Source organism: Burkholderia sp. ABCPW 14 (assembly GCF_001523835.1).
Classification (GTDB): domain Bacteria; phylum Pseudomonadota; class Gammaproteobacteria; order Burkholderiales; family Burkholderiaceae; genus Burkholderia; species Burkholderia mayonis.
In genome coordinates, this window is the sequence record NZ_LOVS01000149.1 from 113,826 (window position 1) to 228,549 (window position 114,724).

General features: G+C 67.3%; 104 protein-coding genes and 2 pseudogenes (2 of these 106 only partly in view). 60 read left to right on the top strand and 46 right to left on the bottom strand.

Annotated elements, in window-relative coordinates:
- Positions 1–382: the 5' portion of a hypothetical protein gene (locus WS62_RS23955; RefSeq protein WP_231748397.1), read on the bottom strand. Its footprint begins 23 nt before the window's first position; only the first 382 of its 405 coding nucleotides appear in the window; it begins with the start codon at positions 380–382; its stop codon lies beyond the left edge, outside the window.
- 101 nt (positions 383–483) lie between these two features.
- Here WS62_RS23955 and WS62_RS23960 point away from each other — a divergent pair, with 101 nt between their 5' ends.
- Positions 484–1,134: a two component system response regulator gene (locus tag WS62_RS23960; protein WP_066576121.1), complete on the top strand. Its 651-nt coding sequence runs from the start codon at positions 484–486 to the stop codon at positions 1,132–1,134.
- A gap of 24 nt (positions 1,135–1,158) precedes the next feature.
- On the opposite strand, the gene WS62_RS23965 is transcribed toward WS62_RS23960, so the two are convergent.
- On the bottom strand, positions 1,159–3,930 hold the full coding sequence (locus tag WS62_RS23965; RefSeq protein ID WP_066576123.1) for a two component system sensor kinase: 2,772 nt from the start codon (positions 3,928–3,930) through the stop codon (positions 1,159–1,161).
- A gap of 247 nt (positions 3,931–4,177) precedes the next feature.
- On the opposite strand from WS62_RS23965, the gene WS62_RS23970 reads away from it, so the two are divergent.
- From WS62_RS23970 to WS62_RS24015, 10 genes are all read left to right on the top strand, one after another.
- A complete protein-coding gene (locus WS62_RS23970; RefSeq protein ID WP_066576505.1) occupies positions 4,178–4,468 on the top strand; it encodes a secretion protein in 291 nt (96 codons plus the stop codon).
- Positions 4,465–6,558, top strand: coding sequence for an EscV/YscV/HrcV family type III secretion system export apparatus protein (locus tag WS62_RS23975; RefSeq protein WP_066576126.1), 2,094 nt, complete (start codon positions 4,465–4,467; stop codon positions 6,556–6,558). The genes WS62_RS23970 and WS62_RS23975 overlap by 4 nt, the downstream gene beginning before the upstream one ends.
- Entirely contained in the window at positions 6,545–7,882 is a 1,338-nt protein-coding gene (locus tag WS62_RS23980; protein WP_066576128.1) for an EscN/YscN/HrcN family type III secretion system ATPase, read from the top strand. The genes WS62_RS23975 and WS62_RS23980 overlap by 14 nt, the downstream gene beginning before the upstream one ends.
- The gene (locus WS62_RS23985) at positions 7,855–8,238 is read left to right on the top strand and encodes a hypothetical protein (protein ID WP_066576131.1); all 384 of its coding nucleotides are present in this window, start codon (positions 7,855–7,857) and stop codon (positions 8,236–8,238) included. The genes WS62_RS23980 and WS62_RS23985 overlap by 28 nt, the downstream gene beginning before the upstream one ends.
- A gap of 4 nt (positions 8,239–8,242) precedes the next feature.
- Positions 8,243–8,749: a hypothetical protein gene (locus WS62_RS23990; RefSeq protein ID WP_066576133.1), complete on the top strand. Its 507-nt coding sequence runs from the start codon at positions 8,243–8,245 to the stop codon at positions 8,747–8,749.
- Positions 8,730–9,809 (top strand): type III secretion system cytoplasmic ring protein SctQ, encoded by a 1,080-nt coding sequence (gene sctQ, locus WS62_RS23995; RefSeq protein ID WP_066576136.1) that lies wholly within the window; start codon positions 8,730–8,732, stop codon positions 9,807–9,809. Before WS62_RS23990 ends, sctQ begins: the two co-directional genes overlap by 20 nt.
- 78 nt (positions 9,810–9,887) lie before the next feature.
- Positions 9,888–10,538, top strand: coding sequence for a type III secretion system export apparatus subunit SctR (gene sctR / locus WS62_RS24000; RefSeq protein ID WP_066576507.1), 651 nt, complete (start codon positions 9,888–9,890; stop codon positions 10,536–10,538).
- A 19-nt stretch (positions 10,539–10,557) separates the two neighbouring features.
- On the top strand, positions 10,558–10,827 hold the full coding sequence (locus WS62_RS24005) for an EscS/YscS/HrcS family type III secretion system export apparatus protein (protein ID WP_066494358.1): 270 nt from the start codon (positions 10,558–10,560) through the stop codon (positions 10,825–10,827).
- A gap of 10 nt (positions 10,828–10,837) precedes the next feature.
- Positions 10,838–11,620 carry a type III secretion system export apparatus subunit SctT gene (gene sctT, locus WS62_RS24010; protein ID WP_066576138.1) on the top strand — a complete coding sequence of 261 codons (783 nt, stop codon included), beginning with the start codon at positions 10,838–10,840 and terminating at the stop codon, positions 11,618–11,620.
- Complete coding sequence (locus WS62_RS24015; protein ID WP_066576140.1) at positions 11,617–12,738, top strand: EscU/YscU/HrcU family type III secretion system export apparatus switch protein; 1,122 nt, start codon at positions 11,617–11,619, stop codon at positions 12,736–12,738. The genes sctT and WS62_RS24015 overlap by 4 nt, the downstream gene beginning before the upstream one ends.
- Before the next feature lie 147 nt (positions 12,739–12,885).
- Here WS62_RS24015 and WS62_RS36865 read toward each other — a convergent pair whose 3' ends face one another.
- Positions 12,886–13,416, bottom strand: a complete 531-nt coding sequence (locus tag WS62_RS36865; RefSeq protein ID WP_197422916.1) for a hypothetical protein — start codon at positions 13,414–13,416, stop codon at positions 12,886–12,888.
- Between WS62_RS36865 and WS62_RS24020 the strand changes: the two genes are divergently transcribed.
- Complete coding sequence (locus WS62_RS24020; RefSeq protein ID WP_066576509.1) at positions 13,304–13,972, top strand: lytic transglycosylase domain-containing protein; 669 nt, start codon at positions 13,304–13,306, stop codon at positions 13,970–13,972. The genes WS62_RS36865 and WS62_RS24020 overlap by 113 nt on opposite strands.
- Before the next feature lie 184 nt (positions 13,973–14,156).
- Positions 14,157–14,692, top strand: a pseudogene (locus tag WS62_RS34750) (hypothetical protein); the annotation flags it as partial.
- 386 nt (positions 14,693–15,078) lie between these two features.
- Here the strand turns inward: WS62_RS34750 and WS62_RS24030 are convergent.
- Together WS62_RS24030 and WS62_RS36870 are read right to left on the bottom strand one after the other, a co-directional pair.
- On the bottom strand, positions 15,079–15,714 hold the full coding sequence (locus WS62_RS24030) for a hypothetical protein (protein WP_156441111.1): 636 nt from the start codon (positions 15,712–15,714) through the stop codon (positions 15,079–15,081).
- A 244-nt stretch (positions 15,715–15,958) separates the two neighbouring features.
- The gene (locus tag WS62_RS36870) at positions 15,959–16,171 is read right to left on the bottom strand and encodes a hypothetical protein (protein ID WP_156441112.1); all 213 of its coding nucleotides are present in this window, start codon (positions 16,169–16,171) and stop codon (positions 15,959–15,961) included.
- Between the two features lie 35 nt (positions 16,172–16,206).
- Here WS62_RS36870 and WS62_RS36875 point away from each other — a divergent pair, with 35 nt between their 5' ends.
- The 4 genes and pseudogenes from WS62_RS36875 to WS62_RS24045 all read left to right on the top strand — a co-directional run bounded on the left by WS62_RS36875 (position 16,207) and on the right by WS62_RS24045 (position 22,455).
- Positions 16,207–16,701 carry a hypothetical protein gene (locus tag WS62_RS36875; RefSeq protein WP_156441113.1) on the top strand — a complete coding sequence of 165 codons (495 nt, stop codon included), beginning with the start codon at positions 16,207–16,209 and terminating at the stop codon, positions 16,699–16,701.
- Positions 16,702–16,874: 173 nt separating this feature from the next.
- Complete coding sequence (locus WS62_RS24035; protein WP_066576147.1) at positions 16,875–17,861, top strand: D-alanyl-D-alanine carboxypeptidase family protein; 987 nt, start codon at positions 16,875–16,877, stop codon at positions 17,859–17,861.
- A 340-nt stretch (positions 17,862–18,201) separates the two neighbouring features.
- Positions 18,202–19,899, top strand: a complete 1,698-nt coding sequence (locus WS62_RS24040) for a peptidoglycan D,D-transpeptidase FtsI family protein (protein ID WP_066576150.1) — start codon at positions 18,202–18,204, stop codon at positions 19,897–19,899.
- A gap of 93 nt (positions 19,900–19,992) precedes the next feature.
- Positions 19,993–22,455: pseudogene (locus tag WS62_RS24045) on the top strand (penicillin-binding protein 1A).
- Between the two features lie 299 nt (positions 22,456–22,754).
- Here the strand turns inward: WS62_RS24045 and WS62_RS24050 are convergent.
- From WS62_RS24050 to WS62_RS34755, 5 genes are read right to left on the bottom strand one after another with little or no spacing between them, the layout of a single operon-like run.
- Complete coding sequence (locus WS62_RS24050; RefSeq protein WP_066576153.1) at positions 22,755–27,005, bottom strand: bifunctional nitrate reductase/sulfite reductase flavoprotein subunit alpha; 4,251 nt, start codon at positions 27,003–27,005, stop codon at positions 22,755–22,757.
- 31 nt (positions 27,006–27,036) lie between these two features.
- The gene (gene nirD, locus WS62_RS24055) at positions 27,037–27,390 is read right to left on the bottom strand and encodes a nitrite reductase small subunit NirD (protein WP_066576154.1); all 354 of its coding nucleotides are present in this window, start codon (positions 27,388–27,390) and stop codon (positions 27,037–27,039) included.
- 37 nt (positions 27,391–27,427) lie between these two features.
- The gene (gene nirB / locus WS62_RS24060) at positions 27,428–30,004 is read right to left on the bottom strand and encodes a nitrite reductase large subunit NirB (RefSeq protein ID WP_066576155.1); all 2,577 of its coding nucleotides are present in this window, start codon (positions 30,002–30,004) and stop codon (positions 27,428–27,430) included.
- 15 nt (positions 30,005–30,019) lie between these two features.
- Complete coding sequence (locus WS62_RS24065; protein ID WP_066576156.1) at positions 30,020–31,345, bottom strand: MFS transporter; 1,326 nt, start codon at positions 31,343–31,345, stop codon at positions 30,020–30,022.
- Positions 31,346–31,351: 6 nt separating this feature from the next.
- Positions 31,352–31,975, bottom strand: coding sequence for a hypothetical protein (locus WS62_RS34755; RefSeq protein ID WP_231748401.1), 624 nt, complete (start codon positions 31,973–31,975; stop codon positions 31,352–31,354).
- Positions 31,976–32,126: 151 nt separating this feature from the next.
- Between WS62_RS34755 and cobA the strand changes: the two genes are divergently transcribed.
- The 3 genes from cobA (at position 32,127) to WS62_RS24085 (ending at position 34,710) form a co-directional block, all read left to right on the top strand.
- On the top strand, positions 32,127–32,933 hold the full coding sequence (gene cobA / locus WS62_RS24075) for a uroporphyrinogen-III C-methyltransferase (RefSeq protein WP_066576514.1): 807 nt from the start codon (positions 32,127–32,129) through the stop codon (positions 32,931–32,933).
- Positions 32,934–33,035: 102 nt separating this feature from the next.
- Positions 33,036–33,632 (top strand): ANTAR domain-containing response regulator, encoded by a 597-nt coding sequence (locus WS62_RS24080; protein ID WP_066576162.1) that lies wholly within the window; start codon positions 33,036–33,038, stop codon positions 33,630–33,632.
- 16 nt (positions 33,633–33,648) lie between these two features.
- Entirely contained in the window at positions 33,649–34,710 is a 1,062-nt protein-coding gene (locus tag WS62_RS24085; RefSeq protein ID WP_066576170.1) for a CmpA/NrtA family ABC transporter substrate-binding protein, read from the top strand.
- 146 nt (positions 34,711–34,856) lie between these two features.
- Here WS62_RS24085 and WS62_RS24090 read toward each other — a convergent pair whose 3' ends face one another.
- The gene (locus WS62_RS24090) at positions 34,857–35,327 is read right to left on the bottom strand and encodes a hypothetical protein (protein WP_066576172.1); all 471 of its coding nucleotides are present in this window, start codon (positions 35,325–35,327) and stop codon (positions 34,857–34,859) included.
- Positions 35,328–35,779: 452 nt separating this feature from the next.
- On the opposite strand from WS62_RS24090, the gene WS62_RS24095 reads away from it, so the two are divergent.
- The 6 genes from WS62_RS24095 to WS62_RS24125 all read left to right on the top strand — a co-directional run bounded on the left by WS62_RS24095 (position 35,780) and on the right by WS62_RS24125 (position 46,080).
- Positions 35,780–37,168: a nucleobase:cation symporter-2 family protein gene (locus WS62_RS24095; protein WP_066576182.1), complete on the top strand. Its 1,389-nt coding sequence runs from the start codon at positions 35,780–35,782 to the stop codon at positions 37,166–37,168.
- An 815-nt stretch (positions 37,169–37,983) separates the two neighbouring features.
- Positions 37,984–40,173, top strand: a complete 2,190-nt coding sequence (locus WS62_RS24100; protein WP_066576185.1) for a hypothetical protein — start codon at positions 37,984–37,986, stop codon at positions 40,171–40,173.
- Positions 40,174–40,628: 455 nt separating this feature from the next.
- Positions 40,629–41,867, top strand: a complete 1,239-nt coding sequence (locus WS62_RS24105; protein WP_231748402.1) for a YncE family protein — start codon at positions 40,629–40,631, stop codon at positions 41,865–41,867.
- A 159-nt stretch (positions 41,868–42,026) separates the two neighbouring features.
- A complete protein-coding gene (locus tag WS62_RS24110) occupies positions 42,027–43,370 on the top strand; it encodes an NAD(P)/FAD-dependent oxidoreductase (protein ID WP_231748403.1) in 1,344 nt (447 codons plus the stop codon).
- 510 nt (positions 43,371–43,880) lie between these two features.
- A complete protein-coding gene (locus tag WS62_RS24120) occupies positions 43,881–44,852 on the top strand; it encodes a polyprenyl synthetase family protein (RefSeq protein WP_082721240.1) in 972 nt (323 codons plus the stop codon).
- Positions 44,853–44,967: 115 nt separating this feature from the next.
- Complete coding sequence (locus WS62_RS24125) at positions 44,968–46,080, top strand: terpene synthase family protein (protein ID WP_231748404.1); 1,113 nt, start codon at positions 44,968–44,970, stop codon at positions 46,078–46,080.
- Positions 46,081–46,452: 372 nt separating this feature from the next.
- On the opposite strand, the gene WS62_RS24130 is transcribed toward WS62_RS24125, so the two are convergent.
- Genes WS62_RS24130 through WS62_RS24140 form a run of 3 tightly spaced genes read right to left on the bottom strand, consistent with a single transcriptional unit; the run spans position 46,453 to position 50,174 of the window.
- Positions 46,453–47,475, bottom strand: coding sequence for a histone deacetylase family protein (locus WS62_RS24130; RefSeq protein ID WP_066576191.1), 1,023 nt, complete (start codon positions 47,473–47,475; stop codon positions 46,453–46,455).
- Positions 47,476–47,500: 25 nt separating this feature from the next.
- Positions 47,501–48,832, bottom strand: coding sequence for a Zn-dependent hydrolase (locus WS62_RS24135; RefSeq protein ID WP_066576192.1), 1,332 nt, complete (start codon positions 48,830–48,832; stop codon positions 47,501–47,503).
- A gap of 22 nt (positions 48,833–48,854) precedes the next feature.
- On the bottom strand, positions 48,855–50,174 hold the full coding sequence (locus WS62_RS24140; RefSeq protein ID WP_066576195.1) for an MFS transporter: 1,320 nt from the start codon (positions 50,172–50,174) through the stop codon (positions 48,855–48,857).
- Between the two features lie 205 nt (positions 50,175–50,379).
- On the opposite strand from WS62_RS24140, the gene WS62_RS24145 reads away from it, so the two are divergent.
- Entirely contained in the window at positions 50,380–51,315 is a 936-nt protein-coding gene (locus tag WS62_RS24145; RefSeq protein WP_066494321.1) for a LysR family transcriptional regulator, read from the top strand.
- A 21-nt stretch (positions 51,316–51,336) separates the two neighbouring features.
- On the opposite strand, the gene WS62_RS24150 is transcribed toward WS62_RS24145, so the two are convergent.
- Entirely contained in the window at positions 51,337–52,239 is a 903-nt protein-coding gene (locus WS62_RS24150; protein ID WP_066576197.1) for a LysR family transcriptional regulator, read from the bottom strand.
- 123 nt (positions 52,240–52,362) lie between these two features.
- Between WS62_RS24150 and WS62_RS24155 the strand changes: the two genes are divergently transcribed.
- Positions 52,363–53,106, top strand: a complete 744-nt coding sequence (locus WS62_RS24155) for an SDR family oxidoreductase (RefSeq protein WP_066576199.1) — start codon at positions 52,363–52,365, stop codon at positions 53,104–53,106.
- Positions 53,107–53,473: 367 nt separating this feature from the next.
- On the opposite strand, the gene WS62_RS24160 is transcribed toward WS62_RS24155, so the two are convergent.
- On the bottom strand, positions 53,474–54,889 hold the full coding sequence (locus tag WS62_RS24160) for a CoA transferase (RefSeq protein ID WP_066576201.1): 1,416 nt from the start codon (positions 54,887–54,889) through the stop codon (positions 53,474–53,476).
- Between WS62_RS24160 and WS62_RS36880 the strand changes: the two genes are divergently transcribed.
- Positions 54,888–55,154 (top strand): hypothetical protein, encoded by a 267-nt coding sequence (locus WS62_RS36880; protein ID WP_156441114.1) that lies wholly within the window; start codon positions 54,888–54,890, stop codon positions 55,152–55,154. The two genes, WS62_RS24160 and WS62_RS36880, sit on opposite strands and share 2 nt — an antisense overlap.
- A gap of 470 nt (positions 55,155–55,624) precedes the next feature.
- Here the strand turns inward: WS62_RS36880 and WS62_RS24165 are convergent, their stop codons facing one another.
- The 8 genes from WS62_RS24165 to WS62_RS36885 form a co-directional block, all read right to left on the bottom strand.
- Positions 55,625–56,650 (bottom strand): XdhC family protein, encoded by a 1,026-nt coding sequence (locus tag WS62_RS24165; RefSeq protein ID WP_066576203.1) that lies wholly within the window; start codon positions 56,648–56,650, stop codon positions 55,625–55,627.
- A 195-nt stretch (positions 56,651–56,845) separates the two neighbouring features.
- Positions 56,846–58,249, bottom strand: coding sequence for an amino acid permease (locus WS62_RS24170; RefSeq protein WP_066576205.1), 1,404 nt, complete (start codon positions 58,247–58,249; stop codon positions 56,846–56,848).
- Between the two features lie 201 nt (positions 58,250–58,450).
- A complete protein-coding gene (gene rqpR, locus WS62_RS24175) occupies positions 58,451–59,107 on the bottom strand; it encodes a response regulator transcription factor RqpR (RefSeq protein ID WP_059469373.1) in 657 nt (218 codons plus the stop codon).
- Entirely contained in the window at positions 59,104–59,946 is an 843-nt protein-coding gene (locus WS62_RS24180) for a sensor histidine kinase (RefSeq protein ID WP_066576208.1), read from the bottom strand. The genes rqpR and WS62_RS24180 overlap by 4 nt, the downstream gene beginning before the upstream one ends.
- Before the next feature lie 413 nt (positions 59,947–60,359).
- Positions 60,360–61,130 carry a ferredoxin--NADP reductase gene (locus tag WS62_RS24185; protein ID WP_066576210.1) on the bottom strand — a complete coding sequence of 257 codons (771 nt, stop codon included), beginning with the start codon at positions 61,128–61,130 and terminating at the stop codon, positions 60,360–60,362.
- Positions 61,131–61,376: 246 nt separating this feature from the next.
- Complete coding sequence (locus WS62_RS24190; RefSeq protein ID WP_066576211.1) at positions 61,377–62,183, bottom strand: endonuclease/exonuclease/phosphatase family protein; 807 nt, start codon at positions 62,181–62,183, stop codon at positions 61,377–61,379.
- Positions 62,184–62,189: 6 nt separating this feature from the next.
- Positions 62,190–62,762, bottom strand: coding sequence for a hypothetical protein (locus tag WS62_RS24195; RefSeq protein WP_066576213.1), 573 nt, complete (start codon positions 62,760–62,762; stop codon positions 62,190–62,192).
- Entirely contained in the window at positions 62,749–63,036 is a 288-nt protein-coding gene (locus WS62_RS36885; RefSeq protein WP_156441115.1) for a hypothetical protein, read from the bottom strand. Before WS62_RS36885 ends, WS62_RS24195 begins: the two co-directional genes overlap by 14 nt.
- 144 nt (positions 63,037–63,180) lie before the next feature.
- Between WS62_RS36885 and WS62_RS24205 the strand changes: the two genes are divergently transcribed.
- The 10 genes from WS62_RS24205 (at position 63,181) to WS62_RS24250 (ending at position 74,550) form a co-directional block, all read left to right on the top strand.
- A complete protein-coding gene (locus WS62_RS24205) occupies positions 63,181–64,161 on the top strand; it encodes an AAA family ATPase (protein WP_066496037.1) in 981 nt (326 codons plus the stop codon).
- Between the two features lie 71 nt (positions 64,162–64,232).
- Positions 64,233–65,345, top strand: a complete 1,113-nt coding sequence (locus WS62_RS24210; RefSeq protein ID WP_082721242.1) for an NAD(P)/FAD-dependent oxidoreductase — start codon at positions 64,233–64,235, stop codon at positions 65,343–65,345.
- A gap of 143 nt (positions 65,346–65,488) precedes the next feature.
- Entirely contained in the window at positions 65,489–65,803 is a 315-nt protein-coding gene (locus tag WS62_RS24215) for a high-potential iron-sulfur protein (protein WP_010101002.1), read from the top strand.
- A 199-nt stretch (positions 65,804–66,002) separates the two neighbouring features.
- Positions 66,003–67,295, top strand: coding sequence for an MFS transporter (locus WS62_RS24220; protein WP_066576223.1), 1,293 nt, complete (start codon positions 66,003–66,005; stop codon positions 67,293–67,295).
- 342 nt (positions 67,296–67,637) lie between these two features.
- Positions 67,638–69,266 carry an ABC transporter substrate-binding protein gene (locus WS62_RS24225; protein WP_066576225.1) on the top strand — a complete coding sequence of 543 codons (1,629 nt, stop codon included), beginning with the start codon at positions 67,638–67,640 and terminating at the stop codon, positions 69,264–69,266.
- 112 nt (positions 69,267–69,378) lie between these two features.
- Entirely contained in the window at positions 69,379–70,389 is a 1,011-nt protein-coding gene (locus WS62_RS24230) for an ABC transporter permease subunit (RefSeq protein ID WP_066576226.1), read from the top strand.
- Positions 70,390–70,487: 98 nt separating this feature from the next.
- Positions 70,488–71,405 carry an ABC transporter permease subunit gene (locus tag WS62_RS24235; RefSeq protein ID WP_066576228.1) on the top strand — a complete coding sequence of 306 codons (918 nt, stop codon included), beginning with the start codon at positions 70,488–70,490 and terminating at the stop codon, positions 71,403–71,405.
- Between the two features lies 1 nt (position 71,406).
- On the top strand, positions 71,407–72,399 hold the full coding sequence (locus tag WS62_RS24240) for an ABC transporter ATP-binding protein (RefSeq protein ID WP_066576231.1): 993 nt from the start codon (positions 71,407–71,409) through the stop codon (positions 72,397–72,399).
- Positions 72,396–73,412 (top strand): peptide ABC transporter ATP-binding protein, encoded by a 1,017-nt coding sequence (locus tag WS62_RS24245; RefSeq protein WP_066496023.1) that lies wholly within the window; start codon positions 72,396–72,398, stop codon positions 73,410–73,412. Before WS62_RS24240 ends, WS62_RS24245 begins: the two co-directional genes overlap by 4 nt.
- Complete coding sequence (locus tag WS62_RS24250) at positions 73,405–74,550, top strand: TraB/GumN family protein (RefSeq protein ID WP_066576233.1); 1,146 nt, start codon at positions 73,405–73,407, stop codon at positions 74,548–74,550. The genes WS62_RS24245 and WS62_RS24250 overlap by 8 nt, the downstream gene beginning before the upstream one ends.
- Before the next feature lie 491 nt (positions 74,551–75,041).
- Here WS62_RS24250 and WS62_RS24255 read toward each other — a convergent pair whose 3' ends face one another.
- The 5 genes from WS62_RS24255 to pxpB all read right to left on the bottom strand — a co-directional run bounded on the left by WS62_RS24255 (position 75,042) and on the right by pxpB (position 79,802).
- Positions 75,042–75,998, bottom strand: coding sequence for a DUF979 domain-containing protein (locus WS62_RS24255; protein WP_066576235.1), 957 nt, complete (start codon positions 75,996–75,998; stop codon positions 75,042–75,044).
- The gene (locus tag WS62_RS24260) at positions 75,995–76,735 is read right to left on the bottom strand and encodes a DUF969 domain-containing protein (RefSeq protein WP_066576525.1); all 741 of its coding nucleotides are present in this window, start codon (positions 76,733–76,735) and stop codon (positions 75,995–75,997) included. The genes WS62_RS24255 and WS62_RS24260 overlap by 4 nt, the downstream gene beginning before the upstream one ends.
- Positions 76,736–77,248: 513 nt before the next feature.
- Entirely contained in the window at positions 77,249–78,013 is a 765-nt protein-coding gene (pxpA, locus tag WS62_RS24265) for a 5-oxoprolinase subunit PxpA (RefSeq protein ID WP_066576237.1), read from the bottom strand.
- Between the two features lie 56 nt (positions 78,014–78,069).
- Positions 78,070–79,149: a biotin-dependent carboxyltransferase family protein gene (locus tag WS62_RS24270; protein WP_066576239.1), complete on the bottom strand. Its 1,080-nt coding sequence runs from the start codon at positions 79,147–79,149 to the stop codon at positions 78,070–78,072.
- Complete coding sequence (gene pxpB / locus WS62_RS24275; protein ID WP_066576528.1) at positions 79,146–79,802, bottom strand: 5-oxoprolinase subunit PxpB; 657 nt, start codon at positions 79,800–79,802, stop codon at positions 79,146–79,148. Before pxpB ends, WS62_RS24270 begins: the two co-directional genes overlap by 4 nt.
- A 149-nt stretch (positions 79,803–79,951) precedes the next feature.
- On the opposite strand from pxpB, the gene WS62_RS24280 reads away from it, so the two are divergent.
- Positions 79,952–80,464 carry a winged helix DNA-binding protein gene (locus tag WS62_RS24280; RefSeq protein ID WP_059469350.1) on the top strand — a complete coding sequence of 171 codons (513 nt, stop codon included), beginning with the start codon at positions 79,952–79,954 and terminating at the stop codon, positions 80,462–80,464.
- 261 nt (positions 80,465–80,725) lie between these two features.
- On the opposite strand, the gene WS62_RS24285 is transcribed toward WS62_RS24280, so the two are convergent.
- Positions 80,726–81,322: a 5-formyltetrahydrofolate cyclo-ligase gene (locus WS62_RS24285; RefSeq protein WP_066576241.1), complete on the bottom strand. Its 597-nt coding sequence runs from the start codon at positions 81,320–81,322 to the stop codon at positions 80,726–80,728.
- A 21-nt stretch (positions 81,323–81,343) separates the two neighbouring features.
- On the opposite strand from WS62_RS24285, the gene WS62_RS24290 reads away from it, so the two are divergent.
- From WS62_RS24290 to WS62_RS24310, 6 genes are all read left to right on the top strand, one after another.
- Entirely contained in the window at positions 81,344–83,299 is a 1,956-nt protein-coding gene (locus tag WS62_RS24290) for a lytic transglycosylase domain-containing protein (RefSeq protein WP_066576243.1), read from the top strand.
- 114 nt (positions 83,300–83,413) lie between these two features.
- A complete protein-coding gene (locus WS62_RS24295; RefSeq protein ID WP_066576246.1) occupies positions 83,414–84,376 on the top strand; it encodes a complex I NDUFA9 subunit family protein in 963 nt (320 codons plus the stop codon).
- Positions 84,377–84,440: 64 nt separating this feature from the next.
- Complete coding sequence (locus tag WS62_RS24300) at positions 84,441–85,088, top strand: glutathione S-transferase family protein (protein ID WP_066576247.1); 648 nt, start codon at positions 84,441–84,443, stop codon at positions 85,086–85,088.
- Complete coding sequence (locus tag WS62_RS24305; RefSeq protein WP_066576248.1) at positions 85,085–86,326, top strand: multifunctional CCA addition/repair protein; 1,242 nt, start codon at positions 85,085–85,087, stop codon at positions 86,324–86,326. The genes WS62_RS24300 and WS62_RS24305 overlap by 4 nt, the downstream gene beginning before the upstream one ends.
- Before the next feature lie 525 nt (positions 86,327–86,851).
- Entirely contained in the window at positions 86,852–87,226 is a 375-nt protein-coding gene (locus tag WS62_RS36890; protein ID WP_156441116.1) for a hypothetical protein, read from the top strand.
- Positions 87,227–87,326: 100 nt separating this feature from the next.
- Positions 87,327–89,531, top strand: a complete 2,205-nt coding sequence (locus WS62_RS24310; protein WP_066576249.1) for an ATP-binding protein — start codon at positions 87,327–87,329, stop codon at positions 89,529–89,531.
- On the opposite strand, the gene WS62_RS24315 is transcribed toward WS62_RS24310, so the two are convergent.
- On the bottom strand, positions 89,495–90,217 hold the full coding sequence (locus tag WS62_RS24315; protein WP_066576254.1) for a response regulator transcription factor: 723 nt from the start codon (positions 90,215–90,217) through the stop codon (positions 89,495–89,497). The genes WS62_RS24310 and WS62_RS24315 overlap by 37 nt on opposite strands.
- A gap of 465 nt (positions 90,218–90,682) precedes the next feature.
- Here WS62_RS24315 and WS62_RS24320 point away from each other — a divergent pair, with 465 nt between their 5' ends.
- Positions 90,683–92,254 carry a helix-turn-helix domain-containing protein gene (locus tag WS62_RS24320; RefSeq protein ID WP_066576259.1) on the top strand — a complete coding sequence of 524 codons (1,572 nt, stop codon included), beginning with the start codon at positions 90,683–90,685 and terminating at the stop codon, positions 92,252–92,254.
- A gap of 10 nt (positions 92,255–92,264) precedes the next feature.
- Here the strand turns inward: WS62_RS24320 and WS62_RS24325 are convergent, their stop codons facing one another.
- The 12 genes from WS62_RS24325 to WS62_RS24380 all read right to left on the bottom strand — a co-directional run bounded on the left by WS62_RS24325 (position 92,265) and on the right by WS62_RS24380 (position 99,448).
- Complete coding sequence (locus tag WS62_RS24325) at positions 92,265–92,948, bottom strand: glycoside hydrolase domain-containing protein (protein WP_066576264.1); 684 nt, start codon at positions 92,946–92,948, stop codon at positions 92,265–92,267.
- Positions 92,949–93,028: 80 nt separating this feature from the next.
- Positions 93,029–94,999, bottom strand: a complete 1,971-nt coding sequence (locus WS62_RS24330) for a hypothetical protein (protein WP_231748405.1) — start codon at positions 94,997–94,999, stop codon at positions 93,029–93,031.
- A 181-nt stretch (positions 95,000–95,180) separates the two neighbouring features.
- Positions 95,181–95,486 carry a hypothetical protein gene (locus tag WS62_RS24335; RefSeq protein WP_231748406.1) on the bottom strand — a complete coding sequence of 102 codons (306 nt, stop codon included), beginning with the start codon at positions 95,484–95,486 and terminating at the stop codon, positions 95,181–95,183.
- A gap of 59 nt (positions 95,487–95,545) precedes the next feature.
- Complete coding sequence (locus WS62_RS24340) at positions 95,546–95,863, bottom strand: hypothetical protein (RefSeq protein WP_066576276.1); 318 nt, start codon at positions 95,861–95,863, stop codon at positions 95,546–95,548.
- Entirely contained in the window at positions 95,860–96,960 is a 1,101-nt protein-coding gene (locus WS62_RS24345; protein ID WP_066576279.1) for a hypothetical protein, read from the bottom strand. Before WS62_RS24345 ends, WS62_RS24340 begins: the two co-directional genes overlap by 4 nt.
- Positions 96,961–97,002: 42 nt before the next feature.
- On the bottom strand, positions 97,003–97,350 hold the full coding sequence (locus WS62_RS24350; protein WP_066495978.1) for a hypothetical protein: 348 nt from the start codon (positions 97,348–97,350) through the stop codon (positions 97,003–97,005).
- A 49-nt stretch (positions 97,351–97,399) separates the two neighbouring features.
- On the bottom strand, positions 97,400–97,933 hold the full coding sequence (locus WS62_RS24355; protein WP_066576281.1) for a RebB family R body protein: 534 nt from the start codon (positions 97,931–97,933) through the stop codon (positions 97,400–97,402).
- A gap of 5 nt (positions 97,934–97,938) precedes the next feature.
- Entirely contained in the window at positions 97,939–98,160 is a 222-nt protein-coding gene (locus tag WS62_RS24360; RefSeq protein ID WP_269435306.1) for a RebB family R body protein, read from the bottom strand.
- Between the two features lie 58 nt (positions 98,161–98,218).
- Positions 98,219–98,491, bottom strand: coding sequence for a RebB family R body protein (locus tag WS62_RS24365; RefSeq protein WP_059469332.1), 273 nt, complete (start codon positions 98,489–98,491; stop codon positions 98,219–98,221).
- A 59-nt stretch (positions 98,492–98,550) separates the two neighbouring features.
- Positions 98,551–98,817, bottom strand: a complete 267-nt coding sequence (locus tag WS62_RS24370; protein WP_006024228.1) for a RebB family R body protein — start codon at positions 98,815–98,817, stop codon at positions 98,551–98,553.
- Positions 98,818–98,855: 38 nt separating this feature from the next.
- Positions 98,856–99,125 (bottom strand): RebB family R body protein, encoded by a 270-nt coding sequence (locus WS62_RS24375; protein WP_006024229.1) that lies wholly within the window; start codon positions 99,123–99,125, stop codon positions 98,856–98,858.
- Between the two features lie 32 nt (positions 99,126–99,157).
- Positions 99,158–99,448, bottom strand: coding sequence for a RebB family R body protein (locus tag WS62_RS24380; protein WP_010101057.1), 291 nt, complete (start codon positions 99,446–99,448; stop codon positions 99,158–99,160).
- A 622-nt stretch (positions 99,449–100,070) separates the two neighbouring features.
- Between WS62_RS24380 and WS62_RS38410 the strand changes: the two genes are divergently transcribed.
- On the top strand, positions 100,071–100,322 hold the full coding sequence (locus tag WS62_RS38410; protein WP_231748407.1) for a hypothetical protein: 252 nt from the start codon (positions 100,071–100,073) through the stop codon (positions 100,320–100,322).
- Here the strand turns inward: WS62_RS38410 and WS62_RS24385 are convergent.
- From WS62_RS24385 to flgA, 3 genes are all read right to left on the bottom strand, one after another.
- Complete coding sequence (locus WS62_RS24385) at positions 100,319–100,759, bottom strand: flagella synthesis protein FlgN (RefSeq protein WP_066576532.1); 441 nt, start codon at positions 100,757–100,759, stop codon at positions 100,319–100,321. The genes WS62_RS38410 and WS62_RS24385 overlap by 4 nt on opposite strands.
- Positions 100,760–100,838: 79 nt before the next feature.
- On the bottom strand, positions 100,839–101,183 hold the full coding sequence (gene flgM / locus WS62_RS24390; protein WP_066576286.1) for a flagellar biosynthesis anti-sigma factor FlgM: 345 nt from the start codon (positions 101,181–101,183) through the stop codon (positions 100,839–100,841).
- Positions 101,184–101,286: 103 nt separating this feature from the next.
- Positions 101,287–102,876 (bottom strand): flagellar basal body P-ring formation chaperone FlgA, encoded by a 1,590-nt coding sequence (gene flgA, locus WS62_RS37615; RefSeq protein ID WP_066576289.1) that lies wholly within the window; start codon positions 102,874–102,876, stop codon positions 101,287–101,289.
- A gap of 236 nt (positions 102,877–103,112) precedes the next feature.
- On the opposite strand from flgA, the gene flgB reads away from it, so the two are divergent.
- The 12 genes from flgB to flgL form a co-directional block, all read left to right on the top strand.
- The gene (gene flgB, locus WS62_RS24400) at positions 103,113–103,604 is read left to right on the top strand and encodes a flagellar basal body rod protein FlgB (RefSeq protein WP_066576293.1); all 492 of its coding nucleotides are present in this window, start codon (positions 103,113–103,115) and stop codon (positions 103,602–103,604) included.
- Positions 103,605–103,687: 83 nt separating this feature from the next.
- Complete coding sequence (gene flgC, locus WS62_RS24405) at positions 103,688–104,113, top strand: flagellar basal body rod protein FlgC (RefSeq protein ID WP_066576296.1); 426 nt, start codon at positions 103,688–103,690, stop codon at positions 104,111–104,113.
- 53 nt (positions 104,114–104,166) lie between these two features.
- Entirely contained in the window at positions 104,167–105,027 is an 861-nt protein-coding gene (flgD, locus tag WS62_RS24410; RefSeq protein WP_066576299.1) for a flagellar hook assembly protein FlgD, read from the top strand.
- Positions 105,028–105,054: 27 nt separating this feature from the next.
- Entirely contained in the window at positions 105,055–106,296 is a 1,242-nt protein-coding gene (gene flgE / locus WS62_RS24415) for a flagellar hook protein FlgE (RefSeq protein ID WP_066576302.1), read from the top strand.
- Between the two features lie 26 nt (positions 106,297–106,322).
- Positions 106,323–107,084: a flagellar basal-body rod protein FlgF gene (flgF, locus tag WS62_RS24420; RefSeq protein WP_066576305.1), complete on the top strand. Its 762-nt coding sequence runs from the start codon at positions 106,323–106,325 to the stop codon at positions 107,082–107,084.
- A 32-nt stretch (positions 107,085–107,116) separates the two neighbouring features.
- Complete coding sequence (gene flgG, locus WS62_RS24425; protein WP_066495936.1) at positions 107,117–107,905, top strand: flagellar basal-body rod protein FlgG; 789 nt, start codon at positions 107,117–107,119, stop codon at positions 107,903–107,905.
- Positions 107,906–107,925: 20 nt separating this feature from the next.
- Positions 107,926–108,639: a flagellar basal body L-ring protein FlgH gene (gene flgH / locus WS62_RS24430; protein WP_066576307.1), complete on the top strand. Its 714-nt coding sequence runs from the start codon at positions 107,926–107,928 to the stop codon at positions 108,637–108,639.
- Positions 108,633–109,829 carry a flagellar basal body P-ring protein FlgI gene (locus WS62_RS24435; protein ID WP_066576309.1) on the top strand — a complete coding sequence of 399 codons (1,197 nt, stop codon included), beginning with the start codon at positions 108,633–108,635 and terminating at the stop codon, positions 109,827–109,829. The genes flgH and WS62_RS24435 overlap by 7 nt, the downstream gene beginning before the upstream one ends.
- Positions 109,830–110,759: a flagellar assembly peptidoglycan hydrolase FlgJ gene (gene flgJ, locus WS62_RS24440; RefSeq protein ID WP_066576310.1), complete on the top strand. Its 930-nt coding sequence runs from the start codon at positions 109,830–109,832 to the stop codon at positions 110,757–110,759.
- A 214-nt stretch (positions 110,760–110,973) separates the two neighbouring features.
- Positions 110,974–111,732, top strand: a complete 759-nt coding sequence (locus WS62_RS24445; protein ID WP_066576311.1) for a flagellar brake protein — start codon at positions 110,974–110,976, stop codon at positions 111,730–111,732.
- A 172-nt stretch (positions 111,733–111,904) separates the two neighbouring features.
- Complete coding sequence (gene flgK, locus WS62_RS24450) at positions 111,905–113,908, top strand: flagellar hook-associated protein FlgK (protein WP_066576312.1); 2,004 nt, start codon at positions 111,905–111,907, stop codon at positions 113,906–113,908.
- Positions 113,909–113,923: 15 nt separating this feature from the next.
- Positions 113,924–114,724, top strand: the 5' portion of a protein-coding gene (gene flgL, locus WS62_RS24455; protein WP_066576314.1) for a flagellar hook-associated protein FlgL. Its footprint extends 432 nt past the window's final position; 801 of the gene's 1,233 nt are visible here — the first part of the coding sequence; the start codon lies at positions 113,924–113,926; the stop codon falls past the right edge of the window.

A 114,724-nucleotide genomic window follows, 5' to 3' on the forward strand; every position in this document is an offset into this window, starting at 1 on the left:
GCATGCCGCGCGCGGCTTCGTGATGCGCGCCCAGCCAGCGCGCGACGGCGCCCTGCTGCTCGATCCCGATGCGCAAGGCGGCGGCATCGACATCGCAGTCGTAGCGGCGCACGAAATACAGCGTGCCGTCGTCGAGCCACAGCGCATCGTCGGGCTGGCCGCGCAGCGACGCGAGCCACAGCGCCGCATGCGCGAGCCACGCGGCGTCGTGCGGCGCGCCGTCGACCGCGAACGCGACGCACACCCCGTATGCGCCGCCGCCGCACCAGCCGCTCAGCTCGTCCATCGTCAGCGACCAGCGACCGCGCTGCGCGCTGCCGATCGAAGCCGATCCGACATGCCGGATGCATGCGGGAAGGTCAGTCAGGTATCCATGCTTCATGGCATGACATTTTCAAGATAGACCTTGATAGAATCGATCCGGTCATCACCTGAACTTCGGACGCCTTGAGTAATTTTTCATCTTCGTTTGGCACCCGTCCCATGGCTCTCACGCATACCGCCGCTCCCGCCGAGATACGCATCCTGGTCGTGGAGGACCATCCCCTGCTGCGGTTGGGCCTCAAGAACCTGCTGGACGCATCGCCGCCGCTCTCCGTCGTCGACGAAGTCAGCAACGGCCTCGAAGTGTATGCGGCCTGCCAGCGGCTCGATCCCGACATCGTGCTGCTCGATCTCGGCCTGCCCGGCATGAACGGCCTCGACGTGATCCATCAGTTGCGGCGGCGCTGGCCGGATCTCGGCGTTCTCGTCGTCACCGCCGAGACCACCGAGCATCGCGCGAGCGCGGCGCTCGCGGCCGGCGCGAACGGCTACCTGCTGAAGAACAGCTCGAAGCAGACGCTGCTCGACGCGATCTGGAAAGTGTGGCGCGGCCATACGGTGATCGACCCGGCGCTCAACGTCGATCAGGTCACGACGAAGGCCGTTCCCGACGGCGCGGTCGCGCTCACGCCGCGCGAACGTCAGGTGCTCAAACTGATTTCGGAAGGCTGCCGCAATCGCGACATCGCGGAAAAGCTCACGATCACGATCAAGACCGTGGAGACCCATCGACTGAATCTGATGCGCAAGCTCGACGCGCACAATGCGGCGGAACTCGCCAACTGGGCGCATCGCCTCGGCCTGCACTGACGCCGCGCCGGCCGCCCGCGCCGGTCACGCGAACTGAATCGAGATCAGCTCCGCCAGGTCTCGCACGTCCTGAGCGCTCATCCAGCCGCCCGAGCGCACCTGACGCTCCTGCTGCTCGGCCGCCTCGCGCACGAGATCGAGCCCGCCCTGTCCCGCGCAGCCCTTCAGCGCGTGCAGCACGTCCAGCATCGATGCGGCATCGCGCGTGTGCCACGCGGCGTCGATCTGCCGGTGCAGATCGACGAGCGCCTGATGCAGCTTCTCGCGCATCGCCGCATCGCTCAGGTCAAAGAGCGGCGAGCACGACTTCGCGTTCGGCGTCAGTTCGACGCCGCGCGCGAGCTGCGTGGACGCGACCTGGTTGATCATGTCGGCGAGCTGTTCGAGCGAAACGGGTTTCGTCAGATAGCCGTTCATCCCCGCCGCCTTCGCGCGCTCGTGTTCGGCGGGCGATGCGTTCGCCGTCAGCGCGACGATCGGCGTGTCCGGATCGAGCGCGCCTTCGGCGACGTGCCGCCAGCGCTTCGCGGTCGCCATCCCGTCGAGCTCGGGCATGCGCACGTCCATCAGCACGAGGTCGAACACGTGCGAGCGCCCGAGCTTCAGCGCGAGCTGGCCCGACACGGCCGCGCGCGTCCGATGTCCGAGCTCGCGCAGCATCTTGCCGACGATGTCGCGATTCACCGCGACGTCGTCGACGACGAGGATCTTCAGCGACCACGGGCAGACCGCCTTCGGCACGGCCTCTTCCTGCATGGCCTCGCCGCGCAGCGCGAGCACGACCTTGTCCCAGAGCTTGCCCGGCAGATAGCCCGATTCGGGCATCGGGAACAGCGCGTTGTCGCCCGTTTCGACTTGCAGGCCCCACACGCGCATCTGCATGTGCAGCGCGGCCGGCGCGGCGAGCATGCCGGCGAGCGGCGCGGGCGCCAACTCGTCCGCCTGCAGCGGCAGCAGCGCCGTGAAGCGCGTGCCCTTGCCGAGCTTGCTGTCGAGCAGGATCTCGCCGTTCATCAGGTTCGCGAGCCGCGACGCGATCGGCAAGCCGAGCCCGTTGCCGCTGTCGTGCGCGCGCACTTGCACGAACGGCTTGAAGATGTCCAGTTGATAGTCGTCCGGAATGCCCTTGCCGGTGTCCTCGACGACGAATGCGAGCATGTCGGCGCGGCGCTCGACGGTCAGATGGATGTGCCCGTGCTCGGTGAACTTCACCGCGTTGCCGAGCAGATTGATCAGGATCTGCCGCACGCGCAGCCCGTCGAGCCACACGCGCCGCGGCACGTCCGCCGCGACGAAGCTCCGCAGATTGAGGCTCTTCTCCTGCGCGCGGATGTGGATCGTCAGCATCGCCTGGTCGAGCAGCGCGAGCAGATCGGTCTGCTCGCTCGCGAGTTCGAGCTGGCCGGCTTCGATCCGCGAAAAATCGAGCACGTTGTTGACGATGCCAAGCAGATAGCACGACGACTGCTGCGCGACGCGCACGAGATCCCGCTGCTCCGCCTGCAGCGCGCTGCGGTTCAAGAGCGCGAGCGCGCCGACGATCCCGTTGAGCGGCGTGCGCAGCTCGTGGCTGATGCTCGCGATGTGCTCGCTCTTGCGGTGGCTCGCCGATTCGGCGATCCGCTTCGCCTCGGCGAGCTCGCGCGTGCGCTCGCGCACCTTGCTCTCGAGCGTCTTGTAATACGCGTTGACCGTGCTGAGCAGCGAGTTGTACGCGCTCGCGATCCGGCCCAGCTCGTCGCGGCGCCCGGTCGGCAGCCGGCGGCCGAGATCGCCTTCGCGCTGCGCGTCGATGATGTCGACGAAGTGCTGCAGCGGCCGGCCGAGCTGCCGCTGCAGCGTGACGTAGACGAACGCGATCAGCAGGAGCTGCACGACGAAGGTCCAGCGCGTCGTCAGCGGCAACAGCGACATCGCCTTGTCGGTGACCGCGCTGACCGGGTAGATCGCCGCGACCTGCCAGTTCGGGCCCGACAGCGGCGTGCAGATCACGTAATGGCCGCCGCGGCGAATCCAGTGCGTGCGGTTGCATTTGGGCGGGAGCACGAACGCGGGCGGCGGCTTCGCGGACACGTCGGCGCCCATCCAGAACACCTGGCCCATCTGTGATTGCAGCGCGAAGCGCGGCGGCGCCTCGAGCCCCATGTCCTTCGCGATCGCCGGGAAGTCGCCGACCCTCAGATTCTGGCCGGCAACGATGCCCGTGTTCGGATCGACGACGGCCGCCGCCGCGCGGATGATCCCGTTCGAATCCTTGATCGCCGCGCCCCAATGGACGACGGGCAGCTTCGGCAGCGTGCGCAGCGTCGACAGCGCGGCGATCTTGCGCTGCATGTCGTTCCTCGACATCCTTTCCGGCTCGAACAGCACGATGCCTTCCGTCGGCAGCAGCAGGAACGTGTCCATCCGGTTGCGCGGATCGGCGTGGCCGTAGATCTCGACGATTTCGCACGCGCGCTCGACGAGCGCGCGATTGCCCTTCGCGTCCTTGAACGGCACGAAGATCGCGTGCTGCACCGATGCCTGCGCCTTCGGGCGCAGGATGATCCGCTCGTCGAGCACGGTCCACCACGACATCAGCATCCGCGCCTGGCGCTCCGCGTATTCGTAGCGGCGGCTTTCCTCCTGCGCGATCGATTCGAGCTGCCACGTCAGCTCGCCGCGCAGCTCTCTTTGCGCCTCGATGTACCGAAAATAAAAGCCGATCGACTCGGACAACAGCCAGAAGGCTGTCATCGCGCAACTCAGGATCACCATGATCCGCGCAGTCAGCGACTTTTCCCACAATGCGCTCATTATTAATATGTACCCCGCAACATCTGCGCGGCAATTATCGCATTTTGCCTTTTCGCCCGCCGGCCAATTCAGGTCTTTACCGTATGCCCCGCGCCGGTTCGATTCGGGAAGATGTGCCGGCCCTGTCTCACGACGCATCGCACGCATCTTCGGCGTACGAAGGAACCGCATGGATTTGCAAACGGAACGCCGACTCGAACAGCTGCTACGCCTCCTCGATTTGCCTTGCGCCCGCATCGGCGAGCGAATGGAATTCGCTCACGCGGGCATGCGTCTTTTTGTCGAAGTCGCGGACGGGCGGCTCACGTTGTCGCTCGCGAGCGCGGTCGACGCCGCTCGCCGCCGCGACGCGCTGATGCGCGTCATCGCGCGCTGCGACCCGCTGCGCATGCAGGGCCTCGTGCTGCGCGCGTTCGCGGCGGGCAGCCAGCTCGTCGTGAGCTGCGCGTTCCCGCGCGACACGAGCGTCGACGACTGGCTCGCGGGCCATCGGACAATGCGGCGCCTCCTCGACGCGCACGCCGCAGACGCAGCATGAAACGGCTCGCACCGTGGCTCGCGCGCGCCGCGGTCCGTCAGGACATCGTGCTCGCGGTGCTGCTGCTCGTCGCGGTGTTCATGATGATCGTGCCGCTGCCGACGAGCCTCGTCGACCTGATGATCGCATTCAACCTGATGGTGTCGATCGTCCTGCTGATGATGTCGCTGTACATCCGCGATCCGCTCGAATTCTCGGTGTTCCCTTCGCTGCTGCTGATCACGACGCTGTACCGGCTCGCGCTGACGATCAGCACGACGCGGCTTATCCTGCTGCAGGCGGACGCGGGCGAGATCGTCTACACGTTCGGCAGCTTCGCGGCCGGCGGCAATCTCGGCGTCGGCCTGATCGTGTTCGTGATCATCACGATCGTCCAGTTCATCGTCATCACGAAGGGCTCCGAACGCGTCGCCGAAGTAAGCGCGCGTTTCTCGCTCGACGCCATGCCCGGCAAGCAGATGAGCATCGACGGCGACATGCGCGCCGGCACCATCGACGCGAACGAAGCGCGCCGGCTGCGCGGCCTCGTGCAGAAGGAGAGCCAGCTTTACGGCGCGATGGACGGCGCGATGAAGTTCGTCAAGGGCGATGCGATCGCCGGCATCATCATCATCCTCGTCAACATCCTGGGCGGCACCGCGGTCGGCGTGTTCATGCACGGGATGAGCGCGAGCGAGGCGATATCGACGTACGCGATCCTGTCGATCGGCGACGGCCTCATCAGCCAGATTCCCGCGCTGCTGATCTCGATCACCGCGGGCATCATCGTCACGCGCGTGCCGGGCGACACGCGCCAGCCGCTCGCCGCCGATCTCACCGAGCAGATCGGCAGGCAGCCGCAGGCGCTGTGGCTCGCCGCGTCGGTGCTGCTCGTGTTCGCGCTGCTGCCCGGCTTTCCGGTCGTCTACTTCGTCGCGCTCGCCGCGTTCGTGTTCGGCTGCGCATGGCATCTGCGCCGGCGCGCGAAGCGCGGCGCGGCCGCGACGGGCATCGGCCCCGCCGCGCACGGCGGGACCGCGTCGGCGGGCGCGCTCGCGGGCCACGCGGGCGGCCAGGCGGGCTTCGCGATGACGCCGGGCGCGATCCCGCTGATGATCCGCCACGGCGAATCGGCCGTGCGCGCGTCGAAGCTCGCCGAAGCGCTCGACGCGCTGCGCGCGCGCAAGTTCGAGCAGCTCGGCCTGCCGCTGCCCGAAATCCATCTGCAGGCGGACGCGGGGCTCGCCGCCGACGCCGTGCAGATCCTGCTCTATCAGGAGCCCGTCCTCACGCTCGCGATGCCGGCGAACGAATGGCTCGCCGACGCGCGCGGCGCGAGCGTCGCGCAGCGCGTGCGCGTCGAGCCGCTGCCGTTCGCGCAGTTGCAGCTTCAATGGATCGACCCCGCGCATGCGGACGCGCTCGCCGCGCTCGGCGTGACCGTCCATCGCGACGAGGCGCGCGTCGCGCACTGCGTGTCGCTCGTCATCGACCGGCACGCCGCGCAGTTCATCGGCGTGCAGGAGACCCGCTTCCTGATGGACGCGATGGAATCGCGCTATGCGGAGCTCGTGAAGGAAGTGCAGCGGCAGATGCCGATCGGCCGGATCGCGGACGTGCTGCAGCGGCTCGTCGACGAACGCGTGTCGGTGCGCGATCTGCGCGGCATCTTCGAGGCGCTCGTCGAGTGGGCGCCGCGCGAGAAGGACCCGGTGATGCTCGCCGAATACGTGCGCGTCGCGCTGCGGCGGCACATCGCGACGCGCCATCGCGCCGGACAGCCGTGGATCAATTGCTGGATGATCGGCGACCGGATCGAGTCGATGGTCCGTGAATCGATCCGGCAGACGGCGGCCGGCTCGTATTCGTCGCTCGCGCCCGAGCACACGCACGCGATCGTCGCGCGCCTGAAGGCGGCGCTCGCCGACGCCGACCCGCGGCGCGCCGTGCTCGTCACCGCGATCGACGTGCGCCGCTTCGTTCGCAAGATGGTCGAGCGCGAGTTCGGCGAGCTGCCCGTGCTGTCGTTTCAGGAAATCGGCGACGAGGCGGAGCTGCGCGTGATCGGCACCGCCGACCTGATCGGGGAGCTCGCCGATGCGGCCGCTTGATCGCGCGCGCGTCGCCGCGCTCGTCGCCGCACGGCTCGCGCCGCGCGGCGTCGCGCCCGATGCCGGCATCCGCTTCGGCCGGGTCGTCGAAATCGGTCCGACGCTCGTGCGCGCGACGCTGCCGGGCGTCGGCTTCGGCGATCTGTGCCGGCTCGAGCCGAGCGGCATCGACGCCGAAGTCGTCGCGCTCGACGGCGACGCGGCGCTGCTGTCGCCGTTCGCCGAACCGCGCGGCATCGCGGCGGGCAGCGCGGTGCGTGCGCTCGGGCGGCCGCACCGGATCGCGGTCGGCGATTTTCTGCTCGGGCGCGTCGTCGACGGCGTCGGCCGGCCGCTCGACGATGGTCCCGCGATTCCCGCCGATGCGACGCGCGTCGACCTCGATCGCGCGGCGCCCGATCCGCTCACGCGCGCCGTCATCGACACGCCGCTTCCGCTCGGCGTGCGCGCGATCGACGGCGTGCTCACGTGCGGGCGCGGCCAGCGGATCGGCATCTTCGCGGCGGCGGGCGGCGGCAAGAGCACGCTGCTCGGGATGATCTGCGACGGCAGCCTCGCCGACGTCACCGTGCTCGCGCTGATCGGCGAGCGCGGCCGCGAGGTGCGCGAGTTTCTCGAACACACGCTGACGCCGCAAGCGCGCGCGCGGGCGGTTGTCGTCGTGTCGACGTCCGATCGCCCCGCGCTCGAGCGGCTGAAGGCGGCGTACACGGCGACCGCGATCGCCGAGCACTTTCGCGACCGGGGCGGCGACGTGCTGCTGATGATGGATTCGCTGACGCGCTTCGCGCGCGCGGCGCGCGAGATCGGCCTCGCGGCCGGCGAAAAGCCCGCGGCCGGCAGCTATCCGCCGAGCTGCTTCGCGCGGCTGCCGCGCCTCCTCGAGCGCGCGGGGCCGGCGGCAACGGGCAGCATCACGGGGCTCTACACGGTGCTCGTCGAAGGCGACGACATGAACGAGCCCGTCGCCGACGAAGTCCGGTCGATCCTCGACGGCCACATCGTGCTGTCGCGCAAGCTCGCGCAGGCGAACCACTATCCGGCGATCGATGTCGGCGCGAGCGTGAGCCGCGTGATGACCCGGATCGTCGATGCGCGTCACCTGGCGCTCGCCGCGCGGCTTCGGCGGCTCGAGGCCGTCTATCGCGACATCGAGCTGCTCGTGCGGGTCGGCGAATATCAGCCGGGACGCGATCCGGAAGCCGACGACGCGCTCGCGCGCCGCGACGCGATCCGCCGCTTCCTGTGCCAGCCGGCGACAGAGAAAAACACTTTTGAACAGACGATCGATCAGTTATGGACAACGGTGGACGGTCAACGCTGACCACGCTCGTGACGATCAAGAAGCGTCGCGAGCGCAGCATACGCAGCATGCTCGCGATGCTCGAGCAACAGGAAGCGGCGCTCCTCTCGAGCAAGGCGAGCCTGCTCGAAGCACGCCGCGCGCTCTGGGTCGACTGGCGCGAGCGCGCGGACACCGACGCGGTGCACGACCACGCGTCGCTGCAGGCGCTCAAGCGCGAGTTCGCCGGCTTTCATCAGCGCGACCAGACGCTCGCCGACCGCATCGAGGCGGTCGACGCGCAGTGGCAGGCGCTGCGGCTCGAACGCGACGGCCAGCTCGAGCAATTGCGCAGGGCGCTCGTCGATCAGGAAAAATTGAACGCGTTGCTGGAATGAAACGATGTCCGCTGTGAAAACGATGACGACCGGTGCGCGGCTCCGCGCATCATGCGGATCGCGCGATTCGCTCGCGCCGGCCGGCGGCGACGCGGAAAAGGCAGCCGATGCGTTTTCCGCCTGGCTCGACGCGCAGCCGGGCGATACGCCGCCGCACCGCGCGCGCGTCGGCGACGCACCGGAAAACGACGCGGCCGACGGCCCACGCGCGCGAACCCGACGCGCGCAACCGCCCGATGCCGGCGCGCCGCTCGGCAAAGCGCCCGCCGCCCCGCGGCCGTCGCCGTCCGACGTGCTGACGCTGCGCATCGCCAACGGCCCGCTCGCCGGGCTCACGCTGCACGCGCGCTTCGCGGGCGGCGCGCTCGTCGTCGCGCTCGATTCGGCCATGGCCGACGCCGGCCGCCGCGCGCACGCACTACGAATGCGCGGCCCGCTCGAAGCGGCGCTCGCCGCGCAATTCGCGCAACCCGTCACGCTGGAGTGGTCCGATGCGACCGATACCGATTGATCGCGCGACGGGCGCGCTACTGCGCGCAGTCGGCGCCGGCCGGCGGCTCGCGCTGGACACCGGCGCGCTCACGCTGCGCTTTCGCCGCGCGGGCGGCGACGGGCTGATCGTGTCCGCCCGCACGGGCGATGGCCCCGTGCGCCTGTGGGTCGACGCCGCGCCCTGGTGCCGCTGGATCGAGCCCGTGCTGAGCGTGCCGGATTGGGACGCGGTGCCCGTCGAACTGCGCGGCGCACTCGCCGCGTGGACCTGCGCGTGCATCGAGCCGGATCTCGCGTCGTTCGGCGTCGCGTGGCTGCACGCCGATGCTATCGAATGCGGGGCGTGCCCGGTCGAGCCCGCATGGTCGCTCGGCATCGAGCGCGAGCATGCGTCGCTCGACATGCGCATCGTCGATGCGCCGCTTGCATGGCTCGAACGGCTCGCGGACCGGCTCGCTCCATTGCAGACGAATCCGCCGCGCGATTCGCCGCACGATTCGCCGCACGACAGTCGCGCCGCGACGCCCGCCGTCAGGCTCGCGCTCGCGGCCGGCTGGAGCAGCGTCGACACCGCGACGCTCGCGCGCGTGCAGCCCGGCGACGCGCTGCTGCTGCAACACGCGTATGCGGCCGCCGACGGCGAGCTCGCGCTGTTCGCCGATCGCCCGCTCGCGACCGTTCTCGGCTGCCGGACCGGCCCTTACATGATTGGAACGACGATGGATACGTTCGATGACTGGCTCGATGTCGATGTCGCCCATTCACTCGCGCCCGGCACGCCCGATGCGCCCGATGCGCTCGACTCGCCCGATGCGCCCGATGCGCTCGACTCGCCCGATACGGCCGATACGCAGCCGCTGCGGCTCGACGCGCACGTGCGCGTCGTCGCGCAGGTCGCGACGATCGACGTGCCGCTCGCTCGGCTCGCGAGCCTGCGCGCGGGCGACGTGCTCGACGGCCCCGCGCAGCCCGACGGCCTCATCACGCTGCAAGTCGCCGGCAAGCCGTTCGCGCGCGGCACGCTGCTCGACATCGGCGGCCGCCTCGCGGTGCGCATCGAGCATCTGCTGCCGGCGTGACTTCAGGTGTCGGCCGGATGGGTCGGTCCGCGCCGCGTGCCGATAATGCGCGGCGTATCGGCCTTTCCGGATTCATGGATGAACCTTTTCGACCAGCCGCTCCAGTTGATCGCCGTGCTGTTCGCCCTGTCGATCCTGCCGCTTCTCGTGGTGCTCGGCACGTCGTTCCTCAAGCTGTCCGTGGTGTTCGCGCTGCTGCGCAACGCACTCGGCACGCAGCAGATTCCGCCGAACATCGCGCTGCACGGGCTCGCGCTCGTGCTGACGATGTTCGTCATGGCGCCCGTCGGGCTCGCGATCCAGGACAACCTCGCCGAGCATCCGGTCAGCATCGACGACATGGACTTCACGCAGCAAGTCGAAATGACGATACTCGCGCCGTATCGCGCGTTTCTCGAACGCAACACCGCGCCGGACCAGGTCCGCTTCTTCGCGGACGTCGGCCACCGGACCTGGCCCGAGCCGTACCGCAACCGCATTCCCGACGACTCGCTGATCGTGCTGCTGCCCGCGTTCACCGTCAGTCAGTTGATCGAAGCATTCAAGATCGGCCTGCTGCTGTTCCTGCCGTTCATCGCGATCGATCTGATCGTGTCGAACGTGCTGCTCGCGATGGGCATGATGATGGTGTCTCCGATGACGATCGCGCTGCCGCTCAAGCTGCTCGTCTTCGTGCTGATCCACGGCTGGGAGAAGCTGATCGGCCAGCTTCTCCTGTCGTTCTCATGACGCCGCGTGCGCGGCCGCGATGAGCGAAGCCGTCATCACCCAGCTCGCCGCGCAGATGATGTGGCTCGTGCTGCTGCTGTCACTGCCCGTCGTTGTCGTCGCGTCGGTCGTCGGCATTCTGGTGAGCCTCGTGCAGGCGCTCACGCAGATCCAGGACCAGACGATCCAGTTCCTCATCAAGCTGCTCGCGGTCGCCGTCACGCTCGCCGCGACCTATCACTGGATGGGCGACGTGCTCGTCAACTACACGTTGCGGAGCTTCGATCAGATCGGCCGGATGAGATCGTAGAGACATCGGCATGCAAACACTCATCCATTGGCTGCCGATCGTCGCGATTGCGATGCTGCGCCCGTTCGGCGCGCTGATGATCGTGCCGGTGTTCACGCCGGGCACGCTCGGCGGCTCGCTCGTGCGCAACGCGCTCGTGCTGATGATCGCGCTGCCGGTGCTGCCGGTTCACGACGCATGGCCCGCGCTCTCGCCCGCGGCCGGCGGCGCGCCGCCCTATCTGTGGCTCGCGCTCGGCGAGCTGTGCGTCGGCGCGCTGATCGGCTTTTGCGCGGCGATCCCGTTCTGGGCGCTCGACATGGCAGGATTCCTGATCGACACGACGCGCGGCGCATCGATGGCGAGCGTGCTCAATCCGCTGCTCGGCGCGCAGTCGTCGCCGTTCGGGATGGTGTTCTCGCAAGTGTTCACGCTGCTCTTTCTCGTGTCGGGCGGCTTCAACACGCTGATCGAGACGATCTACGCATCGTACGTGACGCTGCCGCCCGGCGCGCCGCTGCGCTTCGGCCCCGACGCGCTCGCGTTCTTCACACAGCAGTGGCAGCTGATGGTGGAACTGTGCCTGCGCTTCGCGATGCCGGCGCTCGCGGCGATCCTGCTCGTCGACATGGCGCTCGGCCTCGTCAACCGCTCCGCGCAGCAACTGAACGTGTTCTTCCTGTCGATGCCGATCAAGAGCGCGTTCGCGCTGCTGCTGCTCGTCATGTGCGCGAGCTTCGCGTTCCGGCTGCCGCTTGCCGAAATCTCGCGGCTGCCCGGACGCATCGCGCAGCTCGCCGGCATGCTGCGATGAGCGAGAAGACCGAGAAGCCGACCACGAAAAAACTCGCGGACGCACGCAAGAAAGGCCAGGTCGCGAAGAGCGTCGAGATCACGAGCGGCGTCCAGCTCGCGGTGCTGCTCGGCTATTTCCTGTTCGAGGGCGCGCATCTGTTGCAGGCGTTCGAAGCGCTCGTCGACGTGTCGATTGCCGTCGTCAACGACGATTTCGCCGCGGCGAGCGCGCGCTGGACGCGCGCGCTCGGCGCCGTGCTGATCCGCTTCACGCTCGGCATGGCGGCGCTCGTGATCGCGATGACGGCCGTCGCCGCGATCGCGCAGATCGGCCCGCTGCTTGCCGTCGAAGCGCTCAAGCTGTCGCTCGACAAGATCAATCCGCTCGCGAACCTGAAGCAGATGTTCTCGCTGAAAAGCCTGTTCGAGTTCGCGAAGTCGCTGTTCAAGGTCAGCGTGCTGTCCGCGATCTTCGTCTATCTGATCCGCCAGTACGCGCCGTCGCTGCAGTTCCTGCCGCTTTGCAGCATCGAATGCGGGCTCGCGGTCAGCACGCAATTGCTGTACTGGATGTGGGCCGCGCTCATCGGCTTCTATGTCGTGTTCGGCATCGCCGATTTCGCGTTCCAGCGGTACAACACGACGAAGCAGCTGATGATGTCGCTCGAAGACATCAAGCAGGAGTTCAAGAATTCGGAGGGCAACCCGGAGATCAAGCACAAGCGCCGCGAAATCCATCGCGAAGTGCAAAGCGGCAGCCTTGCCGCGAACGTCGCGAAATCGACGGTCGTCGTGCGCAACCCGACGCACGTCGCGGTGTGCCTCTATTACCGGCGCGACGAGACGCCGTTGCCCGAAGTGCTCGAGATCGGCCGCGACAGGATGGCGCTGCACATCGTCGCGCTCGCCGAGCGCGAGCGGGTGCCCGTCGTCGAGAACGTGCCACTCGCGCGTGCGCTCGCGAACCGGCTCGACGTCGGGCAGCGCATTCCGCCCGATCTGTTCGAGCCCGTTGCGCACATCCTGCGCGTCGCGATGCAGTTGCGCTACGACGAAGACGGCGTGCGCGATGAGGACCACGATGAACACGCGCAAGATGACGGTGCGCGTCCGTCACGCGATGACGCCGGCCGTTGAGATGCGTTCGGTTCGGCGGGCCGTGGCGTGCGCGGCATCCACGGCGTCCACGGCATGGGCGGCATGGGCGGCGTTCGCGATCGCCGGCCTGACGGCGGCGCACGGCGCGAACGCGCAGGAACCGCCCGCGCCGCTCGTCTGGTCGCCTTATGTCGACGAGTCGGCAGCGGCGGGAAGTGATCGAGCGGGTACCGGATCGACGGCGCTCGCGGCATTCGCGCCGTCGTCCGTGACGGCGACGACACCGTCTGCCGAGCGGGACGTTGCGGGCACGGGCGCGCACACGTCCGTGCCCGCGGCTGCGTCCGACGACAAGACGGCGGATACGGAGGCGGCTTCAACGGCGGGGACTTCGACTCCGCTGTCGGCTCCGAATCCGCCTTCGGCTTCGACTTCGACTTCGACTTCGACTTCGACTTCGGCTTCGACTTCGGCTTCGGCTTCGGCTTCGGCTTCGGCTTCGACTTCGACTTCGACTTCGACTTCGACTTCGACTTCGACTTCGACTTCGACTTCGACTTCGACTTCGACTTCGACTTCGGCTTCAGCTTCGATGCCGATTCCGATGCCGGCTTCGGCATCGCCATCGACTTCTTCCAACCCGAGGTCGCCCACGAACGTCGCCCCTGCCGCGACACACGCCGCCGCGACACCCGACACCTCCGACACACCCGACACGCCGCGATCGACGCGCTACGACACGCTCGTCGCCTCGGTCGCCCGCGAATTGGGCCTCGACGCAAAGCTGTTGCACGCGATGATCCGCGTCGAGTCCGCCTACGACGCGAACGCGGTGTCGCCGAAGGGCGCGACCGGCCTGATGCAGGTGATTCCGGCGACCGGCGCGCGCTTCGGCTTTCGCGACCTGCGTGATCCGCACGCGAATCTGCGCGCCGGCGCGACCTATCTGAAATGGTTGCTCGGCGAATTCGACGACGACCTGACGCTCGCGCTCGCCGCGTACAACGCCGGCGAAGGCGCCGTACGCAAGTACCGCGACCAGATTCCGCCCTATCGGGAAACGCAGGCATACGTGCGCCAGGTGCTCGCGTGCTACCGGGGCGCATGCTCGCCGCCGGACGATACGCGATTCGACGGCGAGCCGCGCGCAGCCGCGCAAACGGCGTTTCGTGCGCCGGCGGCATCCCGGGCGTCGCCCCGCCTCACCGCAGGCGCGCTGCTCGCGAAACTCGGCGGATTGCTGTTGTCGACGCCCGAGCCTCGCCCCCGGTGACGCGATTCGCGCGCCCCGCTTCCGCATTTACGGCGCGGTTCGCTCGTACGCCGACGCGAGATGCCATCGAACGGCGTGTCGAATGCGCTCGACGGATGCTGCGTCATGCTTCGGCCGGCATCGTAGCGATCGCGAGGGAATGCGCCTGCGGCGATCGTCGTATCGCGACGCGAAGCCGCCGGACATGGCACGAGCGGACCGCGTCGTGCTGATGCGTGGCGGGCACACCGAGCAGCTCGGCACGCCGGCCGAGCTGTACGGCTGCCCGCACACGGTGTTCGCGGCGGGCTTCGTCGGCACGTCGGCGATGAACTTCGCGGACGGCGCGATTGCGCGCGCGAACGGCGGCGTCGCGCTCGCGATGGCGGACGGCTACGCGGCGCTGCGCAACGCCGGGACGACGCTCGACGGCGCATCGTTCATCGGCGGCGGGTCGAAGAGCGCGTTCTGGGCGCGGCTGTGCGCGAGCGCAACGGGCTCGCGATGCATCGGCACGCGAGCGGCGCGGTGGGCGCGGCGCTCGGCGCGGTGGGCGCGGCGCTCGGCGCGGCGCGGCTTGCGCGGCTCGCGGCGACGCGCGATGCGATCGACGACGGGTGCGTCGCGCCGGCGATCGCGGAGACGTATCGGCCCGATCCGGCGTCGGCGGATTTGCTCGGCGCGCGGCTTGCGCGGTACCGACGGCTGTATCGGGCATTGAAGGGCGAATTTGTCGCTTAGCGACGCGAAGGCTTCCGATGGTCTGTGTACGGCCGGCCGCCGGGTCAGGTTACGTCGCGTCCGTGCGCGCGAACGCCTTCGTTCGACTTCGAGCGGCGCATCGTCTGCTGGATGCCTTCGCCACGCACCTGTCAAGCTGGCGGGGCTCGGTTGGTCTTTCTTTCATGAGCGCTCGAAAAAAACGATGCGTCACTGGCGCGTGGCCTGCGTGGGCGTCGGTGGGCAGGGGCTCATGGGTCGGGCGGAAAGTTACCTTGGCTGTCCGAGTCGACTCGCGGTCGCGATGCCTCGATGCCCCGGCGCGTTCTTCGCCTTTCGGCCATAAAGAGACATTCGATCCAGAAAATCGAATGGCTGAAGCTGGGAGTGGATAAGACTGTGGTTTCTCATCGTCGTTCTGGCGCGGAATATACCGCACGCCCAACGAGCGAACCTCGCCTTTCTTCAAAGGCTTGCTGCGCCAGCATCGGCACAGTGCGAAAGGCGTTGTAGAGGTGAGGGCGTACCGGCCGTCCGCCCAGCCGATAGTCGTCGGTCGCATGGGCCAATCGTTGGTTAGCGAAATGGATCGTGGTGACCCAAGCCAGTTCGGCCCGCACAGGGTTAGGCACCAGCTTCAGCGCCTCTTCCGGCGTCATCCGCTCCAGTGGTTCGCCACGCACGTTCGCAAAATCCTCAATTCCGATGTCACCGCTTTCACGAGAAGCGCGTGCTGCCAGTCGGTAGGGTTCCTTCTTCGAGGTACCTAACCCTAGAAACTCAAGCACCACCCGACACTGAATCGCCGCCATCGAGGTTATCGGTTGCGTGTAGCTGCCTAGCCTGATGTGCATAAGCCGTCCCTCGGAATGAGCCCGGTATATTTCGATGTCCTCCAGCCCCCCATACTGCTTTTCCAGTTCGAGCGCGCGGCGCGCCACCGCGATGTTTTCGAGCATGTGCGGTATCTTGACCACAGCCATCGTCAGCAAGTCGAGGTCGGCAGGCTCACGAGGCGGCGGCTTTTTCGCTCTGTCTGCCATTAATTCTCCTAGCGTATAGACACGCAGCATCCTACGACACCGGTTCCGCGCAATCACCAGCCCTGACTTTACGGCGTAGTTAATCACCGCCCCCATTGCCTGGCGGGATTATCATCCGCGCGGGCGCGCTGTAGATACTGGGGGGGGTTAATGCTGCTTTGCAAGCGTCTGCCCGCCATCTTCGTAAAGATGCTGCAACTCGTCTCGTCCGTTTTGCAAATGTCGGATGTTGTGCCAACAGCGGTCAGACCGAGAATGTCCGACGAGCATCGGCATTGGGTCGGATTCGGCTGTCCCCATAATGAGCGAGCGTCGGTTGCAGCGTAGCTTTTGAATCGCTGCATTGCCAGATAACGCGCAGGCGCTGCTGCTCGAACAGCGCGGCCTCGTCATTTTGCTGCCCGCCTCCGCCGCGCATGCACGTACGTGCCGTCTTCAAGCGGCCCTGTGAGTTCATGCCGGGTTCACTCCATTTCGGCAAGCGAAAATCAAATGAACGTCACTCATCCGAATGGATGCGGATTGACATCCATGCCGCATTTTCATTTCAATCGATTGACGGTTATTTCCATCATTAAATCGATTAGACAGACCGCCGCCGCTAAAATGACCGACGCCGCCGTCCGGATCGTCAAACTCGCGCCGCCAACGGCATACGTCGCAGCCGCCTCGGCAATGCGCGGCGTTTCATGCGCCCATCCGCACGTCCCCCTCTGCCCGACTATCGATACGCTTCCGCGAAATGCGCCGACGCGATCGCGGCGGCCGCTTCGACGATCCCTCCAAGCACATCGATTCATTGTCGCGGCCTCACTCGCCTCTCGTCCGCGCACACCGCGATTCACGCGCCGCGCCCGACTGCTTTTCGTTCATTCGACGATCGATACCCAATCTCCATTTACACCGGCATCGACCAAAATTCTTTCAAATATTACGCCTTTGATCGAAATCAAAATCACCCCTCATTCCACATATGCGTTCATATAGCCACAATAAAACACATTTCATTCGACCTTCCCAAAGACGATCGAAATATAATTCACCTCGATGCTCAAAGTGCCATCGATATCGATTCGATCGCGTCAATTCCACTCCCGCCGGCAATCGACAAGCCCCCTATCCGACACCCTCTCCATCATCCTGACCTTCCGATTCACACAATGACAAGTGAGCAACCATCGATAACCATCACGCATCCGCCCGAACAGCGCCTGTCGGCCTTGCCTCGTCGCATCGTGGGCGCAATGCTGATCGTCGCGACATCCGTCGCGGCGAGCGGCGCGCACGCAAACCCGGCGCCGCAGATTCAAGCGGCTTCGTGGCTCGTCGTCGATGCCGGCTCCGGCAAGACGCTCGCCGAGCACAACGTGAACGCGCGCCGCGAGCCGGCGTCGCTGACCAAGCTGATGACCGCGTACCTCGCGCTCGATGCACTGAAGCAGGGAACGCTGCACTGGGACGAGAAGGTTGAAATCGCCGCCGCCGATATCGCGTCCGTCGGCAACGACGAAGCGCGGATGTATCTGGCGCCGGGCCAGTTCGTCCAGGTGCGCGATCTGGTGCGCGGCCTGATCGTCGCGTCCGCCAACGATGCGGCGCTCGTGCTCGCGAAGCGGATCGGCGGCAGCCCCGCCGGCTTCGCGAAACGGATGAACGACGCGGCGCAGCGGCTCGGCATGCGCGATTCGCACTTCGTGTCGCCATCCGGCATCACCACGCCCGATCACTATTCGACCGCGCACGACCTGTCGATTCTCGCCCGGCATCTGGACCAGGATTTTCCGGCGTTCTACGCGTTCTCGTCGCAGCAGCATTTCGAGTACGGGAAATTCGCGAAGACGAACAAGAATCGCCTGCTCGGCACCGATCCGACCGTCGACGGCATGAAGACGGGCCACACGAATGCGGCCGGCTGGTGCATGGTCGTCACCGCGAAACGCCGCGTCGCCGGCGCGCCCGAGAAGCATCGCGTGATCGCCGTGCTGCTCGGCGAGCCGACGGAAAAGCAGCGGCTCGCCGATGCGAGAAGACTCCTCGACTGGGGCTTCGCGTCGCTCGGCGGCGAGCATCCGCCCGCGAACGTCGCGCACCGGGCCGACCCGCAGGCCGGCGAGCGCCGCTCGGCGGAATCGGCGCGCATGCTCTGACCTTCGCGTAGCCGAACACCGCGCCACATGCGTTTGCGCGGTGACGGCGGCGCGTGATGCGGCGCACGCCGGCATCGACAGCGCGCCGAAGCGGCGCGCGCCGCCCGGCTGATTCACCTTTCCTTCATTTCTCGCCCGGCGTCACGCCGCGCGTGACGGCGCGCTTCGTCGCATCCCGTTTCCGTGCGTGCTCGTCCGACAGCGAGGAACGCGCCGGCCGCCGGGCAGAACGGCGTTCCGGCGTTCCGACGTCACCGGCTTGCCGGCCGCGCAGGCTTCGCCCCGGATGCCCGCCACCACGCTTCCGTCACCGCGAGGACGACTCGACATCCAACCGATCATGCTGAGATCCACTGCATCGCTTCACCGCGGCCCGCGCGGCCTGCCCCGATGGCGCTCGCGCTGTATCCACGGACTCCTCTGCGCCGGCTTCGCCGCGCTCGCCGTGCGCGCACTCTGGGTTCAGGTCGTGCATAGCGATTTCTACATCCGGCAAGGCGTCAAACGCTACGAGCACACGTTCGAAGCCTTGCCGGCGCGCGGGCGCATCCTCGATCGCAACGGCGGCGTGCTCGCGATCGACGAGCCCGTCGCCGACGTGTGGATCGAGCCCGATGCGTTCCGCCGCGCGACGCGCGCGCAAATGCATGCGCTCGCGTCGCTGCTTCGGCTGCCGGGCGACGCGCTTGCCGCCAAGGCGATTAGCGGCCGCCAGTTCCTGTACGTGAAGCGATGGGTCGAAGCGGACCTGGCCGCGCGCATCGAGCAGCTCGCCGTGCCCGGCGTGCACCTCGGCCGCGCGACGCGGCGCTATTACCCAGGCGGCAGTGATTTCGCGCAACTCGTCGGCTTCGTCGGCGCGGACGGACACGGGCTCGAAGGCGTCGAACTCGCCGACGACGCCGCGCTGTCGGGCGTCGGCGCGAAGCGCGACATGATCGTCGACCGGATGGGCCGCCCCGTCGACGTCGGCGACATCGAGTCAGCGGGCCGGCCCGGCGCGGACATCCGGCTGTCGATCGACCGCCGGCTCCAGTATCTCGCGCGGCTCGCCGTCGAAGAGACCATCGCGCGCACCGCCGCGGCCGCCGGCTGCGCGATCGTCGTCGATGCGAAAACGGGCGAGATCCTCGCGCTCGTCAATCTGCCGTCCTTCGATCCGAACGGGCGGCCCGCCGCGTACGACGACCGCTTTCGCGATCGCGCGCTGACCGACGTCTTCGAGCCGGCGTCGACGCTCAAGCCGGTGACCGTCGCGCTCGCGCTGAGCGAAGGCGTCGTCACGCCGGACACGCGCTTCGACACGTCGCCCGGCGTGTTGCAAATCGACGGCGCGACGATTCACGATACCGGCAATTTCGGCGAACTCACCGTCACGCAGATCATCGCGAAATCGAGCAATGTCGGCATGGCGAAGATCGCCGAGCGGCTGCGCGCGCAGGACATGTGGCAGACGTTCGCGCACGCGGGCATCGGCGAGCGCCCGCTCGCCGGGATGCCGGCGATCGCGCGCGGCACGCTGAGGCCGGCGCGCGGCTGGAAGCCGATCGAACGATTGACGATGTCGTACGGCTACGGGCTGTCGATGTCGCTCGCGCAGCTCGCCGACGTCTACACCGCGTTTGCCGGCGACGGCCGCCGGATACCGCTGTCGCTGACGCACGCGAGCGCGCCGCCGGAACGCGTGCCCGTCGTGCCGGCGGCGGTCGCGCGGCAGATCCGCGCGATGCTCGAGACGGACGGCGCCGAAGGCACCGCGCGCGTCGCCCGCCTGCCCGACTACCGGATCGGCGCGAAGACGGGCACCGCCCGCAAGCTGTCGGGCAAGCGCTATGCGCGCGGCAAGTATCGCGCGCTGTTCGTCGGCATGGCGCCGATGAGCGATCCCCGCCTGATCGTCGCCGTGATGATCGACGAGCCGTCGCGCGGCTCGTACTACGGCGGCCCCGCGGCCGGCCCCGCGTGGGCCGGGATCATGGAGAACGCGCTGCATCTGCTCGGCGTGCCGCCCGATCGATCGCCGACGCGGCATGCGTGACGCATGCCCCGGCCGCCTCGTTCATTCTCATCGCGCGCCGGTCGAGTCGCCGGAACCCGGCCGGCGCGCGAGCCTTCCGTTCGGAACCCCGACATGTTGAAACTCAAGCATCGCTTCTTGCGCCGCGCATCGCGCGCGACATCCGACACCCCGAACGAAGCCGGGCACGCCGCCCCCGACGGCGATCGCCAACGCGCGCCGAGCGCCGCGACGCGCGTGCGAACCGGCGCGTTCCGCCGCGTGCTGCGCGGAGGCGGGATCGCGTCGGCGGCGATCGCGTCGGCCGCGCTGCTCGCCGCCTATGCTGCGATCGTGATGTACCCGCAATTGCCGACGATCGTCGCACTGACGGATTTTCAGCCGACGGTGCCGCTCAGGGTCTACACGGCGGACGACGTGCTGATCGCGCAGTACGGCGTCGAACGCCGGGTGCCGCTGACGTTCGACGAGATCCCGGACGTCGCGAAGCACGCGGTGCTCGCCGCGGAAGACGCCCGCTTCTACGAGCACCACGGCATCGACTTCGTCGGTCTCGTCCGCGCGGTGCTCGCGGACTTTGTCCACGACAGCAAGCGACAAGGCGCGAGCACGATCACGATGCAGCTCGCCCGCAACTTCTTCCTGTCCCGCGACAAGACCTATCTGCGGAAAATCTACGAGATCCTGCTCGCGATGCGCATCGAATCGCAACTGTCGAAGCCGCAGATCCTGCAGCTCTACATGAACCAGATCTACCTCGGCGAGCGCTCGTACGGATTCGGCGCGGCCGCGCGGACCTATTTCGGCAAGGATCTCGCCGATCTGTCGATCGCGCAGGCCGCCATGCTCGCCGGACTGCCGAAGGCGCCTTCCGCGTTCAATCCGATCGACAATCCCGCGCGGGCGCGCACGCGGCAGCAATACGTGCTGCGGCGCATGCGGGAACTCGGCTACATCGACGACGCGCAATACCGCACGGCGCTCGCGGAGCCGCCCGGCATACGGCCGGCGGCGAGCGCCGACGCAGTCCGCGCCGGCCATGTCGGCGAAATGGTGCGGCAGACGATGGTCGCGCAATATGGCGAAGCCGCATACGAGCGCGGCTTCCAGGTATGGACGACCGTGCGTGCGGCCGACCAGAACCTCGCATACGCGGCCGTGGTTCACGGCGTCGCCGCCTACGATCGCCGGCATCGCTATGAAGGGCCGGAAGCCGTGCTGCCGATGCCGTCCGCCGCGCTCGACGCGCCCGCGCGCCGCCGCGCGCTGATGCGCGCGCTGCAGGACCGGCCGGCCTTCCCGGGCCTGACGGCCGCCGTCGTCGTGTCGGCCAGCGCGCACGACGTGACCGTCGTCACGCTCGACGGCCGCACGACGACGCTCGGCGGGCCGTCGCTCGATTTCGCGCGGTCGCGCACGCCGTCGCGCTCGCTGGCTGCGGCCGGACTGCGGCCCGGCGCGGTCGTGCGAATCGGCACGGACGCGGACGGTCGGCCGATGATCGACGAGCTGCCTTCGGTCGAGGCCGCGCTCGTCTCGGTGGATCCGGAGAGCGGCGCGATCCGCGCGCTCGTCGGCGGCGTCGACGCAGCGCGCAATCCGTTCAACCACGTGACGCAGGCGTGGCGCCAGCCCGGCTCGTCGTTCAAGCCGTTCGTCTATTCCGCCGCGCTCGAAAAAGGCTTCGCGCCGGCGACGATGGTCGACGATGCGCCGTTCGAAGCGGCCGCGAGCGGCGACGCGCCGCCATGGCGGCCGAAGGAGGTCGGCCCGCTGCTCGGTCCGATCCCGCTGCGCGAGGCGCTGACGAAATCCAAGAATCTCGCCGCCGTTCGGATCATGGACGCGATCGGCCCGGATTACGCCAAGGCCTATGCCGTCGACCGCTTCGGCTTCAGCGCCGACAAGCTCGTCGCCAACCTGCCGATGGCGCTCGGCGCCGGCTCGGTCACGCCGCTGCAGATGGCCGCGGCTTACGCGGTCTTCGCAAACGGCGGCTATCGCGTGCAGCCGTACCTCGTCGCGTGAATCGTCGACGGACGCGGCCGCACCGTGTTCGACGCGCACCCGCCGACGGCGGACGACGGCGCGCCGCGCGTGATTCCCGCCGCGAACAGCTACATCATGACGAGCCTGCTCGAGTCCGTCGCGCAACACGGCACCGCGTCCGCGCTCGGCGCGCTGCGCCGCCCCGACATCGCGGCGAAGACGGGATCGACGAACGGCTATCGCGACGGCTGGCTCGCCGGCTATCAGCATTCGCTCGTCGCCGTCGCGTGGATGGGATTCGACACGCCGCGCACGCTCGGCGCGGGCGAATGGGGTTCGCATACCGCGCTGCCGATCTGGCTCGACTACATGCGCGGCGCGCTGCAACACGTGCCCGTCTACGAAGCGGCCGCGCCCGGCGGCGTCGAGATCGTCGACGGCGAGCTGTACGAAGCCGCGCATGCGCCGGGCAACGGCTTCGTGTCGACCGTGGGCGACGATCGCGGCAAAGACGCGAGCGCCCGGGCGATGGGCGCATCGGCGAGCGCGAGCGCGAACGTGCCGGCATCCGGCGCACCGCACGCCTGATCGAAAAAAACGGGCTTGCCGAGGCGATCGCGGGCACGCCCGCCGCGCGCCGCGATCCGGCCTCGCGCGCGCCGGCGCGCGATCGAAACATCATGCCGCCCGCGAACGGGCGCTCGACTCAGGAGGCGGCGTTGGCCGGCGTCTTGCCCGCGCAAAGACCCGTTCCGGCCGACGGCCTGCCGCGTGCCGCCCACGAAACGCGCCTGCCGCGCCTGCGCGACCGCATCTGCCGCCATCGCCCGTACATCTGCTTCGGTCCGCGATAGGCGGTGTCCCGTGAGTCGGGCGCCGCCTCCGCGTCAATAAACGTCTCGCGCATAACGCTTGTCCTTTGCGAGCCGTGCGACGTAGTCCGCCGCCTGCTCGTCCGTCATCCCCCCATGCCGCGCGACGATCATCTTCAACGCCGCGTCGACGTCCTTCGCCATGCGCGCCGCATCGCCGCACACGTAGAAATGCGCGCCCTCCGCGAGCCACGCCCATAGGGCCGCGCCCTGCTCGAGCATCCGGTCCTGCACGTAGATCTTCTCTGTCTGGTCGCGCGAGAACGCGAGATCGAGCTGCGTCAGGAATCCGTCCGCCTGCATCTGCGTAAGCTCGTCGCGATAATAAAAATCGGTGTCCGCATGCTGCTCGCCGAAAAACAGCCAGTTGCGCCCCTTCGCGCCGCGCGCGCGGCGTTCGTGCAGAAAGCCGCGAAACGGCGCGATGCCCGTGCCCGGCCCGACCATCACGATCGGCGCGTCGCCGCTCGCGGGCGGCCGGAAATGCGCGGACTTCTGCACGAATACCGGCACGCCCGCGTCGGCCGCGCGATCCGCGAGGAACGTCGACGCGACACCCTTGCGCTGCCGCCGCCCGTTGTTGTATCGAACCGCCGATACGGTCAGATGGATCTCGCCGCGGTGCGCGTTCGGGCTCGACGCGATCGAATAGAGCCGCGGCTGCAGGCGCTTCAGCATCCCGACGAGCTCGGCCGCCGACAGCTCGACAGGAAACTCGTGCAGCACGTCGGCGAGCTGCTGCCCCCACAGCCAGTTTTTCAGGTCCGCCTTGCGGTCGACGCCGAGCAGGCGCTTCAGCGCGCCGCCCGCGCGGCTGCGCGACGCGATGAACGCGAGCGCGTCCGGATGCGGCCGCGTGATGTCGAGGTGCCTGGCGAGCGCGTCGGCAACGCGCAGCTCGCCGACGCCCGCGACCGTCACCGGCGTGTCCGGCTTCAGATGCGTGAGCGTCAGCAGCTCGTCGACGAGTTCCGGGCAGTTCGTCGGCCACACGCCGAGCGCGTCGCCCGTTTCGTACTCGATCGCCGCGCCGTCCGTCGACAGCGACACGTAGCGCGTATCCTTCGTCGCGCCCGGCTCGTTGAGCCGCAGGTTCGCGACGAGCCGCGACGCGGCCGGGCGCGTCTTCGTCGGGATCGCGCCCGACGGGATCATCCCGTGCGCCGGCACCGCGTGCAGCGCCGCGGCCGCTTCCTTGATCCGCGCGATCACGCGGCCGAGCCACGCGTCGGCGGCCGGTTGGTATTCGGCGTCGCAATCGACGCGCTCGACGAGGCGCGCCGCGCCGCGCTCCGCGAGCCGCGCGTCGAGCCGGCGGCCGTGGCCGCAGAACAGGTCGTAGTTGCGGTCGCCGAACGCGAGCACCGCGTAGCGGACGCCGTCGAGCCGCGCGGCGTCCGCCGCATCGAGCGCTGTCCAGAATTCCTGGCCGTTGTCGGGCGCGTCGCCGTCGCCGAACGTGCTCGTCATCAGCAGCACGTACTGCGCCTTCGCGAGCGCGGCGGCCGGATAGTCGGCCATGCACGCGACGCGGATCTCGAAGCCCGAATCCATCAACTGCGTCGCGTAGCGCTCGGTCAGCGATTCGACGTTGCCCGTCTGCGACGCCCACAGCAGCACGACCTTCGGCCGCGTGCGCACGATCCGCACGCCGCTCGGCGCGGGCGACGCATCGGCCGCCGCGGGCGACGCGGACACCGCCGCGGCCGCGCGTGCGCGAGCCGCTGCCGAAGCCCCGCCGGACACGCGGCTGAACAGCCCGGCGAGCAGCCCGTCGACCCACAGACGCGTGTCGCCCGCAAGCGGCGCGCTCGCCGGCAGCACCGGCACGCCGCCCGCCCGCCGGCCTGCGACGGCGCGCAGCCCGCTGACGAAGCCCGCGACGTAGACGCGCTCCGCGTCGGTGAGCCGCGGCGCGCTCGCCGCGGCCGGAACGCCCAGCAGCGCGGCGAAGGTGTCGATATCGGACATGTTCAGTTCCTCGGGCGCGGCGTCGGCGGCTTCAAGCGACGCCCCGGACACCGCGCCGGCCCGCGCATTGCGCGATTCGGCGAGCGATGCGTGGCCGTCATCGCCCGCCGCGTCGCCCGCCGCGCCACCTGCATCGTCGCGCGCGTCGACGCGCGCGAGCGCGACCGCGCAGAATTTGAGTTCGGGTTGCAGCGACACCGGATCGACCGCGTCGTTCGTGACCGCGTTCACGCACAGGTCGTCGCCGTACACGTCGTTCCAGTGCATCGGCGCGAAGCACGCGCCCGGCTGCACGCGATCGGTGACGACGGCGGGCAGCACCGCGCGGCCGCGCGCCGAACGGATCTCGACCGCGTCCTTCGCCGCGATCGACAGCGCGGCCGCGTCGTCCGGATGGATCTCGACGAACGGACGCGGATGCAGCTTGTTCAGCATCGCGACCTTGCCCGTCTTCGTCATCGTGTGCCATTGATGCTGCAGGCGGCCCGTGTTCAGCACGATCGGGAATTCGGGCGTCGGCGTCTCGGCCGCCGCGACGTGCGGACGCGCGAAGAAGCGCGCCTTGCCGGTCGGCGTCGGGAACGCGAGCGCCGGCGCCGCGCCGTCGGGCAGCGTCGCGCGCGGCCGGCTCGCGCCGTCGTTCAGATAGCGGATCGGATGGCGGTCATGCCCGTCGCCCGGCGGGCAAGGCCATTTCAGCGGCGTGTCGCGCAGCGCCGCATGGCTCGCGCCGCGCAGGTCGTAGCCCGTCTTCGGATTCGCGAAGCGCTTGATCTCGTCGAACACATCGGAGGCCGAACGATAGTCGAATGCGTCGCCGTAGCCCATCTCGCGCGCGACCGCCGCGACGATCCGCCAGTCCGGCCACGCGTCGCCGGGCGGCTCGACCGCCTGCCGCATCAGCGTCAGGTTGCGCTCCGAGTTGATCATCACGCCGTCCGCTTCCGCCCACAGCGCGCCCGGCAGCAGGATGTCCGCGTAGCGGTTGGTTTCGGTGTCGAGGAACGCGTCCTGCACGATCACGACGTCCGCCGCCTGCAACCCCGCGATCACGTTCTTGCGGTTCGCGACGGTCGCCGCCGGATTCGTGCAGATGATCCAGCACGCCTTGACGTCGCCCGCGGCCATCTTCGCGAACAGGTCGACGGTGCCGCCGCCCGCGTCCTTTCTGAGCGTGCCGGCCGGCAGGCTCCACACGTCCTCGACGAAGCGGCGGTCTTCGTCGTCGAGCGCCGAGCGCTGGCCGGGCAGCCCCGGCCCCATGTAGCCCATCTCGCGGCCGCCCATCGCGTTCGGCTGGCCGGTCAGCGAGAACGGGCCGCTGCCCGGCCGGCAGATCCTGCCCGTCGCGAGATGCAGGTTGCAGATCGCGTTCGTGTTCCATGTGCCGTGCGTGCTCTGGTTGAGCCCCATCGTCCAGCAGCTCGTCCACTCGCGCGCGTCGCCGATCCATTGCGCGGCGAGCCGGATGTCGGCTTCGGCGATGCCGGTGATCCCGGCGACCTTGTCCGGCGCGTATGCATCGAGAAAGCCGGGCATCGCGTCCCAGCCTTCGGTGTGCGCGGCGATGAAGTCCGCGTCGGTCTTGCCGTTCGCGTGCAGCAGATAGAGCAGGCCGTTCATCAGCGCGAGGTCGGCGCCCGGCTTGATCTGCAGGAAGAGATCCGCCTTGTCCGCGGTCGCGGTGCGGCGCGGATCGACGACGATCAGCTTCGCGCCCGCCTTCACGCGGTCCATCATCCGCAGGAACAGGATCGGATGGCAGTCCGCCATGTTCGAGCCGATCACGAAGAACAGGTCCGCGCGGTCGAAATCCTGATACGAGCCGGGCGGGCCGTCCGCGCCGAGCGACAGCTTGTAGCCGCTCCCCGCGCTCGCCATGCAGAGCCGCGAGTTCGATTCGATGTGCGGCGTGCGCACGTAGCCTTTCGCGAGCTTGTTGACGAGATACTGCGCTTCGAGCGACATCTGGCCCGACACGTAGAACGCGAGCGCGTCGGGGCCGTGCGCGTCGAGCGCCGCGCGCAGCCGGCGCGCGGTCTCGGCGATCGCGTCGGCGATCGGCACGGGCGCCGGATCGCGGTCGCGCGCGTCGCGCACGAACGCGCGCTCCAGGCGGCCCGCGTTGCGCAGCGCGACGTGCGCGGACGAACCCTTCGTGCACAACCGGCCGAAGTTGGCCGGATGCTCGGTGTCGCCGGACACCTTGACCACCTCGCCGTCCTCGACGTGCAGCACCATCCCGCAGCCGACGCCGCAGTACGGGCACACCGTCTTCACGCTCGCGCTCGCCATGTTCGCTCGCCTCGCGATCCGTTCGCGCGCGTCACGCGGCGATCCACACGTAGCCGTCCTCGATGCGCGACGGATACGCGTTCACCGACTTGTCCGGCGCTTCGAGGCACTCGCCCGTGCGCAGGTCGAAGTGATGCTTGTAGAGCGGCGACGCGACGACGATCCGCTCGCCGAGGCTGCCGATCAGCCCGCGCGACAGCACGGCGGCCTGCGAATGCGGATCGACGTTGCCGATTGCGAACGCGCGGCCGTGGCCGTCGCCGTCGTCGACGTGGAATACGGCCACCTGCTCGCCGTTGACGAGCGCGCACACGCCCGTGTTGGGCACGATGTCGTCGAGCGCGCAGACGGGCGTCCACGCGGAAGCGTCTCGATGGCTGCTCATGGCGATCTCCTTGCTGTGACTGACGATGACGGGACGTTCAAGCCGTTTCGGTCGCGATTTCCACCTCGGCCTCGCGCAGGCGGCTCGCGTCGGCCGCGTGCGCGTCGCGTTCGTCCGGCGTCGCCGGGCGGATCTGGCCGCGCTCCTCGACGAACGCGATCGTCGAATCGGACGCGTCGCTGTTGACGAAATGGCGGAAGCGGCGGCGCGTCGCCGGATCGGTGACGGCCTTCTTCCATTCGCATTCGTACGTGTCGACGACGTGCTGCATCTCGGCCTCGAGCTCCGCCGCGAGCCCGAGCTTGTCGTGGACGACGACGTCGATCAGGTAGTCGAGCCCGCCTTCGAGGTTGTCGCGCCACACGCTCGTGCGCTGCAGCCGGTCGGCGGTGCGGACGTAGAACATCAGGAAGCGGTCGATGTAGCGAACGAGCGTGTCGCGGTCGAGGTCGGCGGCGAGCAGCTCCGCGTGGCGCGGCTTCATTCCGCCGTTGCCGCACACGTACAGGTTCCAGCCCTTCTCGGTCGCGATCACGCCGATGTCCTTGCCCTGCGCCTCCGCGCATTCGCGCGTGCAGCCGGACACGCCGAACTTCAGCTTGTGCGGCGCGCGCAGCCCCTTGTAGCGGTTCTCGAGCGCGATCGCGAGGCCGACCGAATCGCCGACGCCGTAGCGGCACCACGTCGAGCCGACACACGATTTCACCGTGCGCACCGACTTGCCGTACGCGTGGCCCGATTCGAAGCCGGCCGCGATCAGCTCTTCCCAGATGAGCGGCAACTGCTCGACGCGCGCGCCGAACAGGTCGACGCGCTGACCGCCCGTGATCTTCGTGTAGAGGCCGTATTTTTTTGCGACCCGGCCGACCGCGATCAGCCCTTCGGGCGTGACCTCGCCGCCCGGCATCCGCGGCACGACCGAATACGTGCCGTCGCGCTGGATGTTCGCGAGGAAGTAGTCGTTCGAATCCTGCAGGCCCGCGTGCTCCCTCTTCAGCACGAATTCGTTCCAGCACGATGCGAGGATGCCGGCGACGGCCGGCTTGCAGACATCGCAGCCGAGGCCCCGGCCATGCTTCTTCAAGAGCGCGCCGAACGTCTTGATCCGCTCGACGCGCACCAGGTGATAGAGCGCCTGCCGCGAATACGGGAAATGCTCGCACAGGTGGTTGTCGACATCGAGGCCCTGCTTCTTCATCTCGGCCTTCATCACCTGCGTGACGAGCGGCACGCAGCCGCCGCACGACGTGCCCGCGCCGGTGCAGCGCTTCAGCGCGCCGATGCTCGCCGCGCCGCCCGCGACCGCTTCGCGGAGCTGCGCCTTCGTCACGTTGTTGCACGAGCAGATCTGCGCGGCGTCCGGCAGCGCGTCGACGCCGAGCGCCGGCTTCGCGCCGCCGTCCGCTTGCGGCAGGATCAGGAATTCCGGCGCGTCCGGCAGCTCGATCCGGTTCAGCATCATCTGCAGCAGCGTGCCGTACTCGGCCGCGTCGCCGACCATCACCGCGCCAAGCAGCTCCTTGCCGCATTCGGACACGACGAGCTTCTTGTAGACCGCTTTGCGCTCATCGGCGAACTGGTACGTGCGGCAGCCGGGCGTCTTGCCGTGCGCGTCGCCGATGCTCGCGACGTCGACGCCCATCAGCTTGAGCTTCGTGCTCATGTCCGCGCCGGTGAACGCGCCGTCGCCGCCCGCGAACTGCAGCGCGACGACGCGCGCCATGTCGTAGCCGGGCGCGACGAGACCGAAGGTCTGGCCGTTCCACGCCGCGCATTCGCCGATCGCGTAGATGTCCGCATCGCTCGTCCGGCAGTTGCTGTCGATCGCGACGCCGCCGCGCGGGCCGATCTCGAGCCCGCACTGCCGCGCGATCTCGTCGCGCGGCCGGATGCCCGCGGAGAACACGATCATATCGGCGTCGAGATGTGTGCCGTCGGAGAATTCCATCCGGTGCGCGGCCGTCTCGCCATCGACGATCGCGAGCGTGTTCTTGCCGGCGTGCACCTGCACGCCGAGCGCCTCGATCTTGCCGCGCAGCATCCGGCCGCCGCCTTCGTCGACCTGCACCGCCATCAGGCGCGGCGCGAACTCGACGACGTGCGTCGCGAGCCCCATGTCGCGCAGCGCCTTCGCGCATTCGAGACCGAGAAGGCCGCCGCCGACGACGACACCCGACTTCGCGCGCGCGCCGCACGCCTGCATCGCTTCGAGATCCTCGATCGTTCGGTACACGAAGCAATCGGCGCGCTCGCGGCCCGGCACGGGCGGCACGAACGGCGTCGAGCCGGTCGCGAGCACGAGCTTGTCGTACGCGAGCGTCTCGCCCGTCGACAGCGTGACCGTGTGCGCGTCGCGATCGATCGCGACGGCCTTCGTGTCGAGCAGCAGGCGAAAGTTCGGATGACGCTCGAAGAAGCCCGGCTCGACGAGCGACAGATCGTCGGCCGATTTGCCCGCGAAGAATTCGGACAGATGGACACGGTCGTACGCGGGACGCGGCTCCTCGCAGATCACCGCGACCTGCGGCGCGGCCGACGCGTCCCGCGCGCCGGCCGCGATGCATTCGAGCAGCTTGTGACCGACCATGCCGTGACCGATGACGACGATTTTCATGATGGATGCCCTCTGTCAATTCGTGAAGCCGTTCACGGCGAGCGCGCGCTCGCGCAGCGCCGCCTCGCGAGCCTTGTGCTCGGCGCTGAACCGTACCGCGAGCGCGCAGAACGCGGAAACGGTGACGAATAGGCCTAGCAGCGTGAGCGTTTGTTGGATATCGCCGACGCCCTTCATCAGGAAGCCGGCCGCGACCGCGCCGACGTTGCCGCCCGCGCCGACGATCCCCGCGACGCCGCCGAGCGCGCGGCGGTCGATGAACGGCACGAGCGCGTACGTCGCGCCGCACGCCATGTGCGTGAAGAGACCGAACGCGACCATCGCGGCGACGGCGATCGCGACGCTGCCCGCATGCGCGAACCACAGGAGCCCGAGCCCCTCGCCGATGATCAGCGTGAACAGCAGCGTCGCGCGCACGCCGAGCCCCCGGCGCGCGGCGACGCGATCGGACAGCCAGCCGCCCAGCGCGCGCGCGAACAGCGCGAGAAGGCCGAAGATGCCGGCGGCGAGGCCCGCGTCCTTCAGCGAGAGCTGGAAGTGATTGACGTAATAGAGCGCGGCGATGTTGTGCATGAACACCTCGACGCCGAAGCACGCGCCATAGGTGACGAACAGCATCCACACGCGGTAGTTCGCGCACGCGGCGGAAAAGCTCGCGAAGCCGCCCTTCTTGCCGCTGTCGATCGTCACGCCGCGCGCGCGCAGCGCGACGAAATCGCCCTGCGGGCAATCCTGCGTGTAGCGCCAGTAGACGAGCGCCATCACGAGCATCGCGACGCCCGGCGCCGCGAGCGCGACGCGCCACGCGAACGCGTGGCCGAACCCGAGCATCAGCGCGGCGGCGAGCAGGAGCGGCATCGCGGCCTGCGCGGCGCCCGCGCCCGCGTTGCCCCAGCCGGCGGCCGTCGCGTTCGCGGTGCCGACAACGTTCGGCGCGAACATCACCGACGTGTGGTACTGCGTGATCACGAAGCTCGCGCCGATCGCGCCGATGCCGAGACGGCACAGCAGGAACGTCAGGTAGTCATGCGAGAACGACACCGCGAACACTGGAATCGCGCCGAGCGCGAGCAGCCCCGCATAGATGCGGCGCGGACCGAAGCGGTCGCACAGCGGGCCGACGACGAGCCGCACGGCGATCGTCGCCGCGACGGCCGCGATGTTGACGTTCGCGACCTGATCGGCGCTCAGCCCGAATTCGCGTGCGATGAGCGGCATCAGCGGCGCGCACGCGAACCACGCGAAGAAACACACGAAGAACGCCATCCACGTCAGATGAAAGGCGCGCATCGGCGCGGTGCGCCAGTCGAGAAGGTCGATGCGGGTGGCTTTGTCGGACATCTTGTCTCACCAAACGAAAACGGCGTCCTGCGAACCCGGTAGTGACCGGATGCGTAGGACGCCGTTGCCCAGGAAGCCCGTTGCCGGGCGGATCGATATTCGGTGCTGCGAAGCGAATCGTCGTTGACTCGCCCGAAGATCGCTAGGCAAATGCCGTGCCAGAAAGCCGAAAACGGGATGCGGCGAGGCATTGCGCCGACATGCACGGTTTTCGCGCCGCGCGCCGACGATGCGCGGTGAGGCAGCGAAGCACAGATCTGGTGCGATGCAGCACTGTCCGCGTGCGACATGTCGGCACGGGGTCGGGTGCGGCGGCAGGTTTTGGGTCGCGCGCCGCGCGTCGGCGGCGAGGCCGCGCGATCGTGCCCGCGCGCGTCGTGCGGCGCGTGTGCCGACGCTTGCGCGACGCGCTTCGCCCGCGCCGGCGAGGCGGCACGCGCGCGCCAGCGCCGGTCTGAGCGCGCGCGCATCGCGCGCGACGCCGGCTCGCTTGCGGCGCGCGCGCCATCGGTCGCGCCATCTTCGCGCCATCTTCGCGCCGCTTCGGCGCGTGCGCGCCCGCCGCTGGCCCGGATATTGCTGAGTGTGAAGCGTCATCGGCAACGACGCCGGTGCAGGATCGCGCAGCATCTCCGGATCGTCCGCCGACGGACGGTCCACTTGGACAACGGTGTCCTACGCATCCGGCCGCTTCGCCGACCGGGTGCGCAGGACGCCGTTCTTTTTTTGGCGAAGCGCATTCGCCGCAGACGCGCCGCCCGGGCGGCATGGGGAGACGAAGATGAACACGATGGGCAAAGTCACGCTGCTCGGCGCCGGCCCCGGCGATCTGGACCTTCTGACGCTCAAGGCCGCGAAGGCGCTCGCGGCCGCCGACGTGCTGCTGCTCGACGATCTCGTCAATCCGGACATCGTCGCGCTCGCACCGCGCGCGCGCGTGATCCGCGTCGGCAAGCGCGGCGGCTGCCGGTCGACGCCGCAGGCGTTCATCGAGCGGCTGATGTGCCGCCACGCGCTGCGCGGCGCGCACGTCGTGCGCGCCAAGGGCGGCGACGTGCTGCTGTTCGGCCGCGCCGGCGAAGAGATCGCTGCGTTGCGCGCGGCGGGCGTGCAGTATGAGATCGTCAACGGGATCTCGTCGGGCTTCGCGGCCGCGGCGAGCCTCGGCGTGTCGCTCACGCATCGCGATCACTGCCAGGGCGTGACGTTCGTCACCGCGCACCTGCAGGACCACGGCGAGCCCGACTGGGCGAGCCTCGCCGCGGCCGGCACGACGCTCGCGATCTACATGGGAATGAGCCGCATCGACCGGATCGCCGCGGGGCTGCTCTCGGCGCTCGACGCCGCGACGCCCGCCGCGGTCGTCCAGTGGGCCGGCACGCCGGCCGAGCGGCGCTGGACCGGCACGCTCGGGCATCTCGCGTCCGGCGCCGCCGAAGCGGGGCTCGGCAGCCCGGCCGTGATCTTCGTCGGCCGCGCGATCGGCGAGGCGCTCGCGACGCCGCATGCGAACGCGCGCGCGCTTTCGGACGATGCGCACGCCGCGTTGCACGCGGCCGATCGCCCCCGAATCTCGCACGCGGCCTGAGCGGCGCGAGCCGGCGCTTGCGCGCCGCGTCCGCGCGCGTATGGTAAAAACAAAGGCACGGGCGAGCGCCGCCGCGACGCACCCGCCTCTTCCGTCTGACACATGGGACCGACCGACCAACCCTCCAAGCTGCGCGTGCTGCTCGTCACCGACACCGACAAGCCGATCGGCGAGCTGCGCGACACGCTTGCGCGCCTCGGCTACGAGATGCTCGACGAGGTCGCGACGCCCGCGCGGCTGCCCGCGGCTGTCGAGGAGCAGCGGCCGGACGTCGTGATCATCGACACCGAATCGCCGTCGCGCGACACGCTCGAGCAGCTCGCGGTGATGAACGCGACCGCGCCGCGCCCCGTGCTGATGTTCAGCCACGACGCCGACCAGCAGCTGATCCGCGCGGCGGTCGGCGCGGGCGTGAGCGCGTATCTGATCGAGGGTCTGTCCGCCGAGCGGCTCGCGCCGATCCTCGAAGTCGCGCTCGCGCGCTTCTCGCACGACGAGCAGTTGCGCCAGCGGCTCGCCGAAGTCGAGAGCGAGCTCGCCGAGCGCAAGCTGATCGACCGCGCGAAGCGCATGCTGATGGACCGCCGCAAGCTGTCCGAACAGGACGCGTACGCGACGCTGCGCCGCAGCGCGATGGATCAGGGCATCCGGATCGTCGAGGCCGCCCGCCGGCTGCTCGCGGCGCACACGCAATCTTGATCGAAGGTCAATACGCATGAACACAGCGCGCATGAACACAGCGACTCTCGATGCACCGGAACGCCGCCATCTGCGCATCGGCTTCGTCGCGCTGAGCGACGCCGCGCCGCTCGTCGCCGCGCAGCGGCTCGGGCTCGGCGAACGCCATGGCCTCACGCTCGAGCTGTGCCGGCAGCCGTCGTGGGCGAGCATCCGCGACAAGCTGCTGTCGGGCGAGCTCGACGCCGCGCACGCGCTGCATGGGCTCGTCTACGGCGTGCAGCTCGGCATCGGCGGGCCGCGCGCCGACATGGCGGTGCTGATGGTGCTGAACCGCAATGGCCAGGCGATCACGTTCTCGAACCGGCTCGCCGACGCCTACCGCGCGTCGGGCGACCTGAAGGCCGCGCTCGCGACGCTCGGCCGGCGCCCCGTGTTCGCGCAGACGTTCCCGACCGGCACGCACGCGATGTGGCTGTATCACTGGCTCGCATCGCGCGGCGTCGATCCGCTGCGCGACATCCGCAGCGTCGTGATTCCGCCGCCGGAGATGGTCGGCGCGCTCGCGGCGGGCGAGCTCGACGGGCTATGCGTCGGCGAGCCGTGGAACGCGGTCGCCGAGGCGCGCGGCGCGGGCAGGACGGTCGCGGCGACGAGCGAAGTCTGGCCCGATCATCCGGAAAAGGCGCTCGCGTGCCGGCGCGAGTTCGTCGCGCTGTATCCGAACACAGCGCGCCTGCTGGTGCGCACGTTGCTCGATGCGTGCGAATGGCTCGACGACCCGAACCACCGGGTGACGGCGGCCGGATGGCTCGCCGAGCCGGACGCGATCGGCGTGCCGGTCGGGCAGATTGCGCCGCGGCTGCTCGGCGACTACGGCGCGGGGCCGTTTGCGCAGCCGCCTGCGCCGATCAAGTTCTACGAGCACGGAACGGTGAATCGGCCGGCCGCGAGCGATGGGATGTGGTTCCTGTCGCAGTATCGGCGCTGGGGGATGTTGAGCGGGGATGTCGACGATGCGGCGGTGGCGGGCGGCATCGCGCAGACGGCGATCTATGACGAGGCGGCGGCGCTGGCGGGGGCGAAGCGCGTCGATTGACGCGCGGCAGTTGTCACGCGATCGATCGCACGATCACGCGACGGTTGCCCGGCGCGCGCGAACCGATCGCCATGTCGACGCTTCGCTCGCGCGCGCATCGAGGCGCGCCGCGAAGGGCCCGCTGCCCCTCGCGACGGCTCAGCCGATCAGCCGCACGACAGCGCCGCGACCCCGGCGATCGCGCCCGCCGTCGGCGCCTGCACGGTATAGGCAACGAGCAGATTCGGCTTCGCGGCATCCGCGCCGCCGAACTGGCACATCACCTGATACTGGCTGACGCGGCTCATCCCCAGACCGACCGGCAGCGCGGCGAGCGTCACGTTCCGCTGCGTGTCGCTGCCGATCGAATATTGGAACGTCAGGTCGTAGACGACCGACGTCGGCATCGCGGGGTTCGGATAGACCTTCGCGCTCGCGCCCGTCAGCGCGTCCGGCGCCGTGTTGCCGTGGACCGCGAACGGGCGCGTGGCGGCGGCGAGCCAGCACGTGAGCGACTGGTTCGCCGCGAGCGACACGCTGACCGGCGTGCCGGGCGCCCACAGGCGGCCCTGGTTCGCGTTGCACGTGTTGCCGCGCGAGTCGTGGCCGTTCGTCCAGCGGCCGATTTTGTGCAACATTTTGTTGATTCGGGCATCCCCGCTTGTCGTCTCGTGATAGCCGGATTGCGATTTCCGGCGCGTGACATGCGCGCCCGCCGTCCTATTGCGCGGGACGCAAGATCACGGCGCCGCGTTTTTCCATCGGCGTTTCGTCAGGCCGAGGCGTCCGTGAAACCGGCGAAGCACGGGATATCCATCCGCCGGAGGCGCAACGGCAACCGCAACGGCAAAGTGCTGCGTGTCGCGGCTGCGTCGGGTCGCAACGTGGTCGATGCGCCCGATCCCGCCCCTCCATTCCGCGATCGGGACATTCATCCTCGCTCGTGGCGCAAGCGACCTTCTACGCGCTGATGCGCGGACTCGGCGCCCACGTGGCGTGAGCGCGGACAGCCAACCGGCGGCCTTGGCGGGCGCAGGCGGGGCCTTCCCGTTAAAATCCCGCACTTTCCACCTGGACCGGCCCTTCCGCCATGCAACCCGCCCCCCTCGCCCAACCCGCTTCCCGCGGCGCCGACGACGCCGAATCCGCCCACGATCTCGTCTACGGTCCCGACGACCGGCCCGCCCCGATGGTCGCCTTCGTCGCCGCCCTGCAACACCTGCTCGCGATCCTGGTGCCGATCGTCACGCCGGGCCTGCTGATCTGTCAGGCCTTGGGCGTGCCCAGTCGCGATACGACGCTGATCGTGTCGATGTCGCTGGTGATCTCAGGCATCGCGACGTTCGTCCAGTGCAGGCGCTTCGGCCCGCTGGGCGCCGGCCTGCTCATCGTCCAGGGCACCAGCTTCAATTTCGTCGGCCCGCTCATCGCCGGCGGCAGCCTGATGGTCAAGCAGGGCACGCCGGTCGAAACCGTGATGGCCGCGATCTTCGGCGTCGTCATCGCCGGCTCCTTCGTCGAGATGGGCGTTTCCCGCATCCTGCCGTTCGTCAAACGCCTCATCACCCCGCTCGTCACCGGCATCGTGGTCCTGCTGATCGGCCTCACCCTCATCAAGGTCGGCCTCATCAGCATGGGCGGCGGCTACAGCGCCATGTCCAAGGGCAGCTTCGCGAGCGCCGAAAACCTGACGCTCTCCGGCCTCGTCTTGGGCACCATCATCCTGCTCAACCGGGTCCCCGTCGTCTGGGTGCGCAGCACCGCGCTCGTCATCGCGCTCGCGATCGGCTATCTCGCGGCCGCCGCCATGGGCCGCCTCGACTTCACCGGCGCGCGCGAAGCCGCGCTGTTCCAGATCCCCACGCCGCTGCACTTCGGCCTCGGCTTCTCCTGGTCGCTGTTCGTGCCGATGCTGATCATCTACCTGGTCACGTCGCTCGAAGCCATCGGCGACGTCACCGCCACCAGCAAGATCTCCAGGCAGCCCGTCGAGGGCCCGCTGTGGATGCGGCGCATCAAGGGCGGCGTGCTGGTCAACGGCGCCAACTCGCTGCTGGCCGGCGTCTTCAACACCTTTCCCAGTTCCGTCTTCGCCCAGAACAACGGCGTGATCCAGCTCACCGGCATCGCCAGCCGCCGTGTGGGCATCTGGATCGCGGGCATGCTCGTCCTGCTGGGCCTGTTTCCCTCCGTCGCGGGCGTCCTGCAAGCGGTGCCCGAGCCCGTGCTGGGCGGCGCCGCGATGGTGATGTTCGGCGCGGTGGCCGCTTCCGGCATCAACATCCTCGCCGGCATCCGGCTGGACCGCCGCGCGCTGCTGATCATCGCCGTCTCCCTGGCGCTCGGCCTGGGCGTGTCCCAAGTGCCGGAGATCCTGACCAGCCTGCCGCACGCGCTCAAGAACGTGCTGGAATCGGGCGTCGCCACGGGCGGCATCTGCGCGCTCGTGATGAACTGGTTCCTGCCGGAGAAGCCATGAAGCGCCGACGGGGCCGCCCGGCAAAAAAACCTGGCCGCCCTGTCGCCTCGAACGGCCCGGATAAGCGAACGCCGTCGGTCCGTCTCGCTTGTCACAACGAGCGCCCGACACCTGGACGCGACGGACAGCCGGACAGGTGGCCAGATTGCAAATTGCATCGCAAGAATGTAGCCGGCCATTGAAATATCGATACGCGTTAAAAACAATCAGAGCAGTACGCCATCCTCACTGAAACACGGAAGCATCTTTTCGCGAATCGAGCGCGGACGACTCGATCTATTATTGAATCGGGATTATCAATTCAATTCTTCTTCGAGCCATTAACAAGAATTCGTATCGGCAACGCGCATGGCGATCTGCATTCCCGCCCCAATCATGTGACGATTGGTTTAGCATGCAACGGTGCTGACGTCCCACGCCTACGTGTGCAAGCGAGCGCGCAGCACGCGACGTAGCCGAAGTCCGAACGTTCCCGCCGAGGCGCGACAGGCTCGCGTCGCCCTCGGCCGGCTCGACGCGCATCCACGCGCCGAGCCTCATCCTCATCCCGCCCGGCTCGCGATCGGCGGCCGCAGATCGGCTCCGCCGGCCCGAGCGGCTCCGGCTCCGGCTACGCGCGCCACGCGCGCACGGCAACGGCACGTTGCTGCGTCCGCACGCATTCCGCATCCGGCACGACAGCGCGAGCATCCAGCCGTCTCGCACAAGGCATCCCGATTGAAGCGTCATTCAGCAGTGCTTTCGCGTGTCCGGCGACGCCCGGTCATCGGACATATCGACACAATTTCACTTGCCCACGAGCAAATGGAGGAGATATGCAGGCGCGTCTCGATACGAGGAAGGTCTTCACCTATTTGTTTGCATGTTTCATTGCTTTTCTGGCGAGCTGTTCCGATCACGACGACATTTCGGGCGGCGGCGGCGATCCGTCCGCGTCCGCGCTCGCGTTCAGGCTCGACCGCGGCGGGCAGATCAATGCGTTCTACCGGCAGGACAAGATCGCCGCACATCTGCTGATGCGCTCGTCGACGAAACCGCGCCTCCTCGTCGTCTTTCCGGCGGGCAACAGCGGCACGGGCCTCTGGTTCGGCGACACGTCGCAGCCCGTCAACTGGAGCCAGGACACGCCGATCGCGCCCGTCACGACGCAGGACGCGGCGGGCCGGCCGCTGTACGGGATCGGCGTCGACGTGTCGGCCGACGTGAACAGCCTGTCGATCAAGCAGGCGCTGCTGAGCTCCGTGCGCTTCCTGCGCGACTACAACGGCGGCGCGACCGTGCCGTCCGACATCGTCGTGCAGCCGTCCGTGTCGGACAACGTCGCGACGTGGCAGCGCAATCGCGTCGACGGCGCGCCAGGCTATGCGTTGCGCGTCACGGTGATCGACGGCGGCACGGTGGCCGCCGACGGCGCCGGCAGGCTCATGCTGCAATCGCCGTCCGGCGCGCCGACGCTGCGCCTGCGCATCGAGGCGTTCAGCGGCGAGACGCCGCTGCAGCCGATCACACACGCGAATCTGTTCACGTCGGCGGTGAACCCCGATCCGCTGAGCCAGGATGTGTTCGAATTCCTGAGCTTCCACGACAAGCTGCTCGCCGGCTCCTGGCAGTACGACACCTACTTCGGCCGCGACACGCTGATCTCGGTGCGGATGCTGATGCCCGTGCTGCAGCCGGACGTGATCGAAGCCGGCCTCGGCTCGGTGCTGAACCGCCTGTCGCCGGACGGCAAGGTCGCGCACGAGGAAGGCATCGGCGAATTCGCGCTGATCGACAACCTCAAGCACGGCCGCCCGAACGATCCGACGCCGACCTACGACTACAAGATGATCGATGGCGACTACATGCTCGCGCCGATCATGGAAGACTGGCTGATCGAAGATCCGCGCGGTCAGGCGCGCGCCGCCGCGTACCTCTCGCAGGCCGGCAGCGACGGCGTCGCGAACGGCAGCCGCTTCGTCAGCAATCTGGTGCGCGTCGTCCAGACCGCGCAGCCGTTTGCGCAGCAGGCGCTCGCGGCGAACCTGATCCGGCTGCGTCCCGGCGAGATCGTCGGCAACTGGCGCGACAGCACCGACGGCATCGGCGGCGGCGTCTATCCGTACGACGTCAACGTCGCGCTCGTGCCGGCCGCGTTGCGCGCGACGAGCAATTTTCTCGCGCGCGGTCTGCTCGATCCGTACCTGAGCGCCGATCAGCGCGCCGTCCTCGCGAACGCGGGCGCCGCGGCAGCCATTTGGGAACGCGCCGCGCCGCCGTACTTCCAGGTTGCCGTCACGCCGAACGACGCGCGCGCGAAGCTCGCCGCCTACGCACCGCAGGCGGGCGTGCCGGCCGGCACGGTGCCGAACGCCGCGCTGCAGTTCGATGCGATCGCACTCGACGCGCGCGGCTACCCGATCCCGATCATGCACTCGGACGGCGGCTTCGTCTTGCTGTTCGGCAATCCGCCGCCGGACCTGCTCGCCCGCATCGTCACCGACGTGATGCGGCCGTTCCCGGTCGGGCTCGTGACCGACATCGGCATGCTGATTGCGAATCCGGCCTACGCGGACCCCACGCTGTGGCCGCGCTTCACGAACTCCGCGTATCACGGCACGGTGATCTGGTCGTGGCAGCAGGCGATGTGGGTCGCGGGCCTCGACCGGCAGCTCGCGCGCACCGATTTGCCGGGCGACGTGCGCACGCTGCTCACGCAGGCGCGGCAGCAGATCTGGCAGGTGATCGCGAACGCGAAGGACATGCGCTTGACCGAGATGTGGTCGTGGTCCTACGCGAACGGGCAATACCAGACCGAAGCGTTCGGCACGCGCAGCACCGACGTGACCGAGGCGAACGCCGCGCAATTGTGGAGTACGACGTATCTGGCGATCCAGGATCCGAGGCTGCGGGGGGGCAAGTACTGGTGGGAAGCCCGCGCGGCCGACGGCGTGACCCCGCGGAACGGCCCGACGAAAGCGGCGGTTTCCAGCCGGACGAACGGCGCGCGCGGCGCGGCTTCGTGATCGTTCGACGCCCTGAAGAGCGGATAGTGGGAAGGCGAGTCGAGCGCGGCGACGCATGATGCGAGATCGACTCGCCGCGCCGGTTGGATCGAACCGGCGCGGCGTCGATCTCGAAGTCGGCCGGTTCGGCATTCGCCGTGGCGCGCGCCGGCGCGCGCATAAACGCAAAAGCACGCCAACCCGAATAAATAAATATTCATGCAATCCGAACTTTAATCCATATCACCCAAACATGGATTCTTCATGCCGAATATAGATATTCGAATTCATCAGCTTCGCACTAGATAAAAAAATCCTCGCCATTGGATCGGTCGACATTTACTTCGGTATAATAATTGCAACCGTTTCCATAGCATTGGCAATTACCAAGCTTTCCCGTCGTTCATCACACTCCCGCGACTCAAATCCCGGGAGAAGACGCGGTCGCCCTACGAATTTCACACGACAGGTGAAATATGAAGCTACGAGAGATGCTTAAAAACAAGAAAGGAACAACGCGAATCTCATTGTCATGGCTTAACGGCTTCTTCGTTTTCCTCTGCGCGTTCGCGCGCAAACAGCCGCCCGCCGGCGGTTCAGCCCGGAAGCGTACACGCTGCGGCCATATCGGATACACGCTGATCCCGCTTGTAATCGGTTGGCCCGCCTTCGCGTGCGCCGCCAGTTCGCCGGGCCCGGAGGGCGAGCTATATGTCCCGGAAGCGCATCTCAATCAAATCGCCGTCATCGATACCAGGACGGCCAAAGTCAGCCGGCATATTCCAATCAACGACATTCCGGTTCTACCGCTCGGCAGCCGGCCAACGGTGCTGGTCGCAACGCCGGATGGGAACAAGATCTATAGCGACAATTTCGGTCTCATTCCACCGACGATCACGGCCATCGACAGAAAAACCGGCAAAATCAAATCGATCAAGCTGACAAGCGTGCCGCTCGGCGCTTCCATCTCGATCGACGGCAAGGAAATCTATCTGCCTCAAGGCACTTACAGTGTGGAAGTCGTCGACACCCGTAGCGACGAGATCGTTCGGCGTCTGACGTTCGACGATGTTCCGGTGGCGGCAATCGAAGGACCGGACCGGAATTTATACGTCGGCTTCGCGAACGGTTCGCTCGGCGCCTTCGATCCCCAAACCGGCAAGGCCGTACGCAAGCCCATCGAGACGAGCGGCACGCTACCCGCCTGGTTCACCTTCACGCGCGACGGCAAGAAGCTGTACGTGGACGCGGTGAACGTGATCGACGTGATCGATCTGCCGAACTGGAAACTCGTCAAGTCGATCCCGACAGGCGACGAAACATCACAACGCTCAGCCGATCCGTGGCCATTCACGTCGGCGCTCACGCCGAACGGCAAGAAACTCTATGTCACGCTGCTCGGCGGTTCCGAAGTCCTGGCGATCGACGTCGCCACGGACGCGATAGTCGCGAGAATCAGGACCGCCGGCTCGACCACAGGCGTCGCCTTCAGCGACGACGGAACGCGAGGCTACATTACCGACATGGGGCCATCGCTGTCGTTCCTGAAATCGCCGGTCGGCGGCGCGTTGCTCGGAAACGCCTGGATCGGCTTCGGCATGCTGGGCTCCGGACAAGTCGTCGTCTTCGACCCGAGAACGGACGAAATACTCGGCGATCCCATCTCGACCACGCCGGGCCCAGGCATCCCGGTCTGGCTTCCGTTGCACCGCTAGCGCCTGGTCGCCGGAGCGCACAGGCCCGCTCGAGCCGCATCACACCGTTCAACCGGCTCGTCGGCGTCGACGGCGTTTCAACGCGCTCCGCGATGCGGCACCCGTCCACTCATTCAATCGACTTCCATCATGCCAGCATCCAAACACGAACATGCGGTAGTGATCGGCGGCAGCATCGCGGGCTGTCTGACCGCCGAAATATTGTCACGCCACTTCACGACGGTGACGATCGTGGAAAAGGGTGACTTCGACGACAAGACCAGCGATCGCCAGGGCGTGCCACAGGAAAAGCACACGCACGTCCTGCTGCTCGAAGGCCAGCGCCTGATGGAAGAGATCTTTCCCGGCTTGACGAACGATCTGATTCAAGCGGGCGCGGTTGGCGCCGATCTCATCAACGACGTCCGATGGTTCCAATACGGTCTTTGGAAGCAATGTTACGCCAGCAAGCTGCATTCGCTGTTCTTCAGCAGGCGCTTCCTCGACAATTACCTGCGCGGCCGGATACGCCGGAATCCGAAGATCGTCGTTCGATCGGAAACCGCCGTCGCGGACCTGCTCGTATCGAGCGCGAACGGTCGCCCTGCCGTCGCAGGCGTGAAGATCTCGACGTCGGCCGGCGTCGACACGCTGTGCGGCAACTTGGTCATCGATGCGAGCGGCAGAGGATCGCGCACGGCGAACTGGCTTACAGCCGCCGGTCTCGACGAAACACCGCGCATGCTGATCGAAACGCATCTGGGATACGCGTCCAGAATCTATCGACGCAGCCCCGCACACAAGGACTGGCGGGCCGTGGTGATTTGGCCGACGCCGCCGGAACAGAAGCGCATCGGGCTGATGCTGCCCATCGAAGGCGATCGGTGGATGGTGTCCGCCGGCGGATGGTTCGACGCCTTTCCGAAGCCGAACCCCGACGAATTCGTCGAATTCATGCGCACCTTGCCCGTTCCGGACATATACGATCGCCTCGGTCAGGCTGAGCCGGTGTCCGAAGTATCGGGGTTCAAGGTTCCCGGCAGTCAGTGGCGGCGCTATGACCAATTCGACGGTTTTCCGGAAGGGCTGCTCGTCGTCGGCGACGCGCTATGCAGCATCAATCCCTTCTTCGGCCAGGGCATGACGCTATGCGCGATGCAAGCGCACTGCCTCACGCGTCATCTTCCTCGATGGCTCGACGGCCGCTGCTCGACGCGTGAGATTCAATCGCAGTTCGTTCCCATCATCCGCGCGTCGTGGGACATGGCGACGGCAGAGGACATGCGCTTTCCCCAAACCGCGGGCGAGCGGACGCTGTCGACACGCATCATGCATTGGTACGGCGCCGGGCTGGCCCGCGCGTCCGCGTCGAGTCGTCTCGCCAGACAGGCTCAGCTCGAAGTCATTCACTTGACGAAATCGCCCAATCGTCTGCTCCACCCGGGCATTTTCGCCAGGGTTCTCGTCGACAGCCTGCCTACTCCGGGCATTTTCAGGAGGCACGCGTTCGCCCGCGATACGTGAAGTGGCCACCACCGACAGCCAGAAAGCAATCATGCGCCAGCCGATCGAAGCGCGTCTGCGCGATCGTCGCCGATGGCCGGCTTGGTACCGCTCAAATAACTTGGACATCCCCCCGGCAAATCGTCCGCTCATCATTCGCCACTGCGAACTACGAGGATCGACATGAAATCCACCGCGCCCCGCCTTCACGCCCTTGTGGCGCCCCCAGTGTCGGCAACGTCGATGCAAGTGCGAAGCGATGCCCGGGTTGACGCATCGCCGCTTTTTTCGCATAGGCCGCTCGCCGGATCACGCATCGTCGCCCGCCTCGGCGTGGCCCGTTTCGCCGAGCGTCGCGAACGAACGTAAACCCGTCCCGGCCAACACCGAGGCTTCGTCGAATCCGCGCGATCGTCCGCAACGCGACGACGCCGTCCATGCGCTGTGGCGACGCCGGGTCTGCGTGCACGGCCAACCGCTTTCGCTTTCCATCGGCGGAATCATTCCATGCCCACTTGCCGGGAGAACGTCATGAACGCTGACATCGCCAAGACGGCCGATTACGGCCCCACAGCGGAGGACTTCCCAGTCGAGCCGCCGAGCGCCCGCTCACTCGATATCGACGGCTGGACCCGAGCGGCCATCCGGCAAACGGAAACGGCGCTCGATCGGCTATTGCCGCCCGACGACGCGCCGCCTTCCGATTTGCATGCGGCCATGCGATATGCCGTCTTCGGCGGCGGGAAACGTCTACGCCCGTTGCTTTGCCACGCAGCCGGCGAACTGGTCGACGCTTCGCGCGACGTCCTTGCGCCAGTTTCCGCCGCAATCGAGATGATCCACGTATTCTCGCTGATCCAGGACGACTTGCCGGCGATGGACAACGACGACACGCGGCATGGCAAGCCGTCGCTGCACACCAAGTACGACGTCGCGACGGCGCTGCTGGCCTGCGACGGCCTCATTTCACAGGCATTTCTCACACTGAGCGAAATTCCGCTGCCGACGGATGGCCGTGTCGCGCTCGCGCACGAACTGGCGTCCTCGATAGGATCGTCGGGACTGACGGGAGGTCAGTACATCGACTTGACGAGCGTAGGCGCGCATCTGAATCGCGAAGAACTGGAGCGCATGCACCGAATGAAGACCGGCGCATTGATTCGGGCGTCCGTGAGAATGGGCGTATTGTGCGGCTCCGGCTGCCGCGCCGAGTCGAGCGCGGCATGGAGCGCGATGGGCGAATACGGCAATCTGCTCGGCCTCGCCTACCAGGTGGTCGACGACATTCTCGACTCGACCTCCGATCTCTCGACGCTCGGCAAGACGGCGGGAAAGGATGCGCAGGTCAACAAGCCGACTTACGTCACCATGCTGGGACTCGATGCGTCGCGCGCGTGGGCGCGCTGGCTGGCCGACGAAGCGCTCGCGGCGCTCGCGCCGTTCAACGCCAAAGCGGATTTTCTGAGAGAGATGATCGGCCGCGTCGTGCGGCGCCTGTCCTGATCCGAGGTCACTGACCGCTCGGGGCCCGCCGTGCGTCGCTGGCCGAGCGCGGCGCCCGGCGCGACTTCCTATCCCATCTCCACGACGCACGCTTTCAAACGAGAAGAGAAATCCTATGGTCCCGCCCATGAGTCAAATCGCGCCGTCAATATTGTGTCCGTTTCCGTTGAAGGAACTTCAACCGGTCGACGACTACGTCGATCGAACGGCGAGCTGGCTGATTCAGCAAGGTCTCGTCGACAGCGACGGGCACGCGCGCGCGCTGGCCGGTGTAGGCGCCCATTACATGAAGTGCTGCTATCCGGACATCCAGCCCGATCAAATGCAGGATTTCTCCGATTTCGCCGCATGGAACTGCCTGTTGGACGATTTCGTCGAGAAAGGTCCGTTGAGCGCCGATCTTCCTAGGCTCACGCACTTTTTAAAATCGATCGGATACCTATGCGAAGCGTCGAATTACATTCGTCCGTCTGATTTCGGATTTGACGGAGGCTATCGCATCGCCGCGTCACTCATCGACGTGAAAGTCAGAATCAACGCATGGACGTCGCCCGCACAGATCGACCGCCTGATGCGTGCCACCAGTCACTTCATGTCAGGCCTCGCGTGGGAGGCCGCCTTCACGAAGATCGGGGACGCGCCCGATCTAAATATCTATTGCGCAATCAGGACTGCAAACGTCGGCATGCACATGGCCAACGCATTGGCAGAATGCGTCAACGATGTCGCAATGACGCCTGCCGAGCGGGCGAGCCCGGCCATCCAGGTGTTGACACAATGCATCCTGTTCGTGCTCGTCATAGACAATGACATTTACTCGCACCATAAGGAAAAAAACGATGGTGCCGCCTATCCGAGCATCATCGACGTCCTCGCGCGGTCGCGCGACGATCGCGATCCGGACGCGGCCCGGTCGGACGCGCTCGATCTGCGAAACCAGTGCCTACTCTGCTATCTGGCGTTGAAAAAAAAATGCCAACGGTCTGTCGGCCCCCGGCTCGACAGGTATTTCAAGGGGCTCGAAGACATCATCAGCGGCAATCTGGTGTTCGGCAGCACCTGCCCCCGCTATACCGCCCCCGGCAGTCCTCAATTCCTCGGAAATACGAACGTTCGGCACGTAAGATCCGACAGCGTTCAGATCGAGGTCGTCGATACCCTGGACTGCCCCATATCGCCGCCGCGGCATATTCCTTCGATCGGCTGGTGGTGGTCGCTGCTGGAATAGACCGTCTGCCGCCGCCATGCACGGTCTGCTCCGCACCATCGACGATCCCGCTGGCTCGCGCCGACGTCTCGTCATTTGAGCAGCACGTGACGACGCCCGCACGCCGATCGCCGCCGCCCGGCGCGCTCGCGATATCGCGACGCGCCGCCCTTTCATCGACGAGGCGACGACCTCGTGCCGACGCTCCCCGCGAAAGCGCGGCGCAAAAAGAGAAAAGCCGCGCGAGCGATCGCGCGGCAAAATCCGCCTGCATCCAAGGGCCACCACCAGATGGCGGGCGGCGCACTAGCATCAGCCACTAGTGCCGAACCAACGAAATCGAACCAACATCCGGGCGACGGCTGCGCCGCCCGGCCGTCCCGGCGGCCGCGCTCAGCGCGCCGCCTGATAACGCCGAAAAAACGCCGCTGCGTTCTGCGCGAGCGCATCGAGGTGATAGCCGCCTTCCTGCACGATCAGCGTCGGCAAACGCAACGCGCCGACGATCGCGCCGAGCCGGCCGAAGCCCGCCGTCGTCACCGCGACCTTCGACTGCGGATCGTCCTGATACACGTCGAAGCCGAGCGCGAACACCAGCACGTCGGGCGCGAAACGCTCGACGATCGCCTTCGCGCGCTCGAGCTGCGCGAAGAACACCGATTCGTCCGAGCCGTGCGGCATCGGCAGATTCACGTTGCAGCCCTCGCCTCGCCCGGCGCCGCGCTCCTCCTCGTAGCCGGCGACGGCCGGGTAGAAATTCGTCGGATCGCCGTGAATCGACACGTACAGCACGTCGTCGCGGTCGTAGAACAGCTCCTGGATGCCCTGACCGTGATGCATGTCGGTATCGAGGATCGCGACGCGCGCATAGCGGGCGCGCAGCGCCTGCGCGGCGATCGCCGCATTGTTCAGATAGCAGAAGCCGCCCGCGGCCTCGTGGCGCGCATGATGGCCGGGCGGACGGCAGAGCGCGTACACGTCGCGCACGCCGTCGCCGAGCGCGGCCGCGCCGGCCAGCGCGTCCTGCGCGGACCAGTACGCGGCCCGATACGTGTGCTCGCCGATCGGGCAACTGCCGTCCGCGAGATAGCGCGCCGCCTGCGCGAGCACGCCGCGCAGCGGATTCGGCTCGCGCACATAGACGTTCGACATCACCTCGGGCCCCCAGTCCTCCGGGATGCGCAGCCACTCGCGGTGCGCGTCGGCGAGAAAGCGCAGATACCGCTCGCCGTGCACCGCCGCGAGCGGCGCCGGGCCGAAGTCCGCGGGCGGACGCACGTCGAAGCCGAGCGACTTCGCCGCGTCGACGAGCCGCGCGGCCCGTTCGGGCACTTCGTGCGGCGCGCGCATCTTGCCCCGCGACAGATAGGTGAGCGGACTGTGCTTCAACTGGTCCGGATGAAAATAAGTCAGCATGCGAGCTCGGTTCTCCGATCGATCGTCAATGCGGTTGCGGCGCGATTTCGGCGGCGCGGGCGTGCGCCGGGTGCTCATGCACGCCGGCGCGCGCGAGCACCGCGCCGAGCAGCACGTTCGCGCCCGCCGCGACATGCTCGGGCAACGCGCGCTCGGCCGCGTTGTGCGACAGCCCGTCGACGCACGGGATAAACACCATCGCGGTCGGCACGCAGCGGGCGAGGTGGATCGCGTCGTGCCCCGCGCCGCTCACGATCCGCGCGTGCGTGTAGCCGCAGCGCTGCGCGGCCGTCTCGACGAGCGCAATGCATGCGGGGTCGAACGGCGTCGCGGGACTCGACCAGTGCGCGGCGACGTCGACCGTCACGCCGCGGCGTGCAGCGATTTGCGCGCACGCGTCGCGCAGTTCGCGCTCGACCGCGTCGAGCCGCGCATCGTCAGGATGACGAAGATCGACGCTGAACACGATACGCTCCGCGATCGTGTTGCGCGACGCGTTCTCGATCGTGCTCTGCCCGATCGTCGCGAGCGCATCCGGCGCGTGGCGCGCGACGAGCGCTTCGAGCGCGAGCGCGATCTCGGCGCTCGCGAACAGCGCGTCCTTCCGATACGGCATCGGCGTCGTGCCCGCGTGCGCGGCGACGCCCGTCACGGTCGCGTCGAGCCAGCGGATCGCCTGCCCGCCCGTCACGACGCCGATCGTCTTGCCGCGCCGCTCGAGCACCGGGCCCTGCTCGATGTGCGCTTCGAAGTATGCGTCGACGCGCTCGCGCAGCATCGCGCGCACCTGCTCCGGATCGCACGACGCGTGCTGGCCGCGCGCCCAGGCCGCGCGCAGCGGATCGCGATATCCGCACGCATCGAGCGCGTCGGCCAGCGCGACGCCGTCGGCATCGCGCGCCGCGAGCGCCGCATCCAGCGACATCGCGCCCGAAAACACCGCCGAGCCGAGCATCGCCGGTGTGAAGCGCGCCCCCTCCTCGTTGGTCCATGACACGATCTCGAGCGGCTTGTCGGTGACGATCCCGCGGTCGTTCAGCGTGCGCACGAGCTCGAGCCCGGCGAGCACGCCGTACGCGCCGTCGAAGCGCCCGCCTTCGGGCTGCGTGTCGAGATGGCTGCCGATCAGCACGGCCGGATGCGCGTCATCCGCACCGGCACGCCGCGCGAAAAGATTGCCGATCGCATCGATGCGCACCGTCATCCCGGCGTCGCCGCACCATTGCGCGAAGCGCTCGCGGCCGCGCCGATCGGCGTCGGTCAGCGCGAGCCGGCGCACGCCGCCCCGCGCGGTGCCGCCGATTCGCGCGAGCGCCATTAAACTGTCCCATAGTCGCATACCGTCGATTTGCCACACCGAAGCTCTCCTCCTTCGCGAATCAGCGCGTGAGCACGGCGTCGGCGACGTCGGCCCGCTGATGCCTGCGCGCGTCGAGCGCGATCACGCCGAGCAGCGACAACGCCGCAAGGCACGTATAGAACACCGCAAGCGGCCACCATTGCCCGACGAACCGATGCGCGAGCCAGGTGCCGGCGAGCGGCGTCAGGCCGCCCGCGATCGCGCCGCACATCTGGTACGAGATCGAGATCGCCGAATAGCGGACGCGCGTCGGAAACGCGCCGCTCACGAAACCCGCGATCACCGAATAGAAGCCGGCGAGGAACACGGTCGCGAGCGCGATGCCGATCACCATCGGCACGAGGCGCCCCGTCTGCACGAGCATGAACATCGGATACGGCGACGCCATCGCGAAGAGCGCGGCGAGCTTGAGGAACCGCGCGTCGCCGAGCCTGCCGCCGAGCCACGCGGCGATCGGCTGCGACACGAACTGGATGATCGCGACGATGAACAGGCAATCGAGGATCAGCGATTTCGTCACGCCGACGTGCTGCGTCGTGAACGCGATCATGAACGTGTTCGTGAAATACAGCCCGGCGATGCCGATCGTGTTCGCGCAGATGCAGAACAGCACCATCGCGCGCGACGAGCGCAGCACCTCGGCGATCGGCCGCGCGACGGTGCGCGCCATCGCCTTCTCGTGAATGAACTCGGGCGACTCGTCGACCTTCAGCCGAACGAACACGCCGACCGCGAGCAGCACGATGCTGGCGAGAAACGGCAGGCGCCAGCCCCACGACATGAACGCATCGTGCTCCATCGAGGTGACCGCGCGAAACGCGACGAGCGACAGGATGAGCCCCGCCGGGCTGCCGAGCTGCGCGAACGACGCGAAGAACGTGCGCCGTCCGGGCGGCGCGTGCTCGCCCGCCATCAGCACCGCGCCGCCCCACTCGCCGCCGACCGCGACGCCCTGCACGATCCGCAGCAGCACGAGCAGCACGGGCGCGAGCATGCCGACGCGCTCGTAGCTCGGCAAGAGGCCGACGCAAACGGTCGCGACGCCCATCATCGCGAGCGTCGTCATCAGCGCCTTCTTGCGCCCGATCCGATCGCCGAGATGGCCGAAGAACAGTCCGCCGAACGGCCGCGCGAAAAAGCCGACCGCGAACGTCGCGAACGACGCCATCGTGCTCGTGAACGGATCGTGCGACGGGAAATACAGCTCGCCGAATACGAGCGCGGCCGCGTTCGCGTAGATGTAGAAGTCGTACCACTCGATCATCGTGCCAACGAATGCGGCGCCGGCCGCGCGGCGCGGCTGGCGCGCCGGCAGGTTCGGTGGGATGCCCCGGTCCAATGCGATCTCCTCGCTGAAATGTCCGCCTCGGCCGAACGAATCGGGTTCGGCAAATGGGCGATTTATCGCGCACCGGGATTAATCGGTCAAATTCTAAGTTATTATCTTAAGAATAAATCCCGCTAATCTAGTTTTACGATGCAAAATCGTTTCCCGGGAGTAAAAATAAGTGTCGAATATTCGAACCCATGTCGCGCGCGTCCTGATGGACCGCCTCGATTGGAATCTATTGCGAACGTATCTGACGATCATGCAGGAGCGCAGCATCAGCCGCGCGGCCGCGCGGCTGCACCTGACGCAGCCGGCGGTAAGCCAGGCGCTCAAGCGGCTCGAGGATTCGCTCGGCCGCACGCTGATCCAGCGGCGCGGCGCGCAGTTCCTGCCGACGCGCGCGGGAGAAGAGGTCTACCGGATCGCAACGGACATCTACGGCCACATGTCGCGGCTCGACAACGAACTCGACGACCGCGGCGGCGAGCTGACCGGATCGGTGCGCCTGCTGTGCGTGAGCCGCGTCGAGTCGCCCGTCTACGACGAGTTTCTCGCCGAATTCCGCCGTACCTATCCGCGCGTCGATCTGCATATCGAAGTCATGCGTTCGGCGGATATTCTTTCTTCTTTATTGCAGAAAACAGCGACTTGCGGGCTCGCATTATGTCGGATGCCGGTCGATAAAATCGAATTACGCAGTTTTTTGCGACAACGCTATGCAATGTTTTGCGGACGTCACCACCGCTTATTCGGTCGGCAGGCGTTGAAAATCGAAGATCTGCTCGCCGAGAATTTCGTTTCGTTCACCAGCGACCAGATCGGCGACGCGCTCGCGCCGCTCACCGTGTTTCGCGATCAACGCGGCTTCACCGGGCGGATCGTCGCGACGTCGGCGAGTCTCGACGAAATCCGACGCCTCGTGTTCGCGGGCTACGGGATCGGCTGCCTGCCCGAGCACATCGTGCGCGACGACCTCGCGCGGCAGCGGCTCTGGCGGCTGCCGCCCGAGGAAGGCCTGCTCGACGTCGAGATCTTTCTGATGTGGAACCGCGAGCGCCGGATGAATGCGGCCGAGAACGTGTTCATCGAGGCGTTTCAGTGCTATGTGCAGCGGCATCCGATGGCGGAGCGGCTGGGGATGCTGCATTGAGCGGCTCGGCCGATCGCGCCGTCACCCGAGTTCCGCCTCCGCCGCCTCGAAGCATTCCCGCAGCCACTGCGCGAACACCCGCACCCGCGACGACAACTGCCGGCTCTGCGGATACAGCACGCTGACGGGCATCGGCGGCGGCGGACAGGCCCCGAGCACGATCTTCAAGCGTCCATCCTTCAATTCATCGACGATCCGGTAGCGCGGCACCTGCACGAGCCCCAGGCCGGCAACGGCCGCGCCCGTGTAGAGTTCGACGCCCGTGACGGAGACGGCCGCATCGAGCTGCACGGCCCTCACGCGCCCGTCGACGGTGAATTCGAGCGGCATCGGCTTGCCCGTCGCGCTCGACACGTAATCGACCGCGCGGTGCGCGGACAACGCGGCGACGTCGGCCGGCTCGCCGTGCCGCGCGAGATAGGCGGGGCTCGCGACCGTCACCTGCTCGAGCTGCGCGACCCGCCGTCCGACCATCGACGAATCCTGCAGATTGCCTGAGCGCAGCACGCAATCGACGCCCTCGCGCACCAGGTCGACGAACCGGTCGTCCTCGCCGACGTGCAGCCGGATCCCCGGATAGCGCGCGAGGAAATCCGGCAGCGCCGGCACGACGAAGTAGCGCGCGAGCGTGCCCTGCAGGTTCACGCGCAGTTGCCCTTTCGGCGCCGCGTCCCGAAACGAGCCCTCTGCTTCCTCCAGATCGGCGATCAGCCGCAGGCAGCGCCGGTAGTACGCTTCGCCGTCCTGCGTGAGGCGCACGGTGCGCGTCGTCCGTTCGAGCAACCGCGCGCCGAGCCGCTCCTCCATTCGCTTCATCAGGTTGGTCACCGTCGCGCGCGGGATCTGCAAGTCGTCCGACGCCCGGCTGAAGCTCTGCCGCTCGGCGATCCGCACGAAAACCCGCATTTCCTGAAATCGGTCCATCGCGTCGATCCTCGACCTATCGTTAAAGAAAATGGAATGATGATATCCATTTGATCACGATTATCTATTCAATGGAATGTTCGATGATGGGGCTCATCCGCTACTTCATCGAGGACACGCATCATGAACGACACCACGAATGCTCGAGTCGCCATCGTCACCGGCGCGTCGCGCGGCATCGGCGCGGCCATCGCGCGGCGCCTCGCGCGCGACGGCTTCGCGGTTGCGGTCAACTACGCGTCGAGCGCCGCCGAAGCCGACGCGCTCGCCGCCGAACTCCAGGCGGGCGGCGCCGCCGCGCTCGCGGTGAAAGCCGACATCGGCCGCGCGGACGACGTGCGGCGGATGTTCGACGCCGTCGAACGGCAGCTCGGCACGGTCGACGTGCTCGTCAACAACGCGGGCATCCTGAAGACGGGGCCGCTCGCCGACACGACCGACGCCGCATTCGACCAGATCTTCGACATCAACGTGCGCGGCACCTTCAACACGCTGCGCGAAGCGGCCGCGCGGCTCGCGGACGGCGGCCGGATCATCAATTTATCGAGCACGATGCTCGCGCTGAAGCTGCCCGGCTATGCGATCTACAACGCGACGAAGGCGGCAGTCGAGGCGCTCACGCACGTGTTCGCGAAGGAGCTGCGCGGGCGTCGCATCGCCGTGAACGCGGTCGCGCCGGGCCCCGTCGCGACGTCGCTGTTCCTCGACGGCAAGACCGACGAGCAGATCCAGACCTACGCGAAGATGCCGCCGCTCGAGCGCCTCGGCGAGCCGGACGACATCGCGGGCGTCGTGTCGTTTCTCGCCGGCGCGGACGGTGGCTGGGTCAACGGGCAGGTGCTGCGCGCGAACGGCGGGATCGCGTGAGCGCGCCGTTCGCACGCCGCACGATCGCATGAAACGCGAGGCGCCCGACGTATCGGAACGTGTGTGGATCGCGTTCGCGAAGCGCATCAGGCCGCGGACTTGCTCGAGGCGAAAGTCGTACGATGAGTCGCGCGATGCACCGCCCGCCCAGCGGCCGCGCTCCGCACCGCCGTTGACCTGAACGATCTGCTCGACGGCGCGCGCGAGCACGTCTGCACGACGGCCGACGATTACCACTTGCGCGCGCCGCCGCGCGAAATGACGCGCGTTCGCCAAACCGATTCCCGCGCCGCCGCCGCTGACTATGACTATCCGGCTCATATGCGTGCTCCCGTGTGAACGGGATGAATGCGCCGACGCGCGCCCGCTACCACTCGGCGGGTGACGAACCGAGCGCGCTCGCCGGATGCGGCCAGCGCACAGGAGCGCCGTCGACCGCCACGGGCGCGCGCACGCGCTGCGCCGGCCCCCAGCTCGTCTCCTCGACCCACTCGGCCAGATCGTCGGGCGTCTCGGGGGCGATCGTCAGCCGGTCCTTCTCCTGCAGTCCATCCGACGCGAGCAGCACCGCCGTTCTCGCGAGCGACGCGCGCGTTCTCGTCCCGACGCCCGTCGCGAGCCGGCGCGCGAGGCCGCGAATCGCGGCGGTCGCGAGGAAATAGCCGGCGCCGTGATCGAGCGCCTGGACGGGCAGCGGCACGGGACGCTCGCCGCGTGTTTCGCGCATGCCCGTCTCCACGATGCCGGCGCTCGTCTGCACGAGGCTGTCGAAACCCCTGCGTCCGCGCCACGGCCCGCTCCAGCCATAGGCATCGAGCGACACGTCGACGAGGCCCGGGTTGATCCGGCGCCGCTCGTTGGCGTCGAAGCCGAGCCGCTCCAGCGCGTCGGGCCGGTATCCGTGGACCATCACGTCGGCCTCGCCGATCAGGCGCCGCAGCAGCGCTCGCCCTTCTCCGGACTTCAGGTCGACGCGCGCGCAGCGCTTGCCGAGCACGACTTCCGGCACCGTGTTCGGCTCGTCCCAGCCGATCGGATCGATGCGCAGCACCTGCGCGCCGAAGCCGGCAAGAAAGCGCGTGGCGACGGGACCCGCGAGGATGCGCGTCAGGTCGAGCACGCGCACGCCGTGCAGCGGACGTTCGGCGGACGCCGACCATGCCGGGCGCTTGCCCTCGACCGCCACGTCGTCGTGAATCAGCAGCGGCTCCGCGCGCACCGCGCGCCCTTGCGGATGACGCGCCCACTCGTCCTGCGTGTGCATCGCGGCCGCGCAACCGCCCTGCGCGATGACGGCGGACTCGAGCGCGTCGCCACGCCACTGCTCGACCGCACGCGCGACGGCCGCCTTGTCGAGCGGCGTGCCGAGCACCGCGAGCGCGGCGTCGCGATGATGCGGCGCGTTCGTGTGCAGCCTGATCCAACCGTCGGCGGTACGATAGTCGCCCGCGATCACGTCCCACGGTGGCGGCACCTGCCAGCCGCATGGACGCAGCGACGCGCCGAACCAAAGCGACGCGCGGCGGCGATCCACGTGAACGCCGGGCAGCTTGCCGGTCGCGTGATGCACGAGCTCGGCGACCGCGGCGCTCGCCGCGCCGATCGCGGCCGACGCGAAATCGGTGACCGGAAAGGCCGACGGCAGGACGCCCACGCCGCTGAAGCGCAATGCGCGCAGATAGTCGGGATCGCCGTGCGCGGCCCGCCAGATTTCGTGCAGATACGCGGCGGTGCGAGCGCGGCCGGATTGTTCGGATTGCGATAAAAAAGCGAGATCGGACATGGATATTCTCGATTTGTCGATATCGCAGCAAGATTATTGTCGGAAAACTTCGGCTGTCAACGTTGATTCCGACAATCAAGTTATTTTTATTTTATCCGGCCGCATGCTTTTGCATGCTGATTCGAATGAACGCGGTCCGACGGATCGGACCGCGCGCGCCACATGCAAGTGGCTTTCGATTTCCGGCGCGGCACCCGGGTTCCTGTTGCAACGGAGCGCGGTTGGTCGCTTGCCGAGACGAAGCGTGCATTTGCAACGCGGATGATTCGACGCATCGCGTATTTTCAGCCGCGCGATATCGAAACACGTCCTGAATTCCGATTCTCGCCATTAGCCGGCATTTTCTAAATAACGAGAAATTCGACGTTGACTTCAAGAATCAAGATTTGAACGCCAATCAGTCGGTTTTATTATTGCCGGTGGACCCGCGGACATCTCGTCGCCATTTCGGCGCACCCACGAACGCTGTCTTGCTTCGACGACGATGAAACCCGAACGGCAGAGAAACCGGAAACGTGCGAGCGAGCAGGCGTCTTCTGCCCGCACTTCCTGCCATCCGCCGCGAAACGGCGTCACGGAGCCTGCCGTCCGCCGAGATGCCCGGATAGATGCCGAGATACGTCCGCGCCCCAACGCCGTTCGGCCGGCGCCGCGACTTCCGCTTGCCATGCCGAACGACGCCGGATCGCCGCGCTCGGCCGCCCTTCCGCGAACCGGCGCGCGCTACGCTCCGCGCTAAATCCCGCAGACCGCGCCGCTGCCCGCCGCGACCTCGCGCGCCGCTTTCGCCCCTTCGACCTGCAGGATCGTCGGCAGCGACACGCCGTTCTTCGCCGCCGTCACTTCGGCGAGGATCGACACCGCGATCTCCGGCGGCGTGCGGCTGCCGATGTAGATGCCCGCCGGGCCATGCAGCCGCGCAAGCTCCGCCGCGCTCAGATCGAACTCGCGCAGCCGCTCGCGCCGCGCCTGGCTGTTGCGCCGCGAGCCGAGCGCGCCGACGTAGAACGCCGGCGTCTTCAGCGCTTCCATCAGCGCGAGATCGTCGAGCTTCGGATCGTGCGTCAACGCGATCACCGCCGAGCGGCGGTCGAGCTGCATGTCGAGCACGGTGTCGTCGGGCATCGTCCGCACCAGCCGCGTGCCCGGCACGCCCCACGCGTCCGTGTACTCTTCGCGCGGATCGCAGACCGTCACCTGATAGTCGAGCCCGACCGCGATCTGGCACAGATAGCGCGACAACTGCCCCGCGCCGATCACGAGCATCCGGTAGCGCGGCCCGTGAATCGTCACGAGGCGCGCGCCGTCGAAGTGCAGCCCGTCGGTCGCGATCGCGGGCGCGAGCGCCGCTTCGCCCGTCGCGAGATCGAGCGTGCGCGTGACGAGCCGGCCGCGCTCGAGCGCGTCGCACAGCGCCGCGATGCCGCTTTTCGGCGCGAGCGGTTCGAGCACGAGCTCGATCGTGCCGCCGCACGGCAAGCCGAAGCGATGCGCTTCTTCGGCCGTCACGCCGTACTTGACCGCTTCGGGCCGCGCCCAGCTCGCGACGCCCGACGCCTGCACGCGCGCGATCAGATCGTCCTCGATGCAGCCGCCCGACACCGAGCCGACGACGAGCCCGTCGTCGCGCACCGCGAGCATCGCGCCCTCCGGCCGCGGCGACGAACCCCAGGTCCGCACGACCGTCACGAGCAGCGCGCGGCGGCCGTCGCCGAGCCAGCGCGCGCCCGTTCTCAGCACTTCGAGATCCATGCTTTCCATGATCCGGTCCTTGCGACGTCCCGGCCGGCGGGAGATCCGGCCGCTCGATGGCGCGATTATGGCGCGTCCGATGAAAGCGCGCAGGAGCGGCCGCGCGCGCAAAAAAAACGCTCCCGGAAGTCGGGAGCGCCTATTGCACGCGCCGGCGAGCCGCTCGAGCAGGCCCGCCACGCGCGATACGCGGGAAGAGACCCGTCAGTGCTGCTCGGTGCCGTGCGCGAGCTTCGAGTGACGGCGCGAGTACGCGAAGTACACGAAGAGGCCGATCACGAGCCACGTCCCGAACGCGATCCACGTGACGGGCTGCAGGTTCAGCATCAGGAACAGGCACGCGGCGACCGCGAGGATCGGCACCACCGGCACGCCCGGGCAGCGGAACGCGCGCGGCAGATCCGGGTGCGTGCGGCGCAGCACGAGCACCGCGATCGACACCATCGAGAACGCGGCGAGCGTGCCGATGTTGATCAGCTCGGCGAGCACGTTGAGCGGAATCAGCGCGGCGATCAGGCCGAAGAACAGGCCGACGAGCCAGGTCGTCAGGAACGGCGTCGCGAAGCGCGGATGCACGCGCGACAGCGCGGCGGGCAGCAGGCCGTCGCGCGACATCGCGAAGATGATCCGGGTCTGGCCGTAGCTCATCACGAGAATCACGGTCAGCATGCCGACGACGGCGCCGAGGTCGATGAAGCCCGCGACCCACTTCTCGCCCGCGATTTGCAGCGCGTACGAGATCGGATGCGAGATGTTCGCGTACTGCGCCCACGGCACGATGCCCGTCGCGATGGCCGCAACCGCGACGTACAGGAACGCGCACACGCCGAGCGACGCGATGATGCCGATCGGCAGATCGCGCTTCGGATTCTTCACTTCCTCGGCCGCCGACGACACCGCGTCGAAGCCGATGAACGCGAAGAACATCACGGCCGCCGCGCCGAACACGCCGTTCCAGCCGTGCGGCATGAACGGCTTCCAGTTGGCGGGCGTCACGTGGAAGACGCCGACCGCGATCACGAGCAGCACGACCGCGACCTTGATGAACACCATGATGTTGTTCACGCGCGTCGATTCGCGGATGCCGATCGACAGCAGCGTCGTGATGATGATCATCACGAGGAACGCAGGCAGGTTGAAGTAGGTGACGACGCCGGGCAGCCCGCCCGGTGCGGCGGTGAGCGCCGCGGGCAGCGACACGCCGAAGCCCTGCAGCAGCGATTGCAGGTAGCCGGACCAGCCGACCGACACCGCGGACGCCGCGAGCCCGTACTCGAGCATCAGATCCCAGCCGATGATCCACGCGACGAGCTCGCCGAGGGTCGCATAGGAATACGTGTAGATCGAGCCGGCGACGGGGATCGTCGATGCGAATTCGGCATACGACAGCGCGGCGAGGCCGCACGCGATCGCCGCGACCACGAACGCCAGCATCAGCGCGGGGCCGGCCTGCACGGCGCCCGTGCCGGTCAGCACGAAGATGCCGGTGCCGATGATCGCGCCGATGCCGAGAAAGGTGAGGTCGACCGCGCCGAGCGCCTTCTTGAGGCCGGCCGCGTGCGCGCCGGCGATCATGCGGTCGACGTTTTTCTTGCGGAAAAGAGACATTGCGAAGGATTACCGGAAACGCGAGGCGCGCCGGAAAGTGGAAAATCCGCCATTTTAGCGGATGTGGCGCGCTTGCCCGTGCCGGACGATGCGCAATCGCGACGTGAGTCGCAAAAAAATCGTCCAATGAAAACAACCGCTTGCGCACGGCGCGGCGCTGCGCCGCGGGAAGCGTCGGCCGCGCGGAGAACGCGCGCCGCGCTACGCGCCGATTGCCGGGTTCATGTCGACGAGCCGGTTGCTCATCACGTAGAACGTCAACTCCGCGTTGTTCGACAGCTTCATCTTCTCGAGGAGGCGCGTGCGGTAGACGCTGACTGTCTTCACCGACAGCGACAGCGCGTGCGCGATGTCGGTGAGCCGCTTGCCCGACGCGATCATGCACAGCGTCTGGTACTCGCGGTCGGACAGTTTCTCGTGCGGCAGCGGCTCGTTCTCGAACGACACGTATTCTGCGAGCGCCTCGGCCATCGCCGGGCTCACGTACTTGCGGCCGGCGGCGACCTGGCTGATCGCCGACACCATTTGCGCGGCGTTGACGGTCTTCGACAGGTAGCCGGCCGCGCCCGCCTTCAGCGCCCGCACGGCGAATTGATCTTCGCGGTACATCGAGAACATCAGCACCGGCATGCGCGGCAGCTTGCGCTTCAGGCGCTTGAGCACCTCGATCCCGTTCATGTCGGGCAGCGAGATGTCGAGGAGGATCACGTCGAACGCGCTCCTGTCGGTGATCGCGAGCGCCTCGCTGCCGCACTCGGCTTCCATCACCTCGCGTGCGATGCCGCGGTCGATCAGCAGTTGACGGATGCCTTGGCGGACGATTGCGTGGTCGTCGACGAGCAGGATCTGCAGACTCATCGCGCCTCCTTGCGCATCCTGCGCGCGGCGGCCGGCGTATGCGCGGGGGCGACGAGCGCGGCCCACGCGAAGCGCGCGCAAAGCGCCGTGCCCGCGCCGCTCGAGCGCGGCGAAACGAGTTCGAGCGTGCCGCCGAGCGCTTCGCAGCGCGCGCGCATGCCGCCGAGCCCGTAGCCGCGGCAACGCGTGGCCGGAATGCCCACGCCGTCGTCGGCGACGACGAGGGTCAGATGCGTGTCGTCGACGTCGATCCGCACGTCGGCGGCCGATGCGTGCGCGTGCTTGGCAACGTTTGCGAGCGCTTCCTGCGCGACGCGGAATACGGCGAGCGTGCCGTCGGCGGAAAGCTGCGTGACGCGCGCGTCGGCCGCGCAGACGAAGCTCGTGCGCAGGCCAGTGCGCGCGCCGTGCGCGCCGATCCACGCGGCGAGCGCGCCGACGAGCCCCGCTTCGAGCGCGGGCGTGCCGAGGCCGTCGATCAGGCGGCGGTTTGCGGCCGTTGCGGCGTCGAGCGCCTGCTGCGCGAGCGCGAGCGCGCGCCGGCATCCGTCGGGCACGTCGTCCGGCAGCCAGGTTTCGATGTTCGCAAGCGCGAAGCGTGCGGCGGTGAGGTCGGCCCCGAGGCCGTCGTGCAGCTCGCCCGCGAGATGGCGGCGCGCGGACTCGTCGGCGGCGATGAGTTCGGCGGACAGTTGCGCGACGCGCGCGCCGAGCCGCTCGGCGGCGGGCGGACGCACGGCGGGACGGGAAACGAAAGGAATGCCGGCATCGGTCGCAAGGTCGCGCGACGACGAAGCTAGGGCGCTTGCACTCGACAGCGCAATAGACGGCGTATCCATGACTCTCCCTTTCTGTTCAGAAAGCTATTCAGACACCCACTGGAACGACTGCCGACCGACGCGGCCGGCATGGCCTGCCGGGGCGGAATCAGCAATATGCCGCGGAAACACTATTTACATCTTGTAACATTTGGTCTGGCACTGTAACAGTGTGTGGGACCGTTTTCACGCGCCGCGCATGATATCGCAGAATTATATGCAAAGTCATACTGGACGGACGTTTTAAGGTGCTCGCCGAGACTCGGGATGTTCCCGATGTAGGACAAACACTGACAGACGACTTCAGCAACACAACGCGAACTTGTAATTATTTTGAGATACAAATATGACGTTTTGTAACCATGTTGCCAAGATCGGACACAAAAAAACCGGAGCGCCAGGCTCCGGTTTTTGATGTGGATTAAGAAACGGGGTCAGTCGACGAACGCGCGCTCGATCACGTAGTGCCCGGGGGCGCTGTTCTTGCCTTCGACGAGGCCCGCCTTCTTCAGCAACTCGGTCGTGTCCTTCAGCATCGCGGTGCTGCCGCACAGCATCACGCGGTCGTGCTCGGGCGAGAACGGCGGGACGTCCAGATCCGTGAACAGCTTGCCGGACGAGATAAGGTCGGTGATCCGGCCTTCGTTCTCGAATTCCTCGCGCGTGACGGTCGGATAGTACACGAGCTTCTCGCGGATCACGTCGCCGAGGTACTCGTGGCCCGGCAGGTCGTGCTTGATGAAGTCCATGTACGCGAGCTCGCCCTTCAGGCGGCATGTGTGCGTGAGGACCACCTTGTCGAAGCGGTCGTAGATGGCCGGATCGCGGATGATCGACATGAAAGGCGCAAGGCCCGTGCCCGTCGACAGCAGCCACAGCGTCTTGCCGGGCAGCAGGTTGTCGGCGACGAGCGTGCCCGTCGGCTTCTTGCCGATCAGGACCGCATCGCCGACCTTCAGGTGTTGCAGCCGCGACGTCAGCGGGCCGTTCTGCACCTTGATGCTGAAGAACTCGAGGTGCTCTTCGTAGTTCGGGCTCACGATGCTGTATGCGCGCGTGAGCGGCTTGCCGTCGACTTCCAGGCCGACCATCGTGAACTCGCCGTTGTTGAAGCGCAGGGCTTGTTCGCGGGTGCAAGTGAAGCTGAACAGCGTGTCGGTCCAGTGGTGGACGGACAGGACGGTAGCGGTGTCGAATTTGCTCATGGATTCGGAAACGATGCGGAAACCGAGGGACGGCCCGATCCGCGGACCGGCCGATGGCGCACGTCATTCGCACGCCTACCCGATAAAACAGACGAGTGAGAAACGCTGCATTTTACCGTGCCTTGGGCGCTCGCGGGCTTGACTCCGGCAAACGCGCGGAAATCGCCGACAAACTTGCGTGCGCCTTTCGTCGATTCAGGCAGGTTTTTCGTGGCCGGTGCGTCCGGTGCGGCGCGCGTTCGGGCGTCAGTCGAGCCGCAGCCGCGCGACGTACGGCAGATGATCGGACAGCCATGCGGTTTCGTCGCCGGGCGCGCGCCATTCGATCGGCGTCATCTCGCGCACGAACATCTTGTCGAGCGCGAGCGCGGGCGAGAACGCGGGAAACGTGCGGCCCGACGCGCCGAGCAGCGTCGCGACTTCGGACAGGCCGATCTCGCCGAACAGCGGGATCGAGTCGTTGCGCCAGTCGTTGAAGTCGCCCGCGAGGACGAGCGGCCCCGTGCTCGCGTGGCGCTCGATCCAGTGCGCGATCCAGCTCATCTGCCGCAGCCGCGCGGCGCGCGTGAGCGCGAGGTGCGCGCACAGCAGCGTGACGGGCGCGCCGCCCGCGAGCGTCGCGCGCGCGACGAGCAGGCCGCGACGCTCGAAGCGGTGCGCGGAGATGTCCCAGCGGCCGCCGAGGTCGAGCGGATGCGGCGACAGGATCGCGTTGCCGTGCCGCCATGAAGGCTTGAACACGTTCGGCCCGAGTGCGATCTGCCAGTCGAGCGCGCGCGCGATCTCGGTCGCCTGGCAGTGCCAGACGTCGTCGACGGGCTCCGCCATGGGCCTGCCGAAGCCGGACGCGAGCATCGGGCGCGGCATGCGCCGCGCCATCGCTTCCTGCAGGAAATAGACGTCCGCGTGCGTCGATTCGACCCAGCTGCGCATCGCGTCCCACGCGGTGAAGCCGAGCGGCGAGCGGCCCTTGTGCAGATTCCAGCTGACCGCCGTGATTTCGTTCTCGGCAGGCTGCGGCTCGGCGAGCGGCAGGGTCTCGGGCACGTGCATGGTCGGTCAGTCCTCGACGACGTGCGCACGCACGCGGTAGACGAGTTGCGGGCTGCGCTCGGCCAAGGTCCAGTCGGTCCACTGCGCGGCGCGTGCGTTCAGGCCCGGATGGCTTGCGACGATTCGCCGCGGCGGCGGGGACGTGCACGGCGCGCCGCCGGACGGCACCGCGCTGTCGTCGGCGAGCGTTTCCTGCGCGTCGATCGCGAGCGCGACCGCGTCGCCTTCGACGTACAGCGGTGCGACCGTGATCGTGCGCGACAGTTCGGATGCGGGCGCGTCGGCGGCCGACGCGTTCGTCGCGGCGGCGCCGCAACCGGCCGCGGGCGCGACGGGAAAGCTGTGCGTGTCCGAGCGGGCCTGGCCGACGGTGGTCTTCTGCTCGAACGTGTCGATCATCTGGCCGTCGCGTACCACCTGGATCTCCCAATCGATCACGGGCTGCGGACCGCTCTGCGCATGCGCGGGGAGCGCGGCGCCGACAAGCGCGCCCGCGACGCCGGCTTCGAGCACGAATTTTCCGGCGCGGGCGAGCCGGGAGGCGGGACAGGCGGACATCTTACGCTTAAACAAATTCATCGAACTTCCGACCGCGCGGGTAATTGCTCGGTTCATCTTTCGCGTGCAGCGCCGCTATCGGGGATATCGACGAGGTGAGCGCGGCGCGCGGATTTTTCAAGCGTCGGGCGGCGCGGTAAACGGGCGCGCCGCGGCGACGGCGCGGCAGCCGGCGCGGGCGGCGAACGCATCGGCATGGCTCGTCGACGAGCGGCGCGATGCGCAAGGGCTGCGGACCGCGCCGCGGAATGGCGGCGGTGCGATGCGCGCACGCACGACGTGAATTCACGATCATACGCGCGGCGCGTGTCGCGTGCAGCGTCGCGAGGATGTTAGCAGCAGACCCCGGCGGCTGCTCGCTTGCGCGGGATGTCGCGCTGGCTACACTGAAATCGAAGGGGTCTGAAAAACGGACGGCGGCAGCAAGGCGAGGTGTGCGATGACGACGGCGATGGTGAAACAGGAACTGGCGGTGGCGTCGTTCAGTACGGTCTACGATCTGGATCGAATCGAGACGGCGCTGAACGATCTGAACGAAGGCGCAAGCGACGCGCTGCGCGCGACTTACGAGAAGATGCTGAAGACGGGCAACCTGCGCTTTTGCGTGAAGCCCACGCGGATGCCCGCGTTCGATTCGCTCGCGGAGGAATTGCCCAACTTCGCCGAGCTGCTCGACGACGTGCGCAAGCAAGTGGCGCTTTGCCTCGAAACCGACGACCGCCTCGAATTGATGCCGATCCTGCTGCTCGGCGAGCCGGGCATCGGCAAGACGCATTTCGCGAAGGCGCTCGCGAAGATGCTCGGGACCGCTTATCACTACGTGCCGATGAGCTCGCTGACGGCGGGCTGGGTGCTGTCGGGCGCGTCGTCGCAGTGGAAGAACGCGAAGCCGGGCAAGGTGTTCGACGCGCTCGTCAACGGCTGCTACTCGAATCCCGTGATCGCGATCGACGAGATCGACAAGGCGGGCAGCGACGCGCAATACGATCCGCTCGGCGCGCTGTACGCGCTGCTCGAGCACGATACCGCATGCGCGTTCATCGACGAATTCGCCGAGGTGCCGATCGACGCGGGCAACGTGATCTGGATCGCGACCGCGAACGACGCAAGCGCGATTCCCGAGCCGATCATGAACCGGATGAACGTGTACGAGATCGAGCCGCCCGACGCGCCGGGCGCGCGCCGCATCGCGCAGACGATCTACGGCGAGATTCGCAACGCGCACGCGTGGGGGCGTCGGTTCCCCGACGCGCTCGGCGACGACGCGCTCGACGTGCTCGCCGCGATGCCGCCCCGCACGATGCGCCGCGTGCTGCTGCACGCGTTCGGCGCGGCGCGGCTCGACGGGCGGGACGCGGTCGCGCCGCGCGATATCCGCACCGACGAAAGCACCGGGCGCCGCCGGCCGATCGGCTTTTGACGGCCGGCAGGCGCACACGCGTCGCGCGACGTACAATCGTAGGTCCTGCCTTCGAAGCGTGAGCGACGCGAATGACGATGGAGCGGATTGACTGTGTGGTGATCGGCGCCGGCATAGTCGGCCTTGCGATCGCGCGCGAGCTGGCCGCGCGCGGACGCGAGACGCTGATCCTGGAAGCGGCCGATGCGATCGGCACGGGCTCGAGCTCGCGCAACAGCGAAGTGATCCACGCGGGGCTCTACTATCCGCGCGGATCGCTGAAGGCGTCGCTGTGCGTGCACGGGCGCGACCTGCTTTACGACTTCTGCGAGACGCACAACGTGCCGCACCGGCGCTGCGGCAAGCTCGTTGTCGCGACATCGCCCGCGCAGGCGAAGCAGCTGAAGGCGATCGCCGCGCGCGCGGAGGAAAACGGCGTGCTCGATCTGCTGTCGCTGTCGCGCGACGAAGTGCAGGCGCTCGAGCCCGAGCTCGAATGCATCGAGGCGCTGTTCTCGCCGAGCACGGGCATCGTCGACAGCCATCAGCTGATGCTTGCGCTCCTCGGCGACGCCGAGCGTGACGGCGCCGCGTGCGCGCTGCGCTCACCCGTCGAATCGATCGACGTGGGGGGCGGCTGCTTCGTCGTGCGCGTCGGCGGCGATACGCCGACCGAGATCGAAGCCGCGTGCGTGATCAATAGCGCGGGGCTCGGTGCGCAGGCGCTCGCGAAGCGCATCCGCGGGCTCGATTCGCGCTGGGTGCCGCCGCTCTATCTCGCGCGCGGCAATTACTTCGGCCTGTCCGGGCGCGTGCCGTTCGCGCATCTCGTCTATCCGGTTCCGGATCGGGCCGGGCTCGGCGTGCATCTGACGCTCGATCTCGCCGGACAGGCGCGTTTCGGGCCCGATGTCGAATGGATCGACACGCTGCGCTACGAGGTCGATCCGCACCGCGCCGCCGCGTTCTACACATCGATCCGCGCGTATTGGCCAGGATTGCCCGGCGACTCGCTGCAGCCGGCCTACGCGGGCATTCGCCCGAAGGTCGCGGGGCCCGGCGAGCCCACCGCCGATTTCGTGATCCAGGGCGTGGCGCAGCACGGCGTGCGCGGGCTCGTGAACCTGTTCGGCATCGAATCGCCCGGGCTCACCGCGGCGCTCGCGATCGCGCAGCGCGTCGGCGAAATGGCGGCGCGCACATAACCTCCGTAGGCGGCGCGCCGATTTCTTGTTTTCGATGGCCTTATCTTCGGAATTACCCGCGTCACATTTGGGCGCATGAGCGGTATGCTTGTGCGCTGCTGCCGCTAGAGCAGCGACAACCCACAATGTTGGAGCGAATTCCCATGAAAACGTCCCGCCGGAGTTTCCTGATCACGAGCGTCGGCGCCGTGTCGGCGCTCGCGCTCACGCGCGAAGCGTTCTCGGCCGATCTGCCGATGCTGTCCGAAACCGATCCGACCGCCGTCGCGCTCGGCTACAAGGCCGACGCCACCAAGGTCGACAAGGCGAAGTTCCCGAAGTACGCGGCAGGCGAAGCCTGTTCGGGCTGCATGCTGTATCAGGGCAAGAAGGGCTCGGCGTCGGGCCCGTGCGGCGCGTTCCCCGGCAAGCAGGTGTCGGCGAAGGGCTGGTGCAGCGCGTTCACGAAAATGGCGTAACGCGGCGTGCGGCGTCTTGCGGCGCCGCGCCGCATCGCACCGAAGCGAAAAACGCCCGCGGTCCGACGACCGCGGGCGTTTTTTTATTGCTTGAAATCGATTCCGCCGCTTTCTACACTCGCTCCACGGCCGTTGGCGCGGCGTCAGCCTGTTAAGGCGCCGGCGCACGACAACAGCACGATGACAGCGAGGGGCGAGGATGGCATCGATTGCGGCTTCGACGAAAACGGCGGGACATGCGCTGAACCGGCGCGCGGTGGTGGCGGCCGTGATCGGCAACGCGCTCGAGTGGTACGACTTCATCGTCTTCAGCTTCATGACGGTCGTGATCGCCGAGTTGTTCTTTCCGGCCAGCAGCGAATATTCGTCGCTGCTCCTGACGACCGCGACGTTCGGCGTCGCCTTCTGCATGCGGCCGATCGGCGGCATCGTGCTCGGTCTCTACGCGGATCGAGCGGGGCGCAAGGCGGCGCTGTCGCTTGTCATCCTGCTGATGACGCTCGGCATCTTCCTGATCGCGGTCGCGCCGCCCTATGCGGCGATCGGCATCGGCGGTCCGCTGCTGATCGTGCTCGGGCGTCTGCTGCAAGGCTTCTCCGCGGGCGGCGAGTTCGGCAGCGCGACCGCGCTCCTGATCGAAGCGGCGCCGTTCTCGCGGCGCGGGTTCTACGGGAGCTGGCAGATGGCGAGCCAGGCGGCGGCGCTCCTCATCGGCTCGCTCGTCGGCGCGGCGGTGACGCGCGGCCTGTCGACCGAGGCGCTGCATGCGTGGGGCTGGCGCGTGCCGTTCCTGCTCGGGCTCGTGATCGGGCCGGTCGGGTTCTATCTGCGCCGCCATCTCGCCGATTCCGAGGCGTTCCTGCACGCGCGCGATCACGCGCGGCGCGTGACGCTCGGCGAAGTGTTCGCGCAGCACGGGCGCGCGGTGACGTGCGGGCTCGGCTCGGTGATCGCGCTGACCGTCACCGTCTACGTGCTCATCAGCTATCTGCCGACGTTCGCCGTCAAGCAACTGAAGCTGCCTTACGCGCAGTCGTTCTACGCGGTGATCATCGGCAATCTGCTGCTGACGGTGCTGTCGCCGCTCGCGGGCGCGTGGTCCGATCGGATCGGGCGCAAGGGATTGTCGCTGTGGGCGCTCGGGCTCACGCTCGTGCTGATCTATCCGCTCTTCATCTGGCTCGACGCGTCGCCGAGCATCGCGCGGCTGATTCTCGTGCAGGCGATCCTGTCGGTGGCGCTCGCCGGCTACTACGGGCCGTTCGGCGCGATGATCGCCGAGCTCTTTCCGGCGAACGCGCGCTCGACGGGCCTGTCGCTCGCGTATAACGTCGCGGTGATGGTGTTCGGCGGCTTCGGCCCGTTCATCGTCACGTGGCTCATCAAGACGACGGGCACGCCGCTTGCGCCGACCTATTACGTGATGGCCGGGCTCGCGCTGTCGTTCGTCGCGGTCGCGTTCGTGCCGGCGAGAAGCGCCGATCTCGATTGATCGCGGCCGCTCGCGGCGACCGGCTGCGCGCTCGACGCGCAACGCGTCGGCGCGAACGCGCGCCAAAAAAGATCGCGCAATCCGTAGCAGTCACGTATCGAACCCGATCCATCGCCGAAGACCGTTACGAAAAATCGAAGATATAAGGGATAACGCTGATCGCGCCGAATCGCGCCGAATCGGCGCGACGGCGCACGCGCCGCGCTTGGCCGAGCCACGCATTTCACGATGGCGTGCGCATGACGAATGGATTTTTCTTCGGCTTGTTCCTCTTATGAAAGCTCAAGTAATATCCGCCTACGCCGGCCTAGGCCGGCCTTGAACCGGAGACCTGGAGGAAACATGGAACATAATCGTCTGTTGCGCGCACTGCGTGTTACCGCCATTGCGGGCGTTGCAGCGGCATCTTTCGGCGTCGCGGGCTCTGCATTCGCACAGATCCCGAACAAAACGCTCGTCTACTGCTCAGAAGGCAGCCCGGCGGGTTTCGATTCCGCGCAATTCACGACGGGCGTCGATTTCACCGCATCTTCGTTCCCGATCTACAACCGCCTCGTCGAGTTCGAGCGCGGCGGCACGAAGGTCGAGCCCGGCCTCGCCGAGACATGGGACATCTCGCCCGACGGCAAGGTCTACACGTTCCATCTGCGCCACGGCGTCAAATTCCATACGACCGATTTCTTCAAGCCGGCGCGCGAATTCGACGCGGACGATGTCGTGTTCACGTTCGAGCGGATGCTCGATGCGAACCAGCCGTTCCGCAAGGCGTATCCGGTATCGTTCCCGTACTTCACCGACATGGGCCTCGACAAGCTGATCACGAAAGTCGAAAAGCTCGATCCGTATACGGTCCGCTTCACGCTGAAGGAACAGAACGCGCCGTTCATCCAGAACCTCGCGATGCAGTATGCGTCGATCCTGTCCGCCGAATACGCGGACCAGCTGATGAAGGCGGGCAAGGCGGCCGACATCAACCAGAAGCCGATCGGCACCGGCCCGTTCACCTTCCGCAGCTACACGAAGGACGCGACGATCCGATTCGACGGCAATCCTGATTATTGGAAGAAGGGCGCGGTGAAGATCTCGAAGCTGATCTTCTCGATCACGCCCGACCCGGGCGTGCGCGTGCAGAAGATCAAGCGCAACGAGTGCCAGGTGATGAGCTATCCGCGGCCCGCCGATATCGCGACGCTGAAGGCCGATTCGAACGTCGGCATGCCGTCGCTGCCGGGCTTCAATCTCGGCTATCTCGCGTACAACGTGCAGCACAAGCCGGTCGACAAGCTCGAGGTGCGCCAGGCGCTCGACATGGCGATCAACAAGAAGGCGATCATCGAGTCCGTCTACCAGGGTGCGGGGCAGGCGGCGAGCGCGCCGATGCCGCCGACGCAATGGTCGTACGACAAGAACCTGAAGGCCGCGACCTACGATCCGGCGAAGGCGAAGGCGCTGCTCGCGAAGGCAGGCTATCCGAACGGCTTCCCCATCACGCTGTGGGCGATGCCCGTGCAGCGCCCGTACAACCCGAACGCGAAGCTGATGGCCGAGATGATCCAGGCCGACTGGGCGAAGATCGGCGTGCAGGCGAAGATCGTCACGTATGAGTGGGGTGAGTACATCAAGCGCGCGCACGCGGGCGAGCACGACACGATGCTGATCGGCTGGACCGGCGACAACGGCGACCCCGACAACTGGCTCGGCACGTTGCTCGGCTGCGAGGCGGTGAAGGGCAACAACTTCTCCGAGTGGTGCTACAAGCCGTTCGACGAGCTCGTTCAGAAGGGCCGCGTGACGACGTCGCAGGATGCCCGTACGAAGATTTACATGCAGGCGCAGCAAGTCTTCGCGCAGCAGCTGCCGTTTTCGCCGATCGCGAACTCGACCGTCTATCAGCCGACGCGCAAGAGCGTCGTCGACATGCGGATCGAGCCGCTCGGCTATGCGCGCTTCGACGGCGTCAGCGTGAAATAAGCGGCGTCGGTGCGCCGTTAGGCCGACTGCACGATAATCATCCGGCGACGGGGGGCCACGAGCTCCTCGTCGCCGGTCGCACATTTCCCACAAGAAAATATCGAGAAGCGTCATGTTCCGATTCGTCTTGCGCCGCGTGGGCACCGTGATCCCGACCTTCATCGGCATCACGGTGCTCGCGTTCGCGCTGATTCACCTGATACCGGGCGACCCCATCGAAGTGATGATGGGCGAGCGCGGCGTCGATCCCGCGATGCACGCGCAAGCAATGCATCGCCTGGGGCTCGACGAGCCGCTGCCCCTTCAGTACCTGCACTACGTCGGCCGTGCGCTGCACGGCGACCTGGGCATGTCGATCATCACCAACACGAGCGTGATGAGCGAGTTCCTCGCACGCTTTCCGGCGACGGTCGAGCTGTCGATCTGCGCGCTCCTGTTCGCGCTCGCCGTCGGGCTGCCGGCCGGCGTGTTCGCCGCGTTGAAGCGCGGCACGGTCGTCGATCACGGCGTGATGGGCACGGCGCTCACCGGCTATTCGATGCCGATCTTCTGGTGGGGGCTCATCCTCATCATGGTGTTCTCGTCGTATCTCGGGTGGACGCCCGTGTCGGGCCGCCTCGCCGTCGAATACGAGATTCCTCATACGACTGGCTTCATGCTGATCGACACGCTGCTCTCCGGCGAAGAAGGCGCGTTCGCGTCGGCGGTGAGCCATCTGATCCTGCCCGCGATCGTGCTCGGCACGATTCCGCTCGCGGTGATCGCGCGGATGACGCGCTCGTCGATGCTCGAAGTGCTGCGCGAAGACTACATCCGCACCGCGCGCGCGAAGGGGCTGTCGCCCGTGCGCGTCGTCGTCGTGCATGCGCTGCGCAACGCGCTGATCCCGGTCGTCACGGTGATCGGCCTTCAAGTGGGCACGCTGCTCGCGGGCGCCGTGCTCACCGAGACGCTGTTTTCGTGGCCGGGCATCGGCAAGTGGCTGATCGACGCGATCGGCCGCCGCGACTATCCGATCGTGCAAGGCGGCATCCTGCTGATCGCGACGCTCGTGATCGTCGTGAACCTGGTCGTCGATCTGCTGTACGGCGTGCTGAATCCGCGCATTCGCCATACGAGGTAATCGAACATGCATTCCCACACGCGTATTCATCCGCTGATTCAGCGGCCAACTGCGGCGGCGGCATTCGGCCGCGCACGCGCGGCAACGCGGGAGGCGCAATGAGCGACATGCAAAACGCGATGCCGTCGCAAGCGGCGCCCGTCGGCGGCCGCGTCCTCGCGCTGCGCGAATTCTGGGCGAACTTCTCCCGCAATCGCGGCGCGGTCGGCGCGGGCATCGTCGTGCTGGTGCTCGTCGTGGTCGCGCTGCTGGCGCCGGTGCTCGCGCCGCACAGCCCGATCGAGCAGTACCGCGACCACGTGAAGATTCCGCCCGCGTGGCTCTCCGGCGGCGATTGGCAATTCGTGCTCGGCACCGACGAAGCGGGCCGCGACATCCTCTCGCGCCTGATGTACGGCGCGCGGATGTCGTTCTGGATCGGCTTCGTGTCGGTCGTGCTCGCGCTGATTCCGGGCATCGTGCTCGGCCTCGTCGCCGCGTTCTTCCAGAAGTGGGCCGACACGCCCGTGATGCGCGTGATGGACGTGCTGCTCGCGCTGCCGTCGCTGCTGCTCGCGGTCGCGGTCGTTGCGATCATCGGCCCCGGCCTGACGAACACGATGTTCGCGATCGCGATCGTCGCGCTGCCCGCATACGTGCGTCTCACGCGCGCGTCGGCGCTGGGCGAGCTGCACAAGGAGTACGTGACCGCTTCACGCGTCGCGGGCGCGGGCACGCTGCGCCTGATGTTCTCGCAGGTGCTGCCGAACTGCACGGCGCCGCTGATCGTGCAGGCGACGCTCGGCTTTTCGTCGGCGATTCTCGACGCGGCCGCGCTCGGCTTCCTCGGTCTCGGCGTGCAGCCGCCGACGGCCGAGTGGGGCGCGATGCTCGCATCGGCGCGCGATTACATCGACAATGCGTGGTGGATCGTGACGATGCCCGGCCTGTCGATCCTGATCTCGGTGCTCGCGATCAACCTGCTCGGCGACGGGCTGCGCGACGCGCTCGATCCCAAACTCAAACGGATGGCCTGACATGAGCGACTTATTGACCATCCGCAATCTCGCGGTGAACTTCAACGGGCTGCCCGCGGTCGACAGGATCAACCTGTCCGTCGCGCGCGGCGAAGTGGTCGGCGTGGTGGGCGAATCCGGCTCGGGCAAGAGCGTGACGATGATGGCGCTGATGGGCTTGATCGACGCGCCCGGCATCGTCACCGCCGACGAAGTCACGTTCGACGGCGTCGATCTCTTGAAGGCAAGCCCGAAGGCGCGCCGCAGGATCATCGGCAAGGACATCGCGATGGTGTTCCAGGACGCGCTGACGAGCCTGAACCCGAGCTACACGGTCGGCTATCAGATCAAGGAGGTGCTGAAGCTGCACGAGGGCCTGCGCGGCGACGCGCTGAAGAAGCGCGCGCTCGAACTGCTCGACCAGGTCGGGATTCCCGATGCGAAGAACCGCATCGACACCTTCCCGCACCAGATGTCGGGCGGCATGAACCAGCGCGTGATGATCGCGATGGCGGTCGCGTGCAATCCGAAGCTCCTGATCGCCGACGAGCCGACGACCGCGCTCGACGTGACGATCCAGGCGCAGATCATGGATCTCCTCGTCGCGTTGCAGAAGGAGCGCGGGATGGCGCTCGTGCTGATCTCGCACGATCTCGCGGTCGTGTCGGAAGTCGCGCAGCGCGTTGCGGTGATGTACGCGGGCGAGATCATCGAGACGAACCGCGTGCCGGACATCTTCGCGTCGCCGCATCATCCGTACACCGAAGCGTTGCTCGCCGCGATTCCCGAGCACAATGCGGGGGCGAAGCGGCTCGCCGCGCTTCCCGGGATGGTGCCGGGCCGCGACGACCGGCCGAGCGGGTGCCTGTTCGCGCCGCGCTGCAAGTACGTCGTCGACGACTGCACGAAGGCGCGCCCCGCGCTCGCCGAGCTCGTGCCGGGCACCGGCATGCGCGCGCGCTGCATCAAGCCGCTCAACCTGCAAGCGACGCACACGGAAGGAGGCGCGCGATGAACGCAGTCTACGAAACGCGCGAGTCCGCCACGCACGACGACATCGTGCTTGTCGCCGACAAGCTCGCGAAGCACTACACGGTCAGAAGAGGGATGTTCGGACACGGCACCGTGAAGGCGCTGAACGGCGTGTCGTTCGAGTTGAAGCGCGGCAAGACGCTCGCCGTCGTCGGCGAGTCCGGCTGCGGCAAATCGACGCTCGCGCGCCAGTTGACGATGATCGAGCCGCCGACGTTCGGGCATCTGTCGATCGACGGCCGCGACGTCGCGGGCGCGGACCGCGAGACGATCGCCGCGCTGCGCCGCCGCGTGCAGATGGTGTTCCAGAATCCGTTCGCGTCGCTGAATCCGCGCAAGACGGTCGAGCAGACGCTCGCCGAGCCGCTCGCCATCAACACGCATCTGACGGCCGCCGAGCGCGCGCAGCGGATCGCGCAGATCATGCGCACGGTCGGCCTGCGGCCCGAGCACGCGAAGCGCTATCCGCACATGTTTTCGGGCGGGCAGCGCCAGCGCGTCGCGATCGCGCGCGCGATGATCCTCGATCCGCAGATCGTCGTCGCCGACGAGCCGGTGTCCGCGCTCGACGTATCGATCCAGGCGCAGATCCTGAATCTCTTCATGGATCTGCAGGAGCAGTTCAAGACGAGCTACGTGTTCATCTCGCACAACCTCGCGGTCGTCGAGCACATCGCCGACGACGTGATGGTGATGTACTTCGGCAGCGTCGCGGAGCTCGGCGACAAGAAGACGATCTACGCGCGGCCGCGCCATCCGTACACGCGCGCGCTGATGTCGGCGACGCCCGCGATCTTCGAGGCGGATCGCAAGATCCAGATCAAGCTGCAGGGCGAACTGCCGTCGCCGCTCAATCCGCCGTCCGGCTGCGCGTTCCATCAGCGCTGCCCGTACGCGGTCGAGCGGTGCCGCGCCGAGGAGCCGAAGCTGCGCGACGTCGACGGCCGGCTCGTCGCCTGCCATCGCGCCGAGGAGGTGGGGGAGGCGAATGCCTGAGGCAGTGGCGGCGCGCGAAGCCGCGCGCCGCTCGCGTAACGGCGGCCGGCGCGCAGCGACGCACGCCGGCAGGCATCCCCGGCGCTGGCGCGCGCGTGCGCTCGCCAGCGCCGTGCTCGCCGGCGCGTGCGCGACGGGCGGCATCGCGTGGCCGCCCGTCGGCGCGCTGGCGGCGGGCAGCGTCGCGACCGCGCCGCTGTCGCAGTCGCCCATCCCGTCTCCGAGCCTGTCGCTGCCGGGCTTCCATGCGCCGCCGTCGACGTCGAACGGCACCGTCGCGAGCGGCGCGGTGCGCACGCAGCCCGCGCGGATGCCGTTCTACGTCGCGACGAAAGGCAAGGTCACGATCTACGTGCTCGGCACGCTGCACGTCGGCGATCCCGCCGACTATCCGCAAAACCAGCCGTTCCGCCGTCCGATCCTCGCGGCGCTCGCCGCATCGCCGACGCTCGCGCTCGAGCTGTCGCCGGACGATCTGCTCGAATCGCAGGACGACGTGTCGAAGTACGGCGTGTGCAACTACGCGTGCCTGCCGCGCCTGTTGCCGCCGCCTCTCTGGCAGAAGCTCGCGGGCCGGCTGCGCGGCAATCCGGCCGCGCTTGCCGGCATCCGCAACATGCGGCCGTGGCTCGCGTCGCTCGTCGTCGAGACGTACGATTCGCTGTCGGCCGGCCTGCAAACCGAATACGGCACCGAGGCGCAGATGCAGAACGTGTTCCTGCGTAAAAAGGGCGGGAAGGTCGTCGGGCTCGAGACGCTCGCCGAGCAGATGCGCGCGTTCACGGGGCTCACGCTCGCGCAGCAGCGCGAGATGCTCGCGCAGGACATGGTGCAGACGCCCGCGCAGAACGCCGCCGACGTGCGCGCGCTGCACCGCCTCTGGCGCATCGGCGACGCGGACGCGCTCGCCGCATGGGCGACCGCGAAGACGGAGCGGCTCGCGCGCGTGAAGGCGGTCGCCGATTCGATCGACAACAAGATCGTCTACGAGCGCAACCGCCGCTTCGTCGCGCGGGTGACGGCGATCGCCGCGCCGAACCGGCCGCTCTTCGTCGCGATCGGCGCGCTGCACCTGGGCGGCCCGAAGGGCGTGCTCGAACTGCTGCGGCAGCAGGGCTATCGCGTCGATGCCGGGTGATCGGGAACCCGAACGAATAGGGATTAACCCAAGTTTTGACCAAGGTTGGCGGGTGAAGTGCGTTCCAGCGATTGACACTCCGTTGGGCTAAATCTATTCTCCTTTCACCAAGTAGGAAAAAGAAAATGCGCTACGGGGAACGATAAAAACAGCGCGGGGGTAGCGTTGCCGGCACGCGTTCAGCGTGTCGGCAGCGGTTGTCTGCATGCACGACGGGGCCAGCCACCACAACAAACCAACATGCAGGCACATACGCCCATTCAATCGACGTTCCGCCGTCCGGCCGGGGGAAGCAGGTGTCAATGCGGGCGGCGGCGGACGCATTTTTTACTTTGAGCGTCGAACTTTCTTGCGACGCGCGCGGCGGCCGCCGGGCTGCTGCATGACGGTTGCAGCCGGTAGCCGGCCGTATGCCGGATCAGTCGGCAGAGCGAAGAAAAAGCGCCCGAGGGCGCTTTTTTCATGGCCGAGCGGGAATGCGCCGCGCCCGTTCATCGAAACATCAGGATGTTCAGCAGGACGATGTTCGTCGCGAGCAGCGCGAGCGCGGTCGGGATCTGCGCTTTGATCACGCCGTTCTTGTCGGGCAGCTCGAGCAGCGCGGCGGGCACCATGTTGAAGTTCGCGGCCATCGGCGTCATCAGCGTGCCGCAGTAGCCGGAGAACATCCCGATCGCGACCATCACGGCCGGATCGCCGTGGAACACGTTGACGAGGATCGGCACGCCGACGCCGCCCGTCATCACCGGAAACGCGGCGAAGCCGTTGCCCATCACCATCGTGAAGAGCGCCATCCCGATGCAGTAAACGGCGACTGCGACGAACCGGTAGTCGAGGTTCACGTACGCCGTCGTCAGGTGCGCGACCGCCTTGCCGACGCCCGCGTCCGAGAACACGAGCCCGAGCATGCCGAGCATCTGCGGCAGCACGGCCGCCCACGACAGCGCGTCGACGAGACGCCGCGCCTCCTGTAGCGACTGGCCGACCGAGTCGCGCGTGATCCGGCACGCGAACCCGAGCGCGATCACGCAGCCGATGCCGAAGCCGATCAGCGTGACGTTCTTCGGATCGACGAGCGGCGCGCCGCCGACGTGCAGATGGCTCGCGGCGAGCGTGACCGCGACCGTCACGAACGGGATCGTGAGGGCGGGCACGAAGAGCCGGTTGCCGATGCGCGCGGCGCTTGCGCGGCGGACCTCGTCGGACGGCAGCTTCGGCTTCGCCGCCGTCACGCCGCCGAAGCCCGCGATCAGCGCCATCACGATCACGAGTGCGCCGACGAGCTCAACGGGCAGCTTGTCGCCGGCGATGAAGACGAGCGCGTAGAGCAGCCAGAAGCCGCCCGCGGTGAAGCGGCGCGGATGCGCGCGGTCCGTGACGATCGTCGCGCCGACCGCGAGCAGCACGAGGCCGACGAGCCAGAACAGGTCGTTGATCGTGAGCGTCATGCGCGGCCTCCCTGGGCGGCGGTGGCGTTCGCGGCGCGCGGAGCGGTCAGCGCGCGCATCTCGCGTTCGAGCCTGCGATCGAGGAGCCACAGCCGGAAGCCGTGGATCAGGAACGCGGATAGGGCGGTCGGAATGCCCCAGAGCGCGACGTGCATCGGTTCCACGACGATGCCCGCCTCCTTCAGGAACGTCACCATCAGCACGATCGCGCCGAATGCGACGAAGATGTCTTCGCCGAAGAAGAGGCCGACGTTGTCGGTCGCGGCCGCGTATGCGCGCAGCCGGTGGCGGGTCGCGTCGGGCAGCGGACCGAAGCGGTTCTCGGCCGCGCCTTCGGCCATCGGCGCGATCAGCGGCCGCACCATCTGCGGATGGCCGCCCAGGCCCGTCAGGCCGACGGCCGCCGTCAGCTCGCGCACGAGCAGATAGATGATGAGGAGGCGTCCCGACGTCGCGGCCTTGATGTTCGCGATCCACGCCTGCGCGCGCTCGCGCAGCCCGTGCCGTTCGAGGAGGCCGATCACGGCGAGCGGCAGCAGGATGATGAGCGGGATGTTGCGGGTCTTGAGGAAGCCCGCGCCGATCGCGGCGAGGATTCGCTCGGGCGGGAAGTGCGCGCTCGCGGCCGTCGCGATCGCCGCGGTCGCGACGATCAGCATCGGATTGAAGCGCAGCGCGAAACCGGCGACGATCACGGCGACGCCAATCAGCGGCCATAGACTTACGGTGCCTTGCATGAACATTCTCCTGACATGGGTTGACGCGCGCCGTCTTCGGGCGGCGCACGGCGGCTTGCGATCGGCGCGCGGCCGTCGCGCCGATGGGCCTTCGCGGCTCTGGCGGCCGCTCGGGACTGCGGGGCGGGCGCGCCGTTCGCTGCGCGCGCCCGCCCGATCCAGGTGACGGCGATGGCTGTCGCGCGCGAGCGTGGGCGCGCGCCGGCCTCCGCAGCATCGGCGAATCGTTCGTGCGGCGGGCGTGGCCCGCCGCATGCAAGGCGTTGTGTATGCCCGGCGCGTGGCGTGCGCCGGGCGGTGCTCATGCTTCGCGGCCGTCCATCGTGCGCCGCGCGGGCCGGCCGGGCGCTCGCTCGCGCAAGCCGGAGCGGGCGGCGCGCGTCGGCGCTGCCGCCGCTCGGACGACGACGCATGTCACGCGTCGCGCAATGCGCACGCGCGCGGCGTCGGCACGCCGCGCGCGCCAGGCCGGGTCGCTGCGTCGACGCGCGCCGCCGGCTGCGCGTCTAGTCCTTACGCGCGCTCCCCTGCGTGCACCGCGCCGGGCGCTTGCACGTCGATGCCGGCGGCTTCGAGCGCCGCGCGGATCCGTTTGGCGAACGCGAGCGCGTGCGGCCCGTCGCCATGCAGGCAGACCGTCTGTGCATTGAGGGGCACCCATTCTCCCGTGACCGCGCGCACCCGCTGGCCGCGGACCATCTCGAGCGTGCGCGCGAGCATCTCGTCCTCGTCGTCGACGAGCGCGCCCGGCTGGCTGCGCGGCACGAGCGAGCCGTCCGCGCGATAGCCGCGATCGGCGAACACTTCCTCGACGGCGGCGAGCCCCGCGTGCCGCGCGGCGTCGACGAAGCCGCTCTTCGCGAGGCCGAACACCGCGAGCGACGGATCGAAATCGTGGATCGCGGAGACGACCGCGTCGGCGATCTCGGGATCGCGCGCGGCCTGGTTGTACAGTGCGCCGTGCGGCTTCACGTGCACGATGCGCCCGCCTTCCGCCAGCGCGATCGCAGACAGCGCGCCCAGTTGATACAGCACGCCGGCGTAGATCTCGCCCGCCGGCAGGTCCATTTCCTTGCGGCCGAAGTTCTCCGGATCGTGAAAGCTCGGATGCGCGCCGATCGACACGCCTTTCTCCACCGCCCAGCGTACGCAGTCGCGCATCGCCTGGGCGCCGCCCGCGTGCCAGCCGCACGCGATGTTCGCCGACGTGACGAGGTCGAGAAGCGCCTCGTCCGAGCCGTACCCTTCGCCGAGGTCGGCGTTCAAATCGATTTCCATGATGTTTCTGCCCAAAGCGTTCTCGACCGGCCGCGCAGCCGCACCCCGTCCTTCAATCATGCGGCCACGCCGCGCGCGGCGAGCGCGCGCTGCAGCGCCTCCTCGCGCATCTCGATCGCGATGTCGATCTGCCGCAGATACGCGCGCTCGGCGGCGAGCGCGTCGCGCGCGGCCGCCACCGTCACGCGGACAAAGCGGATCGGCAGGTTCAGCCGCGCCTGCGCGAGCTTCCAGAGATCCGCGCGGATCACCGCGCCGATCCGCGGATAGCCGCCCGTCGTCTGCGCGTCGTTCATCAGCACGATCGGCTGGCCGTTGCCCGGCACCTGGATCGTGCCCGGCAGCACCGCGTGCGACAGCATGTCGCCCGGTTCGGCGCGCTCGAGCTTCGCGCCCGAAAGCCGGTAGCCCATCCGGTTGCTGCTCGGCGTGACGATCCACTCCTCGTCCCAGAGCGTCTGCTGCGACGCCGGCGTGAAGCTCGCATATTGCGGACCGGGCAGCACGCGCACGGGCATCGCCCAGGCGGCGTGCGTGTGCTTGTGGCGGCGCGGCTGCGAGTCGACGCGCGCGAACGCGCACCACGCGGGCGCCTTCACGCCGAACTCGGGCGCGTCGGGCGCGACGCACGCGGGCGCGCCGGCAGGCGGCGTGCCGACGGGCAGACGGTCGCCGTCGCGCAGCACGCGGCCGCCGAGGCCGCCGAAGCGCGACGCGAGATCGGTGCTGCGCGAGCCGAGCATCGGCAGCACGTCGATGCCGCCCGCGACACACAGATAGCCGCGCATCCCGCGCTTCGCGACGGGCAGCGTGAGCGTCTCGCCGGCCGCGACGGGCATGCTCCACCACGAGTAGATCGGCACGCCGTCGAGCGTCGCGCCGAACTCGGTGCCGGTGATCGCGATGCGCGTCGCGCGCGGGAAGCGGAACGTCGCGGGGCCGAGCGTGATTTCGATCGCGGCGGCGTCGGGCCGGTTGCCGACAAGGCGATTGCCGACTTCGAGCGCGAGCGAGTCGAGCGCGCCGCTTTGCGCGACGCCGAGATGGCGATAGCCTCGGCGTCCGAGATCCTGGATCGTCGAAAGGGGACCGGCGCGCAGCACTTCGATGCCGCCCGTGGCTTGGCGTGAAGTCATCCGGTATGCACCCCTGCGACGGTGAAGCGCACGCGGTCGCCCGGCTGCAGGAGCGTCGGCGGCGTGCGCGCGGGATCGAAGAGGGCGAGCGGTGTGCGGCCGATCAACTGCCAGCCGCCCGGCGCGGCGGCCGGATAGATGCCCGTCTGCTCGCCGCCGATGCCGACCGAGCCGGCCGGCACTTCCAGCCGGGGCGCGGCGCGCCGCGGCGTGTGCAGCGAGTCGTCGAGGCCGCCCATGTACGTGAAGCCCGGCTGGAAGCCCAGGAAGAACACGACGTAGGTGCCGGTCGAATGGCGCCGCACGACTTCGCCGCGCGTGAGCCCCGTGTGCTTCGCGACCGCGTCGAGATCGGGACCGAACGCGCCGCCGTACTCGACGGGGATCTCGACTTCGCGGCCGCTTTCGGCGACGTCGTCGGCGTCGCGCCACGCGGTCTTCATCAGCGGCGCGAGCGCGTCGGCCGTCGTCTCGAGCGGGTCGAACACGATCGTCAGATTGTTCATCCCGGGCACGACGTCGACGACATGCGGCCAGCTCGCCGCCGCGCCCGCGACCGCCCACACGCGGCGCTGGCATTCGAGCGTTGCGGGAGGGGGCGCCTCGCAGACGAGGGCGGTATCGCCAAGCGGGTAGATGCGTGGAGTGGTCATCGATGGCAAGCAAGCGGCGTTAGGCCGGATGGAGAATACATTATCAATAAAATGTCGATAACTTCTCGTCAAAAATTTTCGGCGGACGCCGGGCAAACGATCTTGGCGTACACTTTCGCGCACCTTCGACTCACGTCCGCCGATTCGCCATGCAGCGTCATCCGACCAAGATCGTATCGTCCGAACATCTCGTTTCCGAGGCAAGCGCGGAGCTGTCCGAGCTCGAATATGCGCTCATCATGGCGGGAAATGCGTTCAATCGCTGGATGGTCAGGTGCATGGCGGCCGCAGGGGCGAAAGACATGACGGCGGTCGAAGTGTCGCTGCTGCACCACGTGAGCCACCGGGACCGCAAGAAGAAGCTCGCCGACATTTGCTTCGTGCTCAACATCGAGGACACGCACGTCGCGACGTATGCACTCAAGAAGCTGGTAGCTAGAGGGTACGTAAAAAGCGAAAAGACAGGCAAGGAAGTGTTCTTTGACGCGACCGACGCGGGCCGCGCACTCTGCCTCAAGTATCGCGACGTGCGGGAGCGCTGCCTGATCGAGACCCTGAAGGACAGCGGGCTCACGAACGAGCAGATCGGCGACGCCGCGCAGTTGCTGCGTCACGCATCGGGGCTGTACGACACCGCGGCGCGCGCGGCCGCGTCGCTGTAGGCGCAATGCGCCGGGGACGCGGGCCCGCCGGGCTTCGCGGCCCGGCGGGCGGTTGCGCGGCGCCGCGCCGACTGCGCGCGGTGCGTTGGTGCGCTCCTTCGCCCGATATCGTTTGACGGAGGCGCGCCGCTTGCCGCGCGTCGTCGTCGAGCCTCCGAGTCGCGAGCGTCGTCGTCGCCGAGCCTCCGAGTCGCGAGCGTCGTCGTCGCCGAGCCTCCGATCCTCCGAGTCGCGAGCGGCTTCGGGCGCGCGGTGCGCGCGTCAGCCGTCCGACCGGTGGGTCTGCGTCTCGGTGACGATCCAGTCGAGCGGCAGATCGTGCGCTTCGCGCGGCAGTTCGTGCACGCCGCACGCGTCGTACGCGACGCCGACCGTCACGGGCCGCGCGGCGCCGGGCCACGCGGCGAGCGTGCGGTCGTAGTAGCCGCCGCCGTAGCCGAGCCGGAAGCAGCCGTGATCGAAGCCGACGCACGGGATCAGCAGCAGGTCCGGCACGAGCCGCGCGCCCGCCGCGGGCTCCGCAATCCGGTGGCGTCCTTCGCGCATCGGCGCGTCGGGCGTCCACGCGTGGAAATCGAGCGGCGTGCGCGGCTGGCCGATCACGGGCAGCGCAGCCTGCCGGCCCGCGTCGCCTGCGAGCCACGACGCGATCGTGTCGCGCGCGTCGAACTCGCCCGACAGCGGCCAGTAGAAGCCGACCGTGCGCGGCGCGCAGTCCGCGAGGATCGCGAGCACGCGCTGCGCGAGCGCGTCGTGCGCGAGCGGCGAGCGATTCGCGTCGAGGCGGCGCTGCGCGAGCGTTTCGCGCAGCGTTTGCTTCGGATTCGGCGCCGGGGCGCGTGCTATGCTTTCGCTCACTAGAGTGCTCCGTTCACAACGATGTCAACCAGCCTTTTTCGAGTATATCGTGCGGTCGCGGCGCCCCTCGTCGCGGCCGTGCTGGCCGCGGGGACGGCCGCCTGCGCCGCGCAGACCGCCGACGACATGACGTCGAACGACGACCAGGTCTTCGTCCAGTTGCGCGAAGCCGCGCGCAGGAACGATCCGGTGCGCGCCGCGCAACTCGCGTCGACAATCCCGAATTACCCGGCGCCGTCGTATCTCGAATACTTCCAGATCAAGCCGCAGCTGTTCGATTCGTCGGGCCACGCGCGGCTCGACGCGCCCGACGCGCCGGTGCTGTCGTTCCTGTCGCGCTACGACGGCCAGGCGCTCGCCGACCGGATGCGCAACGACTACCTGCTCGTGCTCGGCGCGCGCCACGACTGGCGCACCTTCGACGAGCAGTACAAGCGCTTCGTGCTCGACGACGACACGCAGGTCAAATGCTATTCGCTCGAATCGCGCGCGGCGCGCGGCGAGAACGTTGCGGACATGGCGCGCGAGCTGCTCGTCGATCCGAAGGTGTACGGCGACGCGTGCGTCGATCTCATCACCGCGCTCGCGACGAACAAGCAGTTCTCGAGCGACGACGTGTGGGCGCAGGTGCGCCTCGCGTACGAGCAGAACTACACGACGCTCGGCGGCAAGATCGCCGACGCGCTCGGCGCGCGCCCGGTCGGCTTCGACCAGGCGACGAGCGCGCCGCCGCTCTTCCTCGCACGCGGCGTCGGCGCCGACGCCACGTCTCGGCAGCTCGCGCTCCTCGCGATCACGCGGATGGCGCGCAACGATCCGGAGACGGCGGCGGGGCAGCTCACGTCGCTCGCGTCGACGCTGTCGGCGACCGAGCTGGCGATCGGCTGGGGCGAGATCGGCTATCAGGCGGCGATCAAGCGCCTGCCGCAGGCGGCGTCGTGGTACCGGCGGTCGATGGACGCGCCGCTCACGAATCCGGTGTACGAATGGCGCGTGCGCGCGGCGCTCCTCGTGGGCGACTGGCCGATGGTGCGCCGCTCGATCGAGCAGATGCCCGAGCCGCTGCGCGACGACTCGACGTGGATCTACTGGCGCGCCCGCGCGCTGAAGGCGAGCGGCGACACGCTGAAGGCGAACCAGGAATTCGAGCGGATCGCCGGGCAGTTCAACTTCTACGGACAGCTCGCGGGCGAGGAGCTCGGCCAGAAGACGGTGATTCCGGCGCGCACGAAGGTGACGGACGCCGAGATCGACGCGATGAGCAAGGTGCCGGGCTTCGCGCTCGCGCAGCGTTTCTACGCGCTCAATCTGCGGCTCGAAGGCAATCGCGAATGGAACTGGCCGCTGCGCGGAATGACCGATCGGCAACTGCTCGCCGCGGCCGAGTACGGCAAGCGGGTCGACCTGCTCGACCGCACGGTCAACACCGCCGACCGCACGACGGCCGAGCACGACTTCTCGCTGCGCTATCCGTCGCCGTACCGCGACATCGTCGAACGCTACGCGCGGACCAACGGGCTCGACATCGAATGGGCGTACGGACTGATCCGCCAGGAGTCGCGCTTCATCACGAACGCGCGCTCGTCGGTGGGCGCGGGCGGCCTGATGCAGCTGATGCCGGCGACCGCGCAGCTCGTCGCGAAGAAGCTCGGCCTCGGCACGGTCACGCGCGCGCAGATGCACGATATCGATACGAACGTGCAGCTCGGCACCTGGTATCTGTCCGACATCTATCAGAAATTCGACGCTTCGGCGGTGCTCGCGACAGCGGGCTACAACGCCGGGCCGGGCCGGCCGGCCCAGTGGCGGCAGGCGCTCGCGCGGCCCGTCGAGGGCGCGATCTTCGCGGAGACGATCCCGTTCAACGAGACGCGCGAATACGTGAAGAACGTGCTGTCGAACGAGACGTACTACGCGGCGCTCTTCGAGAAGAAGCCGCAGTCGCTGAAGGCTCGCCTCGGCTTCATCGCGCCGTAACGCGCATCGCGGAACGCCCCGGAACGCAACGCACGACTTCCGGGCGTATTCGGGGTTTCGTGCGGGTTTCGCCGCCGTGCGTCGCGCGGCGGCGCGCTTGGGTGAGGCACGATCATGCAGGGCCAGACCATCGCCGTGCTCGGCGGCACAGGCTTCATCGGCAGCAGGCTCGTCAACGCGCTCGTCGGTGCGGGCGCGCGCGTGCGGATCGCGACGCGGCGCCGCGAGCATGCGCGGCATCTCGCGACGCTGCCCGTCGAGATCGCCGAGCTTTCCGCATTCGACGTGCGCGAGCTTGCCCGCTTCGTCGCGGGCGCGCACGCGGCCGTCAATCTCGTCGGGGTGCTGCACGGCGGGCGCGGCAAGCCGTACGGCGAAGGCTTCGAGCGGCTGCACGTCGCGCTCCCCGCGGCGCTCGCCGCCGCATGCATCGAAGCGCGCGTGCCGCGCGTGCTCCACGTGAGCGCGCTCGGCGCCGATCCGCACGCGCCCAGCATGTACCTGCGCTCCAAAGGCGACGGCGAGGCCGCGCTGCACGCGCCGCAGGCCGCGGCGGGCGTGCTCGACGTCACGGTGTTCCGGCCGTCGATCGTGTTCGGCCCGGGAGACGCATTCCTCAACACCTTCGCGCGGCTCCAGCGGATCTTCCCGGTGGTGCCGCTCGCGATGCCCGATGCGCTGATGCAGCCGATCTACGTCGGCGACGTCGCGCAGGCGATCGCGAACGCGTGCGCGCGCGACGCGACGCGCGGCAAGACCTACGAGCTCGGCGGGCCGCGCACGTACCGGCTCGAGGAACTCGTCCGGTATGCGGGCAGGCTCGTCGGCCACAGCGCGCGGATCGTCCGGCTGCCCGACGCGCTCGCGCGGCTGCAGGCCTGCGTGTTCGAGATGCTGCCGGGCGAGCCGCTGATCACGCGCGACAACCTCGCGTCGCTGTCGGTGCCGAGCGTGATGACGGGACCGATCGCCCCCGAGCTCGGGATCACGCCCGCGAGCCTCGAAAGCATCGCGCCGACCTACATCGGCGATGCCGCGATGCGCTCGCGCTTTTCCGACTGGCGCGCGCGCCGGTAAACGAGCGGAACGTCCGTGGCTGCCGCGGGCTGACCGAACCATCGACAACCACAGGATGAACCCCATGAAACTCGTGATCGGAGACAAGAACTACTCGTCGTGGTCGATGCGCCCATGGGTGCTGATGAAGCACTTCGCGATCCCGTTCGACGAAGTGATGATCGGCCTGCGCCTCGACGACACGACGGCGCGCATCCGCGTGCATTCGCCGTCGGGCAAGGTGCCGTGCCTCGTCGACGACGGCGGCGGCGCGGTCTGGGATTCGCTCGCGATCGTCGAGACGCTTGCCGAGCGCTTCCCGCAGCACGCGCTGTGGCCGCGCGATCCGGCCGTGCGGGCGACCGCGCGCAGCGTGTCGGCGGAGATGCATGCGGGCTTCGCCGCGCTGCGCACCGAGATGCCGCTGAACGTGCGCGAGTCGCATCCGGGGCGGGGCGCGACGCCTGCCGCGCTCGCCGACGTCGCGCGCATCGACGAGCTGTGGCGCACGTGTGTCGCCGCGTCGGGCGGCCCGTTCCTGTTCGGCGATTTTTCGATCGCCGACGCGATGTATGCGCCCGTCGTGCTGCGATTCCAGACGTACGAGCCGCCGCTGTCGCCCGAAGCGAGCGCTTACGCGGCGCGCATCGCCGGACTGCCCGCCGTACGCGAATGGATCGACGGCGCGCGCCTCGAAACCCGCATGATCGACGTGTACGGGCCGTCTCGATGAATGTCTACGCAGTGGGCGGGGCGATCCGCGACGAATTGCTCGGCTTGCCGGTGCGGGACCGCGACTACGTCGTCGTCGGCGCGACGCCCGAGCAGATGGCGGCGCAAGGCTTCAAGCCGGTCGGCAAGGATTTTCCGGTGTTCCTGCACCCGGACACGCACGAGGAGTACGCGCTCGCGCGCACCGAGCGCAAGACCGCCGCCGGTTATCACGGCTTCCAGTTCTACTACGCGCCCGACGTGACGCTCGAGCAGGATCTCGCGCGGCGTGACCTGACGATCAACGCGATGGCGCGCGAAGTGAGCCCCGACGGCGCGCTCGTCGGGCCGGTCGTCGATCCGTTCGACGGGCAGGCGGACTTGCGCGCGAAGGTGTTCCGGCACGTCGGCGACGCGTTCGCCGAGGATCCGGTGCGGATTCTGCGCGTCGCGCGCTTCGCCGCGCGCTTCGCCGATTTCGTGGTCGCGCCGGAAACGACCGCGCTGATGCGCGAGATGGTCGCAGCGGGCGAGGTCGACGCGCTCGTGCCCGAGCGCGTATGGCAGGAGGTCGCGCGCGGGCTGATGGAGGGCAAGCCGTCGCGAATGTTCGCGGTGCTGCGCGAGTGCGGCGCGCTCGTGCGGGTCCTGCCCGAGATCGACGCGCTGTTCGGCGTGCCGCAGCGCGCGGACTATCACCCGGAAGTCGACACGGGCGTACATGTGATGATGGTGATCGATCACGCGGCGAAGCAGGGCTACTCGCTGCCCGTGCGCTTCGCGGCGCTCACGCACGATCTCGGCAAGGCGACGACGCCTACCGACGTGCTGCCGCGCCACATCGGCCACGAGGGGCGCAGCGTCGAGCTGCTGAAGCCGCTGTGCGAGCGTCTGCGGGTGCCGAACGAGTGCCGCGATCTGGCGCTTGTCGTCGCGCGTGAGCACGGCAACCTGCATCGCGTGATGGAGATGGGCGCGGCCGCGCTCGTGCGCCTGTTCGAGCGCGCCGACGCGCTGCGCAAGCCTGCACGCTTCGCCGAGGCGCTGCAGGCGAGCGAGGCCGACGCGCGCGGTCGCCTCGGCCTCGAGACGACGCCTTATCCGCAGGCGGAGCGGCTGCGGCAGGCGCTCGTCGCCGCGCGCGCGGTCGACGCGGGGGCGATCGCGCAAGGGCTCGCGGGCGAGCCGGCGAAGATCAGGGAGGCGGTGCACCGGGCGCGCGTGAGTGCGGTGGCGGAGGTGATTGGCGAAGGAAAATGAGGCGGTCGAATGGCATGGGCGGCGAGTCTGCCGATTTGGCGCCCGTGCCGGCCACGCGGGCGCCTGGCTGGTCTTTTGTGTGAAAGGCAAAGATGTAACGCATCGAAGTGTCGCCGGACTTCTTCGTATGTCGACCGACGCTGCGCACGATCAACGTGCGTTTCCGGAAACGACAGCCAGGTCCGGCTTATTCATTTGATGATCGGCAATTCGCCGGAACGCGCCGGTTGGAAGGTTGCAAGTCGGTCACGGTTGGGTCAAGGGCGGGCGTCGGCTGGCATCCGGGCGCTGGAGGCTGCCGACAACCGGCCCACGTGGCGGGAAATATCGGCCGATCGTTGCGCTTCGCCGGCGGGTCTGGAGGCGATGATCCCGGCCGCTGCCTTCGCGCAGGCCATCCGCAAGATCATTTACGGCCTGAAGGAAAGTTCTCGACGGATACGGTCAGCATCGTCGAATCGCTGCGTTTGCAATACGCGCGCGCGTCAGCACGCGCGATCGCTTTGCGTTTGACAACGCAAGGCCGTGCTCAAGCCGATCCAGCACGCACTGCGCCATATCATCGCTCAATGGATCGGTGCTCGGCGCGATTCGGCCTGCATGATCAACCCGTCCGTGCTGCGTTACGCCGAACGATTTGATGCCGGCATCCAAGTGTCAACCTGCCTCGCGCACGGCATTCCGGATATCCCTCCCCATCTCGTGAACGACTTCTTTCCCGAATGCTGGTTCGTGGCGAATGGTTTTGTCATTCGCCGGTTTTCAGATCCAGACAATCGACGAAGCCTCCGACCATCAATATTCCGCTTCAGATTTTCCTATATCACTTCTTCCCGAATTGGGTTCGGTAAAGCGATTGCGTCGCGGCTTTCGCCGTGTTATTGGATCGCGATCCACTGATTTCTAAAACGAATACTGCTATCGATTATTTCAGCGCCTAAAATTCAAACTGGCCAGCCCGACCCGATTATCAGACGGGTATTGCTTAACCAGAACAACTATGACTGCCGACATGCTGAGGGGCGTAATTCCTGAATTTGTCGACGCCGAGACCGAAGAAATCTTTCGCCGATGCTGCGTGTCGGAAACCGTGTATCAGGCGCGCGCGGCGTTATGGGTCGCGGTCATTGCCGCTCTGTCTTTTGCACTCGACGACATCAGGCAGGCCGGACTTGAGCTTGAGTCAGTCATGCCGTTCGGCCTGTGCTTTGCCTCGATCATGTGGTCGGCATGGCTGCTGTTGCGGTTGCGTCGGCCGATAGAGGCCCCCACGCTCCAATGCTTGCTATTGGCTTGGGCAATCGTAATCGACGTGCTGGCGATTGCCGAGGGTGTCGCGAGTCCGTCGAATTTGCTGGTCATGCAGACCGTGCTATTCGGGCTCGTGACTTTCTTGCCGCTGCGTTTCGTGGCGAGCGCCATCAATGGCGCATGCTTTGCAGTCGGGCTGATCGCGATCCTGCGATGGCGGTGCGCGGCGATGTCGCCGCAGCTCTATCCGCTGTCGGTTGCGATGGGTTTCGCGCTTGCCATTGGCTTGCAACAGGTTTGGCGTGCGGAGCGGATGCGCCGGCAGGAATTCGCCCGTGTGCGCAGCGAGACCCACCAGCGCGAGGCACTGCGGCGTGCCAAGGATGTAGCCGAAGCAGCCGACCGGGCCAAGACAACGTTGTTGGCCGTAGTCAGTCATGAGGTACGCATACCCATGAATGGCGTGCTCGGCGTGCTGCAACTGCTGGAAGATTCGCGACTGGATGCGATACAGCGCCGCCAGGTCGAGATTGCGCGAGATTGCGCCGAACATCTGACCGGCTTGCTCGACAGCATGATCGATTACGTGCGCCTTGGTGCTGTGGTTGAAGAACCGGTTCCGACCGACTTCGATCCTCGGCAACTGATTCAAGGCGTCGTCGAGTTGATGCGCACGCGTGCGCTGGCCCGGCAGACAACCATCGACGTTCTCGTCAATCGTGACGTGCCGGAAGCGCTGCGCGCCGATGCCGGACGGTTGCGCCAGGTGCTGGTGAATCTGTTGAGCAATGCGGTCAAGTTTACCGAGCGAGGCTGCGTCGGCGTTTCGCTGACCATGCGGGGCAGCGTTGCGGGCGAGTTGCAGCTGGAGATCACCGTCGAGGACACCGGGATAGGTATCCCGGAAAACATGCTGGCGCGGATTTTTGACGAATTTACTCAAGCCGACGAATCGATCGGACGCCGCTTTGGCGGGGCAGGCTTGGGCTTGGCCGTGTGCCGGCGTGTCGTCGACATGCTGGGCGGCACGATCACTGCGGTCAGCGAGCACGGTGTCGGTAGTCGGTTCCAGGTCGTGGTGCCGGTGGCCGCGGCGATCGTCGCGGCGCCGCCGGACATACCGGCGTCACCTCCATCGCGACGCTTGAAGCTCCTCGTCGTCGACGACGACCCGATCAACCAGGTCGTGATTTGCGGCCTCCTCACTCAGGCGGGCCACGATGCCATGCCCGTGAGCAGCGGAGAGGCTGCGGTTGCGGAAACCGCTCGTGAGCATTTCGACGGCGTATTCCTGGACCTTCATATGCCGCTCGTGGACGGTATCGAGACTGCACGCCGCATACGCGCTCAGAACGCGCGCGCTCAGGAGCGGCGGGAGATGCCGATTGTCGTGCTGACTGCGGACCTGCTTCGGGCGCAAAGCGCCGGCGTGACCGATATCTTCACCTCGGTTCTGGTGAAGCCGATCCGGCGAGACGCGTTGCGCCGGGTACTCGAGACCGTGGGCGGCACGGCTGTCGCGCGGCCTCGACCTTCAGACAAGATCTGGTCGACGGACGCAGCAGTGGATCTCGTTTGTCTGGGCGAGCATGCCGAGGCGCTCGGTGCTGCCGCAGTCGGCTGGCTCGTGCACCAGTTCCGGCATGAAGGGCGACGTTTGCTGAACGACCTCGGCGAAGCCGTCGCAGAGCAAGACGCAAGTCGAATCAAAGCGCTTTCACACCGGCTAACGAGCTCGGCGGCGGCATTGGGGCTGGTGAGACTCGGGCGGCTGGCCGAGCGAGTGAAACAGGCAGCCGGTTGGGACGAGGCATCGGAACTTTCCGCTCTCCTCATCGCGCTCGGCATCGAATTCGAACACACTTTCGAAGCACTGCGCAAAATCGCGCGCGAGGCGCGGGGCGCGCGACGCAGTCGTCAACCGCCACGATTCACCACGGCATCGAGCCGGTAGCCGATCCCGACGACCGTGCTGATCGGGCTGCGCATTCCGCCGGCGTCGTCGGACATCTTGCGGCGCAGTCGCGCGATCAAGGTGTCCACGGTACGCGAGTCCGTCGCGCGCTCGCGTTTGCTGACCACTTCGAGCAGATACTCGCGCGTGAGCGTCGCGCCGCGAACCATCACGAGCGCGGCCAGCAGATCGAACTCGCGCGGGGTCAGGGGCAGCACGGCGCCGCCCGACAGCGCCAGCTCCCGGCGCCGAAGGTCGATCAGCCAGCGGTCGAAAGTCAGCACCGTATCGACAGGAGCAATCTCGCGATACAGCCGTTGCCGGCGCAACAGGGCGCGCACGCGGGCGAGCAGCTCGCGCAGCCGGATCGGCTTGGTGATGTAGTCGTCGCCGACGGTTTCGAGACCGAGGACGCGATCGATGTCGCCGTCGCGTTGCGTCACGAAGATGATGCCGACGGTACTGTGCTCGCGCAGCTCGCGGGCAAGGGAGATGCCGTCGCCGTCGGGAAGGTTGATGTCCAGCAGCAGCACGTCGGCCGGCGCGGCGCGCAGTGCCTGGCGTGCTTGCGCAACGTTGCCGCTGGTGAGGAGATCAAAGCCGGCATCGCCCAGGTAGCGGGCCAGCATCGTGCGGGTAATGGGGTCGTCCTCGACGATGAGAATACGTCCCGGCGAAGCTTCCATGGTTTCTCCTCCGGGGTAACCAATTCGGGCAATCGATGCGCGGATTGAAAAATTCAGCCCCGATTCCACCGTTGACGTCAGTCGACAAATTGCAGTCGCCATGTTACGCGGGGCGCAATCGAATGCGTGAAGTTCGCCGGCCGTCGCGCGATGGTTTGCCGTGACGGCCCTGTCGTTCCGTGACGCTGCGCCATATGTGAACAACGATTGACAACGGCGTGCCTGTCTCGCGCGATGCCGCGCGAGCCTTGCATACTTCATGTGCCTGCGGTGGTTCGCGGCGACGGCGCGCCGTCGTTGCGAAATACCAATTCATACGAGGGAGACGCCTGATGTGGACTGTTCCCGGATTCGGCATCACGCATGCAAGACCGCTCGCCGGTGGCGGACAATCGATGAAATGCGGCATGAGCGGCCCGATGCCGGGATGATCGAAGTCGTCAATGCCCGAACGAGGTCATCGACGTGGAATCGCTATTGCGAAGCGTCTATCGTCCCTATCGGACGTTCTCGCATCTGCTCGAATCGCTGGTGCGCGCATTCGCCCGGCAACTGGACCTGGGGAGCGCGTCCTTGTGGCTGCGCGGCGTGGGCGTCCTGCAGTTGAATCGCAACGGCGCACAGATCGATCTCGCATGGCTCGATGAAACGAACGTCGACGAACATACCGCACCGGCCGCGCATTCGGCTCGATTCCCGGTGACATATGCGGGAGAGCCACTCGGCACGCTGCGGCTGAATGGAAGGGGCGCCGCCGATCGAGCGGAAGCGTTCGCCGAGTGGGGGGCCGCCTTTGCACATCGCTGCGCGCTGCTGTGCAAGCGCTACGACGTGCAACGGTGGGCTCAGCAACGGCTGAGCCGCAGCTTGTTGCTCGTGGGCATGTCCGAACCGTTGCACCGCGTCGAGGTTTTCGTTGAAAAGGCGTCGTACAGCACGTTGCCGGTATTGCTCACCGGCGAGTTCGGCACCGAGAAAGCCCCGTTGGCGGCGGCGCTGCATTGTTGCGGGCCTCGGCGGGACGGGCCGTTCATTGAAGTCAACTGCGCCGATCCTGCCGGCGAGCCGGCGCAATGGTTCAAACAGGCGGCCGGCGGCACCTTGTTCTTCAACGGCATCGACGAGCTCGCTACCCGGCTTCAGAACCAGTTGCGACAGCATCTGCATTCGCGGCTCGGACAATGGCTGGTGGTGCCGGACGAGTGCGAGGTGCGCGTGGTCGCGTCGACGACGTCCGACTTGCGAAGATGCGTGGAAGAGGGGCGATTCTCGCAAGCCCTGCTGGCCGAACTGGATTTCCTGTCGGTGACGGTGCCGTCGCTTCGCCTGCGCCAGGACGACATCGCGCCGCTGATCGTCGCGGCGCTCGAACATCATGGCTATGTCGCGGAGCGTAAGTGCAGCGACGCGCTGCTCGAGATTTGCCGGCTCTATGCGTGGCCGGAAAATCTGTATGAACTGGAGCGCGTGATCGCGCGCCTCGCGGTCATGACGGGCGATGCCGCCATCGGCCGCGCGGATGTCGCGCTTCACGTGCCGTGGATGATCTCGCAACCGCGTAGCGAGCCTGTCGGCGCGTCGCGCGTCGCCGATCGAGATGACGAGGCGTCACGGCGCACGATGGAGCCGGATGTTGCCACGTCGCGGTCTTCGGCGATGCCGGCCCACTGGGCGCGGTGTGCGATGACGCGCAACGGCGCGGAGCTGGCGCGATTGCATAAGGCGTTGCGCAAGGCACTGCTTTATCTCGGCGAACAGTACGCCAATCCGATTTCAATGGAGCAGTTGGCCCAGCACGCCCACGTGAGTCCATCGCATTTGAGCTATCTGTTCCGTCACACGTTGAATGTCGCATTCAAGCCGCTGCTCCAGCAAATTCGCATCGAGAAGGCGAAGGAAATGCTGATGCGCGACGACTGTCCGCGCGTGACTGAAGTTGCGCTGAGCGTCGGCTTCGGCGACCTGAGTCATTTCGAAAAAAGCTTCAGGCGCATCGTGGGGTTGAGTCCGCGCGAATTCAGGAGTTCGGTTGCGTGACGGGCCGTTGTCATCGCGATATGGACGGGGCGGACGGGTCCCACAGGTTCGACGCGCTCAGGTCCACCTGCATCGTTCCAGGCATCAACACGCAGTTTTGCAGGTGTTGCCACGCCATGGCGCCCGGATAGCCGCAACCGGCGGGCGTGACGGCGGGGAATGCGTCAAGCGCGCCTAAATACGGTTGCTGGTTTACCGTCGGCACGTTCCAGGCCCAGATGCGCAATTCGGGCGATGGGCTCAGATCCGCCATCAGCGATGCCATCGAATCGGCCAGATCGTGCGAGCAATAGACGCCGGGCTGATACCCGCACTTCATGATCTCGGCGGCCCACGCACTGAGATAGGCCTGGGCATCGTCGTCGAGAGCGCTGCCGTCTTCCCAATCGATGTATAGGTAGCCGTCGCGGGGAAAGCCTTCGGCGCGCGCCAATTGAGCGGCTTGTGAGCCGTCGGTGGCGCCTTGGGCATCGGTCAGATCGTTCGATCCCGATTGCTGGCCGACATAAATGGGCAGCAGCCCCCAGCCTTGATCGGTCAATGCCTGGCGGTTGCCCATCCAGCTGATGTCGGGATGGTTCGGCGCGGGAGCCAGATAGTAGCCGCACCAACTGAGGTTGGTGTTGGACTTCAGCCAGCCGAGTTGCAACTGGCCGGGGAAGATGTCGGTGTCGAAGCCTGCGTAGAAGGTCATGATGTGGGTCCTTTCCGACGAGCATGTCGATCGATGCATCGCGCGAGGCAACGCCGCGTGGCGTCTTCGGCCACGGCCGATCAAATCACGGGAAGTAACGTTTTCAGCGCCTCGTATTGTCGTGAGATCGCCTTGCGAACCAGGTAGTCCTCGATCAGCGCCGCAGCGACTTTGCGTTGCGCGGCGATTTCCGGCAGCGAGGCCAAGTTCATATCGGGAAAGCGTACGTCTTGCCGGAATGGTGCTTCGCTGGCGGGGGCGTTGGAGACGGACACGTAGGCGATCGCCTTGCCTCCCCGGAACACCACCATCGTCAACTCATTGGTGTTGCCGGTGGCTCGCGGCACGTTGTATTCACGTGAAAGCACCGAGAATTTCCGACTGGGATCTTCGATGGAGGCGGAGAGCCGATCGAACAGCTTCAGTAACGAATCGCCCAGCAAGTACACATGCAATTCGGTTGCCACGCGGATTACCGAAGCTTGAAACACGTCCGAAAAGCCAATCTCCTGCGGCGCAAGGTATTTTTCCTGTTGCAGGAGGAGGATCAACACCAGGTCGTCGCTGAACGCGCCATCGAGCACACCCGCGGCGACCGAGTCGGACAATTGTGCCTTAGCTTGGTCGATCCATCGCTTCAGCTCATGCCGAGCCTCTTGGAAACGAATTTCCAACTTCGTGCTGACCTCGCTGTTTCCGTCTTTATTAATAAAGAAATAGTTATTCTGACGTGCAATCCCGTCGGCAATCCGGTCCATTAGGTTGCGTGCGAGGCGGTAGGCGCTGTCTTTATCGCCTAGGATGACTCTTTTTAACTCGTCATTCTTGATATTACTTTCGATGTCTTTGGTGACGTTATCGTTGTGCTTGAGAGGCAGTGCGTTGACGTCGTTCACTTTGGCCATCTCGTCGTAGCTTACGCCGGCCATCGTGCTAAGTGTGTGAATAATTTTTTTCTGCTGTTCTGTGTCGCTGAGTTGCCAGATTTGCCCGAAGCGCTGAAAACGTCTCTCGAGCTTGTCCGCATGGTGCGAACTGCGGTCTGCAATCTCGCACAGCATCGTGGCGATTTCTCGCAGGTGGTACATGATGTCCGGCAACGGAAGTTCCACGGTGGTGCTGCTGGTGGGCGACTTCGCTGCAGCGGAGTCACCGTTGGAATGTTCCACTGTGACTGTCTGGTTCTCAATTTTGATGCGTTCCTGCCCCTGCGCCTCATCCAGTTCCTCCCAGACTGCCACCGCTTCGATCGTGTCGCGCCGTGGCAGCGTGACGTCGATCAACTCCATCAACAGCGGCTTGCGAATTTGCTCCACGTCCGGCGATACTCCGGCGGCGTGCCAGGTGTAGCCGAGCCGATACAGGACGAAAGGTCGGATTGCGTCATTGAGCAGAATGCCAGGAATGCCGTTCGGGTCAGTGCCTTCCGGGGCGGCTATGCGGCGTTGGTCGTTCGTCCAGAGCCCTAGCCGTTGTTGATCGAATACTTTCCGCAGTGACTGTGGCTTGTCATACTCCAACTTGTAATTCTTGTTGATTCCGTCTGGAGCGCTCGATTGCCCCGTCCAGCGCGTAGCCGTTACCTTGTCAAAGTCGCCGACCACTGACGCGATTTCCACACCGGCCTTGATCATCGCGTCGGTCACTAGCTCTTCCAGCTCACCATAGATGATGGCCTGCAGCGGTACCGGCGCCCATGGATCGACAATAATCTGCGTATCCCAATCCGACGTGCCGCCACCGAATTGCGTGGCCGCCGATCCGCCCGGCACGCTTACGCAATAAAAGGCATTGCCGCCCTTCATGTAGAACTTCACCAATTTCCGTTTCTCAATAATGTGGTACTTTTCCGACAGTGATTTATTCAGTTGTTTGATGCGCTCATTAATATCCTGCAGTGCTGTCAGGACCTTCGCACGTATTGCCGGGGTCGCGATTTTTTCTTTCGGATCTTTCGCATCGCCGTCCGGATTTTTCACATTGTTGATCGTCTCGGTCAGCCACTTACTCATCTCGCGCCGGATCGACCGCTGCTTTTCGGATTCCTTCATACGTGCTCCCGGACTAAGCCTAAAAAAACGCACTTGAACAGCAATCCGTGGCGTTACACCGGTCCATCGTCTGCGGTCCACGAGATCTCGACCTCGTCAAGCGCTGGTTCAATTGCGATCCCGTGTGATGCAAAGCCGCATTCCGCGAGTAACCAACACTGCGATCAAGGGCGTCCTTGCATCAGCCCGCCCGAGGCCCCGCCGCCCCGGCCGCCGCAGCGGCCATCGCTTGCTCTGCCTGCCGCTGCGCTGCGTCGACCGCGCGAGTCTCGGCCTCGCCGGCCTGCCGCGACGCGTTTGCCACCGCGGCTTCGCTCGCGGCCGCGCCGCTTAGCGCGGCCGCGAGCGCCTGCTCCGCGAGCGTCATCGCCTCGAGCGCCGCATGACTCCCGTCGGCCGAGCCGGCGTGCGCCGTGCTGTTCAGCGCGGCCCGCAACGCCTCGTCGCTGGCCGCGACCGCGCTATCGACGGCCTCTTGCGCCTGCATTTCGGCGATCTGCGAAATGGACTCGGGGGGACTCGGTGTCGACTCATTGTTTTGAGGATTCATCGCTCGCCTCGCTTTTTCGACGCCGGAGCCGCAACGCCGGAAGCGGCATCTGCGTATCCGGTGGTGTGCAGCGCATGCAGCGATTCCAGCAGTGCCTGTTTGGCTTCCACGACCATCTGCTGAGCCCTCGCGCGCGCTTCCTTCCGCATGTCGGCGACGACGGCGCTCGCGCTCGAGAAGTCCGGCGGCGCGCCGGCCGGCGTGATGGACGGGGCGACGCCGGAAGGGGCGGACACGCGTAGCCGCTCGGCCGCCGTTTGCGGGTCTTCCGGCCGTTCGGGCGCGTTCTGAATCGGTATCTTGGGAATGCTCACGATGCGTTCTCCTGTTCCGTGGATGCTCGTTCCGTCTCGATGGGCGCGAGGCTTGCCGGCGCGGCAGGTCTCGTACCGAAGTCGTTCAGCGAGATCACTCCGTTGCTGCTCAACTGCAATTCGGCACGCAACTGCGCCGACTCGACGGGAAACAGACAGGTCGCGCCGTCCTGACCCATCGTGCCGCGCTCGGGCTGGTGCGCGGCCAGAAACGACTGTGCCGCGTGCATGAAGAGATCGACGATGCGTTTGGCCGCCTCGCCGGTCTCGCCCTTGTAGGCGGTGTGTTGGACGATCTGCTGTGCGCCTTGCGACAGCCTTGCAAAACCCACCAGCCGGCCTTGAGCGAGCCAGTTGCGTACTGTCTGCGCCACTTCGGACGGGCCGGCCAGGCCCTGTACCTGCGGACAGTCGAGCGCGCCGAACAGAACCGGCAGCAGCGCTTGCGAAGCCTCGGTGGCGGCAGCTTCGCGTCGTTCGGGCGTGGCGGCGCCGCTATTCAGTTGTTCCGCGTAGTCGAGATAAAACCGATAGAAGTCGCAGAACTCGTGGACAGTGCGCGCCTGCTTCAACGCGAACGTCGCCGCCTCCTGCTGCAACGGCTGTTGCCGCGCGCTCTGCGGCAGATGCATCAGGTTCGTGACCGCGAGGCTTTCGTCGAAGCCGAGGACCTGGAACAGCGGCGCCGACTTGACGCCCAGTTGCGCCAGGAAACTGACGCCCGCGGCCAGTTCGTCGCGTGTGGCGAGACCGTGTTCCGAGAGAATCTTCGCGACCTGCGCGGCCACGACGGAGGAGCCGTCGCCGCTTTCGGCGCGCGCCAGGACATTCAGGTCGGCCAGGCTCAGCGTCATGAGCTTCACCGGACTGACCATCAGCCCGAGTTGCGGCAGCAGCGTATGCCGCGACACGTGCAGCCCCTGCTGCACCGTGGCGATCAGCTCTGTTTCGTCCGCGAAGTCGTAACGCGCCGTCGGTGCGGTGGCGGCCCAGTCGAGCCACTCTGTGCCGCCGTCGACGAACTCGAGCGCCCGCTGTCCGACATCGGACAGCGCGTCGGGCTGCGGTATCAACTTGCCGGCAACGGATACGGTCATGGCAATGCTCCTTGGTCGGACAGCAGATGCGTACGGCCCGCTTCAGCCGGCCGGGAAGCCCTTGAGCACGGTGGCGGCGACCGTGCCGATCTTCGCGTAGTCGTCGGTCGCGGATTTCATCATGTCCTGCGCCTGGGTGAGCGCCGTCGCGTATTGCGGTTTGCCGGTGGCCAGGAACTGCGCCATCGCCACGCCGGCGGCCGTCGTCGCAATCGTGGTGATGTTGCGCAGCGCGTCGGTCGCGTCCTGCACCGCGAGTGCGGTCGATTGGGCGACCGACTGGTAGGCTTTGCCCGCACCGCTCGTCAACACCACCTGCGGACTCATCGTCGCGAGCTGGCTCTGGTTGATCACGTCGATGACTTGAGGGTTGACCTTTGAGAGATCCATGGCATTTCCTTCGGAGAATTGAATGGTTCAGCAGCCCGCACAAAACACGTCAGCTCTTGCCGCTCGGTCCGCCGTGGTTCGGCGTGTCGCCGCCAGGCTTCGATAGGGCGGTTGTGACCGATTGTGCAAACCGGTCCAGCGCATACTCGGCGTCGCCCGCGTCCTTCACGGCCGTGTCGGCCGTGACCTTCAACTCGTCGAGGGCGGCCTTGGCTTCGCCGAACGCGGTTTCGCTTTCCTTCACGGCTGCCTCCACGACGGTCATGGGCGGCAATGATTCGTCGGGACCCGGCAGCGGATGCACGTCGGGCGGCCGTGTCGGCGCGGGCGGCGGAGGCGGCGGCGGGACCGGGAACGGTACGGCGAGGATCTTCGCGCACGCGGCCGTCAGCGCGGCCGAATTGATCATGCCTGCGCTTTGCTGGCGACTCACCGCGTTGTGCATGGCCATGCCGAGCGTCTCCAGCAAGACGGCGTCGAGCATGCCGAACGCCTGTGACGGCGATTGGCCGGTCGTCAGCGTGACGACGTTGCTGACGGCGTCGACGATTTGACTGTTGACGGAGCTGTCATCGGTACTCATGACGGTTAGCTTCCCTGTTGGCTTCCCTTTGCGATGATCAATGCGAGTACCTGAGTCGTGGCCGCGTCGGCGATGACCTGGCCTCGCTGCTGATTGGCGACGGCATTGCTCATCGCGATGCCGATGCTGTCGGCCATCGCGAGATAGGTCATTGCCATCGCGACTGCGGCCGTTTGGCCTACGGCGAGCTCTGGCATTGCGCTGACCGGATCAGCGGGATACTCGATGGCTGGCGTGCGTGGCGCCCGCGTGCCCCAGTGTCTCGGCCGCGGGCGTCAAGCGCGGTTATCTCAGGCCGAGAATCTCCGCGGTGGCAGCGCCCGTGGTGCCCGTTTCCACCGTCAGCAGCGTGGACACGGCCTGCGTGGTGGATGCCTGCATCGTCACGTACGATTGCTGCTGATTGTTGGTGGCGTTGTGGGCGGCGTTCGACAGCGCCTGGCTCGTTGCCACATACAGGTTGCCCATCGCGACGGATGGCGCGTCGCCCAGCACTTTCGTGTTGACTTGCGAGACCGAATCGGTGATCTGGCTGTTGACTGAAGTGGGAAATGCCATGATTCATGCTCCTTAATGTTTGGATGACAGTTGGGGGTCGGTGATCAACGCATGAGCCCTCAGCCGAGGATCTTCTTGGTCGCCATTGCCGTACTGCCGGTATCCAACGAGTACAGCAGCGCGACACCCATCGTGGTCGCAGCCTGTGCCGTGACGTACATCTGTTGTTGCGCCAGCGTCGCGTTGTGCGCAGCGTTGGCCAACGCCTGCGCGGTGGCCTGGTACAGGTTGCCCATCGCAATGGACGGAGACACCCCCAGCACCTGGGTGTTCGCCTGCGTCACCGAATCGGTGATCTGGTTGTTGACGGCAGTGGGAAAGGCCATGTGCTCAACTCCTTGGGGTCAACTGTTTCCGGCAATCCTCAGGTGCCGAGGATCTTGGTGGTGGCGATCCCGGTCGTGGCCGTGTCGAGCGAATACAGTGTCGCGACGCCCATCGTGGTGGCGGCTTGCGCCGTGACGTAGCTCTGTTGTTGCGCGTAGGTCGCGTTGTGCGCCGCGTTGGCCAAGGCTTGCGCCGTGGCCTGGTACAGGTTGCCCATCGCGATGGCCGGCGCGTCGCCCAGCACTTTGGTGTTGGCCTGCGTGACGGAATCGGTGATCTGGTCATTGACGCTGGTCGGAAAAGCCATGTCGGGCTCCTCAATGAATTAGGCTTGGGCGATCAGCTGCCGAGGCCGCGAACGCCGGTGCTCAGGATGTCCTTGGTCGCCACGCCGGTGGCGGCCGTGTCGAGCGAGTACAGCGTCGCGACGCCCATCGTGGTGGCGGCCTGGGTCGTGACGTAGCTTTGCTGCTGCGCATTGGTGGCGTTGTGGGCGGTATTGGCAAGCGCTTGCGCCGTGGCCTGATAGAGGTTGCCCATCGCGATGGCCGGCGCGTCGCCCAATACCTTGGTATTGGCCTGCGTGACGGAATCGGTGATCTGGTCATTGACGCTGGTCGGGAATGCCATGGTGGCTCCTTGATAAATGTGAGGCTGCCTTTCGGCGGGATGTTGTTCCGGTACGAACCCTGCGCTGCGTGGTAGGGCCGTGAAAACATCGTAGGAAAGCAATGACGAGCGCGATTGGCGCAGCCTATGGAAAACACGGCGCCGAATCGCGCAAACCGTTGTAACCAGCCAAAACGGACTGCCCATGCGGATCAGCGGTTTCGCGGCATGGGTTTCCAGTGCCTTTGCGGAACGAAACGCGGCATACGGAAAAAGCGCCGATTTGCGGTGGAATTGCCGATTGGATCAGGGGGAACAGAGCATGCGACGCCAGACCGGTAAGCCGGCTCGAATGTTCTCCTCGATTGCCGCCGAGGCGGACGCGCATCTCGGCAAGGCAAAGCGGCTTTGCAGGAAAGAAAGCGAGACAACGCGGCTATATGCCGGACTCACAATTCGCGAGGGGTAGAGGTGGTTTGCTGGCCGGATTCGACGTGAACGCAGCGCCTGACCGAATTCCTGCTTGCGGCGCACAAACTGACGACGAAGGGGCCGCTATGCCGCACAAACGCAAAGGGGAAGTAAGAGGGGCCGGGCTGGGCGCGAACCCGAATCCGAACCCGAGCGCGGAACAATCGGGCTGATGGCGCACGGGACACTGGACCGGGCTGCCATCCACGAGCAGCTTGCCGTGCTCAGAAGGCGATCTTTGAGTGTCTTGGGCGGTGAGCTGATTCACCACCTGGGTGACGAGAAGGGCGAAATGAAGTCAGCGGGCGGCACAAACAGCCGCAACGGCAGCCGCCGCGAATGGATCACGGTCGACGACGACACGGCACGCTTGCGAGCTCACGTCGATCAAGAAACGCGCTCGGTGCATCCGGACAGGCCCTAGCGCGCGGCGGCCGCGACGCGTCCGTCCGGCCCGTAGAAGCCGTTGCGCTGCGGCGCGGCGCGCAGCACGGACAGCGTTCGTTCGTTGTAGTCCATCCGGATGCGGATCAGCATCCCGTTGATCGCGTTCGCATGGCGCGCGCGTTCTGCCGATTGTTGCAGCAATTGCCAGCCGTTCGCGAGACGCGCGTCGCTTTCGGCCGCGCGATCCATGCCTGTCTTGCCGGCCGGCAGGCCGAGCGACGCGAGCAGCGTGTCGCGCCGGCGTTCGAGGTGCGCGAGCTTCTCGATCAGCTCGGATTTCCTGTCGACGATGCCCGGCAGCGCCTCGAGCGGCGACGCCGTCGTCAGCGCCTTTTCCTCGTAGGCGAGCAGGGACGCGAACGCTTCGACCGTCGCGTGCTCGTCGTTGACCGTGGCCAGCAGTTCGTTTCTCATCTCGTTTGGCTCGACATGGCGGCGCGCGGACCGTCCGCGCGCCATGTTTCGCGTTCCTTCGTCCGGCCGCGAAGCCGGTTCAGCTGTTGCCCGCCTGCGGCGGCTGCTTCAGCAGATCGCGGGCGGTCTGCAGGATGCCGTCGGCGATCTTGCCGGTGTCGATCGACAGCGTGCCGTTCTTGATCGCGTCCCGAATCGCCTCGACCTGGGCGGTATCGATATCGGCGCTGCCCGATGCGGCCAGGCTGCGCAGCGTCGACGACAGGCCGGACAGGCTCACGTTCGCGTCTCCGCTCGTCGGCGCGCCCGCAGCGCCGGTGGGCGTCTGGGTCGCGGCCGGCTGGCCGGCTTGCGTGCGAGCCGCGCCCGCACTGGCGTTCGACAGCGTGCGGGCGTTCGAAGTAGTGGTGGAATCGACTTTCACGATGGTGTTTCCTGTACGGGTTTGACCTCGATAACGGCAAGGCCGGCCCGAACTTTAGCACCCGTTTTTCGGTAAATCCCTGAATCAACGAAAGTTTGCAATCTTAGAGGGGGATCTCGACTGTCGCGGCGTCCTTGACGATCGCCGTGACGATCTGGCCCGCGGCCATCCGCACCCGTACCTGCTGGCCGGGCGCCGCGTTGTTGAGCACGCTGCCCTCGGCCGAAATCGTGAACCCCTGCCCCGACGCGACGACCCGCACCGTCTGGCCGATCGACACCGACGCCGCGCTCTTCAGGAGATCCCGGCGCAGCGGCAGCCCGGCCGCGACCCGCGTGAGCGCGGTTGCGCCGACCGCCTCGGTCGGATCGGTGATCACGGCGAGCGGCAGCATCGTCAGGTCACCGTCGCGCGCGATGAGGTCGGCGGCCGTGAGCGCCTCGCCGGGCGAGATCTGGCGCGCGGCGACGTAGTAGGTCGCTTGCACGGCGAGCTTCGCCTGCAGATAGATCGTCCACGGACGCTCGCCCGCGCAGCGCACGCCCACCGTCGTGCGGCCCCAGAGGCGCGCGCCCGACGGCAGGAACGGCTCGAGCGTCGTACACGCGGCGAGGCCGCGCGGGAACGCGGGCGCGACGGTGACGGTGGTCTTGCCGGGCAGCCCCGCCGCCTGCTGCTGAAGGAACGCGAGCGCGGCGCGACGGATCGTCTCGCCGTCCTGCTGGCCGGCTGGGACCGGGGCGGAGGCTGTCGCGCTGGCGGAGGCGGCCGGTGCGGCGGTCGTCTGCGCGCCACGGGCGTTCGCTGCGGGCGCGGCCGTGCGAATCGGCGCGGGACGGACAGGCAGCGCGCTTGGCGCGGGCTCCGAGCGGAACGAGACAGGGATCACGCCGCTCTGCACGGCGGCTTGGGCGCGCTGGGCCTGCCACGGCTGGGCGGCAGCCCGTGTGTTCGCGGGCCGGCCGTCGCGCACGGCCGCGTCCTGCGCGACGACCGTCGCGACCTGCTGCGCGTTGGCCGGCGCGCGCGATGCAGCGACCGCGCGGAATGCGGGATTGACGCCGGCAGCGGCGCTTGCCGCCGGATTGCTCCGGTTCGCGGTGGCGGGCGCGGTTGCGCCGGCCGGATTGTTCCATCGGGCGCTCGCTGGCGCGGCGCTTGCGGGAAGATTCGATCCTGCCGTCGTCGAGGCGGGATTCGCCTGACCGTTCCACTCGCCTCGCGGAGCGGCCGCCATTGCTGGCCGCTGCCATCCGGTTGCGGGCGACGCCGCAATCCGGCCGTTCGAGGCAGCCGGGCCCGGTTCGATCACGATTTGGCCGTTGCGCTGATCGGCTGCCGTCGGGGCGTTGGCGGGATCGTTCGATCCGGCACCCGACGGCGCGCCGGCTCGGCCGTTCCACGCGGCGGCCGCCTGCGCGGCGGCCTGAGCGTTCCACCTGCCCGCGCTCGCCGTATTGCCCGATCCGTTCCATCCGGCGGCGGCCGGCGCACCCGCCCCCCCTGCATTGGCGCCGTGCGCGTTCGCCGCATTCGCGTTCGCGAGCGCCGTCTCCGCCGATTCGCCGCGGCCCGGAATCACGATCATCCCGCCGTCGCCCGCCTGCTGCGCGAGCGCGGCGCACATCCAGCCCGCCAGCGCGAGCGCCGCGGCAAAGCGCGTGCGCGTTGCGCGGCTTGCGTCTGTCGTCATCGCGCCCTCCTCGAAACCGTTTGGTACGGGGTTGCATTCTAGGGATGGACGCCCGCCGGCAAACCGCGAATAGAGGGGCCCTTTGCCGGTTATTCGCCCGATTGCCCGTTGCGTCGTCCGCCTACCATGCGTCCCATGGGAAAAAGCCTCTTTGGCCGTCCATGGTCAGCCGCCCGCGGTTCGCGGTCGACCGCCGGCGGCGAAAGAGCGGCGCATCTTCAGACGGAGACTCGCAGATGCTGGACAAACTCGATGCCGAATTCGCATTCGGCCGCCAGGCGCTCGACGTGCGCACGTATCGGCAGGAACTGCTGTCGTCGAACATCGCGAACGCCGACACGCCCGGCTACCGCGCGCGCGACGTCGACTTCTCGTCGACGCTCGCCCGTGCGCTGAAGCAGGACGGCGCGCGCTCCGCCGGCAACGCGGCGCAGCTTGCGCTCGCGCAGCCGGCCGGCGTGACGAGCGGGATGTCGATGGCGACGACGTCGGGCTCGCACATGGCGGGCAACGTGAAGCTGATCCCGACGGGCGGCCCGAGCGACGATTACGGCCGCGCGCAGTACCGGGTCCCGCAGCAGCCGGCGCTCGACGGCAACACCGTCGATCTCGACACCGAGCGCGTGCAGTTCGCCGACAACGCGGTGCACTACCAGGCCGGGATGACGGTGATGACGCAGCAGATCAAGACGATGATCGCCGCGATCACGTCGAATTCGGGTTCGTGACGCGCCGCTTCGGCGCGTTTCCCGCGTGCTGCGCGCGTCACGGGAAACGTTTGAATGAGCGCGCAACGCGATAAGGAGCACGCATGCCTTCGTTGATGAACATTTTCGATGTCGCGGGTTCCGCGATGTCGGCCCAGTCGCAGCGTCTGAACGTGACGGCGTCGAACCTCGCGAACGCCGACAGTGTGACGGGTCCCGACGGCAAGCCCTACAAGGCGAAGCAGGTGGTGTTCGCGACCGCGCCGATGGGCCGCGCGCGCACCGCGTCGGGCCAGGGCGTCGGCGGCGTGCAGGTGACCAAGGTGATCGACGATCCGTCGCCGATGAAGATGACCTACGACCCGTCGAACCCGGCCGCCGACCAGAGCGGTTACGTGACGATGCCGAACGTCGATCCGGTGCAGGAGATGGTCAACATGATTTCCGCATCGCGTTCGTATCAGGCGAACGTCGAGACGCTCAATACCGCGAAGCAACTGATGCTGAAGACGCTGACGATCGGCAGCTGACGCGCCCTTTTTCATCGACTGAAAACACGCATATCAGAGGAAGGCGAATCGGAATGACATCCTCCTTGACCACCATCGGCAGCAGCGGCACGACCGTGAGCACGCTGCCGTTCGACACGATGAGCTCGAACAGCCAGTCGTCGAACGCGACGGGCACGAACACGACGAGCGGCACGAACGGTACGAGCGCGACGAGCGGCACGACCGGCACCGGCAGTTCGAACGCGAACATCAACGTCGCGAGCTCGCTGTCGACCACGTCGGCGAGCGACCTGCAGACGACGTTCCTCAAGCTGCTCGTCACGCAGTTGCAGAACCAGGACCCGACGAGCCCCGTCGACAGCTCGCAGATGACGTCGCAGCTCGCGCAGATCAACACGGTGAGCGGCATCGCGCAGCTGAACACGTCGCTCACGTCGCTGTCGTCGCAGCTCACGGCCGGCCAGCAGACGCAGGCGGCGATGTTGATCGGCTCGAACGTGCTGGCGCCGGGCAACACCGTGCCCGTCAAGAGCGGCGCGGCGTCGCCGTTCGGCGTGCAGCTGACGAGCGCCGTGTCGAACCTGACGATCACCGTGAAGAACGCGTCGGGCGTCGTCGTCAACACGATCAACGCGGGCGCGCAGTCGGCGGGCACCGTGCCGTTCAACTGGACGCCGACCGACACGGCCGGCAACAAGCTGCCCGACGGCACCTACACGATCAGCGCGAGCTACACCGACACGTCCGGCAAGCAGTACGCGCCGACGACGCTGTCGTCCGCGCAGGTGCTGAGCGTCGTCAAGCAGGCCGACGGCACGCCGGGGCTCGTGCTGTCGAACGGATCGACGGTCGGCTTCAGCCAGGTCGCATCGATCTTCCCGAATACCACGACGAGCGCGTCGAGCGGCAGCGCCTCGTCTTCCACCAACTGATCCAGCTTCTTCGCCACGGAGACCGAGATGGGCTATCAACAAGGTTTGAGCGGTTTGGCAGGCGCGTCGAGCGACCTCGACGTCATCGGCAACAACATCGCGAACGCGAACACGGTCGGCTTCAAGGGAAGCACCGCGCAGTTTTCCGACATGTACGCGAATTCGGTTGCGTCGGCCGTCAACAATCCGATCGGCATCGGCACGATGCTCGCGTCGGTGCAGCAGCAGTTCAGCCAGGGCACGATCGCATCGAGCACCTCGTCGCTGAACGTCGCGATCAACGGCAACGGCTTCTTCCAGATGTCGAACAACGGCGTCGTCACGTACTCGCGCGACGGCACGTTCCAGCGCGACAAGAACGGCTACATCGTCAACTCGCAGGGCCTGAACCTGATGGGCTACGCGGCCGACGCGAACGGCGTGATCAACAGTGCGGCGACTGTGCCGCTGCAGGCGCCGACGACCAACATCGCGCCGACCGCGACGACCAAGATCACCGGCCAGTTCAACCTGAACTCGCAGGACCCGGTGCCTTCGACGACGCCGTTCAACTATTCCGATCCGACGAGCTACAACTACACGACGTCGGTGCAGGCGTTCGATTCGCTCGGCGGCTCGCAGGACGTCAACCTGTACTTCGTGAAGAGCTCGACGACGGGCCAGTGGGAAGCGTACGCGGGCCCGTCGGGCCAGACGCCGACCGATCTCGGCTCGGTCAACTTCAACACGGCGGGCACGATCACGAGCACGTCGACGCCGGCCGGCGCGCCGACGACGAACGTCGGCCAGTTCTCGTTCTCGATTCCGACGACGACGGGCGCGGCGAACCCGCAGAACCTGACGCTCGACCTGACGGGCACGACGCAGTACGGCGGCAAGAACGGCATCAACAACCTCGCGCAGAACGGCTTCGCGAGCGGCGTGCTGACGACGTTCTCGATCGGCAACGACGGCAAGCTGACCGGCAACTACTCGAACGGCCAGACCGCGACGCTCGGGCAGATCGTGCTCGCGAACTTCAACAATCCGAACGGCCTCGTGAACGTCGGCAACAACCAGTACATCGAGTCGGCCGCGTCGGGCGTGCCGCAGATCTCGGCGCCCGGCAGCACGAACCACGGGACGCTGCAGGGCAGCGCGCTCGAAAACTCGAACGTCGATTTGACGAGCCAGCTCGTGGAGCTGATCACCGCGCAGCGCAACTATCAGGCGAACGCGCAGACGATCAAGACGCAGCAGGCCGTCGACCAGACGCTCATCAACCTGTAAGCGGCCTTCGCGGACAACAGCCAGCCATGGACCGACTGATCTATACGGCGATGACGGGCGCGACGCAGTCGCTCGAGCAGCAGTCCGTCGTCGCGAACAATCTCGCGAACACGTCGACGACGGGGTTCCGCGCACAGCTCGCGACGTTTCGTGCGGTGCCGATGAACTTCGACGACGGCAGCGGCAACGTCGATCCGTCGACGACCCGCACCTACACGCTGTCGTCGACGCCCGGCGCGGACTTCACGCCGGGCCCGATCGAGCGCACGGGCAATCCGCTCGACGTCGCGGTTCAGGGTCCGGGCTGGCTGTCCGTGATGTTGCCGGACGGCGGCGAGGCGTACACGCGCGCGGGCAACCTGCACGTCGACGAGAACGGGCAGCTCGTGACGGCGAACAACCTGCCCGTCGTCGGCAACGGCGGCCCGCTCGCGGTGCCGCCGAACGCGCAGCTGACGATCGGCCAGGACGGCACCGTGTCGGCGCTGATGCCGGGCGATCCGCCGACCGCCGTCGCGATGATCGATCAACTGAAGCTCGTGAATCCCGATCCCGCGGCGATGAAGCGCGGCGACGACGGCCTCTTCCGCACCGCGGACGGCAATCCCGCCGATGCCGATCCGGCCGTGCGGGTCGTGCCGAATTCGCTCGAAGGCAGCAACGTCAATCCGGTGGCGGCGATGGTGTCGATGATCGACAACGCGCGCGCGTTCGAATTGCAAACGAAGCTGATCCAGTCCGCCGACCAGAACGAGCAGGCGGCGAACCAGCTGCTCAATTTCAGCTAAGCACAGCCAAGCGCCAGACAAGGAGTCAACACGTGAACCGTTCCCTCTACATCGCCGCGACCGGCATGAACGCGCAGCAGTCGCAGATGGACGTGATCTCGAACAATCTCGCGAACGTGAGCACCAACGGCTTCAAGGGCTCGCGCGCGGTGTTCGAGGATCTGCTGTACCAGACCGTGCGCCAGCCGGGCGCGAATTCGACGCAGCAGACGGAGCTGCCGTCGGGCCTGCAGCTCGGCACGGGCGTTCAGCAGGTCGCGACCGAGCGCCTGTATACGCAGGGCAGCCTGACGCAGACCGGCAACTCGAAGGACGTCGCGATCAACGGCCAGGGCTTCTTCCAGGTGCTGATGCCGGACGGCACGAACGCCTACACGCGCGACGGCTCGTTCCAGACCAATGCGCAGGGCCAGCTCGTCACGTCGAGCGGCTATCAGGTGATTCCGGCGATCACGATCCCGCAGAACGCGACGTCGCTCACGATCGGCAGCGACGGCGTCGTGTCGATCACGCAGCCGGGCTCGAACAACGCGGTGCAGATCGGCTCGCTCCAGATCGCGACGTTCATCAACCCGGCCGGCCTCGACGCGAAGGGCGAGAACCTGTTTGCGGAGACGACGTCGTCCGGCCAGCCGAACGTGTCGCAGCCGGGCCTGAACGGCGCGGGCACGCTCAGGCAGGGCTACGTCGAGGCGTCGAACGTGAACGTCGTCCAGGAGCTCGTCAACATGATCCAGACGCAGCGCGCGTACGAAATCAACAGCAAGGCCGTGACGACGTCCGACCAGATGCTGCAGACCGTCACGCAGATGTCGCGCTAACCGGCCCCGGGTCACACGCCATGAAGCAGGTTCGTTTCCTCCCGCAACCGGCGCGCGGCGCGCGCAATGCGGTGGCGCGCCGCGCCGCCGCCGTCGCGGCCGCGCTGGCGCTGGCCGGCTGCGCGCAGCTGCCGCGCGAGCCGATCACGCAGCAGCCGATGTCGGCGACGCCGCCGATGCCGCCCGCGATGCAGGCGCCCGGCTCGATCTACAACCCGGGCTATGCGGGCCGGCCGCTCTTCGAGGATCAGCGGCCGCGCAACGTCGGGGACATCCTGACGATCGTGATCGCGGAGAACATCAACGCGACGAAGTCGTCGGGCGCGAACACGAACCGGCAGGGCAACACGAGCTTCGACGTGCCGACCGCGGGCTTCCTCGGCGGCCTCTTCAACAAGGCGAACCTGTCCGCGCAGGGCGCGAACAAATTCGCCGCGACGGGCGGCGCGAGCGCGGCGAACACGTTCAACGGCACGATCACCGTGACGGTGACGAACGTGCTGCCGAACGGCAATCTCATCGTCAGCGGCGAGAAACAGATGCTGATCAACCAGGGCAACGAATTCGTGCGCTTTTCGGGCATCGTCAATCCGAACACGATCTCGGGCCAGAACTCGGTCTACTCGACGCAGGTCGCGGACGCGAAGATCGAATACTCGGCGAAGGGCTACATCAACGAAGCCGAGACGATGGGCTGGCTGCAGCGCTTCTTCCTCAACATCGCGCCGTGGTGAAGACGATGCGTACCTTGCTCGCGCGCGTCGTGCGCCCTCTCCGCTCGACCCTCCGCGCCGCCGCGTGCTGCGCGCTCGCCGCCGCTTGCGCGTTCGTGCTCGCGCCCGTCGCCGCGCACGCGGAGCGCCTGAAGGATCTCGCGCAGATCCAGGGCGTGCGCGACAACCCGCTGATCGGCTACGGCCTCGTCGTCGGCCTCGACGGCACCGGCGACCAGACGATGCAGACGCCGTTCACGACGCAGACGCTCGCGAACATGCTCGCGAACCTCGGCATCTCGATCAACAACGGCTCGGCGAACGGCGGCTCGTCGGCGATGACGAACATGCAGCTGAAGAACGTCGCCGCGGTGATGGTGACGGCGACGCTGCCGCCGTTCGCGCGGCCGGGCGAGGCGATCGACGTGACGGTGTCGTCGCTCGGCAACGCGAAGAGCCTGCGCGGCGGCACGCTGCTCCTCACGCCGCTGAAGGGCGCGGACGGCCAGGTCTACGCGCTCGCGCAGGGCAACATGGCGGTGGGCGGCGCGGGCGCGAGCGCGAACGGCAGCCGCGTGCAGGTGAACCAGCTCGCGGCCGGGCGGATCGCCGGCGGCGCGATTGTCGAGCGGTCGGTGCCGAACGCGATCGCGCAGATGAACGGCGTGCTCCAACTGCAATTGAACGACATGGATTACGGCACCGCGCAACGGATCGTGTCGGCGGTGAATTCGAGCTTCGGCGCGGGCACCGCGATGGCGCTCGACGGCCGCACGATCCAGCTCACGGCCCCCGCCGATTCGGCGCAGCAGGTCGCGTTCATGGCGCGGCTGCAGAACCTGGAAGTGAGTCCCGACAAGGCGGCCGCGAAGGTGATCCTGAACGCGCGCACGGGCTCGATCGTGATGAACCAGATGGTGACGCTGCAGAACTGCGCGGTCGCGCACGGCAATCTGTCGGTCGTCGTCAACACGCAACCCGTCGTGTCGCAGCCGGGGCCGTTCTCGAACGGGCAGACGGTCGTCGCGCAGCAGTCGCAGATTCAGCTCAAGCAGGACAACGGCGCGCTGCGGATGGTGACGGCGGGCGCGAACCTCGCCGAAGTGGTGAAGGCGCTCAACTCGCTCGGCGCGACGCCCGCGGATCTGATGTCGATCCTGCAGGCGATGAAGGCGGCGGGCGCGCTGCGCGCGGATCTGGAGATCATCTAAGTGACGACTTTCACGAAAGCGGACGATCTGTCGCAGCGCTTCGCGCTCGACGTTCAAGGGTTCGACGCGCTGCGCTCGAAGGCCGCCGCGGCGACGCCGCGCGAAGGCGTGAAGATGGTCGCGGGCCAGTTCGACGCGATGTTCACGCAGATGATGCTGAAGAGCATGCGCGACGCGACGCCGTCGAACAGCCCCTTCGATTCGAGCTCGTCGAAGATGTACACGTCGATGCTCGACCAGCAGCTCGCGCAGCAGATGTCGGCGAAGGGCATCGGCGTCGCCGACGCGCTGGCGAAGCAACTGATGCGCAACGCGAACGTCGCGCCCGACGCGCAGGGCGAAGGCGGCCTCGTCACGATGAACGCGCTCGCGAAGGCGTATGCGAGCGCGTCGTCCGGCAACGGCGCGCTGGCGGGCACGCGCGGCTATTCGGCGGCGAGCGCGCTGACGCCGCCGCTCAAGGGCAACGGCAGCTCCGCGAACGCGGACGCGTTCGTCGAGAAGATGGCGGGCGCCGCGCAGGCGGCGAGCGCGGCGACGGGCATTCCGGCGCGCTTCATCGTCGGCCAGGCGGCGCTCGAATCCGGCTGGGGCAAGCGCGAGATCCGCGGCGCGAACGGCGAATCGAGCCACAACGTGTTCGGCATCAAGGCGACGAAGGGCTGGACCGGGCGCACGGTGTCGGCCGTCACGACCGAATACGCGAACGGCAAGCCGCACCGCGTCGTCGCGCAGTTCCGCGCGTACGACTCGTACGAGCACGCGATGACCGACTACGCGAACCTGCTGAAGAACAACCCGCGCTACGCGGGCGTGCTGAATGCGGGGCACAGCGCGGAAGGCTTCGCGCACGGAATGCAGAAGGCCGGCTACGCGACCGATCCGCACTATGCGAAGAAGCTGATTACGATCATGCAGCAGATCGGCTGACGCGAACCGAGCAACCGTTCGGTACAATTCGGACCGCGCCAGGCTTGGCCTCGCGCGGTTTTAACGTTTGCTAAAAAAATAAACTCCGGTTTCGATCTAAACTTTGCGCTGCTGTTGCCGCTAAACGTGAGAGACCAACGATCGGGCAGATCGCGCCCCGGTCATAACGCGCCCCAAAACCCGCCGGGCGCATCGAGATAAATACCGGCAAGCCATGAATACCGAACAGTCGACGAGTCAGGCCGCGAGCGCCGCCGCGCATTCCGGCCATGATTACGGCCGCCGCAATCCGCTCGAGATCGGCGTCCAGCTGCGCAATCTCGTCAATCGTGGAGATTTCCTGACCGTCCAGTACCAGGGCGGCCAACTCGTCACCCGCATTCTCGACGTCGACGTCGGCGCGCGGACCTTCGTGTTCGACTGGGGCGCGCTTGCCGATCAGAACGCGGGCATTCTCGCCGCGCCGCACTGCGTGTTCCATGCGTCGCCGGACGGCGTGCGCGTCGAATTCTCGACCGCGACCCCGCGCGAGACCCGCTACGAAAACCTCCCCGCATTCGAAGCCGACTTCCCCGACGTGCTGTACTGCGTGCAGCGCCGCGAATATTTCCGCGTCGACGCGCCGATCCTCGATCCGTACGTGTGCCGCGGCAGGCTGCCGGACGGCGAGAGCTTCCGGTTCGAAGTGCATAACCTGTCGCTGGGCGGCCTCGGGCTGCGCACGGTCGACGAGCGCGTGTCCGCGCTCGAGCCGGGCACGACGCTGCCTGACGTCGAGCTGAACCTGAACGGCCACGGGATGCTGTCGCTCGACCTGCAGCTCGTCTCGCACCGCTCGACCGACGCGCCGAACGGCACGCGCCGCTACCAGCTCGGCTTTCGCTTCGTGTCGCTGCCGGGCAACGCCGAGAACACGCTGCAGCGCCTCATCACGCAGCTCGAGATGAAGCGCCGGCAGCTCGTGCGGGCCTGATTCGCGGCGGGCGAAGCCGCCCGCGACGCCTGCGGCCGCGCTCGCGCGCCAATCGCGGGACGCCGCGCGCATTTTTGCGCATGCGCTCCCTCAATTTTTCTCACGCGCGGCCGTTATACCGGGAGTCCACGCAACCCGGCGGCCGCGGCGCGGCCGGCTCATAGGATCGCGCATGTCCAATACCCTCATGAACCTCGGGATCAGCGGCCTGAACGCCGCGCTCTGGGGGATCACCACGACCGGCCAGAACATCAGCAACTCGGCGACGCCCGGCTATTCCGTCGAGCGTCCCGTCTTCGCGGAAGCGAGCGGCCAGTACACGAGCAGCGGCTACCTGCCGCAAGGCGTGACGACCGTCACCGTCGAGCGCCAGTACAACCAGTATCTGTCGAACCAGCTCAACGCCGCGCAGACGCAGGGCAGCTCGCTGTCGACTTACTATTCGCTCGTCGCGCAACTGAACAACTACGTCGGCAGCCCGACGGCCGGCATCTCGACCGCGATCACGAACTACTTCACCGGCCTGCAGACGGTCGCGAACAACGCGGCCGATCCAGCCACGCGGCAGACCGCGATCAGCAACGCGCAGACGCTCGCGAGCCAGTTCGTGGCCGCGAGCCAGCAGTACTCGCAGTTGCGCCAGACCGTGAACTCGCAGCTCACCGACACCGTCACGAAGATCAACGGCTACACCACGCAGATCGCGCAGCTCAACGAGCAGATCGCATCGGCAAGCTCGCAGGGCCAGCCGCCGAACCAGCTGCTCGACCAGCGCGATCTCGCGGTGTCGAACCTGTCGCAGCTCGCGGGCGTGCAGGTCGTGCAGAGCAACGGCAGCTACAGCGTGTTCCTGTCGGGCGGCCAGCCGCTCGTCGTCGGGAACGCGAGCTATCAGCTCGCCGCCGTCGCGTCGCCGTCCGATCCGAGCGAACTCACGATCGTGTCGAAGGGCATGGCGGGTGCGAACCCGCCCGGCGACACCCAGTACCTGCCCGACGTGTCGCTGACGGGCGGCACGCTGGGCGGCCTGCTCGCGTTCCGCCGCCAGACGCTCGATCCCGCGCAGGCGCAGCTCGGCGCGCTCGCCGTCAGCTTCGCCGCGCAGGTCAACGCGCAGAACGCGCTCGGCATCGACCTGTCCGGCAATCCGGGCGGCAATCTCTTCACGGTCGGCAGCCCGGTCGTCTATGCGAACCAGGGCAATACCGGCAGCGCGACGCTGTCCGTATCGATCGCGGACGGCACGCAGCCGCCGTCTAGCGACTACTCGCTGTCGTTCGACGGCGCGAAATACACGCTGACCGATCGTGCGACGGGCAGCGTCGTCGGCACGGCGACGCCGACGTCCACGCCGCCGACGATGACGATCGGTGGCTTGAATCTGTCGCTGACGAGCACGCCCGCCGCAGGCGACGCGTTCACCGTGCTGCCGACGCGCGGCGCGCTCGACGGCTTCGCGCTCGCGACCTCGAACGGCTCGGCGATCGCGGCGGCGTCGCCGGTGCTCGCGGCGAGCGCGCCGACGAACAGCGGCACGGGCGCGATCACGCAGGGCTCGGTGAGCGCGGGCTATCAGCTGCCGTCCGGCACGACGACGCTCACGTACAACGCGTCGTCGAAGACGCTGTCGGGCTTCCCGCTCGGCACGACGGTGACGGTCGCGGGTCCCCCGTCGGCGTCGTACGACATCACGACCGCGACGCCGTCCGTGCCGTACGACCCGTCGAAGGGCGCGGCGATGACGATTTCGAGCACGACGCAGCCGCCGTCGTCGACCGTGATCAACGGCGTGAGCGTGTCGCTGTCGGGCACGCCCGCGGACGGCGACCAGTTCACGATCGGCGCGAACAAGGGCACGAACGACGGCCGCAATGCGCTCGCGCTGTCGCAACTCGTCAACTCGAAGACGATGAACAACGGCACGACGACGCTGACGGGCGCGTACGCGGGCTACGTGAACGCGATCGGCAACGCGGCGAGCCAGTTGAAGGCGTCGAGCACCGCGCAGACGGCGCTCATCGGCCAGATCACGGCGCAGCAGCAGTCGGTGTCGGGCGTGAACCAGAACGAGGAAGCGGCGAACCTGATGCAGTATCAGCAGCTCTATCAGGCGAACGCGAAGGTGATCCAGACGGCGGATTCGCTGTTCCAGACCGTGCTCGGTCTCTTCAACTGAACGAGGTAGACGGCGATGCGCATTTCCAGCTCTCAGCTCTACAGCCTGAACGTCGACATGATGAACGACCAGCAGGCGCAGATCGCTCAGCTCTACCAGCAGGTGTCGAGCGGCGTCAGCCTGACGACGCCCGCCGACAATCCGCTCGCGGCCGCGCAGGCGGTCCAGCTGTCGGCGACGTCGGCGACGCTTGCGCAGTACACGTCGAACCAGTCTGTCGTCCTGACCGCACTGCAGACCGAGAGCACGACGCTCACGAGCGTAAACGACGTGCTCAACGCCGCGTATCAGGCGATCTTGCACGCGGGCGACGGCGGGCTGTCCGACAGCGACCGCGCGGCGCTCGCCGAGCAGATCCAGGGCTCGCGCGACCACCTGCTCACACTCGCGAACACAGCGGACGGCGCCGGCAACTACCTGTTCTCGGGCTTCCAGCCGACGACGCAGCCGTTCTCGAACAAGCCGGGCGGCGGCGTCACGTACGCCGGCGACTACGGCGCGCGGACCGTGCAGATCGCCGACACGCGCACGATCTCGCAGGGCGACAACGGCGCGAGCGTGTTCACGTCGGTGCCGTTCCTCGGCAGCCTGCCCGTGCCGGCCGCAGGCGCGAGCAACACGGGCACGGGCACGATCGGCGCGGTCAGCATCGCGAATCCGTCCGATCCGACCAACACGCACCAGTTCACGATCACGTTCGGCGGCACGGCGGCGGCGCCGACCTACACGGTGACCGACAACACGGTCGCGCCGCCGACGACGACCACCGCGCAGCCGTACTCGGCGGGCGTGGCGATCAATCTCGGCGGGCAGACG

Excerpts from the sequence above, each read along its gene's own strand:
- WS62_RS23960 (WP_066576121.1), top strand. The coding sequence starts at position 484 with ATGGCTCTCACGCATACCGCCGCTCCCGCCGAGATACGCATCCTGGTC.
- WS62_RS23965 (WP_066576123.1), bottom strand. The coding sequence starts at position 3,930 with ATGAGCGCATTGTGGGAAAAGTCGCTGACTGCGCGGATCATGGTGATC.
- WS62_RS23970 (WP_066576505.1), top strand. The coding sequence starts at position 4,178 with ATGGAATTCGCTCACGCGGGCATGCGTCTTTTTGTCGAAGTCGCGGAC.
- WS62_RS23975 (WP_066576126.1), top strand. The coding sequence starts at position 4,465 with ATGAAACGGCTCGCACCGTGGCTCGCGCGCGCCGCGGTCCGTCAGGAC.
- WS62_RS23980 (WP_066576128.1), top strand. The coding sequence starts at position 6,545 with ATGCGGCCGCTTGATCGCGCGCGCGTCGCCGCGCTCGTCGCCGCACGG.
- WS62_RS23985 (WP_066576131.1), top strand. The coding sequence starts at position 7,855 with ATGGACAACGGTGGACGGTCAACGCTGACCACGCTCGTGACGATCAAG.
- WS62_RS23990 (WP_066576133.1), top strand. The coding sequence starts at position 8,243 with ATGTCCGCTGTGAAAACGATGACGACCGGTGCGCGGCTCCGCGCATCA.
- sctQ (WP_066576136.1), top strand. The coding sequence starts at position 8,730 with ATGCGACCGATACCGATTGATCGCGCGACGGGCGCGCTACTGCGCGCA.
- sctR (WP_066576507.1), top strand. The coding sequence starts at position 9,888 with ATGAACCTTTTCGACCAGCCGCTCCAGTTGATCGCCGTGCTGTTCGCC.
- WS62_RS24005 (WP_066494358.1), top strand. The coding sequence starts at position 10,558 with ATGAGCGAAGCCGTCATCACCCAGCTCGCCGCGCAGATGATGTGGCTC.
- sctT (WP_066576138.1), top strand. The coding sequence starts at position 10,838 with ATGCAAACACTCATCCATTGGCTGCCGATCGTCGCGATTGCGATGCTG.
- WS62_RS24015 (WP_066576140.1), top strand. The coding sequence starts at position 11,617 with ATGAGCGAGAAGACCGAGAAGCCGACCACGAAAAAACTCGCGGACGCA.
- WS62_RS24020 (WP_066576509.1), top strand. The coding sequence starts at position 13,304 with ATGCCGGCTTCGGCATCGCCATCGACTTCTTCCAACCCGAGGTCGCCC.
- WS62_RS24030 (WP_156441111.1), bottom strand. The coding sequence starts at position 15,714 with ATGGCAGACAGAGCGAAAAAGCCGCCGCCTCGTGAGCCTGCCGACCTC.
- WS62_RS36870 (WP_156441112.1), bottom strand. The coding sequence starts at position 16,171 with ATGAACTCACAGGGCCGCTTGAAGACGGCACGTACGTGCATGCGCGGC.
- WS62_RS36875 (WP_156441113.1), top strand. The coding sequence starts at position 16,207 with ATGAACGTCACTCATCCGAATGGATGCGGATTGACATCCATGCCGCAT.
- WS62_RS24035 (WP_066576147.1), top strand. The coding sequence starts at position 16,875 with ATGACAAGTGAGCAACCATCGATAACCATCACGCATCCGCCCGAACAG.
- WS62_RS24040 (WP_066576150.1), top strand. The coding sequence starts at position 18,202 with ATGCTGAGATCCACTGCATCGCTTCACCGCGGCCCGCGCGGCCTGCCC.
- WS62_RS24050 (WP_066576153.1), bottom strand. The coding sequence starts at position 27,005 with ATGGCGAGCGCGAGCGTGAAGACGGTGTGCCCGTACTGCGGCGTCGGC.
- nirD (WP_066576154.1), bottom strand. The coding sequence starts at position 27,390 with ATGAGCAGCCATCGAGACGCTTCCGCGTGGACGCCCGTCTGCGCGCTC.
- nirB (WP_066576155.1), bottom strand. The coding sequence starts at position 30,004 with ATGAAAATCGTCGTCATCGGTCACGGCATGGTCGGTCACAAGCTGCTC.
- WS62_RS24065 (WP_066576156.1), bottom strand. The coding sequence starts at position 31,345 with ATGTCCGACAAAGCCACCCGCATCGACCTTCTCGACTGGCGCACCGCG.
- WS62_RS34755 (WP_231748401.1), bottom strand. The coding sequence starts at position 31,975 with ATGCTGCGCGATCCTGCACCGGCGTCGTTGCCGATGACGCTTCACACT.
- cobA (WP_066576514.1), top strand. The coding sequence starts at position 32,127 with ATGAACACGATGGGCAAAGTCACGCTGCTCGGCGCCGGCCCCGGCGAT.
- WS62_RS24080 (WP_066576162.1), top strand. The coding sequence starts at position 33,036 with ATGGGACCGACCGACCAACCCTCCAAGCTGCGCGTGCTGCTCGTCACC.
- WS62_RS24085 (WP_066576170.1), top strand. The coding sequence starts at position 33,649 with ATGAACACAGCGCGCATGAACACAGCGACTCTCGATGCACCGGAACGC.
- WS62_RS24090 (WP_066576172.1), bottom strand. The coding sequence starts at position 35,327 with ATGTTGCACAAAATCGGCCGCTGGACGAACGGCCACGACTCGCGCGGC.
- WS62_RS24095 (WP_066576182.1), top strand. The coding sequence starts at position 35,780 with ATGCAACCCGCCCCCCTCGCCCAACCCGCTTCCCGCGGCGCCGACGAC.
- WS62_RS24100 (WP_066576185.1), top strand. The coding sequence starts at position 37,984 with ATGCAGGCGCGTCTCGATACGAGGAAGGTCTTCACCTATTTGTTTGCA.
- WS62_RS24105 (WP_231748402.1), top strand. The coding sequence starts at position 40,629 with ATGAAGCTACGAGAGATGCTTAAAAACAAGAAAGGAACAACGCGAATC.
- WS62_RS24120 (WP_082721240.1), top strand. The coding sequence starts at position 43,881 with ATGAACGCTGACATCGCCAAGACGGCCGATTACGGCCCCACAGCGGAG.
- WS62_RS24125 (WP_231748404.1), top strand. The coding sequence starts at position 44,968 with ATGGTCCCGCCCATGAGTCAAATCGCGCCGTCAATATTGTGTCCGTTT.
- WS62_RS24130 (WP_066576191.1), bottom strand. The coding sequence starts at position 47,475 with ATGCTGACTTATTTTCATCCGGACCAGTTGAAGCACAGTCCGCTCACC.
- WS62_RS24145 (WP_066494321.1), top strand. The coding sequence starts at position 50,380 with ATGGACCGCCTCGATTGGAATCTATTGCGAACGTATCTGACGATCATG.
- WS62_RS24150 (WP_066576197.1), bottom strand. The coding sequence starts at position 52,239 with ATGGACCGATTTCAGGAAATGCGGGTTTTCGTGCGGATCGCCGAGCGG.
- WS62_RS24155 (WP_066576199.1), top strand. The coding sequence starts at position 52,363 with ATGAACGACACCACGAATGCTCGAGTCGCCATCGTCACCGGCGCGTCG.
- WS62_RS36880 (WP_156441114.1), top strand. The coding sequence starts at position 54,888 with ATGGATATTCTCGATTTGTCGATATCGCAGCAAGATTATTGTCGGAAA.
- WS62_RS24160 (WP_066576201.1), bottom strand. The coding sequence starts at position 54,889 with ATGTCCGATCTCGCTTTTTTATCGCAATCCGAACAATCCGGCCGCGCT.
- WS62_RS24165 (WP_066576203.1), bottom strand. The coding sequence starts at position 56,650 with ATGGAAAGCATGGATCTCGAAGTGCTGAGAACGGGCGCGCGCTGGCTC.
- WS62_RS24170 (WP_066576205.1), bottom strand. The coding sequence starts at position 58,249 with ATGTCTCTTTTCCGCAAGAAAAACGTCGACCGCATGATCGCCGGCGCG.
- rqpR (WP_059469373.1), bottom strand. The coding sequence starts at position 59,107 with ATGAGTCTGCAGATCCTGCTCGTCGACGACCACGCAATCGTCCGCCAA.
- WS62_RS24180 (WP_066576208.1), bottom strand. The coding sequence starts at position 59,946 with ATGGATACGCCGTCTATTGCGCTGTCGAGTGCAAGCGCCCTAGCTTCG.
- WS62_RS24185 (WP_066576210.1), bottom strand. The coding sequence starts at position 61,130 with ATGAGCAAATTCGACACCGCTACCGTCCTGTCCGTCCACCACTGGACC.
- WS62_RS24190 (WP_066576211.1), bottom strand. The coding sequence starts at position 62,183 with ATGCACGTGCCCGAGACCCTGCCGCTCGCCGAGCCGCAGCCTGCCGAG.
- WS62_RS24195 (WP_066576213.1), bottom strand. The coding sequence starts at position 62,762 with ATGAATTTGTTTAAGCGTAAGATGTCCGCCTGTCCCGCCTCCCGGCTC.
- WS62_RS36885 (WP_156441115.1), bottom strand. The coding sequence starts at position 63,036 with ATGATCGTGAATTCACGTCGTGCGTGCGCGCATCGCACCGCCGCCATT.
- WS62_RS24205 (WP_066496037.1), top strand. The coding sequence starts at position 63,181 with ATGACGACGGCGATGGTGAAACAGGAACTGGCGGTGGCGTCGTTCAGT.
- WS62_RS24210 (WP_082721242.1), top strand. The coding sequence starts at position 64,233 with ATGACGATGGAGCGGATTGACTGTGTGGTGATCGGCGCCGGCATAGTC.
- WS62_RS24215 (WP_010101002.1), top strand. The coding sequence starts at position 65,489 with ATGAAAACGTCCCGCCGGAGTTTCCTGATCACGAGCGTCGGCGCCGTG.
- WS62_RS24220 (WP_066576223.1), top strand. The coding sequence starts at position 66,003 with ATGGCATCGATTGCGGCTTCGACGAAAACGGCGGGACATGCGCTGAAC.
- WS62_RS24225 (WP_066576225.1), top strand. The coding sequence starts at position 67,638 with ATGGAACATAATCGTCTGTTGCGCGCACTGCGTGTTACCGCCATTGCG.
- WS62_RS24230 (WP_066576226.1), top strand. The coding sequence starts at position 69,379 with ATGTTCCGATTCGTCTTGCGCCGCGTGGGCACCGTGATCCCGACCTTC.
- WS62_RS24235 (WP_066576228.1), top strand. The coding sequence starts at position 70,488 with ATGAGCGACATGCAAAACGCGATGCCGTCGCAAGCGGCGCCCGTCGGC.
- WS62_RS24240 (WP_066576231.1), top strand. The coding sequence starts at position 71,407 with ATGAGCGACTTATTGACCATCCGCAATCTCGCGGTGAACTTCAACGGG.
- WS62_RS24245 (WP_066496023.1), top strand. The coding sequence starts at position 72,396 with ATGAACGCAGTCTACGAAACGCGCGAGTCCGCCACGCACGACGACATC.
- WS62_RS24250 (WP_066576233.1), top strand. The coding sequence starts at position 73,405 with ATGCCTGAGGCAGTGGCGGCGCGCGAAGCCGCGCGCCGCTCGCGTAAC.
- WS62_RS24255 (WP_066576235.1), bottom strand. The coding sequence starts at position 75,998 with ATGACGCTCACGATCAACGACCTGTTCTGGCTCGTCGGCCTCGTGCTG.
- WS62_RS24260 (WP_066576525.1), bottom strand. The coding sequence starts at position 76,735 with ATGCAAGGCACCGTAAGTCTATGGCCGCTGATTGGCGTCGCCGTGATC.
- pxpA (WP_066576237.1), bottom strand. The coding sequence starts at position 78,013 with ATGGAAATCGATTTGAACGCCGACCTCGGCGAAGGGTACGGCTCGGAC.
- WS62_RS24270 (WP_066576239.1), bottom strand. The coding sequence starts at position 79,149 with ATGACTTCACGCCAAGCCACGGGCGGCATCGAAGTGCTGCGCGCCGGT.
- pxpB (WP_066576528.1), bottom strand. The coding sequence starts at position 79,802 with ATGACCACTCCACGCATCTACCCGCTTGGCGATACCGCCCTCGTCTGC.
- WS62_RS24280 (WP_059469350.1), top strand. The coding sequence starts at position 79,952 with ATGCAGCGTCATCCGACCAAGATCGTATCGTCCGAACATCTCGTTTCC.
- WS62_RS24290 (WP_066576243.1), top strand. The coding sequence starts at position 81,344 with ATGTCAACCAGCCTTTTTCGAGTATATCGTGCGGTCGCGGCGCCCCTC.
- WS62_RS24295 (WP_066576246.1), top strand. The coding sequence starts at position 83,414 with ATGCAGGGCCAGACCATCGCCGTGCTCGGCGGCACAGGCTTCATCGGC.
- WS62_RS24300 (WP_066576247.1), top strand. The coding sequence starts at position 84,441 with ATGAAACTCGTGATCGGAGACAAGAACTACTCGTCGTGGTCGATGCGC.
- WS62_RS24305 (WP_066576248.1), top strand. The coding sequence starts at position 85,085 with ATGAATGTCTACGCAGTGGGCGGGGCGATCCGCGACGAATTGCTCGGC.
- WS62_RS24310 (WP_066576249.1), top strand. The coding sequence starts at position 87,327 with ATGACTGCCGACATGCTGAGGGGCGTAATTCCTGAATTTGTCGACGCC.
- WS62_RS24315 (WP_066576254.1), bottom strand. The coding sequence starts at position 90,217 with ATGGAAGCTTCGCCGGGACGTATTCTCATCGTCGAGGACGACCCCATT.
- WS62_RS24325 (WP_066576264.1), bottom strand. The coding sequence starts at position 92,948 with ATGACCTTCTACGCAGGCTTCGACACCGACATCTTCCCCGGCCAGTTG.
- WS62_RS24330 (WP_231748405.1), bottom strand. The coding sequence starts at position 94,999 with ATGAAGGAATCCGAAAAGCAGCGGTCGATCCGGCGCGAGATGAGTAAG.
- WS62_RS24335 (WP_231748406.1), bottom strand. The coding sequence starts at position 95,486 with ATGCAGGCGCAAGAGGCCGTCGATAGCGCGGTCGCGGCCAGCGACGAG.
- WS62_RS24345 (WP_066576279.1), bottom strand. The coding sequence starts at position 96,960 with ATGACCGTATCCGTTGCCGGCAAGTTGATACCGCAGCCCGACGCGCTG.
- WS62_RS24350 (WP_066495978.1), bottom strand. The coding sequence starts at position 97,350 with ATGGATCTCTCAAAGGTCAACCCTCAAGTCATCGACGTGATCAACCAG.
- WS62_RS24355 (WP_066576281.1), bottom strand. The coding sequence starts at position 97,933 with ATGAGTACCGATGACAGCTCCGTCAACAGTCAAATCGTCGACGCCGTC.
- WS62_RS24365 (WP_059469332.1), bottom strand. The coding sequence starts at position 98,491 with ATGGCATTTCCCACTTCAGTCAACAGCCAGATCACCGATTCGGTCTCG.
- WS62_RS24370 (WP_006024228.1), bottom strand. The coding sequence starts at position 98,817 with ATGGCCTTTCCCACTGCCGTCAACAACCAGATCACCGATTCGGTGACG.
- WS62_RS24375 (WP_006024229.1), bottom strand. The coding sequence starts at position 99,125 with ATGGCTTTTCCGACCAGCGTCAATGACCAGATCACCGATTCCGTCACG.
- WS62_RS24380 (WP_010101057.1), bottom strand. The coding sequence starts at position 99,448 with ATGGCATTCCCGACCAGCGTCAATGACCAGATCACCGATTCCGTCACG.
- WS62_RS38410 (WP_231748407.1), top strand. The coding sequence starts at position 100,071 with ATGGCGCACGGGACACTGGACCGGGCTGCCATCCACGAGCAGCTTGCC.
- WS62_RS24385 (WP_066576532.1), bottom strand. The coding sequence starts at position 100,759 with ATGAGAAACGAACTGCTGGCCACGGTCAACGACGAGCACGCGACGGTC.
- flgA (WP_066576289.1), bottom strand. The coding sequence starts at position 102,876 with ATGACGACAGACGCAAGCCGCGCAACGCGCACGCGCTTTGCCGCGGCG.
- flgB (WP_066576293.1), top strand. The coding sequence starts at position 103,113 with ATGCTGGACAAACTCGATGCCGAATTCGCATTCGGCCGCCAGGCGCTC.
- flgC (WP_066576296.1), top strand. The coding sequence starts at position 103,688 with ATGCCTTCGTTGATGAACATTTTCGATGTCGCGGGTTCCGCGATGTCG.
- flgD (WP_066576299.1), top strand. The coding sequence starts at position 104,167 with ATGACATCCTCCTTGACCACCATCGGCAGCAGCGGCACGACCGTGAGC.
- flgE (WP_066576302.1), top strand. The coding sequence starts at position 105,055 with ATGGGCTATCAACAAGGTTTGAGCGGTTTGGCAGGCGCGTCGAGCGAC.
- flgF (WP_066576305.1), top strand. The coding sequence starts at position 106,323 with ATGGACCGACTGATCTATACGGCGATGACGGGCGCGACGCAGTCGCTC.
- flgH (WP_066576307.1), top strand. The coding sequence starts at position 107,926 with ATGAAGCAGGTTCGTTTCCTCCCGCAACCGGCGCGCGGCGCGCGCAAT.
- WS62_RS24445 (WP_066576311.1), top strand. The coding sequence starts at position 110,974 with ATGAATACCGAACAGTCGACGAGTCAGGCCGCGAGCGCCGCCGCGCAT.
- flgK (WP_066576312.1), top strand. The coding sequence starts at position 111,905 with ATGTCCAATACCCTCATGAACCTCGGGATCAGCGGCCTGAACGCCGCG.